The following is a 115,343-nucleotide window of genomic DNA, read 5'->3' on the forward strand; positions in this document are numbered from 1 at the left end:
CCTGAAAAATTAAGTGCTATTGCAACTAATATTATTAGTGGTTTTTTGGGTGTAGGAAAAACAAGCGCCATTTTATCCTTACTAGAAGCTAAGCCAGAAAATGAGCGGTGGGCTGTTTTAGTCAATGAGTTTGGCGAAATTGGTATAGATGGCGGCTTTTTTGAGGGCGTTCATACCGAACAAAGCGGTGTGTTTGTGCGTGAAGTACCCGGTGGCTGTATGTGCTGTGCATCAGGATTGTCTATGCAAATTGCGCTTAATCAGTTGCTTGCGCGATCTCGACCCCATCGTTTATTAATAGAGCCTACGGGGCTAGGGCACCCAAGAGAAGTATTAGAAGTGTTATCTGCAGCGCATTATCAAGAAGTGCTCAATATTCAAAAGAATATCACTTTGGTTGATGCCAGAAAGCTAACAGATATACGCTACACCTTGCATGAGACGTTTAATCAGCAAATTGATGTTGCGGATATTGTTGTCGGTAACAAAGAAGATTTGTACCAAGATGACTTTAAGCAGCTGCTTATTGACTATGTTGCTAACCGCCGTGATCCCATGCCTGATATCGTTTTTGCACAACATGGAAAGTTAGCGCCATCGTTGCTAGACGGTGCTTCGGATGTGGTTAAAGCAATGAAGCAACCTATACCTCACCATTCTCATGATGACGCACATCATACTCATGAAAACACTGATAGCGCTGATCACGATCATCATCATCACCACAAGCACAATCAAGCGCGCAATATTAACGATATACCCCTACCACAGAGCGGCTTCGTTAAAATTGAAAATAGCGGAGAAGGCTTTGAAAGTATGGGGTGGCGATTTTCGCCCTACATTGTATTTAACCGAACCGCGCTACATGACTGGCTAGATACGCTAAAGGTGGAAAGGCTTAAAGCAATTATGATCACCAATGAAGGTATTTTCAGCTACAACATTGTAGATGATGCAATATCAGAAAAAGAATTGGATGATTGTTTAGAAAGCCGTATAGAAGTGATTATTAATGAACAGGTTGCTTCTAAGGCGGGCGATGATGATATTAGTGGTATGTGGGAGCAGCAATTAGTTGCTTGCCAGCTAGATGAAAACTAGAAGTTCGCAAAACACCAACTAAATGCCCCTTAAACGCTATAAACACCCAAGAAGATAGCTAACAAATACCTATAAGCGTTCTTGAAAAAATAGTGTCTTCTCTCTAAATAAGCCTAGTGAGCACGAAAGTCATCGGGCTGACCATGGTAAGCCTCAATGTCGTATACGTTTAGGATATACGCTGAGGTTCCAAGGGGGTCTTCAAACATCCCCTTTTCTAAAATACCCGTTAATGTAAATGCATCGGCCAAATTGTGATGAGCAAATCCATCAGGGAGTTGTACAAAAATAATTTGATTGGGTGGGGGAGGTGGGAAGTGAATACAGGCGCCGTAGTAAGGCACCACGAAAAAGCTCTGTAATGTGCGATCTTCATTCACTTCTATCGGAACAATAAAGCCGGAAATAGAAATAGCTTTGCCTAAAACGGTTTGTACTATATTGGTTGAGTGAAGGGCTGATTTGTAATTTTCATCGCTACTGGCTTGAATAGATAACAGCAGCTGATTTGTTATAGACTGAACGGTGCCGATTTGAGCAGGCGATAATTCACTTGCAGCATTACCCGATTGATATTGTCGTAACGTAGCTTCTTCTTGTTCTGGCAGTAAGTCTTGCCAACCTAAACGCACCACACTTTTTTGTTCAATTTCCTGACTAAATAAGGCCTGTAACTCAGGGTTGCTGGTCTGATAAAGTGCTTCGCTTGTGGAAAATTGGTGTTTTATGCTGGGCCAATATAACTGAACTAGCCTGGTGAACACACTGCCAGCCACTAAAAAAACTAGAACGACTAGTACGGTCTTCAGTAGCTTACGCTTAGCGTTAATTGCAGTCTGCTCCTTTTCTTTACCTCCGGCGCTACTCACTACCTTGTCCATTTTTCTTACGCAGAGCGCAATTCAATTTTCTGATTTAGTGAAAAAGGCTTACCGTCACTCAACCCATTTATTTGAATTGAAATGTGCGACGAGCCTGGGCGCTTAACGGTAAATGTTAAGTTATAAACGCCGGAATCTTGCTCCAATAAAACGGCGCTTTCGCCCACAATTTCAACGCCATCGCTACCTATGAAACTCACGTTTACATCACGATAGCGTAGCGGTATCACGTAAGATATTTTCGCTGTGGCGGCTTCATCAACAACAACATCCACCTGTTTAGCGTGTTTAACCGACAGGGCTTTAAAAGCCGACGCCTGATAATGTTGCTGAGCAAGGGGGTGTAATCGGCTAAAGCCAAAACCCATATTACCACCACCATGTAGGTCGCATGCTTGCGCGGCAGAAATAACTGTTAAAGAAGCAAGCAGGGTAGATAATAGTTTGTTAAATCGTGTCATCATTTATCCCTCGTAAGGTTGCACATTAACGTGCTCTAAACGGTACGCCGCGGTGCCCATCGCATTTTCAGTGGTGTCGATAGCCAAGGTGCCTTCAAACCAGAATGGGTCGTACAAGCTTTCTAGCTCAACACCTTGCTCAATACTTACGTAAATAATTTGATTGGGCGGCGGTGGCGGCATATGAATGCACGCACCGAAGTAAGGTACGATAAAAAACTCTGTGACCATTTGCGATTCGCTGCTTTCAAGCGGAACAATAAAACCAGGAATACGAATAGGCTTATTCTCAAAGGTTTTAACAACCTGCGTTGATGTCAATGCTTGTTGAAAACGGTTAGTGGCTTCGTTATCAAATTCTTGATTACCAAAGGCTTCCACCGAATCTTCTTGAGAACCATCTTCAATACCGGCTAAATAATCCGGCGGATTGAGCAGCGCGGCCAAATCTTCCTCAGGCATTAGCTGTGTCCATTCAATCTCTTGATAGCCAGGCGCTTCGATATCTTCTGCATATGTTGTAGGATAAAAAAGCATGCCTGCTATCGCGACAAAAATACCAATGCGGGCGCTTAAGAAGAACTTCATCATTTTATTTAGCCAAGAATTATTATAACAGTTAGTGTAAAACGTTATAACATAACGGTTTGAAATTGTACATTTGAAGTCTAGCTAAGCATACTCTTACGCCAAGTTAGGCTTAGTTTCGGCTTAAATGGCGGCCTAATAGAATGAGAGGCCGCTACATCCACTTTTACGCAAACATGGCGTAATGCAAAAAGGAGATGATTCACATTGTCAGCAGCACCAGAGCAACCTTTGAAAAATGAAGCAGACTCCAATAAAGCAGCACCTAACCAAGGCAATGCTATTGCGCTAAATGACGTTAATTATCATTATGCAGATGCAAATAGCAGTGGGTTGCATATACCCACGTGGAAGGTGAATTACGGTGATCGTGTTTTCTTACATGGTCATTCAGGCTCTGGCAAAACTACCTTGCTTAACTTGCTAGCGGGGGTGCTAACGCCACAAAGTGGCGAATTATCATTACTTGGCAAGCCCTTTTCAGCTCTATCAGCTAGGCAAAGAGATAAGTTTCGCGCGCAGCATATTGGCGTGGTATTTCAGCAATTCAATCTAATTCCTTACCTAAGTGTGCTTAAAAATATTGAACTGGCCACGTATTTTGCAAAAGCGGGCAAAACTAATGTGGCCGATACGGCCGAAGCGTTACTGACCGGGCTTAATTTGCCCGCTACTATTTTGCAGCAGCCTGCTAATGCGTTGAGTGTAGGTCAACAGCAGCGGGTAGCCATTGCTCGAGCGTTAATCAACAAACCAGAAATATTGCTTGTTGATGAACCTACGTCTGCCTTAGATGCTGCCGCACGAGACGCCTTTATGACCATTCTCATCGACATGTGTAAGCAGCACAACACAACACTAATATTTGTAAGTCACGATATGTATTTGAAAAAGTTTTTTGAAACCAGTGTAGAAATGTGTTCTCTAAAACAATCTTCGCTAAAAGAGTCTTCGCTAAAACAGCCAGCGGAGACCAAGTAATGTTAGTGTCGTTAGCGTGGAGTAGCCTAGGTAGTCGCAGAAAATCAGTGGTATTAACGTTTCTTTCGCTGCTAATTAGTATTAGCGTATTGCTTAGCGTTGAGCACATTCGTCAGCAGGCAAAAGAGAGCTTTAACCGAACTATTTCAGATGTTGACCTTATCGTTGGCGCCCCAAGCGGTCAGCTAAATCTCTTATTGTATTCAGTGTTCAGGATGGGCAGCCCCACCAGTAACATCAAATATGAAAGCTATGAAGCACTGCAAGAAAGTCAATTAGTAGACTGGGCAATTCCTATCTCGTTAGGGGATTCTCACCGCGGCTTTCGGGTAATGGGTACCAACGACAACTATTTTCAACATTTTAAATTTGGTAACAAGCAAGCGCTCAGTTTTCAAAACGGTCAAGCCTTCGCGAGCTTATTTGAAGCTGTGATAGGCGCCGATGTGGCCAAAGCGCTGGGTTATAAAGTGGGAGACCATGTGGTGATATCTCATGGTATTGGTAACACCAGTTTTACCAATCATGATAATACCCCTTTCACTATTACCGGCATACTTGCAGCCACTGGCACACCGGTGGATAAAACCGTTCACGTCAGCTTAAACGCGATTGAAGCTATTCATTTATCGGCATCAAAGCAAAACCAATTACTCAACGATGCAGCCTCGGTAAATACCACGCCAGACAGTGTAACGGCGGTCATGCTTGGGCTTACCTCAAAATTTGCGACCTTTAAACTTCAGCGAGATATTAACAACTACAAAACAGATAGGCTTATGGCCATACTGCCAGGCGTGGCACTGACCGAGCTTTGGCAAATGATGGGCACGGTAGAAAACCTACTGCGCGTTATCAGTATATTGGTGCTTATTTCTTCATTGTTTGGCTTATCGACTATGTTGCTAGCGTCTATGCAACAACGCAAAAACGAGATTGCGGTTTTGCGAGTATTAGGCGCGGGCCCTAGTGTTATCTTTACCTTAGTGTTGGTAGAAGCACTCATTTTAGTGTTGTTAGCTATTGTGTCAGCGGTAGGTCTGCTTAGCGTAACGTTAACTTTATCGAGCGATTGGCTGGCGTCGCAATATGGTCTATTTTTAAGTGCTAATTTGCTGACGGTAGAAACGCTGGAAGTAGTCAGTGTGATCACTTTGGCAGCTATTGTTACCTCGGCGATACCGGCATTCGAAGCCTATAAAAATGCGCTGCACAGTTCACTTTCTGCAAAGTAGTTGGGTTGGCAAAGTAACTGGGTCTGAAAATTTGCCAAGCAATGCCCGATATCGCGAATCTGGGGTGAACCATGGCAAAGCACTTCGGCGTATATTGAGTTTGCGATACACTGCAAAAAACGTTTACGAGGTTAGCCATGTCATTACCCCTTTCACTATTGGATCTTGCCCCTATTTCCGAAGGGCAAAGCATTAGCAATGCATTAAGTAACTCTAGAGAGTTAGCCAAGCAGGCGGAGCGTAGTGGGTATCAACGTGTGTGGTTGGCTGAACATCACGGCATGCATGGCGTGGCGAGTTCTGCTACCGCCGTTATGCTAGGGAACATTGCAGGCGCTACCAATCACATCCGCGTGGGTGCAGGTGGTGTTATGTTGCCTAATCATGCGCCTTTAGTCATCGCTGAGCAATTTGGTACACTTGAAACTTTATACCCTGGGCGTATTGATTTAGGGCTTGGTCGAGCGCCAGGTACCGACATGGCTACCGCAAAAGCATTAAGGCGCAATCTTAATGGTAACGCCCATGTTGACACTTACCCTGATGACATTAAAGAGCTTCAACATTATTTAGGTACGCCAGAGCATGGGCAGAAAATTATCGCCGTGCCGGGTGCCAATACACATATTCCGTTATGGTTGTTAGGTTCAAGTTTATACAGTGCGCAATTGGCTGCATCGTTAGGGTTGCCTTATTCTTTTGCTTCACACTTTGCGCCAGACCAACTGTTCGATGCCCTGCATGTTTATCGTTCTATGTTTACGCCGTCAGAAAATCAAGAATCACCCTATGTAATGGCAGGGGTTATGGCGGTAGTGGCCGATACCGACGAAGAGGCGCAGTATCTTTTCACTTCGGTTCAACAACAGTTTATGAATATGAGGCGGGGGCTGAATAAGCCTTTTGCTAAGCCCGTAGACGATTTATCGGCTATTTGCAGCGAAGCAGATCACGCTATGCTGTCTCATGTATTACGTTATGCACTGGTGGGTTCAAAAGCGACGGTTGCCGCACAGTTAGCTAAATTTGTAGAGGCAACTGAAGTGGATGAGGTAATTGTTTCAATGCCAATTCATAACCTAGAAGCTAGGCTGAAAAGCGTGGCACTTTTGGCTGAATTAAACATCTAGCTGAAATAGGGCTTAAAGCAAACCTGAGTAACAATAAATAAGCCTGTTTCTAACAGGCTTATTTATTTGAATTGGCGTTTCTATTTCTTATTCGCAAGGCGTTCGATAAGCGCCTTGTGCTGCGGAAATTTTTCTAGCAATTCATGCTGAAAAACTTCAATCATATCTTCAGGCTCCCACCCAGGGGATACGGCTTCGCTGACCAACCCATAGTCGCCATCAGTTAACTCGGCTGCTTTATAAGTGCCTCCGGGCACAGCAAGCTGCAACTGCTGTCCATTGGCAATATCAGGCCCTACTACCACTTTTTCGTAATGACCATCTGGGTAAATCATATGGTAAGTAATGGGCGAGCCCATATGGTAAAACTCAATACCGTCGGAGTACTTAGTATGAAAATGGTCAATACTGTTGTCGTTGGTAAGCATGTAATAAATAGCGGTCATGGTGGTGCGTTCACCACGCGCCGTTGTTACTTTGTCTCTGTGATCTGCTTTAAAGCTTTGGCGAAAATAGCCACCTTCAAAATGATGGGAGAGGTTGAGCTGTTCAATGACTTGTTCTTTCGTTAAGGTCTTCATTTTTTCGTCTGTCATGCTCTCGTCCTTCAATGTTTCGTTTGTTATTTCGTTGCCAGCTAAAGGCGAAAAGCTTGCCAAATACAGGCTTAAACATAGACCTAACGTTGTCATTTTATTGCTACTGCATGCATTTTGCGTAGTACTAGGCATAAGAGATTTTATTCGCCTCATAATATGGTTATTATCCTTAATAGACTTGGCAGTAACGGGTTAGCCAAGTTGCATGGCTCTTTAATCATAGCGACCCTGAACCATAGAAAGCTTAGTCAGCTAAGGCAGTTTTTAACTATCAAACTAGCATAAACTATCTACAAACAAATTTATGGGTATTTTAAGCCTATATTATACGAACTTCGGCTATGCAGCGGAGTCGATTAACACTATGATATTTCAAACTAATCACCTACTCACTAGCTTAACAGTTGGGCTAAATAAAGATGAAAAAAATGTCACTACTCATCACGAGTATACTCCTTTGTTTTATGTTTCACGCTCAAGTAGAAGCTCAACCATTACGGGTGGCGATCATTGAAACAAGCCCCTTGCCCATAGTGACAAATACAAGAGATGCATTTATCGATGAACTTACATTGATTATGCCTGAACATGAAATAGACATAGAAATACATAACGCCCAGGGGTTAGAAGAAAAAGCGAAATCTATTGTGCAAACTATTACGGAGCAGGAAGCGCCGGATCTGCTAGTGCCAATCGCAACGCTTGCCACCCGAGCGGTTTACAACTTTTCAGCGGCTTCTGAGCTCCCTACTTTATTCATGACAGTGGCAGACCCAGTTAAAGAGGGCATAGTCACTGCGTTTGGCGAACGTAGCGTATCAAACATAACCGGTGAGTCTCACGTATTAGATGCCAAAGTAAAGTTGGATATGCTTGATGGCTTACTAAAAGCCTCGGCACTAGAAGAGCCGATTACTATTGGGTTAGTGCATTCTGACTACCCGTCTTCAAAAAGTTCTGTAGAAAGCCTATTAGCACTCGAGAGCCAGTATGATAACGTGAAGTTCGTGGCTGTAAGGACCGCCTACGTTGAAGGCACCTCAGGGTTAGACACTATGCGTGATGGTGTTGTGGAAGCACTCAAAGAAAAAGTAGAAACATCCGGCGTTGATACCTATTGGCTTTCCACTGGCCCCTTGCTTCAAGCCAACGATCTCATCAATGTTATTTACAAAGAAACTAAACTATTGCCGGTTTTTGCCGAAAGTATAGAGTCAGTGCAGCAAGGTGCGTTACTTGGCGTTGTAGCAGATGAAAAAAGTATCGGAAAATCAGGTGCCTTACGGGCCAAAAGAATTTTAAGTGGCGAGAAGGCCAATAGCATGCCTGTCACTAGAATGGATAAATACACCATAGGGGTAAATGTATCTACTGCCATAAAGATGCATATTCCTATTCCATCGTCGTATTTAAAGTTATCCAAAGACCACGTTTATCAATAAAGATCTCGTTTATCAATAAAGAGTAGTACCAGATATCTATGCGAATTAAGTCGAAGCTTTTAGCTATATATATCCCCATTCTGTTTACAGGGATGGCGCTAACGGGCTATTGGGCCTATTTGACGGCTTATGACTCGGTAAGAGAACGAGAGTATCAATTACTTACCCAAACCTTATCACTCACCTTTATTGAGTTTGTGCGAGAGCGGCACGAATTGCTGGTGGATTCGGGGTTAGAAAATGTGCCGGTATTTAGAGATGCCTATCAAAAAGAGGTATTTGACGAACTAGCAGAGCTTCATGAATCAACCGGTAAGCATTTTGCGGTAAGTGATAAATCAACGGGGGCTGAGCTATTTAGTACCTATGAAGCGTGGGCGCCCATTAATACTACAAACGCCAATATCACCACCATCAATGCTACCAATATTGCATTTGGTGAGTCTGAATGGAGAGATCAATACGTACTCTTTGCCTGCAGCAAGTTCGACCCTTGGAATTGGAAACTTACCGTTAGCCAATCTACCGATGAGCTAGAGTCGTCACTATCAAAAATAGCCTGGCTGACCATTGCGATTACCTTGTTCACGGTCATTTTAGTGAGCTTTTCTATAGGTAAAATTACGCAATATTTTGTAATATCCCCCATTGGCAAAATTAAAGATGCAACGAGCAGTATTGCCGGAAATCATAAGCGTGTAAGCATTGATGTAAGCGGAAAAGATGAGTTGAGTGACTTAGCCCAAGATGTAGAGGCGATGTCTGCAGACATCGAAAATTATGTGGAACGGGCACAAGCTGCCAATAAAGCTAAAACGGACTTTCTTGCCGTTATGAGCCACGAAATTCGTACGCCGTTAAATGGTATTCAAGGCCTTGCTACTTTATTGCTAGATACGCCGTTAGATGACAAGCAAAAGCAATATGCTTCAGATTTACGCTCTTCGGCTACTATTCTTGCCAATGTGATTAATGATGTACTCGATTTATCCAAAATAGAATCTGGCATGTCAGAAGTTGATGTGACTGAATTTAATTTAGATAGCATGCTGAACGATCTTATTACCTTGCTTGGTATCAATGCGAGTGCAAACCACACGCGGTTAGAATATAAAAGTAAGAATTTAGACTCGGTATTGGTTACTAGTGACGTGACCAAATTGCGCCAAATAGTAATTAACCTCGCCAGTAATGCCATTAAATTCACGCACAAAGGCACAGTAACGGTTACCGCGAGTCTTAAAAAGGTAGCGAGTACTTCGGTAGAAGAAAACCGTTTAGTCATTTCTGTGAAAGACACAGGCATTGGTATAGAACCAGATAGGCTTGAACATATTTTCGATAAGTTTACCCAGTCTGATTCTTCTATTTCACGTCGTTATGGTGGCACAGGACTTGGTTTATCTATTGCTAAAGAGCTCTCACAGATACTAGGTGGCGATGTCAAAGTTATGAGCCGAGTGGGTGAAGGGTCGTGTTTTACGATGTCTGCCATAGTCAGCGCCCGTACTATCGACAGTGCGACACTGCAAGAAGCGCAAAGTAATCTAAATAAAAATACAATCCTTAAACCGGGTATTAGCGTATTACTGGCAGAAGATAATGCGATAAATGCCGTGGTTGCTCAGGCACTACTAGAACAGCTTGGGTGTACGGTTACTCATGTCGACAACGGTTTAAAAGCGGCCATTAAAGTTGAAGAAGAGACGTTCGACGTTATCTTTATGGATATTCATATGCCAGTGATGGACGGTGTTGAAGCCACTAAACGTATTCGAAGTTTACCAAGTGATATAAGCCAAATACCTATTATTGGCCTTACAGCAGAAGCCTTTAAAGAGCGTCACGATGCCTTTAAACAGGACGGTATGAACGACGTGGTTACCAAACCTATCACTATTGAAGCATTAAAAGGTAGCCTACTTAAGCTAGCCTTATAGAAGCGTCTATACTTACTTAAAGATGCTACCCGTGCCGGGAGAAAAAAGTGGAAGCGGTAGGAAAGCGTAGAGAGATATTAAGGCTTCGAGCTGCACTTCTTATCGGCGCCGCTTTGCTCGCCTCTTTTATTCTCGCCGATATGGTGATGTTACCATCCCCCTTGTACGAGTTTTATTTGCAAAATCGCCTGATATATCAAATACCCATCATCTTTACCGTTATCGCCCTTTCGTTCTCTCGATTCTTTTATGCTGCCAGAAGCTGGATTTTTGCAGGGCTAATGGTGATGTTAACCTTTGCTAATTATGTGCTTATTTACCAAAGTTGGGTGCTATATGAATTTGCTTTTCCTTACGAGGGCACCATTTTATACGCATTCTATTGTGTGTTTGCATTAGGTGTTACCTACAAGCTGGCGTTGGTGGCATCGGCAATAAGCATCGCTGGTTTTATTGGTTTGATGGTAATTGCGCCTGTGTATGACGACCGCGTCATGATTTCAACATCGTTTGTGGTGGGGTCATTATTTATATGTGCTTATGCAAAATACCGCTTAGACAGAATAGTGATCCTCTTAAAATCAACGAATAAAAAGCTAAACACCTTAAGCCGGGAAGACCCGCTAACCAATCTCCTTAATAGACGGGCCCTGATGAAAGAAGGCGAGAGATTACTGTCGCTCAGTAAAAGACAGAACCTTTCTTTCGCTGTATTTATGCTGGATTTAGATGACTTTAAAAAATATAACGATGCTTTTGGTCACCAACAAGGTGATGATGCCATTGTGGCACAGGCTGATGTGATGCGCGCCGTGTTTCAACGTCAAACTGATATTCTAGGCCGATATGGTGGCGAAGAGTTTATGGTTATTGTCAGTGGGGTGTCTGCAAGGCAAGTAGAACAAAGCTGCCAGCAAATACTCGATACTTGGGATGATAAAGCCATACCTCATGCACCCAATGCATCGGCAAAAACCGTCTCCTGTTCTATTGGTGCCGTGGTAGTAACCGACGTGAAAGGGCAAACATTAGAAGGCTTAATTAACCAAGCTGATAATGAACTTTATCAAGCAAAGGCTGCGGGGAAGGGCACCTATTTACTATCGACGCTAAGTGAAGTTAGCGCCGATAGTTAACCCAAAAAAGATAAGCTTTGGGCTTAAAGTTTAACGATCATTTTTCCTTTGTTATCACCAGAAAATAGCATCTTCAACCCATCTACTGCTGACTCGATACCATCAACCATGTGTGAACGATACTGAATCTTTCCTTGCTGTACATAGGGCGATAGTTTTGCAACAAGTTGAGGTACTTCACCCCAATGATCGGGCATGGCAAAGCCACGAATATTAATACGCTTTTTAATTAACGGTATCCAATTAGGGCCGGGAGCCGGGTTTTCTGATTGATAGTCGGCAATCATGCCGCAAACCACGATACGCCCATGCGTATTCATGCGATTAACGATGTGATGCTGAATGGGACCGCCCGTATTTTCAAAGAACACGTCGATTTTGTCGGGAGTAAGCTCGGTTAATTTAGCTTCTAAATCATCGGTTTTATAATTTACCGCACCGTCAAAGCCGAGTTCATTTACAATCCAATCTGCTTTTTCGTCGCTGCCGACTACGCCGATAACTCGAAGGCCGTCTGCCTTTGCAAGCTGACCCACTATTGAGCCGACAGAGCCTGCAGCGCCAGTGACCACTAAGGTTTCACCTTCCTTAGGTTCACCAAAGTTATATAATCCTGTGGTGGCGGTTAAACCGGGAAGTGCAAATACGCAAAGCGCCATTTCTTCGGTAATACCAGACTGAAGTTTATTGAAGCCTTCACCGTTACTTACCAAGTACTCTCGCCAGCCAGTCATACCCATGACTTTATCACCAACAGAGAAATCAGGGTTATTCGACTCAATGACTTCACCCACACCGCTTGAACGCATAACTTCACCGAGTTCAACCGGTGGAATATAACTCTCACGATCTTCACTCATCCAACCTAGCATTGCTGGGTCGAGTGACATGTAAGTTTGTTTGATTAGTATTTCACCTTCGCCCGGGGTAGGGATGGATTGCTCACGCGTTTCGAACAAGTGGGGACCTATTTTTCCATCGTTAGGGCGATTGACCAATAGGATTTCTTTATTGCTAGACATGTGAATTTCTCCTTAGGCTGTTAAAATTATCCTGTACTACTGTTGTGGGGCTAGAAACTGCTTATACAAGCATAATCAATAGAAAGGTCAAAAATAGGGTGTTTAGTCAAACCATCGCTAATGATTTGTAGTGGTTGGCAAATGGCCAAATTCACAAATAGTGTCAATATTTGCAATCTATTATTTTCAAAATGTTTACATCTTCTTTAATTGTGTCGCTAAAGTTGTAAAAAATGCGATAAATCAGCGTAAATGGCGTTAACTTGCATTGAACAAAACTTACCGTAACCGTAGAATGCGCCACTGCATATTTCCTGTTCTATAAGAGTATTTTTATGAAGCAATATTTTTCTTTACGTGCCTCTGTATGCTTAGCACTAGCCTCGATGGCATCTTCTTCTGTGCTAGCTGCTGGTTTCCAAGTAAACGAGCATAGCGCGAATGGTTTGGGTCGTGCCATGGCGGGCCAAGCGGCGAAGCCAGAAAATGCCTCTATTTTAGCAACCAATCCAGCTGCGATTGGTGTATTTAAAGAAGCTGAGTTTAGTGCGTCAGTAAGCTTTATAGACCCGAATGTAGACATTTCCGGTAATGTGACTTATTCATTTGGGGATACCATAGTTGGTGGGGGCGTTGCTGAAGAAGATAATATCGCTGAAACAGCATTTGTTCCAGGATTCTTCTACGTTTCACCTATTAATGATGACTTTTCTGCTGGTGTAGGTGTTTTCACCACTTATGGCCTCCGTTCTGATTACTCTGACGACTTTGGCGCTTTACATTTCGCTGATACTGCAGAAGTTAAAACCGTTACGGTAAACCCAGCTGTGTCATATAAAGTAAACAAGCAGCTTATGGTCGGCTTTGGTTTAAATGTGACGTATGCAGAAGCTGAAATTGGTTCAGGTGTATCTAATACATTGGCAGCTACCATTGAAGGTTTAGAGCCAACAGCACAGGCTTTAGGTATAACACTTCCTTCTCTTAACGCTGGATCTTCACTGTTTAGCATGGAAGGCGATGATGTGGGCTTCGGTTGGAACGTAGGCGTTTTCTGGCAACCTAGTGAGTTAACTAACATTGCGTTGTCTCATCGTGCTGAAACAAAACTAGAATTGGATGGGGCCGTATCATCAGAAACGCCTGTATTCCCGATAGAACTCAACCAGCCTGGCAGCCTAGACTTAAATCTTGCGGCTATTACAGAGCTTGCTATCGACCAGAAAATTGATGAGCAGTGGTCTGTTCAAGCGAGTCTTACCTTCACTGATTGGAGTACCTTCCAAAAGCTTGAAGCTAACTTAGAAGATGGCGAAAATTTTCTTATTAAAGAAGAAAACTTTGACGACTCATGGCGCGGCTCTATTGGTGTAACGTATATCCTAAATGATGAGTTTACTTTACGTGCCGGTTACGCTTACGACGATGGAGTAGTATCGGTGGAGAATCGTTCATTGAGTATTCCTGATACTGACCGTCATTGGATATCAGGCGGTTTAACTTATACTATGAGTGAAAACACATCAATTGATGCTGCGTATGTATTTATTGATGGTCGCGAAGCGTATATTAATAAAGATAGAACTATCCTAAGCGATGTTTTACCAAATACAGACTTCACCACTAACTTTACAGGTACGCAGTCAGCAACAGCGCATATTTTGAGTGTACAGATGAACACACGCTTTTAAGCTAAATCATCAAAAACTAGCAGCGTATTGGTTTGCTACTTACTGACGAAAAAGGCCTAAACGCAAGTTTAGGCCTTTTTAGTGAAGGCGACTAATTCGGATAACCTAGATCTCAGAAAACCAGTCTTGCAAACATGTAATAGCCGCACTGATTTTAGCAGGCACCAATTCACGTTTAGGGGTAACCGCATATACGGTGTAATCAGGTAACGACCAGTCAGTGAATAGCTGCTTCATTGAGCCTTCACTAAGTAAGTGGCGCACCTCTGGTTCAGGCAGCACTGCATACCCTAGTCCATCACGCGTAAGCTGAATTAAGGTTTGCATTGAATCAAGCTCAATACGGCTAGACGTTAGCGGCACTTTATCAAACTTGTCGTGCTTCATGACGTATTCTTCTACATGGCGGTGGGACATATAGGAATACTCTTGAAGAATGTCGGGTGACTCTAGAGGCGTTTTTGCCAAAGGGTGGTCAGCTGATACACATAGAATTCGACGCCACGTGGCCAATTCCAAACTGCTGAAATTAGTATCAGAAACCGGGGTGAAGCCAAGCAGTAAGTCGGCACCAGAAACAATAATGTCTGTAGGTTGGTCGGTTAGCGTCAGCGATACATTTATTTTTGGAAAATCCTCACATAACTTCTGCAAGGGCTGACTCAATAAGCCGCCACCAAAACCTTCTGGAGCAATAATATTGACTTTACCTGAAGGTGCGTCTTGAAGCGTTTCAATACGTTCTTGTGCTTCAACAGCGGTGTCTAACATTTTTTTGCTGGTGTCGTAATAGATCCTTCCAGCCTCGGTAAGGCTCAAGTTTCGGGTATTACGATTGAATAAACTCAGCCCAATGTCTTGTTCAAGCTTTCTTAGTTGTTGGCTAATGGCCGAAACGGTCATATGCAGGTTTCGGGCTGCAATACTCATGCTACCGCTTTCAGCGACCTCAACAAAAATTTGCAGAGAGCGAAGTAGTTTCATGTTCATTGGTAATTGTATCCTCATCGATACGAGTAAGTTGGTCTCGCGTTGCTTTTTTAAGTCCTTTTATGTCCTATAAATGTAATCCAATAAGGGTAACGGCACATCCGTGTTCAGCTTATGAAACTGCAACTAAGCGCGTTTTATTCTATTGAAGAGAAAGAATTAGTTGAAAAAGCGAAATAAGATAACCTTCGCTAAATGTCATTTGTTAGGGGGGTGTATCCAGTGTTTTTAATATTTGTAAAATGCCGATATAACACTTTCTTTCATACCGAAAGCTGGTACGTTAATAATTAAACAACGCAGAGCGTACAGGCTTTTGCCTCTGCCCTTCCAATAAAAAACTAAATAAGAATGGTGATTATGAAACTTCGTGTTATCTCGTTTCTGTTGTGCATGTCATGTGCTGTTGTGATAACTGGGTGTGCCAACACTTCATCTATCACTCAGCCTCAATATGGTCCGGCGTCTTTTACTGGCGATAAATTTACCGCTGTGATGGTGGCTTACGCCCCAGAAATGGAAGGTATTTTGGGCAAAATCGATTCTGATCCTAATGCACAAATACACACCACTACCACAATCAAAGGTATTACTTATCGTATTGGGACCTATCACGATGAACCTATTCTTGTTTTCGCTACCGGTATGAGTATTGCCAATGCGGCCATGTCGACACAAATGGCGCTAGATTATTTCCCTGTAAAACAGGTGGTTTATATGGGCATTGCTGGCGCGGTAAATCCCAAGTGGCAACCAGGTGATGTTATCGTGCCAGAGCGTTGGTACTACCATGATGAAAGTGTTTACACCAATGAAGACGCTGAAAACCCAGGTGAGTACGTGCTACCTGAGTACTACGCTAAGTTTATGGAAGAGCAGCCAGCGCGCATAGCAGAAGACCCTCATTACCCTAAATATAAGCCTTTCCAGTTTATTCACCCAGACGAAGTGCTTATTGTAAAAGATGGTATGGATAAACCAGAAGATACGCCTTATTTCACCGCATCACCTAGGTTGTTGAATGCGGCAAAAACAGCAATGGCAGAAATGCCTGTTCAACGTATTTTAGATGAACGTGATGCCAAGCTGCATGTTGGCGGAAATGGTGTTACCGGTTCGGTGTTTATGGATAACCGAGAATACAGAAAATGGGTACGGGATGTTTTCACGGCTGAAGTGACCGAAATGGAATCTACGGCGATTGGCCAAGTATGCACAATTAATGATGTAGACTGGGTGATCATTCGTGCTATCAGTGATTTAGCGGGTGGCCAAGAGGGTGTAAATACAGAAAACATGTACGATAAAGAAGTCTCCCGTGTAGGCGCTAACGTACTGTTTGCTGTGCTTGATGAGTTAGCTGATTAGAAAGTTTTTGATCTAATCAGAAGGCTACACAGGTCGGTAGCTGCGGATGAATGACATCGCCCAACCGACAAAATGCGAGGAAAACCTATTAAATTATAGTGTTTGCCTCGCTTTTTTGTTTTCACAGATTAGTGTTTTAGCGAATAGTACGCACCATATTGATGGTGGTGGTAGCCAGTTTCACTTCCACTAAAAAGACAACAAGGGCACAAATTAGAAACATCATTGCCAATATAAAAAGTGAAATGACGGGTGTTTTTAAATCGACAAACCACAAAGAACCAGCAAATAAAGCCACAATAACGGTACACACCATTAGCCCCGAGGCCACACACAAACCAATGGCCCAGTTGATGACTTTCACCCTGCGCCACAGTACTTTTATTTCTCGTTTGGAACGGTCAACAATATGAGGGTCTGAGAGGGTATGAATTTGCCTTTCTGCTACCCTTACTCTGTCTGATATTCTGCCAAGTCGAGACGACATAACATTCAAAAAACCTGCTATACCCGTAAGTAAAAAAACAGGGGCTACCGCAAATTCAATAAGTTGAGATAGGCTAGGTATTAAGGTGTCCAAAAATTCCTCCGGTATTGCTGCTGTGCTATCGACTTTACGAAGCTTATACGTATGTTAGTCCAATCCCGAGCACAAGTACTGAGCGGTGAGTAAAAGCCTGCAGTCAGTTTCCGCCATCAAAACCGTCACGCTCTAGTGCGGTAAGTCATTATTTTTACTATTCATCACGCAATAGTTAACGATACAATTGATGGTGTAACTAACATCAATATTGTGGTCGAACGACACATATTATACGTATGTTAATCTCGCCAAATCTATAGAAAGGACAAGCAATGAGCTCCACATTCAGGTTATTTTTACATAGCCTAAGCACCGTGACTGTCGTGTCGTTTTCTTCTCATGCTGCCGCGCAAATCCCAGAAGGCGCAAACACTGCCAAAAGCATAGAATCAATAGAACGTGTGGTGACAACAGGAAGCAGAATTGCTAATTCCACCTCAAATTCAGGGTATGTGGTATCTAGTGTTTCAAGCGATAACATAAGCTTTGTATCACCAAGCCATATACAAGAAGTGTTAAATTTCATTGCAGGCGCGGGTGTTCAGCGAGGAAATGGCCAGGAATATTTACCTGCACTACGCTCGCCAGTGCTTACAGGGGCTGGGGCTTGCGGTGGTATACTGGCTGCTGAAGATAACATTCCTTTACGCGCAGCCGGTTTTTGTAATATTAACGAGCTGTTCGAAGCCCATGGTGAAATGGCTGAACGCATCGAGGTCTTAAAAGGCCCTGCTTCACCCCTTTATGGCTCCAACGCTATTCACGGCGTGATAAATGTTATTACCCCCGATGTTACCCAAGACACCGCTTTATACGGAATTGATTATGGTTCTTACGGCTATAGCAGACTGAAGCTAAGGCAAGGTAAAGACTTTGGTGATTCGGGTGTAGGTATAAACGCGAGTATTACCCGCGACGGCGGGTATCGAGACGAAGAAAGCGTGGATCAAGAAAAGGTTAACCTTCGCCACCGCTACGAAGTTGATAACCTAAAGGTAACCAGTGGGCTGACGTACACTCATTTAGATCAAGAAACCGCCGGTTACATTACTGGGTTTGAAAGCTATAAAGATGAAGATATCGCCCAAGGTAACGACAACCCTGAAGCCTTTCGAAAAGCGAAAAGTTTGCGAGTGTGGAGCAAAGTAGATGTAGCATTAAGCGGCGCGAACGCACTATCAGTTACACCTTATTTTCGCGACCAAAGCATGGAATTTCGCATGCATTTTTTACCCGGTACACCGCTTGAAGAAAACGAGCAAGAAGGCTTTGGTGTACTTTCCCAATATCATCATGTGGTGAACAATACGCTAAGCATTGACGCAGGATTAGACGCCGAATATACCCAAGGCAGCTTGGTACAATCCCAAGATAGCGAAACTGTGGGCTCTGCTTTTCTAGTGGAAACCGTGCCTGTAGGGCTTCATTACGACTATCAAGTAGACGCCACCCTGTATGCACCATTTATTGCGCTAAATTGGCAACAAGCAGCGTGGGCGGTTTCATTGGGTGGGCGGTATGAGTATATGGATTACGATTACACCAACAACATGATATCGGGTCGTACTCGTGATGATGGCACTGAATGTGGCTTTGGTGGCTGTCGATACGCAAGGCCTGAAAGTGGTACTAACGACTACAGTAATTTTAGCCCTAAACTCTCGGTTAGTTTTCAAAGTAGCGATGCAACACTATGGTATGCGGGGTTATCTCGAGGCTACCGTGCCCCTCAGGCGACTGAGCTTTACAGGCTTCAGCGCAGTCAACAAATTGCCGACTTAGACTCTGTCACCGCCACCAATGTAGAAGTAGGTGTTAAAGGGCAGTATAAAGCCTTTAGCTATGTAGTGTCTGCTTATAGCTTAACCAAAGACAATGTGATTTATCGTGATAGTGATTTTTTCAATGTAAGCAATGGTGAAACCTGGCACAGAGGGGTAGAGCTAACCCTAAACTATCAAATTAGCCAAGGGTTTGATGTCGCGTTTGCAGGCAGCTATGCCAAACATACGTATGAGCACAGTGAGCTTTTGGGCGAAGTCGATATTAAGGGCAACGATATTGATACTGCGCCAAATCTTACTTTCAATGCTCGCGTAGGGTACAGCTTTACGCAAAACACCCGGGCTGAAATTGAATGGCAGCATGTTGATGAATACTATACCGATGCTGAAAACCTGAACGAGTACGAAGGTCATGATTTATTGAATCTACGCGCCTCTTGGGCAATGTCGCCAAAAATCTCAGTGTACGCAAGAGTGAATAACTTGCTCGATACCGCCTATGCTGAGCGGGCGGATTACACAACCTTTACCGCAGATAGGTACTTTCCAGGGCGGCCAAGAAACGTAATGTTTAGCGTTGATTATCAGTATTAGTTAAAAGCATTATCTACTTCGGTACAAAAAGCGGTAGCGTGTATTTCACGGTTACCGTTTTTTTGCCTTTTTTATCGTACGCCCTGCTAGAAACAACCTGTCAGGCTTGCGAGAAAATGCGTTCAGGCGTACTGTTAACCCCATATATGCAGCGAATACCTTTAGTCGTGCCAGGTATATCATTTCAATAATCGTAGATTATGAAAGATGAGATACGTGGAATGATTAAATTATAGGTAAACCCATGCAAAAAATAGTTGTTGTCGGTGGTGGCGCTGGAGGTCTTGAACTTGTAAGCCGCTTAAGCCGCACCCTCGGGAGAAAGAACGAAGCAGAAATAACCCTAGTTGATAGAAGTCGCACCCACATTTGGAAGCCCTTGCTTCACGAAGTGGCTGCAGGCGTTATAGACAAGCACTCAGATGGCGTTGATTACGCTATTCATGCTGCCGCTCATCACTACCGCTTTCAGTTAGGGAGTATGTGTGCCATTGATGCAGAGGCCAAAACTATCACTCTCGCGCCATTATCCGATGATGAGGGCGTGGCGATATTACCCGAACGTAAAATACCTTACGACCAGTTGATACTGGCGATTGGCAGTGTCAGCAACGACTTTGGTACGCCAGGCGTTGCACAGCATTGCTACTTTCTTGATTCACTGGTGCAAGCCGAGCGATTTCATCGTGGCTTGTTAAATCAGCTTATTCGTATTAATCAGCAGGAAGATGAGAATAGCTTTATTAAAGTGGCTATTGTGGGCGCGGGTGCGACGGGCACTGAATTAGCCGCTCAGCTTCATCATGTCGCTAACTTATCGAAAACCTACGGCATGCCAGGCATGTCAGCGTCTCGTTTAAAAATCACCATTGTAGAAGCCGGTGAGCGAATACTGCCCGCATTGCCTGAGCGTATCGCCAATTCAGCCCGTAAGGCGCTGCATAAGCTTGGTGTGGATATTAAAGAGCGCACCATGGTGGCTGAAGCTGATGAAAATGGCCTCATTACCAAAGACGGCAGTCGTGTGGATGCTGATTTGATGGTGTGGGCGGCAGGCGTTAAAGCGCCGGATTTCGTCACCAAAATGGGTATCTTTGAGACTAATCGCGCAAACCAAATTCTTGTTAATGAACACTTGCAAAGTACTGGCGACGGTAACATTTGGGTCATTGGCGATTGCTGTGGTTTCAAGCAAGAAAATGGTAAGTGGGTACCACCAAGAGCGCAGTCTGCGCATCAAATGGCAAACACGGCGGCAGACAATATTATTGCATTGCGTCGGGGTAAAGAATTAAAAGGCTACGTTTATAAAGATTATGGCTCGTTAGTGCATTTAAGTAACTACAGCACAGTAGGAAGCTTAATGGGCTCGCTTTCAAATTCAAGCATGTTTATTGAAGGTCGTTTAGCGAAGATAGTTTATATTTCTTTGTACAACATGCATCAATTTGCTGTGCACGGAAAGCTTAGAGGTGCGCTTAAACTGCTACTCAAGAAGCTGAGTTATGCAATTAGCCCCAAGTTAAAGCTACATTAATTTATAAGGTATGAGTCATGCTTAGGTAAGTCTATTGAGCCTGTTAACGTAAAAAGCCCGCATTAGCGGGCTTTATTGTTTTATAAGCGTTTAGCTTACTGTTTAACACCTTCAACGTGAAGTGAAAGCTCAACAGTTTGTGAGGCTGGGCCTAAGTCGTAGTCAATACCATAGTCTTTTAAGGCAATAGTGGTGGTGCCTGAAAAGCCAGCACGATAGCCACCCCATGGATCGCTACCTTCACCAATCTTTTTAGCTTCTATAGTAACGGGTTTAGTCACACCATGCAGCGTAAGGTTACCCGTAATGTCTAACATGCCGTTGCCTTTGTCAGTCACGTTAGTGCTAACGAATTTGGCTTCTGGGAAATCATCTGCATTCAAAAAGTCGTCGCCTCTTAAATGCTTATCTCGTTCTGAATGGTTTGAGTCTACGCTATCGGTTTCGATAGTCACCGATACAGACGCCGCAGCAGGGTTATTTTCATCGTAGCTAAAGGTGCCTTTAAAGTCGTTAAAGCGTCCTGTTAGCCATGAGTAACCTAAATGCTGAATTTTGAAATTAACAGATGCATGAGCACCTTTTGAGTCAATAATATAATCAGCGGCGTGAGCTGAACTTAGCGCTGAATTTAGTGCTATGGCCGTCACGATTGCAAGTGTTAACTTCTTCATAAAATCTCCTTAATATCAGTATTTAGCGAAGCCTTAACATCTGCTTCAGTGTGTCGTCTTTATCAATGAAATGGTGTTTCAATGCCGCCAACCCGTGTAAAGAAGCCAGCACGATTAATGTCCAAGCTAGGTAAAAGTGAACCTCGCCGGCCAGGTCTTCTTGGTTTTCAATAAATGCGCCAAGCCCTGGCACTGCAAACCAATCGAATACTTCTATGGCTCTGCCATCGGCGGTTGAAATAAGGTAGCCCGAGGTAAAAAGCGCTAAAAGGACAATATAAATAGCACTGTGTCCTAATTTACTCGCTAATTTCTCAAACTTGCTACCAAAAGTCGGTGGTCTCTGGGTAGATGCGCGCGAAATCAGCCTAACTAACGTTATTGCGAACAACAGAAGCCCTACACTTTTATGCCAGTGGGGTGCGGTTTTGTACCAATCGCTATAGTAGGTCAAATCTACCATCCATAGCCCAGAGGCAAACATACCTATTACTACCAGTAAGGTGAGCCAGTGGATTAAGATCAGCCAAAGAGGCCAGCGTTTTTTCATAAGTGAACTAAGCAATAGAACCAAATTTTAAAACGAGTCTACTGGAACAATTAAAAAGTGAATATTTCAAAGCTTATTACAGTGCATTCTATTTATTAGAATGAATACACAAGTTGAAACGGCACTTAAATTTAGTAATTAGAAAATAAGCGATAAATCGTCTAAAAATTGAGGCGGGTTTAAGTGATAGTGAATAAAAAAGCCATATAGTATTAAGTAAGGGTGAGTTAACCCGTTTTTTAAATGTCGCTGGAGTTCTTCTTTTGAATCTTTTGCTGTTGCTACTCACAATGTCATTCCTAGTACCTGAAAATGGTGCTGGTAATGTATTGAGCAAAGAGATATCACAAGTATCGAATGACATTAGCATTCAATATTTAGCCTCAAATCTAGAGCAAGCCAGTGATAAAGACGAGCTTGATGATGGCGCCTACTTTTTAAGTGCTTTCTTCGCGAGTAGCATTGTTCCCAATACTCGCTTTTGTACTTACACCCTGCTTAGCGATGCAGACTATGCAGCACATCCCATTCGCGCACCACCCCACCTTAGTTAAACAAAATATTCATTTATCTATTTAATTTGTTAACTAATTTAAGGGGAAGGTAATGCATACCTTACAACTTCATAAAACCGATGCCGCCGATCGTCTAGCTTGGCCTGTTGTTGAAAATAAAGTGTCTGTCACATCATCAGCGATGGCGGTATTTACAGACTTCAAACAATACATGCCATTGGTGATTGACGAAAATGCACCTGCGACACGAGTCGAAAAAATCATGCGCCAATCTCATGTTCGTATGATGCTGGTAGTAGATGCCACGAATGCATTCACCGGCATTATTACGTCACAAGACGTGAGCGAACAGCATATTGTACAAAGAATTGCTGAATTAAAAGTGCCTAGAGATGGAGTAGTGGTTCGTGATTTCATGCAGGCGAAAACGTCATTAATGTCATTTGATTTCACAGAATTGACAAAATCGTCAGTAGGTGATGTGGTAGAAACCCTGAAAGATTATGGGCAGCATCATTGCTTAGTACTCGATAGAGACTCTCACGAGGTGCGCGGTGTTATTAGCGTGAGTGATATTGCTCGTGAATTAAGAGCTCCTCTTGATGTACAAGATAAGCCTACGTTTTCACAGTTGATTCGGGTGTTAGCTGCATAGCTTACTCCCGTTTACCCCTGCCAATGCCACGGTAGAGGGGGGTAACTTTGCCGGTATCACGCTTGAAATAGCTCTAAGTTATCCATCGCGTCCTTAACCGCATTAAGGCCGCGATGGCTTACTACATTTCGAATTTTGAAATCATTGTCTATAGTTTGATTGTGGAGTATTGAAGAGCAAAGAATTATGAAACCAGTACATGGCTCATTTGTAGTTACTCGGTGCGGTAACGTTATGCTTACCCAAGCCTACGGCCCCTGGAATTGTGAGTGTGTTCATGGCTTAGTACTTGATTATCGAGAAAAATCTATCGATATGCATGGCAGTCACTGGGGTGATATTGTGGTTCTTGAAGGGGAGTCCCTGCTTATTCCCGATGCTGAGAGCCTTCTGGCTGAACGTATATCCGCAGTTCGTCATCTTGGGTTGAGTCATTTAGCGTTAGTACTTGAATCGTCATTAGTAAAATCGACTACCAGAAATCAACTTGAAGCGGTATACCGTCAAACCGGTGTAGACTTTTCGTTCTTTGATACCTACGAAGAAGCAAGGGCGTGGTTAACTCAACTGGATTACACGCTTAATGAAGATGCTGAGCGCGCGCACTTCGTGAAAACCAAACAACACTGTCAGTAGTTGTAAGCGACTCGGCAAGTTGGAATGATTTTCGCAATATTCTCGATAAGTAAGATGTTTTAAACGACTTAAATCGAGGCCAAACTATGATCCATAGCACCTATCCACCCAGTGTTGTTATAAAAGCTTTCACTTGGGCTTACCAAGAAGTTGGCTTGAACCAAGCAGAGGCTGCTGATTTACTTGGCGTTTCTGAAATATCCCTATCGCAAACCACCCTACTTGGGTTCGAGCACGGCACAACAGAGTATCGTAGACAGCTCTCTTTCATCCGCATGTATCATTTACTCATTGCGTTGTCAGAAGGGGACAGTGAGGCCATGCAAACATGGTTTCAGCAATACCAAAGTGAAATAAAAACCTCGCCTAAAAGCTTATGTTTTACATCAGACGGTATTGAAAAGGTTACTGATTACTTACGAGAGCTAAAGCAAACTGTTGAACTTAGACCAAGTCTGTCGCATTTACGAAGTGCTAAACCAAGTTCTGCTGCCAGAGTGGTTACGCATTAAGGAATGACGCGGTGTACAAATAGACGAAACACTTAACATTGTTAAGCGAGCCCTAGCTGAGCATCTATTTTATTCACTTTGTTTATGAAGTTAGAACAAGCTTCAGGCTGCGTATTAATAATCATATGGCCAGCGTTAGGAATAATTTCAGCCATGCTACTAGGAAGCGACGTAGCAATATAAGACATATGCGCATCGGGCGATAAGATGGCGTCTTGTTCACCATACAAAATACCCACCGGGCACGAAATAGTCTTGTAGTGTTCGAATTGTTTATACAAACTTTCTGTTGAAGCTACCATGTCACAGCTAGCCTGATAAAAACTCTCTGAATGCAGCGCAAGTGCGCCACCGCTCTCACTTCCAAAATTTGAGGGTACACGTTCTGGGAAAAAGACTTGAGCAACCTGTTTCTTACCAAAAACTATACGCACCGGCGCGGCCAAAGTTTTACTGATTAAACTGCGCAACTTTTGATAAGGAATGTACAGTACAGACAAGGGACCAGGCCCTTTTGTTAAGGGAACCGTTAACGGGCAAAGCAGTGAGACAGACTTAATTTTTTCTGGTGCATCCAGTGCCATGCGTAAAGCAATAGCGCCCCCCATAGAGTGCCCAGCAACAAAGGCTTCGCCTAAATTTAACTGTGACATCCAGGCTAAAATGGTGGCGCTTTGAACGCTAAAATCTGCCGATGTGTTACGATGACGTGTAGAAAAGCCGCTTCCAGGGCGGTCAATACTGTACACGGTATAGTGCTTGGCTAACTGATTCGCTAAGGCAGTAAAATTAAGCGCATTACCTGCAAGTCCATGAATAAGAATAAGGGCGGGGCCTTGCCCTTGTTTGGTGTAGTGAATTTTTTCTTGCTGTACGTCTGAAAATTGGCCTGGTGGACGGAAGTTTTTTTCAATTTTCTTATCGATATGCTGAGTGAAAAACCACGATGCCACTAACAGGCAGAAGATAAGTGCGACAACGATATAAATGAACACCACAATATGTTTCCTTTATTAGCGTAATTAGTAAACTAATAAGAAATGAATAAACAGTCAATGTAAGCCTTTTTCTATGGCGCTAAGTACAACCTATAAACTGTCAAATAACTCACAAGTGAAGAATATAACCGTTAAGCTATGATTACGATTACCCCTACTATCACGCTAGAAGATAGCGACATTGAAATGCAAGCCATCAGAGCACAAGGTGCTGGCGGGCAGAATGTAAATAAAGTGAGCAGTGCTATTCATCTGCGCCTTGATATACCTGCCTCATCTTTGCCTCAAGAGGTAAAAGATACGCTGCTCAATACAAAAGACAGCCGCATCTCTAACGATGGTGTGTTTGTTCTAAAAGCGCAAAATTCTCGAACTCAAGAACAGAATAGGGAAGATGCTATTGTGCGTTTAAAAGCATGGATAGTCAGTGCCACTAAAAAACAAAAACCAAGGAAGGCAACCCGCATGAGTCGTGCAGTAAAAGCGAGGCGTGGCGAGGCCAAAAAGCAACAAAGTGTGAGAAAATCTATGCGGAAAAAAGTGGATATTTAACCTACTTTAGCCTAAAGTATAGCTCTTCAGCGACTTCGTCTCGTAAAATGAATGGAACATTCTACGTATTAATGAGTTAAATACGAAAAATATACGATTAAAGAATACGTTTTACGCTCAAGCTGTGATGGATATTAGGGAATTTCTTCAATGACACGGTCTGACATTATACCTATGGTACTTTTCGCTGCCATCGTTGTCTCGCTTGGGATAAATACGCCACAAGCGGCTAACGAAATAATAGCGAAACTCTTCGGTAAATCTATTTCAAATAGCGAACTACAACCTAGTCAAAGTGATGTAGATCGTTTCCAATCTATTCTTAGTGACAAATCTGAAGTTGAGATCCGCAAACTTTTAGCTCAGCGTGCGTTAGGCACTAAAATTAGTGAATCTGTTATTGCTGACTTTGCCGACGAAAACAACATTGAGCCTTCAGAAAGCGAAGTAGAATCTGCTTACGCGGTTATTAAAACTTGGACAGTCGATTTAAGCCACAATGCTGAATATTCAGATGAAGAAGTTGAGCGTTATCGTTTAGCCATGGCAGAAGGCATGGCCAAAAGTTGGAAAGTGTCTAAGTCACTGTATGAAACCTTTGGTGGAGACGTTGTTTTCCAGCAAAGTAACCCGCTTACCCCCGTTGGTGCCTATAAGGATTTGTTCGAGCAATATCGCTCACAAGGCGAGTTCGTCATTTACGATCCTGTATTTAAAGCGGCTTTTTGGGAGTCGGTAAGAATGCGTTACTCTAATGTACTCCCCCAAGAAAATATCGATTACTCATCGCCTTGGTGGGAAGCTGGATTAAATGCTTCTGGTGACTGAAGTTCTCGTATATTCTTGTTTTAAATAATAATTTAAATATAGTGAATTGAACAAAAACACCCCGCTTTAAGCGGGGTGTTTTTGTTTGTGGAATATTTTTTATCGTTTGTTTGGAATAAAAGAGGAGGTTCATTCGTTATTTAAGTGTCTTTGATGAAAAACAGGAAATAAACGAATGAACAAACTACATACTGCTTTAATTGTTGCATTAGGCCTTACTTCAAACGTGGCGTTGGCTCAGACTGTAGCTGCATCTGTTTCAGTGTCTAATAGCACCCAAGCTTCAACCAATGTGTCTGGTGAGCAAGCAAGTCTTACCCAGTCAATGTCTTCACAAACTTCCGCTTCGGCAAATGTTGATGCACAGCCTAGTGCGGTTACCGACACTGAGGCAAGCCCTGAAACTGGCAGTGAAATGCAAAACGCAGACCAAGCTGATGCTACTGCTACTACTAACGACACATCAGAAGCATCTGATGAAACAAGCGGTGAAATCCTTACTCAGCTCACCAGTGCGCAAAGTGCTCTTGAAGGTAGTGTTGCGGTAACGCAAAGCATTGCTACAAATGCTTCAGGAGCCTTAGATGTTGCCACTTCTGCCGCCACTGACGTGGTATCAGGGGTTGTTGATAGCAGTGTATCGCAAGCGGCTGATGTCAATGGCGTGGTGTCTTCAACATTAACTCAGTCGGTTGAAGCGGTAGCGCAATCACAGGTTGAAGAGAGTGTGGCTAGCCAAGTATCTGGTCAAGTAAGTGGGCAAATCGAAAATACGGTTTCAACCACTGTTGAAAACACAGTAAGCGGAAGTATTGCTGGCATTCTAAACCAGTAAAAGTCACGCAGATTAAGATGTTCGACGCACCGTGAACAGCCGCCACCCTCGTTATTCCTGTCACTATGAAGGTTATAAAAATAGAAGGGTGGCACTATTCCCAGCCCCATCTTTTATTCCATGTGTTAATGCCGTGAGTATTCGATTTAGTAGGAAACCTACATGAGTCTTAAAACCCCCATACCATTGTTAAGCGTATTGAGTGTATCTATTGCCTTAAGCTTGATTGGCAAAATTGCCATGGCGAGTCAGTCAGAAAACAGCACAGAAACTGACGAGCACAAAATGATAATAGTGACTGGAGAAGCCTATGTCGGTGCTCATCACGATTCAAACGTTAACGTTAGCGAACTTGATACCAATACCGACACATCAGACTCAGCAATAAAAGGAAATGCAAAGCTGAAGGTAGCGATAAAGCCTACGGATAAATGGCAAATCACCGCGTCTGCACAACATAGCGAAACGCGCTACAGCGAACTGTCGGATTTTGACCTTGCTATTACGACCTTGTCGGGTGAGGCGAGCTATCAATCATCTTGGGCTAAAATTGGCATTCATCACTACTATGCAAACGCCGACCTTGATGACAATGCCTTTCTTACTTATCAACAAAGCGGTATTTCATTGGCCAACAGTGCGTTTACTCAAGGTTATTGGCGTATTAGTGTGGATACCATTGATAAGTCGTTTGAATCTGTGCCAGAGCGCGATGCCAAGGCGCTATCAAGCCGCATTGATGGTTTCTGGTTTTTTGAAAACCACAGCTTTATCCAAGTGGGCGTGAAATATCAAAATGAAGATGCGTTGGCTCAAGCGTTCGACTATACCAGCCATGGTATTGACGCCAGCTATACCTATCCGTCCAATTTGTGGGGTAAAGCGCTCGACATCAAGCTCGGCTATGAAATGGAGAGTAGGCATTATGGTAAAGGTAGCCAGAGCAGTGAGCCTACCACTTCAGCAGTACCTTTTAGTGAGATTGAACAACAGGAAGATGGGCGACGAGAGGATAATAGGCATGTCTTTGAAGCGAGCATAGAATATGCTGCTATGGAAAACGTAGATTTTATCGTAAGCACGCAATACAAAGACTATGGCTCAACCCTAGTGTCAGCAGACTATCAAGAAACACTAGCTGAAATTGGTGTTAGATTTCACTTCTAATCGCGCATTGGCACTCACTTTTGATTTCATTACTGGAGAATACCTACTCCAAACACCGGGTCCCGTCCCGGTGATCCAGCATCTACGGCTTGGTCGCGTAGTATGGCCAACGCTTGGGCCTGATTTGAACTCGCACGAAATAGGCAGGCATAACGGGCTGAAACGAAAGGCGTTGCCATCGATGTGCCGGTCTCACGGCTAATCGTACCATCTGGATGTGCGACTTCGACTGAAACACCGCTGGCCGCAAAATCGACATAGTTACCTTGATTGGCCCATCGATAGATAGCGTGGTTACTGTCTACCGCCGTTACCGCAACAGTTGACGGGTATGCTGCGGGAAACAAAGGTGGTGAGGCTGGCCCTTCGTTTCCAACTGCTGCAATAATTTGTACCCCTTGCTCACTGATTTTTTCTATCACTTTGGCAAGCACTGGATTTTCTGGCCCTGCTAGACTCATATTAATCGCATCAACATGCTGGGCGGCTAAATAGTTAAGACCATCAATTAATGATAATAAGGTCGCACCCTGGCTAATACTGTTCCGCGTATAAAAGACGCTAGCATTATAAAGTTGACTCCCTGGACGCATATTATCGGCTAATAAGCTGGCCACTGATGTACCGTGTACTTGTGTAGTTGGTAACGCTTGTGGAAGAAAAGACTGCTGTTCAATAACAAGGTGTTTTAGTGCCTGGTGGTTGTGCGCAATGTTGGTATCTATCATTCCAATTCGAACAGGTACTTGGCAAACTTTTGGCTTATCAGTAGTTTCAATACTAGCTTGCTTGTCTTGGCTGTTTTTCTGGTTTTCAGGATTTTCAGGGATTTGGTAAGTCTCTGGGCTCTGTAGGTTGTCCATGCTTTGCGCTAAATAAATGTGATTTCGGCCTACTTGTGCTTTTAGTGATGTCGGTAAGTTGTTTCTTATTTGAGACAGTTCATCAAGGCTAGTACTAACCTTCAAACGGTAAATCCATTGGTCTATAGCGGTTAAATAGTGCGACGATTCAATCGTAATGTCGGGGTGTGTAAAGTGAGCTTTGTCAGCCTCGCTACCCACCACCAACCACTCTCTTTTTACCGCTAAAAACCCATCAGGGGTTTTTACTTCCTTTAGTAAAAGATTGCCTGCAGGCGAAGTAAGGCTAAGGGGCGATGGAACAGTAAATTGCGGGGCAGGTATGTTGTTCAAGGTTTCAAAAGTACTTCCCACACCTTGCTCTACCTGATTTTCAAGCACATCTCGCACGGTGCCAACATCAACGGGTACTCTGTCAATAATAGGCGTTACGGGTTCGATTATTTGACGGCCAATAGTTAACTGGGCACTGACATCAGAGCTTAACACGCTGCCCATTGAAAATATTATGCCGCCTACTACGAGCTGACAAGCCGATCTGCACTTCATAATTTACCTCACTTGCGTTGCGGCTAACCCCATACGGGCATCTCATGGCCTGAGGTGCTTGTTACTCGCCACGAGCGACTTACTTAATCCATCCGTAAAGCTGGCATAAAACGTGCCCTTATTGATGGATAATCCTTTTCTATTACTTAGTTAACGTTTGTTGATGAAAAAAATTCCCTATTGTTGGGAATAAATCACGGCACCAAACGTTAACTAGGTATAAAGCGTGATTTCATAGGAAATTGTATGAAAGAAGAAGTAACTGAACTCGTTCCATCATTGAGAAAATTTGCGTTTTCACTTACCGGCAATATACATGATGCTGATGATTTACTGCAAAATACGATTGAGAAACTACTGACTAAATCTTTGCCACAAGATGCCACACTGATGGCATGGGCATTTCGAGTTTGCCGAAATTTGTGGATAGATGAATATCGTGCGCAAAAAGTAAGAGCAAGTGCGGCGGTTAACCCTGAATTGCAGGCGCAGGATGAGGCGCACTTGGATGAAGCGCTTTCAGGTGGCATTACATTAAAGCAGGTGAGTAAGGCCATGGGAGAATTACCCCCAGAGCAGCGAGAGACCTTGTCGCTTATTGCGATTCAGGGCATGAGCTACTCAGATGCTTCAGAGGTCCTTGAGGTACCGGCGGGGACCATTATGAGCAGGCTTGCTAGGGCACGAAGCAAACTCAGTAATATGCTAAATCCACAACAGGAGGTGGTGCTATGACAATATCTGACGAAATGCTTTCAGCATTTTTAGATGCAGAACTTAGCGATGAAGACATGGAATACGTTAGAGCGTCGATTGCCAATGATCTTACTTTGTCAGACCGTTTAGCGTCTTTGGCGCAGGTAGACATGATGGTGAAAGCGGCAGCTGATGCGGCAACGCAAAAACCTTTACCTAATAGCGTAGTGGCATTGCTTGCAGACGATGTTTCCTCAGAAGCCTATCTTGAGCAAGCGGACTTCGACTCAGATCAGGTAAGTTCAAGCCATACAGGTGAGCGCATACCAAGCAACGTAACCTCACTTAATCGCAAGACTCAAGAATCTGAAAGTAGTGGGAAGTGGAAAGTACCTTTGTCGTTAGCGGCTGGTGTGGCGTTAGTGGCAGGGCTAACCTTGATGCAATCGGAGCATACAGCCCCCCTTGACCCAGCAGTCACTTCGACAACGAATAGCCATTGGGCGAATGTATCTAAAGCCCTTGATAATAACTTAACGGGCGAGATGATGGTAACCGATGCGGGCATGGAAATAGTGCCACAATTGTCGTTTATGAATAATCAATCTCAGTTGTGTAGGCAGGCGCAGATACAAGGTGAAGATGAACTGAATGTCATGATCGCATGTAAAAATAATCAGGGCATTTGGCAACTTCACGCCAGTAAGCTGATAACAGCGGGGCGCGATAAAAGTGAATATCAAACGGCAAGTGCCAACAAAGTGCTTGATGAAGAGATAGATTTGTTAATGGTGTCCACACCATTAAATAGAGAGCAAGAGCAGCAAGCTATTAATCATGGATGGCAGTCTAAGGCTGCCGAAGGAGTAGTTAATGAAAACTAAATTTATAGCGTTTCTAGCAGTGATAGTAATGACAGGGTGTGCGAGCCAACCCGATTACCGACAGGCATCTAAAGGGGGCTTCGGGTATACCGAAAGTAAATTAAGCGAAACCCAATACCGTGTTCACTTCAAAGGTAGAGGGTCGGATAAGAGTAAAGCCATGGATTATGCCATGTACCGCTCGGCGGAATTGACCTTACTAAAAGGTTACGATTGGTTTGTCGTAACTGATCGGGAAACCATGGTAGATAAAGAGCGTGTACAAACATCACCTCAGGTTGGCTTTAGCCAACGCTATGCGAGGGTAACTGAGTGTGGCGTTATTACTTGTAGAACGTCTTACCACCCTACAACCCAGTTTGAATCTGGTATTTTCGTAGGTGGCTCACAAAAGAGCGAAATCGAAAGTATTTTGAATATTGAGATGGGCAAGGGTACTCGACCCACGTCGTCTACAAGCTTTGATGCAAGAGAAATTAGCAACAACTTAAAGCCTGATACGGAATCTTGATGTTAAGTCCTGACAAAGGGGTTTAGCCCTGACGGTTAGGTTGTTTTACGCATAAAAAAAGCCCCGAATGGGGCTTTTCTTGTACTGCTAGCCATTAAGGCTTAGGTGAAGTGCCTAGTTGAAATGGCTATCCACTTCTTTTTCGGCTTCTTCACGGCTCTTGCCGTACGCTTGCTGAATCTTGCCTACTAGCTCTTCACGACGACCATCAATGACGTCTAGGTCATCATCGGTAAGTTTACCCCATTGCTGTTGTACCTTACCTTTCATTTCTTTCCAGTTGCCTTCGATACGATCATTGTTCATATGTTGCTCCTTTAAAAAGAATAACCGAGTGGTTATTGTGAACTGCACTTAATAAGTAGCAATCCCCATTCCAAAGATTAACATCTTGATCAATATAGATTTTTGTTGGTTTTTATAAAGGAGCTAATACCAGCGCTCTGCATTATTTACAGGGCGCTGAAAGTCGTACAGGGTTTTATGCTTTCGCGGCACAGCAAAATTGTTGCTTTAATGCTAATTAAGCAAGCTGTTTCGCAAAGGCTTCAACATCTTGGCGTTTATCTATCTTATGTTGATCTTCGCTGCGGCCTTCACGCCAATAACTACTAATATAAACTTGGCTGTGAGGTACCTGTTTTTCGTCTTTTAGCCACGAACGAATTTTTCTCATCTGTGAAAATTCACACGCCACCCATACCGCAGGCGTTCCCTGTGGCCACTCAGAACGCTGCATGGCGTCAGATAATGTTGCTTCTTTTTTAGATACCCACTGAACAGTAACGCCTTCAGGTTTTTCTAGCACGGTGGCATCCGTTTCATGTTCAATAGCAATAACGGCAATGCCCTTAGTATGGCGAGGAAGCGTTTGTAAGTAATTACGAATGCTAGGCAGTGCAGTCATATCGCCCGCGAACAGCACCCAATCATAATGTTCTGCTAATGCTTTACTGCTGCCAGGGCCTGCAATCGTTAGTTTATCGCCTTCTTTTGCTCTTAGGGCCCATGCGGCAGCAGGGCCAGTTACGCCGTCCTTTACATGCACCACCATATCAATGGTCATTTGTGCTTTTTGTCTATCGAAGCTGTTTATCGTGTAGGTACGCATGGCAACGGGTTTATCTTTGGCAGGCTCAACAAAAGGGTCGCCATTTAAATCAAAAAGCAGCTTTACGTAGGCGCCAGGGCGAGTATCTGGAAAATTTTCTAATGTAGCGCCACCAAGGACAATACGTTGCATATTTGGTGTTACGCGGAAAGACTCGATAACCTCTACAACACGAGGTGCGGGTTTAGACATGATTATCTCCAAGTAGGACAGTGAAATCATTCTATTTGATAATAGTTCTCATTTCTATTTCTAAGATTGGGATGAAACCTAGCTAATAATTCTGGTTTTTAGAAAAGTAGGTAGTAATACGCGAGAGAGGATTTTATTACAGGCAAAAAGAAAGGGGCTAAAGAGCCCCTTAAGAAAAACACAACATAACTTGGAAAACACATTTACACTTCACGAAGCCAACACACTAAATGACTCCATGTATTAGTAAGAGTGGGGAAATAAAGAAAAGTTCAGCAAAATAGAAAAATAAATAAAAAAACTTTGGAACAATGATTTTTAGGGTTTCTTTGACCTTATATCTCATTGTTTTCAAAAGAAGGGCAAGGAATAAAAAATAGGTAAGTACATAAAGCTACACGCAAAAAAATGCCCGCCAAAGGCGGGCTAAAATCAGAGGTATATAAAAGGCCGGGAAGGGCCTTAGAGGGGAGAGGCATGCTGTCGGGTGACAGCACACTAATAATATCGATGACATTATTAGTGTTCCTCGATATGGCTATCGCTGAAGGCATAATGCCGGGTCAACAGAGCCAAATAGGTTACAATCCTTTGTTGCACATGGACATCAATGTCTGTGCCAGTGATGTGGGTATCCAGCAGCAATCGCGATAATAGCGTTTGCAACTCTGCATCCTGCAGGCCTTTACGACTTAATCCAAGTCACCATCACACTCAACTGGCGCAAAAACAGATAATCGGTCATTCACGTCAACAACTTCCTTAAGCGAATCAACCCACTCCGTGGTGATTGCTTTGTCGACATCAATGTCAACCTTGCTCGCCATTAAGGCGTATCCCTTTTCAACATCCGTATTGGTGTTAAACGTATTTAACTTTCCGATAAACAACAGAGCGACTTCAACCTTGCTATCAATCCTTGCATCCTTGGCCGACGAATTTCCTTTTACGTCCAATGTTGTCAGCCTGCGCAGATAAAGTCTGTAATGTCATGGTTACCTTCGTGGTAACGGTATGCCTTCCTAGCATCATGTTTACGTCTGTTGTTATCCGTTAGTCTAATTAATGCTAAACTTGTGCCAAGAATTGAAATTATTCTAATTGATCTTCAAATAACTGATATATAACTATTTTATTTAGTATTTCTACGTTTTGGCATTTTGTAAGTGTATGTTTAAAAAATGGGGTGGGAAAATTTTTCCTACTGCCGTGTTGTTTCTTACCGACATGTACACGCAAAATTACACCTAAAGTTACTTTGCCTAAAAATGTGCTTGTTTACTGAACAAACCATAAATATAATAAAAATCTAATATATTGAGGTTTTTGATATGAAATTAGCAATCGATATGCTTTTACATGTAAGCACGCACAAAGGGCGATGGGTTTATTTTTTTCTCGCCGTTATAACGGCATTTGCCGCTTTTCAAATGCGCCTGATTCAGATTGATACCGATCCAGAAAACATGTTGGCCGAATCTCATAGTGCTCGCACCTTTCACAATGAGGTAAAGCAAACCTTCTCCATGTACGATGCAATAGTGGTTGGTCTGGTGGTGGATAATTTTGCCAAAGGAGACGGGGCCAAAGACGACGAGGGCAAAGGTGGCATATACACGCCAGAAAACTTGGCGGCCATTCACAAAGTGACTAATCATGTGCTTGCCATAGAGGGTGTTATTGGCCAAGACGTCATGTCGTTTTCAACGGTAGACAACATCAAGCAAAGTAGTGACGGTAGTCTGGAGTTTTCATGGCTAATGGCCAGCCCTCCTGAAACCGCAAGCGCGAGTGCACAACTACAAGATTCTATCGAAAGGTTGCCTTTACTATACGACACACTCGCTGCCTCTTCAGGCAATGCTGCTGCTATCTATATTCCCATTGCCGATAAAAATGAAAGTTATCGCATTGCCCAAGATATTCGCGCTTATTTAGCGAATGTTGACACCACTGGCCAATGGCACATCACAGGGTTACCTGTGGCCGAAGATCAATTTGGTGTAGAAATGTTTGTGCAAATGGCCATTGCTGCGCCTGCAGCTGGTGCCATGATTTTTGTTCTTCTGTTCCTGTTTTTTAGAAATTGGTCTCTTATTACTGCGCCCATGATAGTGGCGATGGGTACGGTTATCATCACCATGGGTGCTCTCATTGGTATGGGGTTCACTGTGCACATCATGTCATCCATGATTGCCATTTTTCTAATGCCTATCGCGGTAGTCGACTCAGTCCACATATTGTCTGAATTTTCCGACCGTTATAAACCAGGTGAGAATGCAGGCAAAGTGATCACTCAAGTAGTTGAGCACCTGTTTAAGCCCATGCTGTTTACCTCGCTCACCTCATCAGCAGGTTTCTTCTCCTTAATGTTAACGCCTATTCCCCCTGTGCAAATCTTTGGCGCTTATATTGGGTTTGGTATTTTGTTGGCATTTTTGATTACCCTTACTTTTATTCCTGCTTATATATCTCGAATGTCGCCCGCAGCATTAAACAAGCTTCAAGTAGCGTTGCATCAAAACGAAGAGGCAGACAATAGTAAGGGTAATAGCACTTTACTAAAGCGTACCGTTAATAAACTGCGCTATATTGCGCTGAACCACAGAGCGTTAATTATTGCTATATTTGGTGTAATTACCCTTGTATCAGCGTGGGGTATTACGCAAATTAATATCAACGACAACCCCGTGCGTTGGTTTAAAAAAGACCATGAAATAAGAGTGGCAGACAGAGCGTTAAATGCAGAGTTTGCGGGCACGTACAATGCCCATCTGGTGATTACCGATACCAATGAAAGCATTGATGCAAGCAAGGTGTTAAACGAGGCGAAATTACCTTCAAGTTTAGATGAATGGGTTGAGCAAACCCAGGCCACGATAAACCAGAGCGACGACGCTAACAAAATGTCGGAACTTGCCATGCGTATTGATGATGCGTTATTTAGCAACCTCAACGATGACGAACTAATGGCGTTAGAAAGCTTATTGCAAGTCGTCGATGCGGCAAATGGAAATGCTAATACCTTCCAGCAGCCCGCAGTACTTAAGCATATTGAAAGGTTACAAGCCTACCTAGACACTCAACCGTTAATTGGTAAATCACAGTCTTTGGTTGATGTCGTCAAAGTGGTGAATCGTGAGCTACGCTCAGGCAACGAGGCAGACTACGCATTACCCGCCAACAACCGAGGCGTAGCACAAACCTTAATGCAATATCAGTCTTCCCACCGTCCGCAAGACTTGTGGCATTTTGTTACGCCTGATTATCGCCAAACCCTGATTTGGCTGCAGCTTACCAGTGGTGATAACCAAGATATGACAAATGTGATATCGCTTGTAGAAGATTACTTTACGAAGAATCCATTACCACAAGGGCTAAACTACGACTGGGCAGGTAAAGCCTACTTAAATGTGGTGTGGCAGGAAAATATGGTAACGGGCATGTTGGAAAGTTTGCTTAGCGCTTTTGTCATTGTGTTTGTGATGATGGTACTGCTGTTTCGTTCTTTTGTTTTTGGTGTGCTTGCCATGCTCCCCCTTACCATCACTATTACCTTTATTTATGGCCTTATTGGCATTGTAGGCAAAGACTACGACATGCCTATCGCCGTGCTATCGGCGCTCACCTTGGGGTTATCTGTCGATTTTGCGATTCACTTCCTTGCTAGGGCGCGGGAAATTTATAAAGAAACGGGCAGTGTGCCAGACACATTAGACGCTATGTTCGATGAGCCAGCCAGTGCGATAACGCGCAATGCGTTGGTAATAGCACTGGGCTTCACGCCTTTATTGCTAGCGCCGTTGGTACCTTACATAACAGTAGGTGTTTTCTTAGCGAGTATCATGGCGGTATCTGCCTTGGTGACTTTGTTGGTCTTACCCGCGGCCATGGTATTTCTAAAACGTTGGGTTTTTAAAGGAGCTTAATATGCGTAATTCAATGCTTCAAATTGCTAAAGTTAGTTATGTTTTTTCTCACATAAGAGTGAGCAAGGCAGCTGTTCGTATACTCGCCGCTACTATGATGGTGTTAGGTATTTTTGGAAGTGCTAGTGCATCTGCCGTTGAAGAGGATATCGCCAGTATCATTGCAAAGTCAGAAAAAGCCGCCTATTACGCGGGGAGTGACGGCAAGTCGATGGCGCGAATGATTATCGTAGACAGCCAGGACCGCAAGCAAATGCGCCAATTCACGATTCTGCGCAAAGACGTGCTAGACAATGAAGGCACTGAAACGGGTGATCAAAAAATGCTGGTATTTTTCAGCCGCCCAACCGAAGTAAAAGGCACGGTGTTTAGAGTTGAAAAGCACACCAACATTTATACCGATGACGATCGGTGGTTGTATTTACCCGCCCTTGATTTGGTGAAGCGAATAGCGGCGGGTGATAAACGCACCTCGTTTGTCGGCTCTCATTTTTTCTATGAAGATGTGTCGGGCCGTGCAGTGTCAGAAGACAACTTCGCAATGCAAAACGCTACTGACACTCACTATGTGTTGCGGGCAACGCCTAAAAACCTAAGTAGCGTAGAGTTTTCCCATTATATAGTAGAGATAGACAAGCAAACCTATTTGCCCACGCTAATCAACTTTTTCAAAGGGGATGATAATTACCGCCGAGTTGAAGCCGTATCAGTAGAAACGGTTCAAGGCTACCCGACGGTGGTGCGAAGCAAGGTGTCTGATTTAGCATCGGGCGGCTATACCCTAATGGAATTTCGCGGTATTCAATACGATATTGCGTTGCCAGACAGCGTATTTAGTGAGCGCAGTTTACGCGTGCCACCACGAGAGTTTGTGGAGTAATCGTGATGCGGGGAAAGAAATTACGTGGATTAGCGCTACTGGCAATAGCGCTTCTGGGAACAAATGTTTCACTTTTGGCGTATTCACAAGAACTCAAAAATGAAACTGTGGAAGACGTGCCCGCCAAAACTGAACAAGTTGACAACTCAGAGCCTGCTAGCGACGACGATTGGGAAGACGAAGGCTGGAGCGACGATAACTGGAGCGACGATAGCTGGGGCAACGAAGACTGGGGCGAGCAGGACAATAACGCCACCGCTTACACCTTTAGTGGATTTGTCGAGCTGGCGGCAGGAAACCGAGTGGCGAATGATGCTGCCATTGCTTCTAGCAGCACCTTACGAGACGCAAGAGTGCAACTGCGCGCCGATTATGCGCTAGCAGCATCTAAACTCAGTTTTCGCGGCGATGCGTGGTACGACGGTGTTAAATATCAACGAGAGTTTCAGGTACGTGAGTTAGCATGGCAAGGTAACCTGGCTGCTTTGGGCGAATGGGGCAATGCTTTTGACTTAAAAGTCGGGCAACAAGTACTTACTTGGGGAACAGGCGACTATGTGTTTCTTAACGACCTTTTCCCAAAAGATTATCAGTCATTTTTCTCAGGCCGTGATGATGAGTATTTAAAAGCGCCCAGTGTCTCCATTAAGTTATCGGGTTATTGGGAGGTCATAAATATAGATGTTGTGGTGACGCCTGACTTTGAACCCGATATTGGTATTACGGGAGAGGTGTTTTCGTTTTTCAGCCCCCAAGTAAATGAAAACATTGCGCCAGCGTATACCGTAACTAATGCTAATACCCCAAGCGGTAGTGAAGTGGCGTTGCGGGCGCATCGCACATTTAGCAGCTCGTTCGGGAGTATTGAGGCTGCGTTATATGGATATCGGGGCTATACCAAGCAACCCACGGCCGTTGATGAATTAGGTGCTCCGCGCTATAGCCGCTTAAATGCCATTGGCGCCAGCGTAGTTATGCCCTTGGGTAAAGGGATTGCAAATGCAGAGTATGCGTATTATCGGAGTGTGGAAGACAGTGAAGGTTCGTCACCATCAGTGAGTAATTCGCAGAGCCGCTTCTTACTTGGGTACAGCCAAGAAGTGATGGCGAATGTAACTGGTGCTGTGCAGTGGTATACCGAAGCCATTCAACATCATGATGCGTTATTGAGCCATTCACCCTACCCAGAATATGAGCAAGAAGCGTATCGTCATTGGGTAACCACTCGCATTACATGGCAGGCGAAAAGACAAACCCTCACCCTCAATACCTTTTTGTTTTACTCCCCCACCGACAACGATGGTTACTTGAAAGCTAGCGCAAGCTATTCACCTACTGATAAGTGGCAGGTTCGAGGCGGAGTAAACCTATTTAGTGGTGATGAACCGCATACTTTCTTTGCTCAATTTGAAGACGCTAGTAACGTCTATTTTGCGTTTAGGTATTTCTATTAAGGAGTGGAAAAGCACTGCTACAGCCACAATGCGGTAGCAGTGGCAAAAAGCGAGTTACCAAGAACCATACATGGGGTTAGGTAAAATAAACAAGCTAGTACCGACTTCAGGCAGTATTGCTGGCAGATAAGCATCTTCCTGCGTTACGCCTTGAAAATCTTCAATGTTATCGCCAATTTGCATAATAATATTATGCGGTTTGTTCCAGCCTTTAATTGCAGTGTCATTAGTTATTGAGCAAGCTGGCGAGCCTTGTTTTACAGCATTACGACGACGGTCTTTATCGTTCACAATGTACTTATGATCAACGGCATCTTTGTCGGCAGGTAGTCTGCCCATAATACAGGTGTTGCTTGGTGTAAGCGGTAAGCCCACAGCCAATAAGTTATTCCAAGTGTGGCTGTCTAAGGTTTTATCGCGGTTAGTAATGAGCGCAATCTTTCCACCTCTTTCAATCACCGTTGCTAGAAACTTATCTACACCGGGAACCAAAGTGGCTTCTTCTCTTTTTATCCATGCATTCCAGCTTTCGCTTGAATAACCCAAGCCTTTAGACTCACGCTCTTCTTGATAAAGGCTGTTATCAAGCACGGTTTCATCTACATCTAGCACGATCACGGCAGGCGTTTGCTGATTTTCAAAGGTCGCAGGCAGTGCGGCGGTAGCCTGTTTGTAAACATAGGCGCTAAGAAGTGGATACTCCTTACTCTGGCGTTGGTATTTCACTGAGTTTGATAGAGAAAACGACGCTTCTGGTGCGGCGGCCGCGGCCGTATCAGCCTGATTTGTGGTAACACATGCCGATAGCGCACTTAGCGCCAAACAAGACACGGCAATAGGCCGCAGTGCGGTCTTAAGAGAAATCGAAGCAGTGGTAAACATGTTTATAGTCCTTGCTTAGCGTTAACAGTCTGTATTCGCCAATGAAAATTTTGATGCGTTACTTTGACACAAAACCGTCCGGCTTCAAAATAAAGGTAACTTACCCGAGTATCTTTTTGTCGTATTGCTGGCAAAATTAGCCCGATTTTACAACATGATAACTGAGGCTGAGCGCTAAACACCTTAAGCGAAGTCGAGTAAGTCGGTGCCAAAGAAGTTATCGATAATGCATCGCCATTCACCGCTGTCGTTTCGCTGCATCACATATACGGCTCGTTTTCCGTCACAAGGTAAGGCATGTGGAGCGGCTTTTGGCACTAAGTAAAGTTTAGCGATGACTAACGCCACATCGCCCGCTTCAATCACAATTTCATCGCCGGTGGTAACGATATGCTCTGGCATGTATTTGTGTTGGAAGGTTTGTAATGCGCTAACACAATCGTGCTGAGTGGTGCCTTTTAGCGGTGTGGATACTACCTTGGCGTTATCGCCATAGCAGGCGCTAACCGAAGCAGGATCGTTGTCGTTTACCGCGTTGTGCAAACGGGCTAATAATTGTGTGATGTTGTTCATGGCTGTCGTCTCGTTTGTTTTTACCGCGAAGACAGACTTAAGAAAAACCCGCCTTAGCGGCGGGTTTTAGTGATGTTTTACGTACGCACTAACTTTCCCGCCAATTATTAATAATAATAGCGAGGAGGATAATTGTGTTTAACGCCAAACCTTGGCGCGGTGCAAAAAACTGCAATGTGCGTAATGTCATACCCGCAGTATTTAATTTGCCGAATAAAAAGTCAACGGTTTTGTGGTGTTCATTTTTTTCGCTTAATAGATGGTGTGCTAGGGCAATTGGAACCCGCCACAGCATCCATGCTGTGGAGGGTTCCAATTGCCCTAGCACACCACCAATACCGAGTTCGTACGATATACCCATTCATGGGGGCTCCGCTGCCGCATCCTTGCGGCAGAGGGTCATGAAGCAGGCTCTTCACCCTCCCTCAGGAATTTTGCTTTAGGGCATGCTCCGCCACAGCATCCATGCTGTGGAGGGTTCCAATTGCCCTAGCAAACCACCAATACCGAGTTCGTACGATATACCCATCCATGGGGGCTCCGCTGCCGCATCCTTGCGGCAGAGGGTCATGAAGCAGGCTCTTCACCCGCCCTCAGGAATTTTGCTTTAGGGCATGCTCCGCCACAGCATCCATGCTGTGGAGGGTTCCAATTGCCTTAGCACACCATCTATACCGAGTTCGTACGGTATACCCATCCATGGGGGCTCCGCTGCCGCATCCTTGCGGCAGAGGGTCATGAAGCAGGCTCTTCACCCTCCCTCAGAAACTTAACTTCGAGGTGTGAACCGTCATAGCGTCACATGCTGGGAAAGTGTGTATTAACGTATACCTCCAGCAGGTACTAAACAAAATTCTATGGGTGATATAAACCAAAATAGTAGATGTGATTTTGTCATTGGAGATGGTGACAGCAAACGGGCTGCTGTGTATGTTAGTGTTATTGAATTGTAGGCGTTGGATTATTTAGCGCAACTTCAAGATAACCAACAATGCCTGGTAGCCCTACGCATTTTCATGGCGTGGCGAAAAGACCAGAAAAATAACGGGAGTATTAGCTAATGGATAGCCTAGTAGTACCTATGTTTGCTCACGTTTTATTGTGTACATTCTTTTATATGCTCTTAACTTTCGTAAGAGCGCCTAAGGTGTGGGGATTAGGCCGCAATGACGATGGCTCGAGTCCATTCGATGCTATTCAATCTAAAATCAGCGCTAATTTAAGTAACCAATTCGAGTGGCCGTTATTTTTTCATGTCATTTGCGTTGTATTAATAGTTAAAGGGCTTGAGTTACAACCCATTTATGTAGCTCTTGCTTGGGTCTTTGTTGTAGGGCGAATAGTACATAGCGCTGTGCAAATTATGACGTCGAACATAAAATTGCGAGGCATTGTTTTTACGCTTAACTTTCTGGCTGTTCTAGCAATGTGGAGTATTTTTGTTGCTGAAATGCTAGTAGTAAAAAGCTAGCGCTAAGACATAATAAGGCTGCTTATGACTAAAATAGTGATATTTGGTAATTCTGGTTCAGGAAAGTCGACCTTGGCCAAGAACTTGGTGAAGGTTCACCACATCGCGCATTTAGATTTAGACTCGGTGGCCTGGGCGCCCTCAAATTCGGCCACAAGCCCACCTAGTCGTATGCCTATCAGTGAGTCGACAGTGCTTATAGATAGTTTCTTAACTGACAATACATCGTGGGTTATTGAAGGGTGTTATTCCGATTTGCTCGCTGAAGTATTGCCTCATGCCGATGAACTTATATTCTTAAATTTACCCATGAATCTTTGTGTTGAAAACGCTAAGGCGCGCCCTTGGGAGCCGCATAAATATGAGTCTAAGCAAGCGCAAGATACGAATTTAGATATGTTGATAGACTGGATAAAGGAATATGAAAATAGAACGGATACCTTTTCCAAGCAAAGTCATCAAGCCCTGTATGATAGTTTTAACGGCACAAAAACGATGTACACGACAAATACGACGCATGCTGCATGAAAAAGTTGATATGAAAGGTATGAGTTAAGAAAGACAAGACCCATAATATAAAGAGTACAGCAGTGACCTACGATGAGTTTAATCATTATTGTGGCAGCCTAAAGGCCACAACCTATGTGATGCAATGGAACAACTCCCATGTATGGAAGGTGGGGGGGAAAGTATTTGCTATAGGCGGCTTGAGTAAGTCTGGTGAGCCCGCGTATATCTTTAAAGCCTCAGATCTTAACTACCATTTCTTGAGTGAGAAACCTGGATATCGCCCCGCGCCTTATTTTGCATCTCGGGGCATGAAATGGATCCAGCAATTTGAAAGCAATACCGACCAGCTTAATGGGGGCGTTGAACTAAGTGTAGAAGATCTCAACGAAGAGCTTAGCTATTATCTGAACGAGTCTTATAAAATAGTGTCCCTAGGTCTTACTAAGAAAAAACAAAAAGAACTAGGGTTGAATCAAGGGCTAAATCTTAAATAGTGCTTCAGCTTAATCGGGGTGGGTTTTGAGTAACGCTTTAAACCCATAATACCAACTGGGTAATGCAACTGTGCCGTGAGACTCATCGTCAAAGTAACGTTTCTGCAGTGTGAGTTCGACAGATTGAATGGCGTCCAATTTATCGAAAAACTGATATCCCCACGCTAAGTTTGTTTCGCCAATCTCGCCAAATTCGGCGTTATTAGCAAAGGTAAAAACCACGTTCCCCTCAGGCTGTTTCCCCTGTGCAAGCTTGTTAGTTAGCGTGCGATTTAAATAGTTATTGTCCCACAAATAAGTGGCATCAATAATAAGGTAGTGAGTGAATACCTCTGGCCTATTTAACAGCGCGTATGCAGCAAACAGCCCACCGAAAGACTCTCCGACCAGTATTCGCTTATTAGATGTTCTGAATTTTCCGTCTATTTGTGGAATTAACTCACTTTGAAAAAAGCGTAAATAATTATCTGCGTTTCCAATCCCTTGGAAGGCTTCCAATAAGCGGCCATTGAATTCCCAGTTAACATTGGTTGGGGTAAGATCTCGTTCTCTTATTGCCGATGCACTGTTAGGTACCGCTACCACAATAGCCTGTTCAACTTGCTGCTCTAATGTCTGAGTACTTAAGCCTTCAAGCATGCCGGCAATGGCTCTGGTTCGATGAATATCACCATCGAGTACATATACAACGGGAAATCTGCGCTGTTTGCTATCGTAATATGAAGGTGGAAGGTATACATGATAGAGCCTATCCTCGTCCATGATGGTAGAGGCTACTGTGTAAGTCTGCGTAAATGAATTAGACTCTTCAGCTTTAAGGGAAAAACCAATCGTTAGAAGTAACACAAATGTAATTATTTTTGGCATTGTGAATTCCTTTGCCTAAAAGCATAGATTTATTAATTTTATGACTGTTTATAGTTTTGACTATAACACTCAATTACCGGAAGATAGGGCGATAAATTAACGTGGCCTGCCAATCGTTAAAGGCCATTAATAACAGGGTAAGACCATGCCAAAGGCAAGTGAAATTAAAAAGAATCACACCATCGTTTATGGTGGCAAAACATGTATTGTTAGAGACATCGAACGTTCAGTACCTCAGGGCCGTGCGGGTGGTAGTATTTATCGCATGCGTATGTACGACGTGGTTAGCGGCGCTAAGTTTGATGAAACATTCAAAGATTCAGACATGCTAGAAATGGCTGATTTGGTTCGTCGCCCTGTGATGTTTTCTTACATTGATGGCGACGAGTATGTATTCCTCGATAACGAAGATTACACGCCGTACCACCTAAATAAAGAAAGCATTGCTGATGAAGCTTTGTTTATTAATGAAAAGACCGAGTCTATTCAGGTGTTAATTGTAAGCGACGTGCCAGTGGCGCTAGATTTGCCGATGAGTGTAGAGCTTGAAGTGACTGAAACCGATCCTTCTATTAAAGGTGCCTCTGCAACCTCGCGCACTAAACCTGCTACTTTATCGACTGGCCTAGTGGTTCAAGTGCCTGAGTACATCAGTACCGGTGAGTGGATAAAGGTAAATACCGAAGAGCGTAAATTCCAAAGTCGCGCATAGATTCACGAATTTTTGTTGCGCCTTGTTGAGAATATCAAGGCGCAACTATTTCGTACTATTATGAACCTCTCGCTTTAGCTTTTAAAAAGCAAGCGCATGCCAAACGATGCGTTATACCCTCTCAAGCAATTCCCTCTCAATAGAAGCCATCGCTCCATAAACCAAAGCTCCGTAAGCCATAGCTCCCTAAGTCAAAGCTAGGCACTGTCAGAACGTAAAATACAAAAAAATATTCATCCCATACGTTGTTTTACTTACGGCAATACCCCTCACTAAATTAGTCATTTAAGCCAGCACAGGGCCGTGTATAATTGGTTAAGCAGCAATGTTATAGCGTTACAAAAACAATCCGTTTTATATGAAAATTTAGGTAAAAATATGAATGTTAAAACGTTTCCTTGGATCAGTATCTTCTCTATCTGTATTTTATTGGCAGGTCACGGGGCGAGTGCAAAAGACATCGACGTTGCAGGCACTTTAGTTGCAGAAGGTAGTCGAGAAGACATTCGTATTCCCGTGGAAGCAAATCAGGGAAGCAGCGTAGAACCTGGAACCTTTATTCCCGTAACCGTTATTAATGGGGGTAAATCAGGGCCTGTACTTGCGACCATCGCTGGTGTTCATGGCTATGAATATAACTCAATATTGGCCACTGAAAAATGGCTGGCGAACATCGACCCTAGTAGATTAACCGGCACTATTATTGCGGTGCGTGTGGCGCACATTCCTGCGTTTGAAGAGAAAAGTATTTACGTAAACCCCCATGATAGAAAGAACCTTAATAGAAGTTTTCCTGGCAAGGAAAATGGCACACAGACTGAGCAAATAGCGTGGAACCTATCGAACCACGTTATTGCAAAAGCCGACTTTGTTATCGACCTTCATAGTGGTGATGGCGCTGAATGGCTAGCTGGTTTTGTGGGGGTGTATGGTGGTCCGCTTTCAAGTGACTACGAACAAGCCATGATGGTGGCAGAGGGGTTTCGATTCCCGAATATCGTGACTTACAAAATGAATACACAAAAACAAGTTGATACCCGCCGTTCGCTAAATCGCCAAGCGGTAGCCCATGGCGCCCCAACTATTTTGGTCGAAATTGGTGAAAACGGTTCGAAAAAAGAAGAACACGTAAACGCGATGGTAAAAGGGCTTGAAGAGGCCACTCGCATTTTGGGAATGAGTTCACCTTCAGCTGTTAACAATAGTAAAGCGGAGCTTACCTCGAAGGGCGCGTCTGCCAGTCGCTACTTTGAAGGGACTTTTTCGGTACCGGTTAGCTTTTCAGGGTTATGGTTCCCTGACATTACTACAGGGCAGTTTGTGAAAAAGGGCGATACGTTAGGGGTAGTAAAAGACTATTTCGGCAATACGGTTGAAACCGTTATTGCATCTGAAAGCGGCTTTGCGCTATATGGGTTATCAGGGCCTTCAGTAAAGCAAGGGCAAAGTATTATGACCATTGCTAAAGAAGTAAAATAAGAAGCGTAGATCTGTACTTAGCTTAATGAAATAGTACAATGATATAAGGCAGTGGCATTCCCGCAAGCGGCAACTCAGCCACTGCCCATACAATTAGATGTTTGCTACAACTGCGTTGTAGAAAGCTTCTGGGCTAGTTGCTTCATTTGCTGCAACTGATAGTGCCATTTCAGCACGAACAGCAGTAACAACGTCAGCACGTGCTGCTTCGTTTACGTCTAAAATATCCAGCATTGCCGTTAGGTGCGCGCCTGAACCTTGGCTAGTTTCTTCAATAACGTTGTTAAAGTTGTTTTGGATGAATACTGCCGCAGTCGCCATTTTACCTTCACAAGAATCAGCAGATGATACTTTTGAAGAAACCGCAGTCGTACCTAAATCCCAAATGATGTTTGAAAGTGCAGCAGCTGTGCCATTGTCATCAAAAATCATGGCGCCAATACCACATTGTTTCCACGGGTTGATGTTATCGTCTGCCGATACATTTCCAGCAATGGCGGTAGTTGTAAGAAGTGCGGCAAGTGTTAGTTTTTTAAACATTGTTATATTCCTCTGATTGTTATTAGTAATAATGTGAAATGAGCAAGCCGAAGTCAGTACCATGCTTGTTATCAATATTGGCCCTTATGTCCCAGCGCTGATTAATTGCATATCGAGCGGTAACAGAGAGGTAATGTTGATCCTTCGATGGCTGGTTCACAAACCATTGTTGTCCTACTGCCAATGACATTGCTATTTCAGACGTAACATGTGCTACGCCTCCCACTTCTGAACCCACAGCGATAAAGCCGCCATTCAGATTAGAGCTGGTAATAGAAGTGCTGAGCGCGGCATAACCTACAAGGTTGTGACGAAAGGCCCAAGACTTCCCAATAAAACTGTCGATATAACCTGCGCCGCACTGGGTGCAGTTGTTAGCTTGTTCTCTGTAGCCAAAGGCCAGTTTCCAAGCCCAATTGCTATCAAGTGGCAATCCAGATTCAGACGCATTAAGGTTAATAATTCGTACCGGTGTAAACTCTTTTACTGCTAACCCTTCACCCTCTAGGTAACGAAGACGCACATTAAAGGTGGTTAGCTCAGAGTAAGGAATTCGCCCCGCATTCAGCGTGAGCAGGTCGTAATAATTGGCCCTAAAGTTCAACTCACCCGCCACGTTGCCTGATGGTGTGTCGTATAAACCGAGGCCAATACGCGTAGTATCTTGTGCCTCATGAGGAGGGCGTCTATCTACGCTTTTCCAGTTTGGTTTAACGGGTGCCATAGCAAACCGTTTTATCATGGCTTGCCGCTTTTGTGCTTGTTGTATGTCTGTGAGGTCGTCTTCTTTTTGTTCTATAAAAGCAAAATAGTCGTAGAGGGTATCAATAACCCGTATTGCCGATGCGTCACCTAAAGCAGCAAGCTTAGCTTGTGTGTCTTTAGGTGTACTTTCTAGAATGTGCAGTAAGGTTTGCTGTTCCTTGCTGGTTAATTGCTGCCAGCGATCGTAAAGTGTTTGTTGACGCGAACCATGATAGATAACTTCATTAAACATGAGCCGGCTGCCTTGATGACGCTGCATCATGACCACTAAATCAAATGGCATTACCCAAACCTTGTTGGGAGCAATTAACGGTTCATCGAAAACTAAGCTGAGTAGTTTTGCCAATTGATAAGCGCAGTTTTGCTCAAAAAAGTAATAGGTCATAGTGGCATTTTCTAGCTCCCATAAATGGGCGAGTAGAAATCGAATATCGTCTTGCGATAGGGCAAGTTTATATTCCCACATATCGCGAAGCTCAGTTTCGCTGTAGGTTAAATGATGATGATGGTATTGCTGGTTAGAGAACTTACCCTGATACCCGCCCAGTATGCCTTTAGTGATGTAAACCAACTTGTTTTCATCATCGGGCACCTTAGCCCCATAAGAGAATGTGTTGTCTAGTAAGCCCTCAGCAGATTCCCCATTAAACTTTAAAAATACATGGCCAAACATAGACGCTGGGTTGCCTAAGTAACCTGACGCGAAAATAAGGCTGGCACTGTGGGTAGAGAAAGTATTTAAGTATTCTTGGTATTGAGGGCAAGCCACGTCTGGAAAATGCAGCATGGGTAAGTGTTTTGCGATAAAACGTTTACGTGCGGGAAATTGACATTGACTTTTAGGCGTTTGCGAAAAGGCGCTGATAGTCGCTTCAAGCTCTGAAAGTGGATCTTTAAAGCCATTTTCTGCTAAATAGAAGTTACTGTTATCGTGGTTCAGTGTTACCGCTGTTTGTTTGGTATGTAAAAGCTGCTTCCACACGTTGTGTGATGCAATATGATTTATAATTTGAGGCGTATCGTCAGCGAAAGCTAGCGTGACGGTACAAAAAAATGTAAAGCAACAACGGGTGAAAAAGGAATGCAATGGAACTTCCTAAACTAAATCCATTTAAATACGCATCGACGATGTAGAGACATACCGTTTCGTTGCGCAGTGAAGATTGCAGAATATGCCTGCACTAAAGTGCATGTACAAGTTCATATTACAGATAATTTGTTACGAATTGCTACTAGGTGCCTTAAATTTGTCTTCAGAAAAGACAAGCTGTAATACGCTTTCTTCACCTTGTTTACGCTGGGGCCAATACAAATGAATAAACCGAAAAGGGGCTGCACTTGGATCTTGTTACTTATTGGCTAACCGCTAATGGTGCTATCTCACTCACTACCGCAGCCGTGTTGATTGCCACCTCTACCATCACGTCCTTAATAACGGCTACCTTTGGGATTGGCGGCGGCGTGTTGCTTATTGCGGTAATGGCGGGAAGCTTGCCAGTTTCTGCACTTATTCCTGTGCATGGCTTAGTACAGTTAGGTTCTAACGGCAACCGAGCGTTAATGACCTTTCGGTATATTGACTGGTCCATGGTGAAGTTCTTTTCATTTGGGGCGTTGTTAGGAGCGGTACTGGCTACGTTTATCGTGGTGCAATTGCCTTTAGTGGTTATTCAATTTGCTGTGGCGGGTTTTATCTTGTTTTTGGTGTGGGGCAGCAAACCGAAGGCGCAAGAAATGCAACCTGCTGGTCGAAGTTTAGCAGGGTTAATTACCACGTTAATCTCCATGTTTGTAGGCGCTACCGGGCCGCTAGTTGCCGCGTTTGTGCATCGGAACAATTACAATAAAATGCAGATAACCGCCACCATGGCCTCGTGCCTTACCTTTCAACATGGGTTAAAAGCGTTTGTTTTTACCTTTGTAGGCTTCTCCTTTTTTCAATGGCTAGGATTAATTTTTGCCATGATTATAAGTGGTGCCGTGGGGACTTACGTGGGACTAAAAGTACTCAAGAAGATTCCAGCCGATAAATTTCTCGTGCTGTTTAAGGTTATCGTTACCTTATTAGCAATCCGCTTAATTGTGCAGGCAGTGTTTGAATTAGTGTAGGCCAACTCATTCATTGGTTTTTCTGTATGAGTTCGAAGGGTAAGAGAAAAAGGCGCATACTCGCGCCTCTTACTTTACGTTTTATTCTATTAGCCCGCTAATGTTGGGGGCTAGCGTAGCGGTATTTAAAAGCGGTAGCTCATTGAGACCTGCCATTCCCTGCCTGTTCCCGGTAATTTATCTCCTACCGCAATATCGGCATTTGATACCCGATTAACCCCCGCAGTGTGAGCGGTATAATATTTATCAAAGGCATTTTGAAGTTGTGCCAACACGCTAAAGCCTTGGCTTAGCTGCCATCGCGCGCCTAAATGTACAAGCCCGTAACCTGCTGTACTACTTTCATTTTGTAGCGCAGAGGTATGATTCTGTGCGCCCACTAAATGCGAGGTAACCGACAACATCAGCGGGGATTGCATGAGCTGGCTTTGCCACTCTATACGAGTCGTCAATTGCTCAGGGGCAATACGAAATAGCGCGTCGTCTATGTCGTCTCTATTTCCATGACTAACGCTGGCGGTAGAGGTTAGCAGCAGGTTACTCGATAGTTTGCCGCTAACCGTCACATCTAGCCCTTTAATAATGGCGTCTGTGTTGGTCCACTGAAACGGCGTATCCGACCCCATCATAGTCGAGAACATAATTGCGGCCGCATTACTGCTCGGTGTGCCAGCAATGTAGTCTTCTATGTCTTGGTAATAAAGCCTGGGTGAAACGGTCCAATCGTTTTTGCTGTAAGTAATACCAAACTCAAACTGACGAGCGGTTTCGTTATCGAGTTCAAGATTACCAATGTAATTGAAACCGTCCGCCATACCACCTGTAATGCCTAACGGTAACCAGGTGTAGCGTTCGTAGTAGTTAGGCGCGCGGTTCTTTTGCGATATACCCGTAAATACTGTCACCGTGTCGCTAACGGGTATTTGAATAGTGGCCGCTGCATCTAGCATATTGTAGGTTTCACTACGTTCGGCATTATTAAAGTTAGACGCTAGCATGGCCACGGCATCGTTCATCATCACCATGTTAGAGCCTATTGCATCGGCATCCATGTCTACTTGAGTGTAGCGAAGGCCCAGCAAATAGTCGGCCGTATCGGTTACTCGGTGCCATTCGGTAAAACCACTGAAGGTATCACGAGTAATATCGGTGTAGTTATTAATGTAAAAAGCGCTGTTATTCGGGTTGGTAATAACAGAATTATTTCGGCTGTGTAAATGGCTAAAACCTACTTCAAGTTCACCATCAAGGGCAGGGGTAACATAGGTTGCCTCTACACCCTGACCGACAGAGTCGGCGTCGTTTTGTCTGGCCATACTAGCCATTGAAACCGCGCGCTGGGATGCATTATCCATGGCGTGCTGATTGCTATTCCCAAACACTTTTACTTTCACCGTGCGATCGTCACTGGCTTGGTACTGATAACCTAAGCGATACCATGCGGCGTCTATAAAAGTAATATCCATTGCAAGGGCTGCAGTGCCACTGTTGTTGGTATTTAACGTTTGGTAGCTGACATCTAGGCTATGCTTGCCCCAACGATAACCCGCGCGAAGCTTTCCGCCGTTTCTTTGATACTGAGAATTAGGGATGGCAATGCTTGAGCCTGCATCGTTAGAGCCAGCCTCACGTTCGTCACGTTGCTGGTGGGTAAATGCGCCGCTGATAAAACCATTGGCCGCGCCGTAAAATGCATTGGCTTGGTATTGCTGTGCATTGCCAGGAGAATACGCACTGGCGCTAGCATTAAACTGCAGGCCATTGGCTTGAGAAAATAAGTGCTGAGCGTCAGCACGAATGTCTAGTTTACCGCCTAAGGTTTCAACCCCAGCGCTCACCGGTACTATTCCGCGATACAATACGGCCTGAAGGCCTGGTTCAGGTAATACATGCGAAAGCGGGGAATCCATGGCATTAGGGCCAGCGCCCGCGATATCTACCCCATCAATAGTCACGCCTACTCTGTCACCATAAAGGCCGCGATATTGTACTAACCCTGTCACCGGACCATTTCGAGAAATAGTCACGCCGGGTAGCGTAGCAAGCTGATCGCCATAGTCAGCTTCCGTATTGTTGGAGGCAGAAACTGGTGCATTATTGGTAAGGGTTAGTGGCTCGCCAATAACGGTAATAACTTCGGTTGAAGTGGTGTCTTGAGCATACAAAAAAGGGGAAAATCCAGCAGTACATACTGCTAGTGCAATGGCTGTTTTTTTCATAATTAGTCCATTTTTAATTAAACAACGTCAGCGATAAAGCTGATAAAAGCGCGTTATAAATAAAGTGTGATGGCTAAACTATGAAAGGGGCGGAGCACGGGAGAGCCCAGTCGCGTAGGCGTATGCCGTATAGGGTCGCTGTGCAATGGCAGTAGCAAGGTTGTTAAAACGAACAAAGGTGACTAAAGGAAGTGAAAAATCAGGTGCCGTGACGGCGTTGGGCAAGTCAGAAAGCAGGCTGTTGGTACAGTCGATATGTTCTACCGGTATCTTGCTGATATCTACACTAACATAAACAAACTCACCAGCACCTTCAGTCGCGCTTAATGATATCCAGCGCATGGTATTGCCGGTACAAATCAGCTCTATGTCGTTGCTGTCGTCATTAAACTCGGTAGTAAATCGCTGTGCTTTTTCCATTGAAACGGCCGCAAGCCCCAAGGCCATTGCGTTTTGCAATAGCAGGGTTAGGCATACTAGCAGTGTAAATAATGACTTCAATGGCAAAGCAGTATTCTATTTCTACCGGAACTTATTTAATAATACGTTAAATATAGGATGTTGAAAGGGGTTTTTACTGCATGGCTATAAAGGCAACAGACTCGCCTATCATTTTACCCTTGTTAGGGTAATTAGAGGTAAACGCGAGTTTATCTAATATTTCTAAGTAACCAAGCTGGCCGCCGTTCGCAGCGTGAACCAGCCGCATGAAAATATCGCAGTAACTTTGCCTCTCATTGTGGTGTGAACACAACCCACGCTTGCGGTATGGCCCGTTTTTTCCCTGCAAATACTCCACTTTCAGAAAGAGTCACATCATTTCACTCAAGATAGTTTTGTTCTGTCAAAAGTGGCGGCAATTGTCATTTTTGGCGCAGTTTCCTCTCGTCTTGTTTGAGATGGATCAACACGGCTAGTTCGACTTAATGGAATAATTGCGCCGCACAGTAGGGAATACTAAAGGTTAGGGGCAGTGGTGCCTTAGCTGGCGCAAAGCTTGCTAAACCTCATACAGAAGTATAAGTCTTACGGTGCGGTCTTTTAATTAAGGTTGTTGATTTAAATAGAATTTTTAGCGGCTTGCCGTGCTGTTTTTAACTAGGGAGAAAACCCATGAGCGATACGTTAGTCGAACTATCGCGGTGGCAATTTGCGCTAACTGCAATGTTCCACTTTATATTTGTGCCCTTAACCTTAGGGTTGAGTTTCATGCTTGCCATTATGGAATCCGTTTATGTGATGACAGGCAAAGAAATTTACAAACAGATGACTCAGTTTTGGGGCAAGTTGTTTGGTATTAACTTCGCCATTGGTGTGGCTACCGGCCTCACTATGGAGTTCCAGTTCGGGATGAATTGGTCATACTATTCTCACTATGTTGGGGATATTTTCGGGGCGCCCCTGGCTATTGAAGGTTTGATGGCGTTCTTCCTAGAGTCAACCTTCGTTGGGCTATTTTTCTTTGGCTGGGACAAAATGTCGAAGGGAAGACATTTAATGACCACATGGTTAGTGGCTATTGGTTCTAATTTCTCAGCACTATGGATACTCATTGCGAATGGTTGGATGCAATACCCCGTAGGCGCAGAATTTAACTTTGAAGCCATGCGCATGGAAATGACAAGCTTTGCTGAGGTTATCTTTAACCCTGTCGCGCAAGTTAAGTTTGTGCATACCGTTTCAGCCGGCTACGTAACAGGTGCCATGTTTGTATTGGCGATTTCTAGTTATTACCTACTTAACCACAAGCATATCGCATTTGCCCGTCGGTCTTTCGCTATTGCTGCAAGCTTTGGTCTAGCTGCTACTTTGTCAGTTATTGTGCTTGGTGATGAAAGTGGTTACGAGTTAGGAGAAGTGCAAAAAGTAAAATTGGCTGCTGTTGAAGCGGAGTATGACACTCACCCAGCACCTGCGCCTTTTACCGTATTTGGTATTCCCAACGATGAAAAAGAAGAAACCGTATACGCACTTCAAATTCCTTGGGCGATGGGCATTATTGCTACTCGTTCACTTACCGAGGAAGTTAAAGGCTTAAAAGATATTAAAGCTGAGAATCGTTTGCGTATTCTTGATGGTATCAAAGCGTACGCGTTGCTAGACAGTGTTCGAGATGGAACCGCTTCATCAGACGAACGCGCGCTGTTTGAAGCACACAAAGATAATATGGGCTATGCCATGTTGTTAGAGCCATTTACGGATGATGTTACACAGCCTTCTGAAGCGGCCCTACAAAAAGCGGTAGATTACAGCATTCCTAAAGTTGCCCCTTTATTTTGGAGTTTCCGCTTAATGGTGGCATCAGGCTTTATTATGTTAGCCGTGTTCTTAGCTGCCTTCTATTACAGTACTAGACATAAAATAACCCAGCCTCGCTGGTTGTTGAAAGCGTCATTGTATAGCTTGCCGTTACCTTGGGTTGCGTGTGAAGCCGGTTGGTTTGTGGCTGAGTTTGGTCGCCAGCCTTGGTCCATTGCAGAGATTCTGCCAGTGCATGCATCAACGTCTAATCTGTCTATCTCAGACATTGTCACCACGTTAGTTGCTTATTCAGCGTTTTACACCGTGATGTTCATTGTGGCCTTTTACTTAATGAAAAAATTCGCTAAAAAAGGTCCTGTGCCTCCTGAAGATCGCACTACTGATGAAGACGATGACCTTATCGACTTTGATGCTAAAGGAGCAAACGCATGATTGATTATGAATTTCTTCGCGTAGCCTGGTGGTGCCTTATCGGTGTGCTGCTCATTGGTTTCGCGGTAACAGATGGGTTCGATTTAGGCGTAGGTTCACTACTGACCATTATTGGTAAAACAGACAAAGAACGTCGCGTAATGATTAATACCATTGGGCCGCATTGGGATGGAAACCAAGTGTGGTTCATTACGGCTGGTGGCGCTATTTTTGCAGCATGGCCAATGATTTATGCCACCGCTTTTTCAGGCTTTTATTTAGCCCTAGCGTTAACGCTGATTGCGCTTTGGATGCGCCCTATTGGGTTTGATTATCGCAGTAAGTTGCCAAATTCGCAGTGGCGAAAAGCATGGGATTGGGCCTTGTTTGCCGGTGGTTTTATTCCTGCGCTTATTTTTGGCGTGGCGTTTGGTAATTTGTTATTAGGTGTACCGTTTGAATTCGACAACACGCTTAAATCAACTTACACCGGCTCTTTCTTTGGTTTGCTTACCCCATTCGCACTTGTTTCTGGGTTGTTGTCAGTGGCTATCTTGCTTAACCACGGCGCTACCTGGTTACAAATGAAAACCGATGGCTTCATTGAAGCCAGAGCCCGTGTCACATCTTTTATATTGAGTTTAGTGGCAGTAGCCTTGTTTCTCATTGCCGGAGCGTGGGTAGCATTTGGATTAGACGGTTTTGTTATTACCTCTACCGTAGATACCTTAGCCACCTCGAACCCAATGAAAAAAGAGGTCGCTATTGAAGCCGGTGCATGGATGACTAACTACTCACGATATCCTTGGATGATTATTGCGCCTGTTTTAGGTGTAGTAGCAGGGCTTGCATGTGCGATGTTTTCTCGCAAAGGGAATGCAGGAATGGCATTTGTTTCAAGTGCACTACTGATTACTGGCGTTATTCTAACCGCGGGCTTCTCAATGTTCCCGTTCTTGATGCCCAGTATTACTATGCCACAAGCCAGCCTAACGGTATGGGATGCCACCTCTAGCCACTTAACCCTAAATATCATGTTCGTCGTGGCTTGCATCTTTGTGCCTATCATCTTGTGCTATACCGCCTATGGTTATTATGTGATGCGTGGGCGAGTAAAAAATAGCGACTTAGATCAGTCTCACACTATTTATTAAGGAGTAGCATATGTGGTATTTCGCTTGGATCCTTGGCGTATTACTAGCGTGTTCATTCGGTATTTTAAATGCCATGTGGCTTGAGTCTACCGAAGACATGGACCGCCCTGAAGACGCCGAATAGCTAAGTAATAGCAGTACTTATGGCGTAGTTAACACGCAAATGGCAACGAGCTAACGATTTTAATGCTCGTTGCCTGATTTGACCCGCCATTTAAATCGGTTTTTTGAACCGCATTCCTGACCGAAAGACAGTGCGATAAAGTAAATGAAAAAGTTAAACAGACAGACATTTCAAGCTGGGTTTAATCAACTTGATAACACGCTTAAGCTTGGCGTGCGAAGGCAGGTTTTGATAATCACTTTAGTGAAGTGTGTGTCGCTTTTTTCTCTTATTATCGCTTTCTATTTTTTCGCTCACGCCATGCATGAATGGGTAGTAGATACCCATAAAGCAAGCCAATTCCATATTATAGGTTTATCCGTTGCGCTGTTTATAAGTTGGTTAGCGCAAGGGTTGGTAAACACGCTTACATTGTCATGTAAGAGTCAGTTGATGCAGGCTATGGAGCAAAAGTTACAACTTATTTTCGCCGAGCAACAGCATGCCCTCATTCGTCAGCATTCGCTTTTTTACTGGCAAACACTTTGGGTGAAGCATATTCGCGCTATTGCCAATTGGGCTTTCGATTACCGCGTACAGCAATATGTTGCTGTACTTGTCCCTTTGATGGCGTTAGTCGTTATTTTTTACGTTAACCCCGTAATAGGTATGGGGTTAGCTATCGCCCTCCCGATTGTTCCTTTATTTATGATCATTGTCGGGAAAGGCGCCGCCAGCCTACATCGCAAGCATTTCGTGGCGCTTGAGCGACTAGGTGGGCTTTTTACCGATAGGCTCAACGCACTGCCTTTAATGGCAAGTTATCGTGCGCATAATACTCAGATGCGGCTGCTTAATAATGCCAGCGAACAACTTAATCAACGCACCATGCGGGTGGTGGGTGTCGCCTTTTTATCCTCTTCAGTATTAGATTTTTTTGCCACCTTATCGGTAGCTTTAGTCGCGGTATTTATCGGGTTTTCACTATTAGGCGAACTTAATTTAGGGCCGGATATTTCCTTGCAGCAAGGGCTTTGGGTGTTGCTTACTGTACCGCTGATCTTAAGCGAAATGAAAAAACTTGGGCAGGTTTATCATCAAAAAGCCGAGGCAGAAGCGGCCAGCGAGTGTTTATTTTCGTTGTTTAATACATTGAACGACAATGCGCCAGCGCATAAAGGGGAAGTAAAAAAGAGGGGAGTGACAAACAAACCGTTTTCAGGGTTTGATGCGCAAGACTTTCATGCCTCTAACTTGCTTAGTGCCAACCACCTTAAAATTGCAGTAGGAGACCATATTCGCTTAAACGGTGTTTCTGGTAGTGGTAAAACGGTATTGCTAGAGGCGTTAGCTGGTCATCGTCAAGCCTCACACAGCTTTGATGGAAACTGCGTATGGGTAAGCCAAACCCCCGTTATTTTACCGGGTAGCGTAAGAGACAACCTTTTACTTGATGCCCACTATTGCGATAGCACATTGTGTGAGGTGCTAAATTCAGTTGAATTAGCCGATTGGCTTTCATCGCTGCCTGATGGTTTAGACACATTAATGACTGAGTACCCGAGCCTTTCAGGCGGTGAAGCGCAGCGGCTAGCGTTGGCGCGCGGTCTATTGAGAAACCCAGATATTTGGTTGTTAGATGAGCCTACCGCGCATATTCCCGATGAACAACATCATCGCCTTTCACAGCTCATTGCTCGCGTCACGCAAGGCAAAACCGTTGTTTGGGCATCGCATAAGCTATTGCCTGCGCATTGGTTTGACACCCATTGGCATGTTGCAGACGGTGAGGTAACAGTGAAATGAAATCCAAACCGTTAAAGCCTGCTGCATCTGCGCAAGGTACATCTACATCAAAAGCGTCTTCATCACTAACCGGGCAGACATCAATGGCTGCGTATGGCGCGCTGGGTTTGGCCTTGCTTCATGGTATAGCGGGTTTGAGTATTCTTATCATATCATCTTGGTTTATTGCCATTAGCGCAATAGCCCCGATAGGGTTTAACTACGTGATCCCTGCGGTGGTGATTCGTGGGCTCGCACTACTTCGTATCGCTTCTGGTTACACCACCATGTGGCTTGGACACAACGATTTGTTAACCCGAATTGCCAAAGCACGGTTAGCTGTGTTTGAGCAATTAGCAGCAAAACGCCTTGAAAGCAAAGCATGGACAGTTGAAGCGCTCGCGAACCACACTGAGCAACTTGCCTCAGCTTTTATTGCGTGGGTTTCGCCATTAGCCTCGGTTACGCTGCTAATGACAGGCCTGTTGCTCACGGGGTACTTCATGAATGTGCCAGGTTATGGTTTTTTCATCGCCCTAGGCATAGTGTGGTTGGTAATTAGTGTTATTACTGCGGTTTACGGACTGAAAGCCGTGGCTAGTTCGGCTGAGGAAGAACTTGATTTTCGGCAACAAAGCGCGACGTTTTTTCAAGCAAGTAGCTTATGGCACCTTAAGTCAAAAACGGTGAAGGGCTTGTTTAATGCACCCTCTTCTCAGCGCGTACAAGATGCACAACTAAAAGAGCAGGCACTAGTGTCTAAAGCTATGTGGCTGTTCCAAGGTGGCGTGTTCACTTTAGTGGCGTTGGTTGTTTTTACTGCCAATACGGCAGCCTATTTTGTTCCGCTCGCATTCATTACGCCAATGGTGCTATTGGCTGCACCAGACTGGGCGAACGCCACTTTCAGCAGTGTCGTGAAGCTTGCTAAGTGGCGACATAGCAAGGCAGAGCTACACGCAATGCACATCCAGCCCTTGCCCTTACTAAATGCCCATAAACCCAGCATGTCACTTTCTTTAACGGGTTTTATCGCTAAAGAAAGAAACCTACCAGCGGTCAATATGCAGTTTAAGGCATTAGGGCTGAATGTGATTAAAGGCTATTCGGGATGCGGCAAGTCGAGCGTACTACAAGCAATATGCGGGCTCCTTCCTTTTGAAGGCCGACGCTCTATAGACAATGTTGCCACCCCGCAAGGCATGCTAGAAAAATGGCTTTATGTTGAACAGCAGCCCATCATTTTGGCCGGTACGATTAAACTCAATTTAGATCCGGCAGCGTCTGGAATAAGCGAAGATGCCATGCACAATGCTTTAGCTCGGGTTGGTTTGCAGCACCTTACTGCCTTGACAGAATGGGTTGGTAAAGGAGGAAGGGCTTTATCTGGCGGTGAAGGTAAGCGTTTAGCATTGGCCAGAGCCTTATTAGCGATGCCCGATGTGTTGTTAATTGATGAACCTTTTGAAGGGCTAGACTACGAAGCACAACAGCGCGTTGCCGAGGTCATCAATGAGAGTGCGCATTCGCGGTTAGTCATTGTTGCTACCCATGTTGTTCCTGTGGCCCTACAACCAAATGCAACGTTCTCGCTTGATGAAAAAGGTCATCAGAGTAAATCTCACCCCAGCCTTCATACTCAACGAATTGGCACCCAGCAAAGTCATAACCAACTAAGTCATAACCAAATAGAACAGGCCCATCAACAGACGGTTGGCCAAGGTGAATTACCGCTAACTCCGCCGGTTTACTCAACGCTTACGCCTAATGAGCAACAGCAACAAACATTGGCAGAGCTACAACACCATGAGCGTAACAGGGTGCTTGGCTTTAAGCCGCGATAAATGACAAGACGCGATGAGATACGAATGCATACTGTTTTTTGTTAAGCCGCAAGGGCAAAAGCTAATAAAAAAAGGCGCCACAAAGGCGCCTTAAACACACATGTATAACTTGGTTTTAGAACTTAGCGCGTAGCTGCACACCGAAGTAACGGTCTGCATCACGAGGGATTTGATAACGGAAGTTATCGCCGCTGTAGGTGGTTACATAGCTTTCGTCAGTTAAGTTCTTACCGATAAGGCTGATACGGTAGTCATCATCTTGGAACGAAAACGCTAAGCTTGCATTCACAATGGCGTAGTCAGGTAATACTGCCGGGTCGTTTTCTTCGGCAAACGCACCAGGCGCACCCACGAACATTTCATCAGTGTAAACGTACGAGCCGTTTAAAATGATGTCCATGTTGTCCATTTCCCAAATGTACTCACCGGTTACAGAGTATTTCAAGTCTGGAGAGAAAGGTAAATCAGCACCTGAGCGACCAGTACACTCGGTATCGGTATCGGTTACTGGGCATAAGAACTCATCAACTTCAGCATCTACTTTCGATAAACCACCGGTTAACGAGAGGTTATCTGTTGCTTGCCACATGAAGTCAAATTCGAAGCCTTGGGTAGTAACAGAGCCCGCGTTGGTTAAGCGAGAGATAGTCACTGAATCGAGTAACTCTGAGTTATTTGCTTGAAAACCGTCAATATCAGTTCTAAAGATAGCGGCGTTAAATATTACGCTGCGGCTTGCGTATTTATACCCTAACTCATAGGCATCTGATGTCTCTTCACCAATAGGTAAGGTATCTTTGTCTGACATGTTGTAAAACACGTTAAACGCAGGGCCTTTATAACCTTGTGAGAAGGTAAAATACGTCATGCTGTTATCGGTTAAGTCATACTGCATGCCTAACTTACCCGATACATTTGTTTCATCAGTCTTACCGCTGTAGTCAGTATCGAAGCTACGTACACCTACACCAGTACGACTGTATTGGTCATTACTGCTGCGGTTATGTGAGTAGCTAACTTCGTCATCGGTATAACGAATACCGAATAGCAGACGCAAGTCGTCATTAATATGGTATTTACCATCAGCAAATAATGCCCAGTTATCAAACTGCGTTTCCATGTAAGCCGTTGCGCTAACAATATCGTTTGAGTTACAGCTTAGGCCTTCATCAGCAATGTACTGATTCGCTTGATCATCAGTTGGGTCTGCAATGCCAAACGTGTCAGTTAAGTAAGCTTTGATAGCCTTAGAGAATTGGGAATCGTTATTTTGACAACTTGCATCACGGGTAAAATTACGCTCAGATTTTTGGGTCCACCAGAAAGCCCCCACTTGATAATCGAATGCCTCACCTACAGGCGATGCAATACGGAATTCTTGTGAGGTTTGTTTCCAGTTTTGTGCGCCAATATCATGTAACTGGAACGGTTCGCCAAACACAGGGAAAGGACGTGTGCCTGCTGTTGATGTGAAGTCACCTTCACGGAATTCTGTATTGTCCCAATCGCGGTAAGCCGTAATCGACGTAAACTGATGGTCACCAAACATGGTGTCAACTTGCATTGAGAAGCCTGTGGTTTCATCTAATGTGCGAGTTTCAAAGTCATGATCAATAAGGCGCTGTTCTAAATCTAAGTCTCCATCACCAGTACTGTCAGGCAGCGCTTCAGAATCAGGGTGACGGTTACTTGGTGAAAGTTCTAAATCGGCACAACAGCTGTCATCAGATTTTACGTTTTCAAAGATGAAAAGCACATCAGTGTCGTTACCCGCTTCGATATCAAGCATGGCACGAACGCCTTCTTTATCGTAGCCGTTGGTCATTTCATTGTTATAAACGTTTTTAATATAGCCGTCGAACTGTGATTTAAGTACGGTTAGGCTACCGTTTACATTATCGTTCAAGGCACCAGATACACTGGTTTTTAAACGGTATTCATTATCTTGAAATAGGCTGATTTCGGCAGTCCCTTCAAATTCATCAGAAGGGCGTTTAGTGGTAATATTAACCACACCGGCAGACGCATTTTTTCCAAACAAAGTACCCTGCGGGCCCCGCAATACTTCAATGCGTTCAAGGTCATATAAATCTACGAATGCTTGGCCTGAACGTCCTAACACCACGCCATCTACTACCGTTGATACACTTGGCTCGGCGGCAACACTAAATGAAATAGTACCAATACCCCGAACGGTAATGGCTGAGTTTCGTGTAGTGTTACCTTTTCGAAAACTAACCGATGGGACTAACGCTTGTAGACCTTCAATGTTTGAAGCGAACGCTGAGTTAATTTGATCTTCACGCAAAACTGAAACCGCAACAGGCACTTCATTTAAGCTTTCTACACGTTTTTGTGAGGTAACGGTTATTTTTTCCAGCCCTTTAGGTTCAACAGGTTCTGCTTCTTGAGCGCTGGCTGCAAAGCCAATGGTCATACAAGTACCAATGGCTAATGCCCGAGTAATACTTGAATGTAGTGTGCTAGGTCTTAGTAGCATGGTTTTCTCCACGAATTCTTTTTTATGGGTTTAGTCCAGTTATATTTGCCGTGTGTCCGACGGTCTTCTCTTCAATTTCGCTTACGATGTAGTTAACGCGTAATGCTTATTTATCTTATTGTCTTGCTCATTTGTCTTATATAAGACAGAAGATAGTCAAAATTTAACCAAAAAGTAAATCAATTGCAATCTTTTTGTTAATTAAGTCTTTAATGACTGCAAAGTGAGCGTGAATTTAATTTTTCGTGTTTAACTTGTTGTTATTTATGTATTTATATGGATTTTTGGCGGGTAGTGTTAGTTCGTGAATAGTCGCTATATGTTTTATTTATACAAGTTTATAACAATAAAGCTGCTGGTTTGTCTTGCATTAGACCGGTAAATTTAGGGGTTGTAGAGGCATAAAAGTAGGGTTGTCTTAATTTAATGAGTAATTTGGTTAATGTGCTTTTAATGCTATCCCTAAAGTGTCACAGTTATGTGAGCATAATTATTGATTTAACTAGGAATATCAAAATGTATGGAAGGAAGTTAGGTATGGGTGTGAGTAAAAATATTTTGTTTAAAGGTCTATGTATTGTGTTATGCATAGGTAGTGCGACGGGCAGTTATGCAGAGAATAGAATTGATACTCAACGCTCTGATGCACCAGCACTTTCAGCCTATGGCGAGTATGCTATTGGGGTGCGCAAGCTTGAGGTGGTCAATCCTAAGCAGATTGATATTCTTGCTCTTGATGCTACCAAGGCTAAGCCAGACCCACTTCCTACTTATGACCGCTCACTAACCCTAGAGGTTTGGTATCCGGCAGAGCAAGGCAGTACTGGCAATACAGTGTTAAACGCATTTATACGCGATGGTAAACAGCAGGTTGAACTGCACGGTAAAGCAGTAAGAGATGCTGCACCTTTAGAAACCAAAAAAGCCTTTCCATTAGTGTTGGTATCTCATGGATACCCTGGTAACCGTTTTTTATTGTCACATTTAGCGGAAAATATCGCCTCTAAAGGTTATGTAGTAGTGTCGATTGACCACACCGACTCTACCTATCGTACACAAGCGGCCTTTGCATCTACGTTAGTGAACCGCTCTGTCGATCAGCTTTTCGTGCTATCGCAAATTGAAACCATGGCGAAAGATGAAGGTTCATTTTTGTACCAATTAGCCGATGCCAGTAACACAGGTATTATTGGCTACTCTATGGGTGGCTACGGTGCGGTAATCAACGCGGGGGCGGGCATTACCGAACAAGCGGTAAATAGCAAACTGAGTGCGCCATTTGGTACTTTGGCTCGCCATCAAACCGGTATTAGAGACAAGGTAGACTCTCGTGTTAAAACCATTATTGGCTTTGCACCTTGGGGCATGAACTATCGCATGTTTAATTTAGACAGCGTGGCTATTCCTATGATGCTGGTAGCAGGTTCACAAGATGATGTGTCCGGGTATAAAAACGGCGTGCGCGCTATTTGGGAAGGGGCAAAAAACGTAGATCGCACTTTGTTAACCTTCGATAACGCAAACCATAATGCGGGTGCAGTTATGCCAGCACCTGAAGAATCTTTCGTATTTGATGAAGCACTAGGTTTTGATGTCAGCTCACACTATATTGACGCGGTGTGGGATAACGCACGTATGAATAACATTGCACAGCACTTTGTTACCGCATGGTTAGGTAAATACCTTAAAAATGATAGTGGTATGCAAGCTTATTTAGACCTAGTACCAGTATCAAATGACGGCGTGTGGGCTATGGGTGAAGACGGAACACCGAAGGCAGAGCATACGTATTGGGAAGGTTTCCCTCATCGTACGGCAAAAGGGTTGAGGTTAGAGCAACTGCCAGCAGTGAAATAGCAGTTTCGACGTGTCACTCGGCGGCTTTGAAGTCGCTAGCGTGAAAAAGCAGTTACAAAAAAGCGGCGTAGAGGTTAACTCTACGCCGCTTTTATTTTTTCTAGCTAGTGCTTTTAATTTTAGCTTCTAAGTACAGCTTTTAACGACGACCCTTAACTACTGTTTTAGGGCCTACAACATCAGAAAGTGTAGCGCGCACCAAAGGTGTAGCGAGGACCATATTGACGAGCAAATAAGAACTGCTCTTCAAAACGTCCGTAACCTTGCTCGGTTTCATCGTTAATGTTCACACCTTCAAGGAACACGGTGAGGTTTTCGTTCACATCGTAGTTCACGCTGGCATCAACTTGCCCATAAGTATCGAACTGGGTTGCTGGGTTATCTGCAGAACCTTGCGCTTGGCCAATTCCCACGACGTAGTCAGAGCGCCATGCATAAGTCACCTTCACAGATAAGCCTTCTTTTTCGTAAAACACTTGGAAGTTAGCCGAATCACTAATACCCACAAGCGGGTTTTGCTCAGAGCTTAAATCGTATGGGTCATACTTCACATCGCCATCTACAAACGTTGCGTTTGCACCTACACCAAAGCCAGTATCACCGAAGGTATGTTGAACCGCGAGTTCAATACCTTCTACTGTGCGCGTATCGCTTAGGTTACGAGGCTTAGTCACACGCCATGTAATTAAAGGATCATCAGCGTTAGGGGTAACTACGCCATCAGCATCTGCATAGCCGTTATCTACAAAGTATCCGTAAATGGCGCTGTCAGTCGCTTGCACGCCAGCCGCTTCAAGTGCCGATACTGCTTCGTTCCAACGAGGGCCTTGGTAAATATCATTCAAGCCTTCAAAGGTCTCTTCCGACGCTGAGTAGTCAATATAGTTTTTAACTGACTTTTTAAATAAACCAACAGACGCGTAACTCGCTTCGTCGTAATACCACTCAAAAGAAAGGTCAAGATTCGTCGATTCATATGGCAACAAACTTGTGTTTCCTTCTGTTGCCGTACGAGAACCAATTTTGGGGCTTCCACTGAACGAACGGCCACCTTGTAGTAGGCCGATAGGTGCACGAGTAATCGATTTACCCCAAGAAAAACGGGCGACTACATCGTCTGTCACGTCTACTTTAATATCTAACATCGGTAGCAGTACATCGTACTCACCCGTAAAGTCTTGAAGCTGTAAATCAGCCTCAAATTGGGTTATCCACTCTGATGCCGCTACCCAATTGACTTGTGTTGGCACGCGAACTTCGGCGGCGCTAGGGACTTCGGTTTCTTCATAACGCAGGCCAGCGTTCACTTGAACATAATAATCGCTAACTTCGAATTCCCACTCTGTTTGTACATAAATAGAGTCGGTAGTCTCTTCAACATTACTCACTGACGGGTCGCCACTAAAATAAGGGTCAATCGAGTAAGCATTGCTTTCACCTACCACGTCAGCGGTAAGGTAAGCGAGTTGACGAGCAATAGCTTCATCAAAGTCGAAGGTATAGTAATAGCCAGGATTCATGCTAGCGCCGCCACCAGAGAAGGCATCTAAGAAGCCACTGGTATCGTTTCTAACAAACATGTCATCTGGAAAAATTTCAGTGAAAGAAGGATTAAAGCCGGGGCCGCCACGCAAGCCACTCCATGCTGTAAACCCTGTTAGGCTTTGCTCGGTACGGGCAATACCGAAATCAATTTTTACCAACGGAATATCAAAGGCTGAGTTAAACCATGTTCCGTCTAATTGAAGCTGCTCAATGTCAGAGCGGCCCGGAGAATAGATGAACTGGCTGAAGTTAGAATCAATTTCACCTGGGTTGATCTCGTTGGTGCCGTTATTCCAGTTAACGTAAACCTGTGGAATTTCACCTTCACGGTAATCATAGACCTTAGAAATAAGCTGATCAGAACCCAAAATAATCTGGCCTGAGCTACCTAGGCCTTCATCGTAGCCATTGTCTGTTTCATTATACGAATCGTGGTAATCAAGGGTGAAAAACCAGTCGTCATTTAATTCCCAATCTAAGTTTACACCCAAAGAGCGAGCATCAACCCGTGTTGTATTTCTGCTTGCGGTAAAGGATGCATCGTCGCCGCTAATATCAGCATAAACCGCGGTACCGTTAGCATCTAATTCGTAGGCATTGATGTTAGAACCAAAGTTATTCCATATACCCCAGCCAACCGTATTTGTGCCAGTAGTGGCGCGGGTAGCGGTGTAATCAACGGTAGCAGTGAAATTATCGACAGGGCGGAATTGAAAGGTAACTTGACCATTTGAGCGTTCGCGCTGTACATCATTAATGCTGTAATTCATGTCTTTTGCAAAGAATGCAGCATCAGTAATATTAGTACGGTTATCTACAACGTTAGCAGCATCTAAATCAGGTAAATCGGCGTTTTCTTGCAACACCCAACCTTGTACGCTGGCGGCTTGTTGTTGGAAATCGCGTTCTTGATGAGAAAAAGACACCCCAAAACCAAACATATCGTCAACGAAAGTGTTGCTGTAAACACCAGCAATTTCTGGTGTTACATCATCGCCTTCAACATTAGAGGTATCGTAAATGCCTTTTGCTGAAAACGAGGCTTGTTGGCCAGGGCGAGAAAGCGGCTTCATGGTAATGATGTTTACCGTCGCACCTAACCCACCACTTGGGTTTTCCGCACGTGCTGTTTTGTGTAACTCAAGGGTACTAACCCCTTCAGAAGACAAGTTCTCTAGGTTAAATGAACGGGTAAAGCCTGTACCTGGCATTTGACGACCGTTAAGTGTCACCAAGTTAAATTCTGGGCCAAAACCACGTACGGTAATTTGGCTACCTTCACCGTTAGAACGGCTGATAGTCACACCGGTAATACGCTGTAATGATTCTGCTAAGTTAGTATCAGGAAACTTACCTAGCTCTTCTGCAGAAATAGCATCTACAACACCGCTTGAGCTTCGCTTTAAATCCATTGAACGAATCATACTGCCGCGAATACCGCTAACTTGAATAACTTCAACTTCATTCGGTACGCTGTTGTCTAAGGCAGCCGTTTCTGATGTTTGAGTTTCTGGTCTTTCTACTTCTTGCGCATATGTAGAAAATGCCAAAGTTGAACCCAACAACAAAGCCATTGATGTGGCGAGCTGGGTCTTTTTAAATGTTGTATTTTTCATAATTGACCTACTAAATCTTTATCAATTTATTGCTGCCGCTTGAGTGTGCAAGCGGCAGAAGCTTTGTTATTGCGCTGCAATTTCAGCATTGTCTACACGGTATACCGCACCTTCACCTTGTCCCCACGTAGGGAATATCATCACTACATCGATGGCGCTTATGTCTAAGCCCGCGTCATACAATGTTTGAAGTGAGAAGGTGTAGGTTTGCCATTCGCCCGTTACTGGTTCGGCGCCTTCAAGGCTTTCTGAGATAGGAAGCTCGACAGCGCTTGATGTATCGCCAGACTCAATTTTAAATAACCAAGGGGCTGAAGCATCGTTAGGCGCCGAGCTTACTTTCATTTCAAAGCGCACTACGCCTGTTGAAAGTAATGAGGAGGCATCAAAGTACACATCTTCATCGGCAAGAAAGCCCATTACGGTAGGTGTTGCGCCAATGCGGAATTCAGCCACTGTGCCGTGATCGGCATCATCCACCTCTTCTGTAGGAGTAGAGCCGCCACAGCAATCCCAAATAGACCATTGGTCAGCCGCGGTATCGGCAAACAGAGTTAGTTCGGTTGCCGCAGGTGTATCGCCATCTGGGTGGTAAAATTTCACGTTATCTAAGCGATAAACTGCACCTTCACCTGCGCCCCACGCTGGGAACACCATAATGACATCAATGGCGCTTAGGTCTAGGCCAGCAGCTTGTAAATCAGCAATAGGGAAGGTGTAAGTTTGCCATTCACCGGCAGCGGGTGCTTGTCCTTCAACGCTATCAGAGATAGGTAACTCAACCGCAGTGGCACCGTCACTCGACTCAATCTTAAATAACCAATCGGCACTTGCATTGTTCGGCATGCTAACAACGCGCATATCGAATTGTAGCAATCCGCCATCTGCTAACGCAGATGCATCAAATGGCGTGTCGCCACCGCCTGACGCTGAACGGGTAATAAAGCCCATCACAGTAGGTTCTGCGCCAATACGGAACTCAGCGGTTAAACCATGCTCTTCATTGTCGATTTCTTCTGTAGGCGTTGAACCGCCACAGCAATCCCACATTGGCCATTCAGGGTTCATTTCATCTTCAAATATCACCAATTCTGGGTAGGCAGACTCTTGTGAAATTTCAACATTTGCTAAACGATAAACGGCGCCATCGCCTGCACCCCAATCGGGGAATACCATAATTACGTCAATAGCGCTGGTATCTAGCCCCGCATCTGCTAGTGCACTTAATGGAAACTCATATGATTCCCATACGCCTTGCTCAGGGGTATCGCCAGCCGTGTCATTAGGACCTACATAGCCATCCGCTAGCGGCAATGTAGCTGCAGTAGTGCCTTCGCTACTTTCTATTTTAAACGACCAATTCGCGGCTGTATCGTTAGGCGCTGACATCATCTTCAGGTCGAATTTTACGCTACCGTTTTCTTCCATCGGTGAGGCGTCGAAGGGTGATGCTTGACCTGCGGGGTCGGTAATAAATAGCTCGCGGCTAATAAAGCCCATCACAGTAGGTTCTGCACCAAAGCTGAATTCATATACCTGACCTTCAGCACTATCTTCCACTAGTGTAGGAGTTGAACCTCCGCAGCAATCCCATGCCGGCCAATTAGGGTTAGTGGTGCCATCAAAAATAGTAAGGTTTTCTGCAATGCCTGTTGAGGGTGGAGAAGGAATGGGAGCCGCACCTTCTACCAATGCATCGTCTAGTGAGTCGTAGCCTGGGCGTACAGTTTCACATCCTGCACCCGTATCTGGGTTTGAGGCACATTCGTAAACCCGAACATAGTCGATATCAAAGCTCTGGCCATTTTCAAACGCACTGGCATCAATGCCCGTTTCGTTTACCGCTTCAGGCCATTCTCCACCTACTGCTAGGTTTAGAATTAGGTAGAACTCTTGATCGTATGGTGCGTTGTCCCAGTGAGTCACTAGCTCGCCAGTGCCTTGTTCGAAGTACTCGGTGTACCAACCACGATGTGACAAGCCTGTGGCTTCGCCATTACTGTTGTAACGTACTTCAGAACGACGCTGAGTGGCATACAAGTAATCGTCCATATACCAACGAATTTCGCCTTCTTGCCATTCTATCGCGTAGGTATGAAAGTCATCTGCAGGGTTTGCGCCATCAGGCAGTGAATAGGCTTGGCCTGAGCTGTCATTGTTTGGCCATTCTTGACCATAATGCAAGGTGCCGTAGATATGCGCTTCAGGGTTGCCATCTGCATCGGCAGCTTTAAGGTTAACCGCTTCAAAAATATCAATTTCACCCGAACGCGGCCAGCCACCATACACTTCGTCGGTAGGCATCATCCAAAATGCTGGCCAACTGCCTTGACCCGAAGGCATTTTAGCGCGCATTTCAATGCGGCCATATTTAAAGTCTGCTTTGTAACGAGTAATTAAGCGGGCTGAGGTATAAGGCTTTTGTGCACCCTCTTCAGCGGGCAATGCAACAATGCTTAATGCACCATCACTAATGAATGCGTTTTCGTCGCTATCGGTATAGCACTGGGCCTCGTTATTGCCACCGCCATCGCAGTTAACTTCGTGTGTCCAGTTATTATCGTTAATGGTCGCGTCTTCGAATTCGTCGCTCCACACTAATTCCCATCCTGTGGTAGGGGCGCTAGTGTCAACGGCGTCTATATCTGTAGAAGTGGTTGCTCCACCGCCACAGCCAACCAAAGTTGTGACCGTTAACGCGGCAGCAATCCGAGAAAGTTGAGTTACATTTTTAGTCATTATCTTCAGCCCTAATGCTAAGTAAATGGTTATCTAAAACGCCGCGTTGGCCACGTCGAGTTATGTTTTGTAAGCGCTTCCATTTGAGCTTGTTATTTTTCTGTTTGAAAGCGCTTACATAAGATTAATGCACGTTAATTGAAAGATCAACAACACTCTTTGATATTTTTTAACATTTGGTTTACTTGGTACGAGTGTGGTTGTGCGATATGTAGTTTTAAATAACTGAAAATTATGATTTTTATTTACACGGAAGCAAGATTGCTGTAATTAATACAAAAAATTAACCTTGTGTTCTGGTGAATAAAAATAAAATGTTAATTGATTAGTTGGAAGGTTATTGGCAGAAATTTATTACCTTTATTGCGTCAGAAAATCATAATGCGAAGATATTCATACCAACGCTTAACCCGTCTTTGGTATTGCATATAGCATTAGGCTTTGAAATGCGTTTTTCGTCTTTCTAATAGAAGGTGGCATGCATCCAAGATAACGGCTTCAATAATAGTGCCTAATGTTTTATGAGTAAGCTTTCACGCGTGACAGAAAACGGGCCGCTACGGTATTTGGCATCGTAATAATCATCACGACAAACTGAAGTATCAGCAGCGGGAGCAACTAGGCGGTAGAACGAAGGAGACTCATTGTTATTAGGCAAGAGCATCAGTTCAGGATGTTGAATAAAAATGGTTGGATTAATTGAGCTAAGTGCCTGATAGGCGGCAAGCTGACAAACGCGTTCAGCAGAACTTGATTCTATTTGATGAAGTGAGTGCCTAATAAGTTCTTGTATATCCTCTAGTATTGATTCTAAACGCCAATGCGCACCAGTATATCGCGTAGATGGACTTATAAATGCGTGGCTAAAGGCGGGGTGTTGATTGAGCTTTTGCAATATCATTTTTGCTTCGCTAAATAGGTCAAATCTTCCTACCGTCACATAGGTTAATGCAGTGCTATGATTGCGATGAAATTGAATTGACTCAGGGGCGATGGGCAAATGCTTCATCACTTCAAAAATAGAGCGAGAATGCCTGAATATACCAATTTGTATTTCATATTTATGAGCGGTATCGGGGCTTGAAACAGGCTCAATGGTTGCGGAGTTGGCCGCAAGGTTTTCGTTCGGTAAAGAGGTTTCTCGTGCAAGCAAAATATCATCTATAAAAACGGAATCGCCATGTGCTGGGGCGGTAAATGCAAGGGTGCTGGATTTAATCGTTAAGCCTTGCTGAATGAGGTAGTCCTCATCTATTTCAATGCGGTACTCACCAGGAGGAACAGCATTAACATAGAAATAGCCGTCGCTCTCTGTTCGCGTTTTAACTACTATTTGTTCAGTATTGTCGATAAGCGCTATGTCAACATAAGCCGCGCCACGGCTAGAAGAATCACCTACTAGATAAATGGTTCCTTCAACATCATTAAAGGTATGTACTGGGAATTGAGTTTCATTAACCCCGCCTGCGTGGGTCAGTACTTGTACTTTTCCAGAGGCTGGCAACATATAGGGGTCAGGAAGCGAATCAGGTGTTAAGGTGAGGTTTTGTGTTCTGGCTCCCGTATTGAGCCTGACCATTCCATTTGCGTCGGTACTTTTATCACGCCATAGTGAGCTTCCAGTAAACGTGACGCCTTCGATAGGCATTTCGTTAGGGTCTTTGCGTAAATTTCGATTATCGTCAAGGAAGGCAAAAGCATCTATACGCCCAGCAGTGGCACCCGCCGAACGTTCAAAATTCAAACTCTGTGTATAAGGGTTAACATTGGTATTGCCGGTTAAAGAAAGGTTTACTGACCAGTCTCCACCCTCCATGACGCTGGCTGCCAATCCAATGTTCAGCGATTCAAAGCGCCAGTTGTGTTGGTGTCTAATTTCTAAAGCATTGTCAGTGTCGTTTCTATAACGTAAGCGAGTTTCGCGATGTTGGGAGAGCGATTGCGGCCATCGCATCGACACATAGAAATTATCAGTTGAAAAGCGATCTGAAGGAATAAAGTTCCACGCACTAGAAAGGTTCCACCCATTAACATCTTTTGCGTAATACAATCGGCCCGTGACCGCAGAGCTACTGTTGTTAGAGACGCTAAACCCTGAAGCAAACGTCCCGCCCAGAAAGTTGTCATTTACATTTACGCTTAGCGCACTTTGGGGCTCATCGACTTCATAGGCTCTGTGGGTCATACTGGCGTTCCAGCCAAAGCGGCCTAGCCATTCAGTTTTGCCGTTCAAACGTAACGACGAAATGTGCTTAATGTCATCATCTTGTGAGTATGCATCACTATAAAAATTGTTGAAGTAGCGGGTAGCAAAGTTCATGTTGAGGTTATTGCTGAACCTACCGTTCCAGCCTAAAAACATACCGTAACCGCCAGTATCCTGATTTGATACCTCAAATTTGAGCGCCGAGCCAAAAAGTTGGGTATTAATACCGGCAGTGACATACGAGGCAATTTCATCTTCCAGCCAAAGGCGTTGAACGCTAGCAGATAAGGTAGCGCTATCGGTAAGACCGTAGCCGAGCCTAGCGACAGTGGCTTTTCCAATCCCAGTTGTAGATACTTGACCATCAAGTAAGCGAAATTGATTGTCGGTAAGCCCAAATAAAAAATCGAACTTGCCCTGTCTTAGCTGATTATTACCCACATTGACGGTTTTAGTTCTAACCTCTTGCTGACCTTCAGGCCCATATAATTTCAATTCAAATAAGTTTGCCCCATAGAAGGTTTCTATATCTTCGAAAAGTACCTTGTTCTCCTCGTTACTAAATTGCTCATCGATAAATTGCCCATTTCTGAAGAGCTGTACCCGCCAGCCAGGTAATACGAATTCTTCAATGCTAGTGCTTGAAAAACTGCGCCGCTGCCGCGTATCTCCATTATGTACAATCAAGCCGAGTGACTGTCCAGAACGTGTAACAAGCTCATCTCTTTGCAGCTGTATATCGCCAAATTCGTAGGCAAAACTGTTTAACGCATTGTTAGTGTCTTGGACGTTTTCGTTTAAGGTTTTACCAAACCGCAGGTAATGGATACTCGTGTCATCAACTCTACTCACGCGAAGGTTTGCTGAATGATATAAGAAATCGAACCCTGCATTTATATTAGCGGAAAAGCGATTGTCGCTGGTGGCGCTATCCTGTTGTGATAAACGGTAAGTCACCAGTGGCGATGTGAAAAATTGATATTGATCTTCAACAACTTTACTTACAGGCACTACGTTAGGTTTAAAGTGAAGAGGCGGATTATCAGCGCTTGTGTTTGAAGATGAATTTAAGGGAAGCTGGCCAGTGAGGTTAAGCTGAAGCAACGTATAGTTAAATTGTTGTTCAATCTGCAATAAGGTAGCAATCATGCGTGTATCGATATAAATATCGAATTCATCGGCTGCCCAAAGAAACGCATCAGGCGGTGTATTATTCAGCGTGGGCAAGGTTTGATTAAATGCATAGTTGAAGCTGCAGAAATCAATACTACCTTGTGATTGTATAGTCCCTTGAGCCATTGATATTTCCCAATCTAAGGAGAGTGCATCGGCAAATAAAGACGCAGGGACGAGGTATCGTTCACCAACAGGGTAAACGTCAAAGCCGTCCCATAGGGGGCGGCCGTTAATGCGTAACACACTAATCAATAACTGATCTTCATCTAATGCCACCCGAGCCGTTGAGGAAAGGGGAGGACAGGGCTCAGCCCATGAGACGAACACAGTAAGACACAAGAAGATTAAGGATAGTATCCTCATGACACGTTAGCGGGTTGCTATTTTATAACGTGGTCAATAGATAGCGCTATGTCGCCACCGAATTTATCAATTTCAGTAAACCGAATAACAACAGGCCCTTTTTTGGCGTTTTGCAGGGGGATCAGGACTTTTCGACGTTCAAGAGGGCGATAAACTGCTACGTTATTCAGTACACCGATTTCTTCCCCTTCAGCATCTTCAATGATGAAGTTTCCAAATAATGAACGATTGCCTGAACGTTTTAACCAAACTTGTAAGTGTGGCTTTCCGTTGTAAATAATGGTGGATGGATTCACCATTGACGCTTCAGCAGTAATGCGTCCATGACGCACTATAATCGGAATATTGTATGCAAGTTTGCTGGCTAGGTTTACATTCGAGTTCGTACTAGGCGCTATTTCTGTGACTAAACGAAGGTTAGCTCGGTACTCACCGTCAACAAGTCCAGCAGGCTTTCTTAATGCGAAGCGCAGCGCTTGACGCTCTCCGGGTAGGATATTGCCACGTTTCGGTGAATATCTAATAAAAGTCGATGCCGTGAGCGGGTCTTCTGTTACCGCGTAAACTAACCCCTCTTCAGTCATCGCATTAATAGATAACTCTGCTCGGTAAGACATTGGCGTTGAGCTTGTGTTACGTATTTGGATAGAGTCTGAGCGGGATTTAGAATCAAAATAAATGCGAAATTTAGATAACGAAACATCTGCATTGGCAACATTGGAAAAAAATAGCGCAGCAGAGATAACAAGAAAAACAGAAAGACGAATAGGTGTTAACAGCCGTATCAGTATCATATTTACTTTTGATTTCGAGTATAGAAAAGAATAGGCGAACGCAGTTGGCTCGCCTCAAACGATTACTGGAACGTAACGTCAACTACATAGTTAGCGGTATAAGCGTCGCCTGGCGTTAATGCCGAATCAACCGTCATGTCACCATATACATCGATAGTAAGATCTGTACCTGATGCGTCTGTAGTAACCGCAGTCAATGTGCCGTCTGCGATATTGTCGTGTGTTGCCACAGCTGCATTGATGTCATAGTTCGCTTCAAAAGTAACATTGGTACCAGATGCACCAGTCACTGTGACATTCACAGGAACATTTGAAGCTAAGCCTGAAACCGTAATTAGACCAATAGCAATGTTCGCATTAGAAACATCGCAATCGCCTGATACAGTGCCCGCATTATCCATGGTACACACAGAGCCTACTGTTGGTTGCATGGCACCGAAGTGAAGCGTAGCAGTTTCTGCAATAGTCGCATCGGACATCGCGTCTACATTCGCTTGAAATGTTTCACTTGCTGCAAGTGTTGACGCAGAAATAGTAGAAAGTAGCGCTATTGTCATTATTCTTTTTTTCATTTTGTTTCCTCTCATACCTTTAGTCGGGGCTGCCTAACGAATTATTTTACAATTGTTCTAAAATCAGTGAGTTGCTGGGAAGCTCTTATCAGTACTCAATTGACAGCGAAAATATATAACCACAGTCTTTACCCTTTTAAAAGGCGTTAAACCTTATGCTTACTTATTGAATTTAATAACTATTATCGAGAGGAAAAAAATCATATTTTCAACGTATTGATTATGTTTAAGTTTTTTTAAAGGTACTTTTTAAAGTTATACTTTTGTATACAAGCATAAATTTTATAATTTTCAAATTTTTTTAAAAAAAATTTTTATTTGAGTAGGTAGATAGGCGTTTTTTGCATTTTATTGCTGTCTTGAATGTTTATGAAAATCTATTATCGCGCCACTAAGTTGACTTTAAACCAAGTGTTTTTCACTAGTATCGTGTTTTCATGGAAGCGGTTTATAATTTCAGTATGCAGTGGACATGCTATTAAAGGAGTGACACATCATGCACCACCATTCTCACGGGCATTCTCATGATCATGGGCACGAACATAGCCATGCAGAAACCGACAGTAGCCGCATAGGTTGGGCATTCTGGTTAAACTTCTGCTTCACCATTATTGAATTTATCGGCGGGTTGCTAACAAACAGTGTCGCTATTATGGCTGATGCGGTTCACGATTTGGGCGATACTCTATCAATTGGCCTTGCGTGGTACTTAAGTAAGCTTGGTCAGAAATCGGCTACCGACAAATATTCTTATGGTTTTAAGCGATTAAGCCTTTTGGGCGCCATGATCAATGGACTTATTCTTGTTGCTGGTTCGGCGTGGATATTATCTGAGGCGATCCCTCGGTTGGCAAACCCTGAAATGCCGATGACAGAGGGCATGATGGGCTTGGCAGTAATGGGCATTATCGTAAACGGCTTTGCGGCTTATAAGCTAAGTGGCGGCCATTCAATGAATGAAAAGGTGCTTAACTGGCACCTTATTGAAGACACCATGGGCTGGGTAGCGGTACTTATTGTGGCTATTGTTTTACATTTTGTAGAATGGCCTATTCTCGACCCAATTCTCTCTATTCTGTTCACGCTATTTATCTTATTCAACGTGTTGCGATACGTAGTGCAAACCATGAAGTTGTTTTTACAAGGCTCGCCAGATGATACCCAAAAGCAGGCTATTTCTGATGTTCTATTGAGTATGGAACACGTTGAAGAGCTACATCATGTTCACTTTTGGTCTCTTGATGGCGAACAGCATGTGTTAACAGCGCACGTGGTAATTAATTGCAGTATTGATAACACTAAACTTAGAGCGTTAAAGCAAGATGTATCAGACCGACTAGCGCCGTTTAATTTGGCCCACACTACCATTGAATTTGAATTGCCTGGTGAGCCTTGTCGAGATGACAACGACAACTTGCATGTTCACCCGCATCACCATGAACATGTTCATATTAAATAAAAAAGGCGGCCAAGGCCGCCTGTTAGTATTATTGATGTGCTAAGCGCTTTAACCCTAATTCGTATCTGGCACGCCACCATTTAAGGCTTATGCCGATGGCTACAAAGCAGGTACTCCACAGCCCAACTAAAGAAGGGATAAAGGCTTTACTGATGCCGCCCACGAAACCCACTGGTGAAAACATTAAGTACAGAGTCACAATTAAACCAACCAGTACAATCGCGCAAGGAATAGCATAACGCCACGGTGTCATATCTACCTCTGCTTTAGGTACAAAGCGCCATGGCTTTGCCATAGGGTAGAAGTGACCAATGGCCAGCATAATGCCAAGTTCAATGGCAAACAAAATGGCGTAGATATGGATAAAGTTAATCTCTACTTGCCACACAAACTTCAGCAAGGCATACGCTATTACGTGAAAGATAATCGCGACCTTTGCCGCAAGGGCAGGCACGTTTTTAGTAAATAAACCGACCAATACAATGGTAATAACAGGAATGTTATAAAAACCCGTAAAGATACGAATAATCTGCCACAACCCTTCCGGTGCCAGCATTAATAACGGCGCAGTAATGAAAGAGACCACCGCAATAACTAAACTGGTAATTTTGGCTACGCGAATGAGCTGGGAATCAGTGACCTTATCTTTTTTAAACGGTTTGTACACGTCTAAACAAAACAGTGTGGCGGCGCTATTTAATAACGAGTTGAACGAGCTAAATACCGCTCCTAACAACACCGCTAAGAAAAAACCAGACAAGTATTGCGGTAATACCTCTTTCACTAAGTGTGGATAAGCCAAGTCGATAGTTTGCAGGTTTTCATTTTGATACAGGTGATACGCAATTACCCCAGGTAACATCATCATAAAAGGCACGAGGACTTTAAAATACCCCGAAAACAACACGCCCTTTTGCCCTTCAATTAAGTTCTTAGCACCTAGCGTACGTTGAATTACATATTGGTTGGTACCCCAATAAAACAGGTTCGCCAATATCATACCGGTGAAAATAGTCCCAAAGGGCACGGGATCATCAGCACCCCCTATGGCATTTAGTTTCTCGGTTTCGGTTGTAGCGATAGTGGTTAGGCCGGCTGCGAAGCTGCCATCACCTAGTGCAATTAAGCCTAAGATAGGTACCAATAACCCAACAATGAGAAGGCCTACACCGTTGATGGTATCTGACACTGCTACCGCTTTTAAACCGCCAAATATGGCGTACAAGGCACCGATACTGCCTACCATTATGATGGTAACAATAAGGCTGGCTTCATAACTTAAATTTAATAACCCGGGCACGTCGAATAACCGAAGTACCGCAATAGAGCCTGAATAGAGTACCGAAGGAATAGTAATTAAGGTGTAACCCACCATAAATAATACGACCGTCATTCTTCTTACGTTGTCGTCGAACCGGTCACGTAGAAACTCGGGTAGGGTAGAAAAAGCGCCCGCTAAGTAGCGAGGCAAAAAGATCAGCGCCATGATAATGGTGGAAATACCCGCGGTCACTTCCCATGCCATAGCACTTAAATTGTACCCAAAGGCAGAGCCGTTAAGACCAATGAGCTGCTCTGCCGAGAGGTTAGTCAGGATCATAGAGCCTGCAATGAAGGTGCCGGTTAACCCCCGACCTGCTAAGAAATAGCCGTCTTGAGTATTTACTTCGCCTTTCGTTTTCATGTACGAAATAATGGCGACCACGGCCATAAAGGCCATACAGGTCAGTAAGGTAAGCGTCACATTCATGCTAATACTCCGACGACTATTGCGGCCACATAGTGGTAGCAGACATATCCATTTCGGTATGCTCTACCTCAGGACCTAAAACCACTTGCTCACCTTTGCGAACAAATACTGCCAGCTCATTCAAACCTAGAATTTGCTCGTAGTACTTACCGCCTTGGTAAGTGTCTTCGTCGGAAGGTGAAGTGCTAGCAGTATTAAAACGAACCCAATCACCTTCTGGTAAATAGAACTTCACTTTACCGCCAGGCACAATACAAGGCACGACTAACAAACTTTCGCCGCACATGAATTGTTGTTCAAACTGGCGGGCAAGTGGGTCGTTAGGGAACGCAAGGGCCATTGAACGCTGCACAGGTAAGCCGGTTTCACTGGCTTGTTGTGTGGCTTTTTCTAAATAGGGCAGTAAGCGATAACGCAGTTTTAGCGCGTCGAATACGGCATCAGATGCTGCTTCGCCGTAGGACCAAGGTTCGCGAGGGCCAATGCCATGCAGGCGCATATGAGCAGAAAACACTGATGCCTGTGCCCAGCGAACATAGAGTTCCGCGTCACGGGTATCCTTATAGAATCCGCCGATGTCGGTGGCGAAGAATGGACCGCCCGACATGCCCCAAGAAAGGCTTCCCCGAATACTCGCAGCTAGACCATGCCAGTCTGCTTGAGGATCGCCGCCCCACTGAGCTGGAAAACGCTGGCTGCCTGTCCATGCTGAACGACTGAACAGAAATGGCCCTGTTTTACAATATTTTTCAGCGGCTTCGTATACGCAGCGGTTATACAGCATGCTATATACGTTATGCAGTCGGTCACCTGAATCACCGCTGTAAGAGAGCATGTTGTCATCTTCTAACTGCTCACCAAAGTCGGCTTTAATCATATCAACACCCAGTTCGAACAAGGGCTTGTGTGATTCCTTCCAAAATTCGTAAGCTTCAGGGTGGGTAAAATCTAAAATACCTGAATCTGGTAGTGGAGTAAGTACTTCACCGAAAGGGCTTAAATCCCACTCGTAGCGATAAGCTTCACCCGTGCGCTTGTCTTTAATTAGCCAGCCTCTTTCAGCGGCCTTTACGTACAGCAGGTTTTTCACTGAAATCATGGGGTATTCCCATACGCAAATTTTAAAGTCCATCGCTTTTAGTTCATCAAGAACTGGCTTAGGATCGGCGTAGCGAGTAGGGTCCCATTCAAATGCAAAACGAGTATCGGTATCTTGCCATGCGCGGCCATCTAGCGTAATGACATCGCAGGGCATGTTCTTTTCACGTACTTCGCGGGCAACAGCTAATAGCTCTTCTGAATCTTTGTAATAAGCCTTGGAAAGAATAACGCCTAGGCTCCACTTTGGTGGAACAGGCGCGAATCCTGTCAGGCTGCTGTAAGTATGAATACTTTGCGCTGGGCTATCGCAGTGATACAAGAACATATCTAGCAAGGTGTCTTCAACCACGCAAATGTACGCGCGCTGAGACCAAGGCGCATAGCCTACACCATGGGTCACTGGCGTTGGCGTGTGAACAAAGAGGTTCCAGCCTTCAGGGCTCCATGCGTAAGGGGTGTTTTTATAAGACTTTTCAGTGTTTACACCAAGGGCATCGTGATTATATGAACGAACCAATTGACCACGTTTATCAAGCTTGCCCCATTTTTCACCTAAGCCGTAGATTGATTCATCATCACCAAGTTCTAAACAAATTACCCAACCGGCATCGATTTTAGCGAAAGGCGGGAGGCGATGTTGACGCACAAAGTGTCCATCGGTAGCCGATTCTTGTACCAAAATATCGTTTCGATAAAGTTTGAAATGAAGCGGAGCAGAAAACAGTTCTAAACGGTATTCACCGGCATTAATGGTGCAGTGTTGCTCATCGCCCGAGAAAACAAGTTGCTTAGTATCGGGAGTGGTAATGAGCATGCCGTAATCGAAACCATCAACTAGGGTCGCATTATCACCGCCCGACTGAATACGTAAGCCAAATTGGCTTATAGAAAATAGTAGGCTGCCGTATTGAGTAGGCACCGCTAGGTGGTGATCGTCTACTAGATAAGGGCTCGCGGTAATATCCGCCGCCTTTATGCTGTTCCAGTCTGGCTCGGTTACCGAAAATGCATTACTCATATCACTTCACTCTTCGTGTCTTATATAAGACATAAGTTAATGAAATGTAACTTGGCTGTCAACGAGCAATTACAGTTTTCAGTGCAAATTATTACAAGTGCGCGTTGTATTTCAAACGGGGAATGGCGTTTTTACTATTGGTAGCGACTGCCAGTTGCGGCTATCTAAGGCTGCTTAGTAAACACAGTGTTTAGTTAACACAATGCTTAGTTTAACAGGTGGGGCACATTTTGAAGAATTAACGTTATCCCACTAAGCGCTAATGTACTAATGGCCAATAATCTTACCACGCTTGGCTCAATCCGCGCAGCTAGCAGCCTACCAATGCGCGTAAATATTAAGATCAGGGGGATAGCAAAAAGGGTAGATATAACCGTAGTCTGATTGGGCAACGTGCCAAAAGGCACCATGGCTAAACGAATAAGCGCGGTAACACTAAAGATAGCCAGCAGAGTATATCGCACTTCATGCACAGACCAATTCTGGCGATAACACTGAAATACCACGGGTGGCCCGAAAGTAGAAAATAACCCGCCTAATACGCCACCCAATGCGCCTGATACTATAAAGCCCCACCCTTTGCCTGAGGCAGCAGATTGGCTTCTTTTCACAATGAGTAGCAAGCAGCAGGTTAATATTGCCAACCCAAGCAAAATATTTAACCAAACCGACAGTCCCGCGGAAAGGTATTCAAGCAAGGCGTAGCCCACGGCAATAAAAGGGATACCGCCGATCAACACAAGCGTGAAGGCTTTGCGGTGAATAAGGTGAACATTTTTCAACACAATACTGGTTGAATTTACTAACCCTAGAACACTAATTAAAAAAGTGGTGGCGGTAAGGGGAAGTAAATTAAATAAGGTAAAACTAGATACCACCATTAACCCAAAGCCAAACCCGCTTAGGGTTTGCAGTACAGTAGCAAAGCCCAATAGAATGAACATAGGTACTAGGGTTTCAAGTAACATTTTGCATCTACACCTGTAGTTGTATGTGATTTACATCAAAAATGCGCTATAACTCTTGTGTATGATATAACAACAAAAATTAAGCATTAGGTTAGGGTTTCATGTCTTCATCTCAGTTCGACCACAAATTAAGTGGTCCCAGTCTCGCGTTCCAACCGCTCTATCAGCAAGTTGCCGAATATATAAAGCAGCTCATTGTTGAACGTCGGTGGCAGCCTGGTGAAATGTTGCCAAGCGAGTTCAAACTGGCTGATGAATTTAATGTTAGCCAAGGCACGGTTCGTAAAGCGTTAACCTTGCTTACCGACACTAAAATTGTAACACGCCGCCAAGGTGTAGGTACCTTCGTTTCTGAGCACACTGCACAAGATGCCCTGTTTCGCTTCTTCCCGCTGCAAGCCGACGGCAAGGGAGCCGACCTTCCCAAAGCCGAGTTGCTTGGCATAGAACTCATATCTCCTGATAAAAACGTACAAGCCGCGTTAAATTTATCGGGCAAAGAGCGCGTAACAAAACTCGAACGTCGACGTATTTTAGATAACGAATTTTGTATGCTGGAAACGATTTTTCTGCCGGCTAAATATTTTGTTGGCATACATGAACGCAAAGATATTCCCCATACCTTGTACCATTTCTATCAAACCGACTTTAATCAAACCGTATTTAAAACCCGAGACGGTATTAAAGCGGTACTAGCCTCAGATAACGATGCCAAGCTTTTACAAATAAAAGCAGGCGAGCCGCTGTTGCTGGTAACACGTGTGACAGAGTCTATAGACGGTAAGCTGATTGAATATCGTGAAAGCAAATGTAGAAGCGATCACTATCATTACCAAGTAGAGCTTGATTAAATTATCGCTAGCAATTCCTCTGCTAGCTCAGCGCATAGCCATTTAAAATCGCTATGCTATGTTCATACTGCTTCTTGTTAACGCTGCCCCATCAAGGTTTTACCCTTAGATGGCTTTTTCTCTTATAGCGCTTACCTTAGAAGCTATAGACTTTGAAGCTATATCCTTTGAAGCAGCGACCCCTAAGACTATGCCATTCAACACTTGGGCCCTGAAATAAGGGCTTCGGTACAGCGTTATTCAATAACGTCTTTTCGAAATAAACACAAAAACAACTTCGCGAGTATCAAAAAGTGAGTGCTTAATTAATTTTGTTAACACTTTGTTGACATGGCATTCCTCCTATAATAACTTATGTCTTATACAAGACTAAAGTCTTTTTTATTGAACAGGATATAAAGATATGAACGCGTTGGAAAAAATCCCTGAGGTTGGGTTTGGTTTCTGGAAAGTCGATACGGCTATCTGTGCTGATACTGCATACGAAGCGATTAAAGCGGGCTATCGCCATTTAGACTGCGCTTCTGATTATGGCAACGAGAAAGAGGTTGGCGAAGGCATTCAGCGTGCTATCAAAGATGGCCTTTGTACCCGTGAAGAGCTTTGGATCACATCGAAACTGTGGAATACCTTTCATGCACCAGAGCATGTGCCGCTAGCACTTGAAAAAACATTAAGCGATTTACAACTCGATTATCTCGATTTGTACCTTATTCACTTTCCGATAGCGCAAAAATTTGTGCCGATTGAAACTCGTTACCCACCAGAGTGGTTTTACGATACTACGCAAGAGAACCCAACCATGGAGTTGGCTCCAGTGCCTCTATATAAAACATGGGAAGCCATGGAAGGTTTGGTAGATAGCAAGAAGGTTAGTCGTATTGGTGTATGTAACTACAACACAGGGCTACTGCACGATTTGATGAGCTACGCCCGTATCAAACCAGCTATGTTGCAAATTGAATCTCACCCGTATTTAACGCAAGAGCGTTTGATTCGCCTAGCAAAAGACTACGATATGAACGTTACCGCGTTCTCGCCATTAGGAGCCCTGTCTTATCTTGAGCTAGAAATGGCGGATAAAACGGAATCGGTACTCGAGCAAGAGGTAGTGAAAAAAGCCGCTGGCGCCCATGGTAGAACACCTGCACAAGTGGTACTTCGCTGGGGTGTACAACGTGGTAATGCCATTATTCCTAAAACGTCGAAGCCTGAAAGAATGCGCGAAAACTTAGCCCTGTTCGATTTCGAACTTACCGATGAAGAAATGCAGGCTATTTCAGCGCTTAACATGAACCGACGCTTTAACGACCCAGGTCACTTCTGTGAAGCTGCCTTTAATCGTTTCCACCCTATTTACGACTAGGAGAGTACTATGAGCAACGCAATCGAATATGCCAATGTGCCAACTCAACACAGCTACAACGGCCAAGTTTTTCCGCAAATTGTGGTAAATAACGATGGCTGTAAAACCGTAGAAGAAACAGTGACGTTTATTCAACAGAACCAGGCTGAGTTAGAAGCACAACTCGCCATTTCGGGGGCGTTGTTATTTAGAGGTTTCCCTTTAAATTCTGCTGAAACTTTCGATATCTTCTCTGCTGGCTTCGGGTATGCAAACTTTACCTATAAAGAATCGCTCTCGAACGCGGTGCGTATCAACTTTACTGAACGTGTATTTACCGCCAACGAAGCCCCTAAAGACGTAGAGATTTTCTTACATCACGAAATGGCACAAACGCCAATTTCACCTAGTAAGGTATTCTTTTACTGCCAGTCAGCGGCTGATAATGGCGGCGCTACGCCACTATGTCGTTCAGACAAATTGTTTGAAGCACTAAAGGCGGAAAACCCGTCGTTAGCTAACGATTTTGCAGAAAAAGGCTTGAAGTACACCACGACAATGCCCGCTGCAGATGATGCGAATTCAGGTCAGGGCCGAAGCTGGAAAAGCACGTTAAGTGTAGAAAGCACCGCAGAAGGCGAAGCAAAGCTAAAAGAGCTTGGTTACAGCTGGGAATGGTTGGACGATGGTAGCTTACGCGCTATTACCCCAGTGTTGCCGGCAGTGATTGATCTTGGTGACGGTTCATACTCGTTCTACAACCAACTTATAGCGGCTTATATGGGGTGGAAAGGGGTGCGTGAAAACCCGTCTTCAGCCATTACGTTTGGTGATGGTTCTGCTATTCCTAAAGAAGGTTTAGAGCGTATTGCTGAGCTATCGCAACAGTTTACTTTCGATCTTGAGTGGCAAGATGGCGATGTTGCGTTAGTTGATAACTATCGCTCTATGCACGGCCGTCGCCCATATTCTGGTGAAAGAAAACGCCAAGTATTAGTCGCTCTTGTCGCTGCCGAGCGTTAATTGTTATGACCGAGTTTGCCGCAAAGTGTAAATCGATTTGGCCTGGGTTTGGTATTGCTACAATAACCGGTATGGCAGCGCTGTTTTTAAGTGAACATTATGGCGCACCGGCCATGTTGTTCGCGCTGTTACTGGGTATGGCAATCTCATTTTTGTATCAGGCAGATGGGGTGTGCAAATGCGGCATCGATTTTACCGCCAGTACGCTATTACGTGCTGGTGTTGTATTGCTGGGGTTGCGTATTGCCTTGGGTGACTTAGTCGTTCTTGGTTGGCAAACAGCAGCCATGCTGGCTTTTGCCATTTTCTCAACCATAGTGTTGGGTGTGGTGATGGCAAAAAGCGTGGGTATGCAAAAGCGTTTTGGCGCATTAACCGGCGGCTCGGTAGCTATTTGCGGGGCCTCTGCGGCATTAGCAATTTCTACTATTTTGCCTGCTGGCAAAAATCATGAGCGGGATACGCTGCTAACGGTAATTGGCGTAACTGCTATGTCTACCATTGCCATGATTGTTTACCCTATTATTGCTGGGCAATTGGGTATGGACGATACCGAAGCGGGTATTTTTCTAGGCGGTACCATTCACGATGTGGCGCAAGTAGTAGGTGCTGGATATTCAGTGTCTGAAGACGCGGGCGATATGGCCACGTTAACGAAGTTAGTGCGCGTTGCCATGTTATTACCCGTTGTTATGATCATGATGGTAATAGTAAAACGAGCACACACTAGCGTACAGGATTTGGATGGCGAAATGCCTAAGTTACCTGTGTTCTTAGTGGGTTTTGTGGTTCTCATGCTGTTAAATAGTTTTGTTACCTTACCTGAAGTGGTTATCGAATCAGGCTCACAGATATCTCGATTTTTTCTTGTAGTATCAATCACTGCCATTGGTATGAAATCAAACTTAGGTAAGCTGGCTGAAGTCGGCATGTTACCTATTGTACTTATTGTGACGGAAACCCTTTGGATAGCCCTACTCATTTTAGGTTATTTGTTTTTAAGTTAGTCAACTTGAGCTAGTTCTAAGTTAGCTTTTAAACTAGCTTTCTTAAGTTAGTTTTTCTTGAATTAGTTGTCGACATCAATGCACTCGTAAAGGAGGCAATGCGTGCCTATCTCAAAAAAATCTAAACAGAGTGTGAGCACGCATTCTGAATCATCAAAGCAGCAGCCTTTGGCGAACGAAACCGGTATTCATGCCTTGTACGCCGAAAATCCTATTGACGCAGACGAGCAAGTATTCGGGCGTAAAACCGATGGGTTAACACGACGTGGTTTTCTATCAGGTTTTAAAACCCTCTCTTTGTTACTAGGCGCAGAAATTGTTTATGGTCGCTTTATGCCAGCAGGGCTTATTCCGGCTGCATTAGCGCAAACTGAAACGCCTTTTAGTATTGAAGGTAAAGACGGGTTGGTGGTACTAAACGACAGGCCTATTAACGCCGAAACCCCCGCGCATTTACTTGACGATAAGGTTACGCCAGCGTCTAAATTATTCGTAAGAAATAACGGTATTGTGCCGGAAATAACCCCCACTGATTTTGATGAAAACACGTGGACACTCACGATTGAAGGTGAGTCTGCATCTCGCACCTTCACCTTAAGCGAGCTTAAAGCTAATTTTAAACATTATACCTATCAACTCACCCTTGAGTGTGGCGGAAATGGCCGTTCTGAATTTTCCCCTGCGGCCAGCGGTAATCAATGGACTACCGGCGCGGTAGGCTGCCCGTCATGGACAGGTGTTCGTTTAAAAGACGTACTGAATGCCGTCGGTATTAAAGACGATGCAGTCTACATAGGTTATTACGGTGAAGATTTACACTTAAGCCGCACGCCGGGTAAAGCGGCTATTTCTCGTGGCGTGCCTATTGGCAAAGCATTAGAAGATGAATCGTTAATTGCCTTTGAAATGAATGGCGAACCGCTACCGCTAATGAACGGCTTCCCCATGCGGTTAATGTTTGGCGGCTGGCCTGCTTCTACCTCGGGCAAGTGGTTGTCGAAAATTGTTATTCGCGATCGGGTACATGATGGCGCGAAAATGGGCGGCAATGCCTATCGTGTACCGTGCAAACCCATCGCACCAGGCACGAGTGTGCCAGAAGATGAAATGTGCATTATTGAAGCTATGCCGGTGAAATCCTTAATTACCCATCCCAAGTCAGGTGCGAAGCATAACAAAGGCAAAGCGTTGGCAGTACGCGGGCATGCATGGAGCGGCGAAGCCGCGATAGCCAAGGTCTTTACCTCAACTGATTTTGGTCAAACGTGGCAACAGAGTGCGTTGTCTAAGCCCGTTAATAGGCATGCTTGGCAGCACTTTAATTCAGAAATTAACTTCAATCAGGCTGGCTACTATGAAATTTGGGCGCGCGCTGAAGATGCAAATGGCCGTTCTCAGCCCATGGTGCTGCCTGGTTGGAACCCCAAAGGTTACTTAAACAATGCGTGTCACCGCATTGCAGTAAAGGTGGTGTGAGAAATGAACAGGCTGACAAGCGCGCTAATGCTATCGGTGTTATGTACTACATCACTAGCGACGCTAGCTAACGAACATAAGCTCAACCCCGCGACAGGGCTTGTTGATGCCACTGGGCATAATATGGTGGCTGCACATTGTACTGCCTGTCATTCCGCTAAGCTTATTTCGCAAAACCAAATGAGCCGCGAACGCTGGCTTGAAACTATTCGCTGGATGCAAAGCACGCAAAAACTATGGCCCTTAGGCGATGCGCAGCCGGTTATTTTAGATTATCTAACAACGTGGTACGGGCCCAAAACCCAAAGTCGCCGTGCTCCCATTCCGGACTATTTAATGCCGAAAAAATCAGACTAGTTTTATCGCGGCTAAAAACGAAAACACCTAGATTATAAATATAAAAAAACGGGAGCATAGGCTCCCGTTTTTGATGTTTTTAATTTTTAGGCTAGCGTGAGGCTAACTTAAGCTCAGATAGTCCAGCAATCACACGCTATGGGCACGCAATGTCTGACATTGACGCATCATCGCTAGAGGCATTCGCTTCATAGCGTATATTAGATACCAATAACGATGCCGAGGCGTTAGCATTAAGCGCAAATGGTGAGAAAAGCTCAGCAAATGATGCGCCTGCTTCTACAAAACAGCGTGAAGGAATAACAACCGTTTGCCACTCGCTTGAAGTAGCTGCGAAGGAATTTAACGGTAACGACACGCCGCAATCACTGCTACTACAACCAATAGACACACTAAGGTTGTCTAGGCCTTCTGCTAGTTTCACATCTAAAACAAGTGCCGACTCATCGTCGCTGTAATCACGCATATCTTCAGGGAAAGGTGAATAGAAGCCTACAGTAGCTTGGTCAGTAAATGTTAGCGATAAGCTATCTTCTTGCACCATGCGGTCGGTGGTACGTACGCTAGCGCCTTCAGATTCCACCGTATTGCTTGTGACAGTCGTATCACCCGAAGCGTCTTTAATTATTAGTTGCCATGGTTTTTGTGTAGAAAGCACGTAAATATCATGGGCAGGTAACGGCGCGTTAGCATCAATGCCAGTCGACTCAGACAGCGGCGCTTCAATAGGATCGGTATCACCAAACGCTAACCCATAACCGTAAGCAAATTGTGCAGTATTCCCGTCATCTTTATTCACGATTTGCATAGGGGTTGCAGGCCAAGAGAACGAAAGCTTTCCATGCATTGGATAGTTGATTTCACCATCTTTTTTAGTGAACAACACATCAGCAACGCCTTGGCCTTCAGAGCCAGGTAACCACGCCACTACAAAGGCATCACTGGCGTTAATTTCTGGGTTTACCCACAATGGGCGGCCGGTAATGAAAACAGATACCACAGGAATACCTTGGGCTTGGAAAGATTTCAACAACGCAAGATCTGACTTGTCGCCACGTTGATATTCAACATTTGAAATATCGCCATTGCCTTCAGCGTAAGGGTTTTCACCAAATACGATAATGGCTACATCAGGTTTATTGTTTGTTGAACTTTGTGCATCAAACGTCATTCCTTCAAATAAAGTAGCCGTTCCGCCCGCTTCGCTAACTGTTTGCTGAATACCTTCAAAAATAGAGGTTGCGCCTGGGAAGTCGCTATTTTGGTTGCCTGTACCTTGCCACGTAATTGTCCAGCCGCCTGATTGCTTGCCAATATTATGAGCAGCATCACCCGCTACCACCACGTTCATATTGGGTGCTAGTGGTAGCAATTTATCTTGGTTTTTAAGCATCACTAAAGACTTACGAACCGCAGCGCGAGCAATATCGCGATGGGCTTGCGCACCAATAATCTCGCTATTGCCCGATAACGCGCGGTTAGCCGGAGAAGGTTGCTCAAACAAACCCATGCGTACTTTAACCCGCAATACGCGACGTACCGCATCGTCTAGACGAGACTGAGGAATAACCCCAGATTTAACCTGTGCAATGGTGTTCTCATACAAAGGTTTCCAAGCACTGGTAGGCACCATAAATACATCAAGACCCGCGTTCATAGCTTGAGGGCAGCTTTCGTTAGTACAGCCTTCAATTTGACCATGGCCGTTCCAGTCACCCACGATAAAACCGTCAAAACCCATCTTATCTTTTAGCACATCAGTAAGTAGGTATTTGCTGCCGTGAATTTTCTTACCATGCCAACTGTTGAATGACGCCATTACCGACTGTGAGCCTGCATTTAGACCTTCAACGTAGCCTTGTGCGTGGATGCGAAATAAGGTTTCTTCGTCGGCAATGTTGTTACCTTGATCGTCACCACCTTGTGTACCGCCATCACCAATAAAGTGTTTTACCGTTGAGATAACATGGCTATCGTCAATGCTGCCGCTGGCAATATCGCCTTGCATGCCAGATACAATGGCTTTGGCATAAGCGCCTACAATGGCAGGGTCTTCTGAATAGCTTTCATAAGTTCTACCCCAACGATCATCACGGGCTACCGCAACAGTTGGCGCGAATATCCAATCTATACCAGTCGCTCGTACTTCTTTGGCCGTCGCTTCGGCTATTTGAGTAATAATGGCAGGGTCGTTCATCGCACCCAAACCAATATTATGCGGAAACAACGTAGCGCCAATAACATTGTTGTGACCGTGTACAGCATCAGTTCCCCACATGGTAGGAATGGTGCTGCCATCAACAGAATCGTCTATTGATGCTTGATACATGGCGTCCGCAATAGCAATCCAATCTTGTGGAGTGGCGTGCTTGTCATTATTGGGAAATGCACCGCCGCCATTTAAGTACGAGCCAAACCCGTAGGTACGCATATCTTCAAGAGTAACATCGCGAATTTCAGGCTGAATCGTTTGCGCTACTTTTTGCTCAAGGGTCATAGTGGCTAAAATAGCGTCTACTTTTTCTTCTACCGCTTCGCTATTGGCCGTGCTAAAAGTAATTTCAGGCCAAAAATCGGGTACTGATTTGTTTGTTGCTTGCTCAGTCTGCTCAGTGTGTGGCGTGCTAGCCTCGTCTGTCGCTGGCTGACAACCTGCCATAACCAATGCTGTGGCAATTAGTGAATATGAACTTAGTTTCATAGTAAATTCCTTGTTTATTTGTGGCTAGCAGCCAAGTTAACGGTGGCACCACGAAGCCCGTAATAAGCAATATATAAGTAGCAAATAACTGGCAATAAGAAAGAAAGTTGTACACCTGCGTTGTCAGCAATAACACCTTGTAATAGTGGCACAATAGCACCGCCCACTATGGCTAAACACAACATGCCAGAGGCTTGTGCTGTTTTTTGGCCTAGCCCTTTAAGTGCAAGACTGAAAATGGTGGGGAACATGATAGAGTTACAAAGTCCTACCGCTAAAATTGTCCACATGGCGATATTGCCGCTGCTGCATACCGAAACAATAATGAGTGTACATGAGGCAAATGAATTAACGGCGAGTAGTTTACCCGCGGCCACCTTTTGCATTACCGCGGCACCAATGAAACGCCCTACCATAGCGCCCCCCCAGTAATAGGCGATGTATTTAGACGCTTGGCTTTCACTCATGCCTTTAATGCTTTCAAGCCCAAAGTAGTTTACCAAGAAGCTGCCAATCGCGACTTCAGCACCTACATACAAAAATAAACCTAGTGCGCCTAATGATAGGTGGCGATGTTTTAATAAACCGGTATCTGTCGTAGTGGCGACATCCATTTCACTGTGCGTGGGTGAGGGCAGCTTCACTTTAACCATCACCACCGCCATGGCCACGAGTACAGCGGCCAATGTTAAATAGGGAAGTACTACCGCATTTGCATCTACTGCTGCGTTTTCCATACCTTCATGCGCACCAAATAACACTATGCCGCCAATGATGGGCGCAACAGTTGTACCCAATGAGTTAAACCCTTGGGTCATGGTGAGTCGGCTAGAAGCGGTATCTGGGTTTCCCATAATGGTCACCAAGGGGTTTGCGGCAACTTGCAAAATAGTGATGCCTGAAGCCAATACGAACAATGCACCTAAGAACATCCAGTACTGAGTGAAAAGCGCTGAAGGAATAAACAACACGCAGCCCACTGCAGCCGTGATCAAACCCACACCTATACCTTTTTGGTACCCAGTGGCACTCACTAATTTTCCGGCTGGAATAGAAATAAGAAAATAGGCGCCAAAGAAGCACGATTGCACCAACATGGCTTGGGTATAAGAAAGTGAGAATAAGGCTTTCAAATGGGGGATGAGAATGTCGTTAAGTGCGGTAATGAAACCCCACATGAAAAATAACGACGTTAGCGTAGCGAGTGCAAGTTGACTGGTGGTTGTAGAACCAGCCGTGGTTTTTATAGTTTGATTCATAGGTAACGCCCTGAATTCACTTGTTAGTAAACGAAATGCCGTGTTCGCATTTGGCTTGTTGGTTACTTTGCGTTAACGAATTGGTTTGGTATTTGTTAACACTTTGTTGGTCAGTATAGGGGGCGAAAATGAAAATGCAAGCGCTTACATTGTTTGATTGTATGCGTTTACATTTTTATTGAAATATTACAAATACCTGCTGTGTTCTCTCGCATTTTTAATAGTTTGACGTGGCGTAGTTAATATTATTTTCCAATAGCGCTTGCATTTTGTCTTTAAATAAATAAGATCAAATGCAAATTGTTATCATTTGCATTATTGATTAGAAAGTAAATTAAATGACTCATTCTTACCCTGTTACTTTGCTATTGGCGAGCGCGCTACTGCCAACATATGTTTTAGCCGAAACTGAGGCGCCAGTTGAACGCGTAGTGGTAACGGGAACACGAACACCCAAGCTTTTAGGCGCATCGCCGGTAAAAGTCGATGTGGTAGATAAAGCGGAAATTTCGAGGCTTAGCAAAGGAACACTTAGGCAAGTATTAGAAGTGATGCCGGGTGTGGTAGTTCGGCGTAGTCAAAAAGATGGCTACAACGTTCAGTTGAATGGGTTTAACGGCGACCATGTGTTGGTGTTAATTAACGGTCAGCCCGTTATTTCTCCTACAGGCTCTTCAGTCGACTTAGATCAAATTAGCGTTGCCAATATTCGACAGATTGAAATTGTACGCGGCGCTGCATCGGTGCTTTATGGTAGTTCTGCCATGGGGGGTGTTATCAATATTATTACTGATGTGCCCGAGGACTCACAGTTATCTGCAGACTATGAACTTTCCCATTACAGTGACGATGGGCTCGATGGCGATACCTTAGGGCACACCGCCAAGGTTAGTGCGGCTAAAGCGATAAAGGACTGGCAGCTAGGATTAACCGCTCAGCATATTACGAATCCGGGCTTCGATTACGACCCTGATACCGTCTCTCAAGATGGTGGTGCGGTGGATAAATCCTTTGTGCAGTTTTCCTTATCAACACAGGTCAGCGACCTTGATTTGAGTTACAAAGGCCAATGGCTAGAGGAACAGAAAGACAAGCCCCAGTCCGCTATTCCAGGGCAAGTTAGCATTATCAGTTATGTGTCTAACGTTACTCAATGGCAGCACGATGTAAAACTTGCTCAACAGCAGAGTTGGCACATTAATGGGCGCTACTTGTCTCACGATGAACAAAGCGGGAATACCAATGGCCTTCGCCAAACCGATATTCAATTAGCGGAAATTGAAGCGCAGAAAATTTTATCCTTTGGCGATGTTGAGTGGGTAGGGGGATTGGTTGCCCATGCTGATAATTTAGATCAGCAAAATGTGGCAACGGGTACGGTAGAAGTTGACGATGTTAGCCGAGAAAGCACCGAAGCTTACGTGCAAGCCAATTGGCAGCAAAACGACACCCAAGCCCTACTTGGCCTTAGAATACAAAATGATTCAGATTTTGGTTGGCATACGGCGGCCAAATTGAGTGGTAGTCAAAGCTGGAAACTTGATGAAACCACACTACAAGTGCGTGGTGGCGGTGGTTCTAGTTATCGAGTCCCTAATTTAAAAGAGCGTTACTACGTGTTCGATCACAGTAACTTAGGTTACATGGTATTGGGAAATGAAAACCTTGTGCCTGAAACGGCGCTAAGTGCCAATATTGGGTTGAACGCGCGATTAACACCGAAACAAAGTCGTTGGTGGTATCAGGCCGATATCGATTTCCACTACACCGAAGCAGAAGATTTTATTACCACCGCGGTAGATGTTGAAGCATCGCAAGAAGCCGGACTTGATATCTCTATGTACGAAAACCTCGATGAAGCCACGCTGTATGGTGCGGATTTGAGCGTGAGCGCGCAAAACGATAACTGGCAGTGGCAACTTAACTATAGCTACTTACATGCCGAAGATGGGGATTCTGAGCGCTTGCCGGAACGGCCCACACATTTAGTGAAAGCCTCAGTGACCTACCAATTTGATAAAACGGATACCAGCGTTCAACTGTATGGCGTGCATGAAAACGACGTTTCTCCCACCTCTGGTTACACCGTTACCGCGAAAGACAGCTACACCACCTTAAATGCCGTGGTGCAGCATGACTTTTCTAGCCATTGGCAAACCCGCTTGGGGGTTGAAAACCTTACCGATGAACATCGCTCACCCGATTCACTTTCGGCGGGGGCTTTTGATGCTCGCCCTATTTCAGCTCGCCGCGTTTATTTAGGCGTGAGTTATCAATACTAATTCGTCTGTGAAGGCTGAGCGCTTTAAAACAAAGCCATTAAGAACAACGACCTAAAGACAGAAAAATCTAACAAAAAAAGCAAATAAGAGAAGTAAGCATAGGCGCCGTTTAATCGATTAATAACAACGGCTAAACACACCACTTAAAAAGGAACATACACATGAATAAAACATACTTAGCATTATTACTTGCGATGACACTGGGGCTTGCAGCCTGCGGTGGCTCTGATAGTAGCGATCCAGTTATTGAAACCCCTGATCAAAGTGGTGAAGATAGTGGTGAAGACAGCGCCGATAATTCAGGTGACGAAACCGATGACAGCGCGGGTGATGAAGGCGAAACCAACAATGAAGTAGCCACTATTTATGGGCCGTACAGCACAGGTAGTACATCTGAACCTGTTGCTGTTTACTTTGATTTAGATACACAAACTCAGGTCACTCTTACCGAAGAAGAAGCGGCCAGCGACACCACTTGGGATATCGGCTTTAAACGCACGTCGGTATTTTTAAATACAGCACAAGAGACGCCAGTAAGTGTCTACTTTACTGCAAACAACAGTGACTTCTACGATGATAGTGGGGCAGCTGTGGCAGACTTATTTTTAAATGCCACCGCTGATAGCGAGCTGGATGATTATTTAGCAGTAACAACAAGCGATGTGCCAGATGCCGACGCTTTTTCTACCGATGCTGAGTCTGCTGTTATTGGCGATACCTTTTATAATTATGACACTACAACCCATGTCGTCAGCGCGGCTAGCGATACTTACTACGTGGTTTCTTCAGATGAAAACTACACCAAATTCCATGTAACTGACATTGTGACTGAAGGGCGTGGTATTGGGGAAATCACGTTGGGTGTTATGCATCAAAGTGTACTTGATGGGCAAACCACGTTTGCAGAAGAAGTATCGCTAAGTGTTAACGCAGTAGGGTGTACGTCGTCAATCTACATCGATTTCGATTTGCAGCAAGAAGTAACGGAAACGGATGCATGGGACATCACAATACCTTGTGCTGATGGCGCAGGTGAATTTGCCTTATCTATTGCCGATGATGCAACTGTACTTCGCACTGATGCTGATACCTATGCAGGCATAGATACCGAAGCCGCTGCATTTTATGGTTTTAGTGCTGAAACTGTCAGTGACTACGCGTTTACCGCCAACAACTGGTACTACTATGACAGCACAAGTCACTTGTTGTACTCACAGTTCGGGGTATACCTAATATCAGCGGGTGATAGCGTATTTAAATTTCAAATTACTAGCTATTACGATGAAGACGGAACGTCGGGCGCTTATAGCTTCCGCGCCGACCCCGTTACCGAGGAGTAATTAATGGATAAAACCAAATTACCACGCTTAGTTAGCACGAAAAAAGTGCTACATAGGCTAAGCGCAATGAGTGTACTTTGGTGTTTATGTAGTGGCGGCGTATATGCTGCCGCTACATCCTCAGCACCTAATACCCACACAGCGCAGCTCACATCTTCGGTACATGAAAACCAGCAAGCTGACACGCCTCGAATTATTGCTGCGGGCGGCAGTGTAACGGAAATCATCTACGCGCTAGGGCGGGGTGATTGGGTGGTGGCAACAGACAGCACAAGTATGTTTCCCGCCGCGGCGAATGAGGTAACAAAACTAGGCTATTTTCGTCAACTTAGTACAGAAGGCGTGCTTGCCCAGCAGCCGTCTTTGTTACTAGGAGCAAGTGCCACAGGCCCAGAGCCTATGCTAGAGCAGGTAGCGAATGCTGGCGTTGATGTGCATGTTTATCATGTGTCAAAAGACATAGTCGGTTTGAGCGAGATGGTACTTGATATTGGTCACCGAGTATCGGCTGTAGAGAAAGCCAAGCAGCTTGTTACTGACTTACATCGCCAAGTGGACGCTCAGCAAGTGCAATATTCCGAAGCAATAGCGTCTTACGCCAGTGCCAACTATTCCAACACCATTAATGCACTTTTCGTGGTGGCGAATAATGATAGAGGCATTACCGTAGCGGGAGCCGATACGGTGCCGCAAGCTCTTTTTGATACCTTGGGTATGACCAATATTGCAGGCGATCTCAACGGTTACAAGTTAATGGATGCCGAGTCAGTGCTGGCACGAAATCCTGATGTCGTGTTTGCCGCAGGACACATGTTGCATGGCGAAAATGCGCTTAATTCACTGTGTTCACACCACGCGATTGCAGCAACGTTTGCAGGCCAACATTGTTTGGTTAAAGCGATGGATAGCAGCATTGGTTTGGGGTTATCTCCCCGTTTTGCGATTGCGCTAAAAGCCGTTGCCGAACATGGGTTACGGGCTTTATCCCTTAAAGCTTCTGATACAGCTAAGCAGGGGCCTGCTAACCAAGAGCAGGTTATTAAAAAACTGATTTCACAAAATATTGTCTTAGAGACAAGCCTCAATTCAGACTCTCATCGTGATGCTGCGGGAAGGGAAGAGTGACAGTATCTACCTCGCCCTCCAGTTCTACCAATCATCCGCTGACAAATAATACGTCAGCGGTGAACCGGTCTGCATTGATGTTAAATTTGCTCGGAGCACGAACAAGACGTAAACGACACGGTTTAGTCTTACTTGGCTTTCTATTACTAGTTAGCGCCTATATTGGGGTGGTGAGTGGCAGCTTACCTATTAATGTGGGCGAACTTTTGTGGCATAAATTTTCTCAGTCCGCAGAGCTTCATATCTCTCAAAATGTGCTGGTTGAAGGACGTGGCGTTAATATTGAGGCGCTGTCATCTGACGCTGCATTTAACAGCACGCACTGGTACGTACTTACCGAACTGCGATTACCGCGGGTTATTATGACCTTATTTATTGGCGCGCTATTGGCGGTGTCTGGTTGTGCTATGCAGGGCTTGGTAAGAAACCCATTAGCCGACCCTGGTTTAATCGGTATTGCCGGTGGTGCCGCCGCTGCAGCAGCGGTCAGTATGGCCATTGTACCGCCTCTTGTGCCTGCCCTTGCTTCTATATGGGTAGCACTTTGGGCGTTCGGTGGCGCGTTATTGGCCGTGTGGACAGTATTACGTTTTGCCAATAGTGCGCAAGGGGTCTCTGTGGCTACCTTGATACTCGCCGGAGTGGCGATAAATGCCTTTACCGGCACGATCATTGGCGCCATTAGCTATGTGGCTAGCGACGATGCACTTCGCCAAATCACTTATTGGACAATGGGCAGTTTAGCCGGCGCTAGCTGGACACTCTGTGCATTGGTGGCAGCGGCTGGCGTTATTGCTATTTCAGGCTTAATGGTGTCTCGCAATGCGCTTAATTTACTAGCCTTAGGCGAAAATGAAGCTGCCTATATGGGGTTGAATGTAACGCGCTATAAACAAGTCATATTGTGGTTGGTTGCTTTTGCAGTCGCATTGGCTACAGCGTTATGTGGCATTATTGGATTTGTGGGTTTAGTGGTGCCGCATATGTGCCGCACACTATTTGGCGTCAATCACAATGTACTTATTCCAGCCTGTGCATTGATGGGGGCATTGTTACTAACAGTGGCCGATACGTTGGCTCGCACCCTATTCATACCTATGGAAATTCCCATAGGGATAGTTACATCCGCAATCGGTGCACCTTTTTTCTTGTATCTATTATGGCAACAAAAAGGGGTGTTTAATGGCTCGCTTTAATCAAGCTCATGCACAGGAAAATGAAACGTTGTTTACCCTTATTAATGTGGATGTTATCAGGGGCAAGCGACAATTATTGTGCAACCTTAACATGGTATTTACTGCTGGTGAATTTATTGCGCTCGCGGGAGAAAACGGATGTGGGAAATCATCGTTACTCACTGTTTTGGGTGGCCTAGCGCCACTTGAAAAAGGCACACTATTATTTAAAGGTCAGCTACTAAGTGAAATAAGTATGAGAGACCTTGCTGAGTATCGCGCGGTAATGTTGCAAAGTGCTTCTACTCCTTTTGGCTTTTTGGTTGATGAAATATTGCAGTTAGCTCGCCATCATATTATTGATTCGCCTGACAATCGACATCGTATTATTAGTGAGGTTGCCGAGCAATTTGATATTACTCATTTGTTGTCGCGAAATATTCAAACCTTATCAGGGGGAGAGCGGCAACGGGTATTTTTAAGTAAAGCAATATTACAGCTGCTGCCAGTAAACCCACAGGACAGCTTAGTAGGAAAGTTGTTGCTACTTGATGAGCCAACCTCTGCACTAGACTTACGTCATCAAAAGTTGGTGATGCAGCAATTGGTCAGTCTTAGTAAACAGGGGCTTTGCATAGTTTGTGTGAGTCACGATCTTAACTTGATTTCCCCCTATTGCAGCAGAATGCTTTTACTGGCCGAGCAGGGGTGTATAGCCGATGATAAGCCGGAAAATGCTTTAACTATAGATACATTGGCACGCTGCTATCACACCCAATTAAACCTTATTCGTAACCAAGAACATGATGTGTTTGTTACGCATTAATTTAAATAGACGGAGTTTCTTATGAGCATGCAAGATATTGCATTTTCAGCAAAACAATTAAGCCGAACTCACCACAGCGGTGTGCTAGGAACCCATTCCACGTCAATGCCTGGGTATCCCTTTGGCTCGGTTGTTCCTTATTACCTTACCCCCGCCGGTGATGCCATCATCTACATTAGTGATATTGCCTTGCACACTCGTAATATTAAAGCGAACGATAAAGTCAGTTTAACCATATTCGATGCTGCTGAAGATGATTCCCAAGCAAATGGTCGAGTGACTATTATGGGCAATGCAGAACTGGCTAACAAAGAGGATGTGAAAGCGCAATATTTGCGGCTGTTCCCACAAGCCAAAGGGTATGAAAAAACTCACGACTTTAACTTTTATGTTATTCGCGCGGAGCGTGTGCGCTTTATTGGCGGGTTTGGAAAAATCCATTGGATAGACAAAGCGTACTGGCAGGTTGAAGAGCAAGAGTGGCACACTTCACCGGAAGGTATGATCACTCACATGAATGAAGACCATCAAGATGCCATGCAGTTAATTTTACAGCATAAAATCGGCGTGAACATTGAGCACCCTGTTATGCACAGCGCATTTCCCGAAGGCATGCATTGTGGCAGCGAGGAAGCGACCTGGTTCATTCCATTTGAAACCCTTTGTGCAAGCTCGACAGATGTTCGAAAGGCACTCGTCAAACTGACTAACGATGCACGCACGGCATTGAACATACCCAAAGCGAGCTAAAAGGCTCAAGCTATTGGAGTCTCGTTCTCCGTGATAGTGGCGAGTGCTAGACACCCTACCTTTATATCAACCCAGTGAAATACGTCGCTGGGTTGTCTTCTGTGAATAAAATGTAAAAAGTTTCTTGGCAATGCTTGTACTATGTTTGCTATTGTATGAAAGCGCTTACATATAATGCTACACTTTGCCCAATATAGATGCCTAATACGGAGGCTTAATAGAGCTGCCTCATATATTTGGCTCTGTCCGTAAGTTGCCGGTAGCGCACCTTATATAAAGTGCTAATAAACATTGGCTTCACACAATCTCAATATTGTTAGTGCCTGTGGTATTTGCTTTTTAATCGCCTGTTATCTACAGGCGCTGATACATTAATTCGAATAAGGTTTCGTACACATGGATATTTTAGCCCAACCAGGCTCTCCCTTTATGCAATCAGATTTCACCATGGGTGTTGCGACGTCATCGTTTCAAATTGAAGGTGATGCAGAAAACAGAGAGCCAAGCATTTGGGATACTTTTTGCAATACACCTGGCAAGATTGCTGATAGCAGTCACGGCCTAGTAGCATGTGATCACGTGAACCGTTTGGAAGAAGACCTAAGTATTATCGATTCGTTAAATGTAGACGCTTATCGTTTCTCTATTAGTTGGCCTCGTATTATTAAAAAAGATGGTTCGGTTAATCAGCAAGGACTGGATTTCTACCTTGCCTTGCTGGCTAAGTTAAAGCAAAACAACATTAAGCCTTACGTCACTTTGTATCACTGGGATTTACCCCAGTATCTAGAAGACAATGGAGGGTGGCTAAATAGAGAAACAGCCTATGCGTTTGCTGAGTATGTAGATGTAGTGAGCAAAGCCTTTGGCGATAAGGTTTTCTCTTACGCGACGCTAAACGAACCATTTTGCAGTGCTTATTTAGGTTATGAAATAGGCATTCATGCGCCAGGAAAAGTGGGTAAGGAATTTGGTAAAAAGGCAATACACCATTTGTTATTAGCCCACGGTTTAGGCATGCGTGTATTGCGCAAAAATGCACCTAACATTGAGGCTGGCGTGGTACTGAATTTTACCCCGTTTTATCCTAATTCCGATGATGAAAAAGACATTCGTGCTACACAATTAGCACACGATCATCACAACGACTGGTACATCAAGCCACTAATACATGGTCGTTATCCGGCGCTAATTGATGAGATTCCAGTGGCACACAGGCCAGAAGTTCACGATGGCGACATGGATATCATTGCCGAGAAATTAGATTACTTAGGTGTGAATTATTACACTCGCGCTAAAGTCACTGATGATGGCACAGAAGATCCTTGTCAATTGCCAGCGCCAGTGGGAAGTGAAACTACCGCAATGGGTTGGGAAGTTTACCCGAAAGGGTTAACAGATTTGTTGTTACAGTTGCATAATGACTACCAATTACCTCCGCTCATTATTACTGAAAATGGCTTGGCCAGTGATGATACGCTGACGGTAGATGGCGTCGTGAACGATGAGCAGCGTATTCGGTACCTAACCACCCATTTGCAGGCGGTGGCCGATGCGATTGAAGCTGGGGTTAATATAACAGGCTATTTTGTTTGGAGCTTATTAGATAATTTTGAATGGGCGCTGGGTTATGAGAAGCGCTTCGGTATTGTTTACGTCGATTACGAGACACAGAAGAGAACGCTAAAAGCCAGTGCATTAAGACTACAACAACTGCTAGAAGAAAGGCGAAAAACGTTAAACGCAGCCTGATAGATGCGCAATTGATTATAAGCATAAAATAATAAAGATAACGGTGAAGCCAATGGTAAGTGCAAAGGAAAAAATTGCCTACGGGTTAGGCGATACGGCAAGTAATTTCATTTTTCAAACCGTCATGCTGTTTTTGACATTTTATTATACCGACGTTGTCGGCATACCGGCAGCAGCAGTAGGGAGCATGTTCTTACTCGTTCGCGTATTTGATGCCGTTACCGACCCTTTAATGGGCTCTCTAGCCGATAGAACAAGAACGCGGTGGGGGGCATACCGGCCCTATCTATTATGGTTGGCTTTGCCTTTTGCGCTATGTAGCGTGCTGGCGTTTACCTCGCCTGAATGGCTTACTGAAGAAGGTAAGTTGTACTACGCATTTATCACCTACGCACTGCTAATGATAATGTATACGGCCATTAATATTCCTTATTCTGCATTGGGCGGCGTGTTAAGTGCCGATGCCTCAGAACGCGTATCTATCCAATCTTATCGCTTTGTATTTGCCATGGGTGGTGGGCTGTTGGTGACATCATTTATGTTGCCATTGGTTGATTACTTAGGGAACGGCAACGAAGCGCTTGGGTATCAGCGCGCTATGATAGTGATGAGCATAGTGGGGATGGTACTTTTTCTACTTTGCTTTGCCGGTACTAAGGAGCGGGTAAAACCTGCCAATGAAACGCCTGCGCCCTATAAAACTCAGCTAGCGGCCATTTGGCAAAATGATCAATGCCGAGTGCTTTGTATGGTTGCGATTGTGTTACTTACCGGCATGGTGATGCGAAACACGCTAGCGCTTTACTATGTGAAGTACGTGTTGCAGCGGCCTGAATCGGCCACATTGTTTGTTACCGCGGGTATGGTAGGAAGCATTATAGGCTGTGCGTTGGCGAACCCTGTTGCGAAACGATTTTGCAAAATTAAAGTCTACACTTGGCTTCAGTTAGCCAGTGCAGCAGTGTGTATCATGAATTATTTTGTACCTTATCAGGCGTGGTTTGCGGCCATTTCACTGCATTTCCTTTGGGGTCTTATACTGCAAATGGCTACGCCGCTACTGTGGGCAAAAATTGCTGACGTGGTGGATTATGGCGAAGATAAAACGGGGCTTCGTATGACAGGGTTAACTTACTCAACCGTGGTCTTTTTTATTAAGGTTGGGCTGGCTTTGGGCGGCGCCCTAGCGGGGTGGTTACTGGCATCAGTCAACTATCAACCAGACGCATTTTCACCTGATGTGGCAAAAGGAATTGTGGCGTTATTTTGTATCGGGCCGGCAATTGCATCGATAGGTGTTGCGATTATTATGCGCTGGTATACATTAGATAACCAAAAAATGATGGCAATTCAGCAGCGTCTTGGATTGACCACAGACGACGCGCATCGCGCATCGTAATAATAAACTACGCAAAGCAAGGATATACACAGCGCACGTATGCACTGTTAATGCTATATGGTAACGATTAAACAAGTAAGTGAATTAGCCGGCGTGTCGTCAGCTACAGTATCTCGGGTTATCAACAACACAGATACCGTTAAAGAGAAAACGCGTCAGCAAGTGCTTGATGCGATGGAGAAGCTTGGCTATCGACACAATGTAATTGCGGCTTCCCTTGCCTCAAATAAAACCCATACCGTTGGGTATGTGGTTCCTGAATTACACGGCTCATTCTTTGGCGCCATGATGGCCGGTTCTGAAAAAGTGCTAAGGCAAGCCAACAAACATATGTTTGTGGTGACTGGGCACAGTGATGAAGCCTTAGAGAAAAAAGAAATAGAAGCCTTGCTGAGCCGCCGCTGCGATGCGCTTATTCTGCATGTTGAAGCGGTCAGCGATGAGTATCTTATAGACCTTGCTAGCCAAGATGTTCCTATAGTTGTGGTTAACCGCTACATAGAAGCTATTGGTGAAAAGTGTATTAGTCTAGACAATGTGCTTGGCGCATATCTAGCCACTAAGCACCTTATCGATTTGGGCCATACCCACATTGCATACGCCGCAGGCGCATTGTTTAAAGCGGATGGTTTTAATCGTTTACTTGGGCACAAAAAAGCATTGGAAGAAGCCAATTTTAATTTCAATGAAGACTCCGTGGCTGAAGGTAATTTCCAAGCCTTCTCTGGTGAAAAATGTGTGGATGAACTATTTAGTCGTAACGTAAGTTTCAGTGCTATCGCCTGTGCAAATGATGAAATGGCATCAGGTGCCATTAACTCACTCAGAAAGCATGGCAAGCGCGTACCGGAAGATATCTCCGTCATCGGATTTGATAACGTTGACTTTGCTAGTTACCTAACGCCTAAGTTGACTACCGTAAATTACCCAGTGCGCGAAATTGGTGCTATGGCATCTCGTTGGATCTTAAATCAGGCTTATGGCGATGGAAAACTGACAATGGAACATATTTTGTCGCCCAAATTGATTATTAGAGGAACCACCAGAAAATTCGAGTGAATTCAACCAACGACGAATGGTGAAGTTACGCTTTTTTCTGTTATGCTAAATTTTCACACATATAAAAATTTGGTCACCCTATGTTCGTTTCTCGAAGCAAATACTTAGAAAAAGAGTCTCAGGCCACGCAACTTGAAAATCGTTATCAAGTTGCCCTAGATAAAATATCAGCCTTAGAGTCTGAAAATGCAGAACTTCATCGACAAGTTACCGAGTTAAGCGATGCCTCAAAGCAAAGTAAAGACGATGCGGTAACACGGTGTTTGGTTAACTCTTTGAACCAAGTGGAAGGTATACGAGAAACCGTATTAGGGTCTTATCAAAAAATAAACGCCGAAGACCAATCAATATCAGACATTAATGAATTGTTTGAGCAGTCCTCCCACGTATTGAGCAAAATTGTTAAAGACATGAGTGGCTTGAATACCCAAATGGTGAGCATGAGCGAGCGCATTTCTGGACTATCAAGCACAGCCGATAATATCAACAAGTTTGTATCTACCATTACCAGTATATCGGATCAAACCAATCTACTGGCGTTGAATGCGGCTATTGAAGCCGCCCGTGCGGGTGATGCTGGTCGAGGATTCAGTGTGGTCGCCGATGAGGTGCGCGCACTAGCTACTGAAACAAATAAATCAGCGACAGAAGTCTCTGAACTAGTCAACGATATTATTCAATCTACGGCGAAAGCAGTTTCAGGTGTTAACGAATTAAGAGGCAATAACGAAGAACTAGAAGAGGGCATTAGTACCCTTAATAGTAGTTATGAAACCATGGTTTCTCATTGCGATAGCATGAAAACGACCATTAATGAGGGTTCGTTAAGCACCTTTATACAAACGGTTAAGCTAGATCACGTAGTGTGGAAGTCAGATGTGTATGCGGTTTTATTTGGTTATAGCGATAAAAAATCAAGTGATCTTGCTGACCACGCGAGTTGCCGTTTAGGAAAGTGGTATAGCGAAAATCAGGGTACCGCTATTGGCAAGTCGTCATCATTCAGAGAATTAGAAACACCTCATGCAGCGGTTCATCGTGCAGGTGTGGCTGCTATTAATGCAAAAGCAGAGGGTGATACTTCAACACTAGAAGCTAAGGTGATTGAAATGGAACGCTCTAGTGAGAAAGTGATGCTGCTATTGGACAAGATAGCGAGCTAACCTGTTTTCTCATATACCTAAATGCGTTTGAAGAGGTATAGACTAAAAGGCTTATATATTGAGCGATGCTTCAATACCCCCTAGCCTCAACGAGGTTGCTGACTTAAAAGCTCAAGTGAAGTTACTTGAGCGACAACTTAAGCGCCAAAAAATAGCGCGGGCAAATGCTGAGTGGTTTTTAGAAAGCTACTCAAGTGATGCCTATTCGGCAACGCAAGCCTTGCGTAAAGCATTACATGAATCGAAAAAAAGAGAGCGAGAATTAATCTTTCTAAATCGCTCTGCTTCCCACCTTAAAACTTCCGATAGCGGGGCGAGTTTCATTTTCTCCGCCATTGAGTCAGCAGTAGAGTTCAGCGATGCCTTTTGTGGTTTAGCCTTCATTACCAAAGCTGGAAAAGTGGTTCAAGGAGATGACAACAAAATTTGGCAAGTAGAGAATGGTTGGGTTGAAGCCAACGATTTTGCCAAGGTTATGTTAGATGAGCTGCCACTGTCTGTCACCGAAGATTATAGCCAATGGTGTGTAAATATCGTTGAAAGGCCTGACAATCATGAAGAGGCTTACGTATTACATTTCATGCAGAACTTGGGCAATGGCGAGCAGGCATGGCTAGCACTACTGACCAAAAACAGCGAACTAGATGAAGAAATGCTGTATGTGCTGGATGCAAATAAGCACTATCTTCAATTTGGTATAGGCTACCGAAGTTCTAAACACGAAATTAAGCATCACAAAGCCGCGCTGTCTTCGATGGAAAAAGACCAACGCTATCTGCAAGAAAAGCTAATAACCGCAGATAAAATGGCCATGTTAGGTCAGTTGGCGGCCGGTATTGCCCACGAAATTAATAATCCGATTGGTTATGTGCGTAGCAACACCTCGGTGGCTGGCGACATCTTTAAGGATTACCAGAGTGCTTTGTCTGAAATAAAGATACTTTGTGAAGATGCTGGTGGAGAAATAGAAGCCCGTTATTTAGCGCTTGAAAACACGTATTCATTAAAAGAGAGCGCCGAGGCTATCTCAGAAATGTTTGAAGAGTCCTCAGAAGGTATCGAAAGAATTATCGATATCGTAAAAGCGCTAAGAGGGTTTTCCTACCCTAGCGGTGGTAAGCGCGTAGCCATTAATGTTGCCGAAGCGATAAACTCAGCCTTACGAATCACGAATAATCTGCACAAGTACAAAAATAAGGTTATATTCACGCCTCCTGAAACCGATATCGAAGTACTAGGCAACGCTGGGCAAATACAGCAAGTACTCGTCAACTTACTCACTAATGCCATCTATGCCACAGACGAAGGAAAATGCATTAAGTTTGTTGTTGAATCGGTAGAAGGCGAGGCGGTCATTACGTTGCAAGATGAAGGCAAAGGTATGACAGAGGAAGTTATCGGCAAAATGTTTACCCCCTTTTTCACCACTAAACCGCCAGGTGATGGTACCGGTCTTGGTATGTCTATTTCACTGACTATTATTGAAGAACATGGCGGCCAATTTGAAGTGGCCAGTGAAATCGATAGGGGCACCACTATTACAGTTCGCTTGCCACTGGCGTAATTTTTTTATTCTTATAATCTTCATTGTTACCGAATCTTTTTCTACTTTAGTATAAATCTAGCCAATAATGTTCTACGCTTCTAGGTAACTATAAAGAAATAGGACGCTCCTATTTACTTTGATACCACTATAGCAATGGATTTTATTAGTGAAGAAAAATCAGTCTGTTACCCAACGCGAATACAAATTCCCATCTCACTACCGCCTTATCTCTTCCACTGACAAACGGGGTGTCATACAACACTGCAATGATGAGTTTGTAGAGGCAAGTGGGTACAACCGAGAAGACCTGATAGGAAAAAACCACAACATTATTCGTCATCCGGATATGCCATCAAGTGTGTTTAAAGAAATGTGGCGAACGTTAGAATCGGGTCAAAGTTGGGCTGGACTCGTTAAAAATAGACGAGAAAACGGCGACCACTATTGGGTGTCAGCATTCGTAACCCCCGTACACGAAAACGGACAAGCGGTGGGTTATGAGTCAGTTAGGGTTCATGCCGCCGATGAAGAAATAACACGAGCATCCGCCATATATGCCAGGTTATCGGCAGGAAAATCGCCAATTCCTTTTGCTGCAAAATTGGGTCAGACACTCTCACCTATGTTACCCATGATAGTGGTAAGTTTACTGCTGTTGGTAGCCATTGGCTTTACGGCGGGTTTGGTACCTCTAGGTGTTACTTTCATTGCACTACTGATTATGATGGTGTGGCAATCGGCAAAAAGCCGGAGTTACTGGCGGGAGTTTCTTTCGTTAAGTCCTGCTAGCTATAGTAATGAACTCGTGGCACAAACGTATTATGCCGATGTTGATTATATTGCTCAGGCTAAGTTAGCGTTAGGCTGTGAACTCGCGCGTACTCGAACGGCCTTAACCCGCATTAAAGATGAATCTGAGGGGTTAGAAGATATTGCAGTCTCAACTCACAGCCAAGCCGAGTTAACCAGTAAAACAATTATTCAGCAAAACCTTGCCACCCAGCAAATTGCCACAGCGGTAACTCAAATGAGTCAAGCTATTCAAGAAGTAGCTGAGCGAGTAGAGAGCAATGCGGTTAGTGCTAAAACTGCCGCGACTAACGTACAAATGGGTAACGACAAAGCTGAAGAAGCGATGCAGGCTATACTGTCATTAAAAGGCGCGGTGGAGTCGATTTCCGATACGGTTACCGAGCTTGCCCAATCCACCAGTGATATAGGCGAAGCGGCTAGCATCATTTCTAGCATTGCTGATCAAACAAACCTGCTAGCACTTAATGCCGCTATAGAAGCCGCCCGCGCTGGCGAACAAGGACGCGGCTTTGCTGTTGTTGCCGATGAAGTTCGTACCTTGGCATCTAAAACTCGGGTGTCCACCGATAAAATTCACAACATTATTCAAGAGCTTGTTGATAGAACAGAACGGGCCGTAAAGGTATCTTCGGAAGGGTTGGTGTCTGCTGAACACGGTAGTGCCATTGTTGAAGAAACCCGAGGCGCGCTACAAGAAATCAATAATGCGGTAAGTGGTATCGCCTCAGCTACCGTTGAAATGTCTTCTGCTGTAGAAGAACAAAGCACCGTGGCTGAGCATATTAATCAGCAGCTCGTCGATGTTGCCAATAGCGCGGAAGCAACGCAGAAGTCATCAGAAGCTTCCCTCAAAGTGGGTCGAGATCTTCGTGATACCGTAAATCAAGTTAACGGGCTAATTGCTCGTTTTAACACGGATAAACGCACAGGATAATCTGTGCTGTTTATCTTTCGCGTGCTTTTAACCTTTTTCTACTTACGTTAGTGCCACTTAAAAGCACGCCAAGCTTTTCTGCTATGCCTATCCGTTGGCTTTAAGCTTTACTACGTCGGCACTCTCATCTTCTAATACACTTTGTGCTGTCGCACCTTTAAAAATTTTGCTCACCTTGTCTTTATTTTTAGACAACATAATAGTGAGTTCTTCAACAAGGCTATCGTCAATGCCCAAGCCCTTTGCTTGAATGTATTCAGCAAGGTTGTCGGCAGCGTCGAGCATCTTATCGTACTGATCTGCTTCTTTTTTATCGGTAGTAACCAATTTTTCTACCCCTTTGTGCGTGACAACATACTGTGTTGTAATGGCCATGGTAGGTCCCCTTAGATGAATAGACCATAAAACTGTACAATATTTAACTGGATAAATAAACAGTATTTGCAGTTTTTTGATTTTATTTTTCTACAACTTAAGTATAGTGACCAAGTACGCTTCGATATATTTTAAAAACGTACGTTGGAAAACAGCTTTCACATCGCCACGTCTATATGCAAAAATTTACCGGCTTCATTCACATTGGTTACCGTTTTTAGCTAACAACACAGCCACGAAGAACAGTAAATTTATCACTAGGCACAAGAATCTTTCTTGCTAGAGCGTGACATCGAGTGCCGAAAATCGGCGTGATTTAGGTGACTTAGATACGAAGAGGATGTAATGAATTCTTCCATTGAGCGAGATATTCGCACGATTCAATCGATAGAAGCTGTTCCACATATAATGAAAATGTTGTCAGATGCCACGGGACTTCGCTTTATTTGCGTCGCCAGAGTGACGGAAGATAATTGGACCATGTGCGCTGTGCTCGATCAGGTAGATTTTAATTTAATACCTGGCGATGAACTCGATATCAAAACCACCTTTTGCAACCAGGTAAGAAAATCTACGAAACCGATTGTGATTGAGCACGCTAAAGAAGATACCGTTTATCGCGAAAGCGAAATCCCCATCATGTATGGATTCGAAAGTTACTTTTCTTATCCCATTTACGACAAAAGCGGTGACTTTTTCGGTACGCTTTGTGGTTTAGATCCACTTCCTGCGGTGTTAAAAACCGATAAAATTGAAAATCAAATAAAGTCTTTCGCCGAGCTGATTTCAAGGCAGATGGAAGTAGATGACCGTCTAGCCGCGGCTGAAACTAATCTCATTAGCGAGCAAGCTGCCGCTAAATTGCGAGAGCAATATATCGCCATTTTAGGTCACGACTTAAGAACACCGTTATCGGCGCTTAAAATGGGGGTCGATTTCCTTGTTGATCACGTCAGTGATGCCACTTCCCAAAAAGTGCTGTCGCGAATGGACAATAGCGCTAGACGTATGACGCGACTCATTAGTGACGTGATGGATTTTACGCACGGGCAAATGGGCAAGGGGATTCAACTAAACGTTAAGCCAGTAAACGATTTACAAAGTGTATTAGCACATACGGTAAGTGAACTATCGGGTTTGCATTCAGACCGAGACATACGTGCAGATATCAATATAGAAGGCACTTTTTCGTGTGACCCAGAGCGTATCAGCCAGTTATTATCTAACTTGCTGATTAACGCCATAGTGCACGGCGATAGAGCGCAGCCTATTAACGTTAACGCGAATATTGAAGAAGAAACACTTACAGTAAGTGTGTCTAATGGGGGTGTCCCAATAAGCGCTGATGTTATCGATAAGCTATTTCACCCATTTTGGCGAAATGAAAACAATAAACAAACCGGTGGCTTGGGTTTAGGTTTGTTTATCGCCTCGCAAATTGCTGAAGCCCATAAAGGCAGCCTGATGGTGCGTTCAGATGAAAATGAAACCGTGTTTTCATTTAAGGCAGCATTGTAAACATGAAGGTTAAGCCTCGCACTTAGCCTTTTTAACCCCGACTGAACCCGCTACCCCCCACCATTCAGCGTATCTAGCCCAATTTCATCAAAACACACACAAACATAAAATTTGCCGGTGATTAATGCTTGTACAAAAGCAGGTATGTGCGTATAATCCGCGCCCTTACAGCCACCCTAACTAGGTTCCTTGTCTCTATACAGTCTGGCTGTACTGTCGAGGCTACAACCGTAAGGAGCAATAATGCGTCATTACGAAATCGTATTTATGGTTCACCCTGATCAGAGTGAACAAGTACCTGGTATGATCGAACGTTATACCACTATTCTTAAGCAAAACGATGGTCAGATTCATCGTTTAGAAGATTGGGGCCGTCGTCAATTGGCATACCCAATTGAAAAGCTGCACAAAGCCCACTATGTATTGATCAATGCTGAAGCGACTGCTGAAGCTGTTGACGAGCTGGAAAATGCTTTCCGCTACAACGACGTTATCTTACGTAACATGGTAATGCGCACTAAAAACGCTGTAACCGAGCCTTCTCCTATGACTAAAGAAGAGCGTCGTGAGCGTCGTGACGATTCTGCACCTCGTACAGAGCGCGCAGAAAGAAGACCTGAATCCACTGAAGATAACGCTTAAGGAGATCACCCATGGCTCGTTTTTTCAGACGTCGTAAATTCTGCCGTTTCACTGCAGATGGTGTGACTGAAATCGATTATAAAGATATCGCTACTCTTAAGAATTATATCACAGAGAGCGGTAAGATTGTCCCTAGCCGTATCACTGGTACAAGCGCAAAATATCAGCGTCAGCTGTCTTCTGCGATTAAGCGCGCACGTTTTCTTGCGTTGCTTCCGTACACTGATTCACACAAGTAATTTGGCGTAATTAAGGGGTAGTTAAGATGAACATCATCCTACTAGATAAAGTCGCCAATCTTGGCGGTCTGGGCGACCAAGTAGCTGTTAAAGCTGGTTACGCTCGTAATTTCCTGTTTCCACAGGGTAAAGCAGTTCCTGCAACTAAAGCGAACGTTGAAAAGTTCGAAGCACGTCGTGCTGAACTTGAAGCGAAAATCGCTGAGCAGCTTGATGCTGCTAATGCACGTGCTGAAAAACTAAATGAACTTGCTGAAGTAACTCTTGCGGCGCCAGCTGGCGACGAAGGTAAACTTTTCGGTTCTATCGGTACGCGTGACATTGCTGATGCAATCACTGCAGCTGGTGTTGAAGTAGCTAAAGCGGAAGTTAAACTTCCTACTGGCACACTTCGCGACACTGGCGAATATGACATCGACTTACAACTTCATTCTGATGTAACCACTTCTATTAAAGTGATCATCATTGCTGAAGCATAAGCGCTGACGTATACGAAAAAACCGCTCTTATGAGCGGTTTTTTTATGTCTAGACGCTTTATATCTGCATGCACCTCAACGCTATACACTTCGCTACTTCCTTTATAAAAAATCACCTTACATTTCTTATTTGCCGTAATTGCCGTATTTGTCATTTTCAAGGTTTGACACGTCTTCCACATTTTATCTCTTACACCAATGTGATCTTCACTCACATCCTCTGGCAATATGTAACGATTTGTTAATTATTTCGTTAAATTAATGATAAATCACGACCGTTGGTCGTCGACAGATTGCTGTTTTTTTCAGCATTAACCGAAAATGTCGGTTAACCCATAAATTGTTCTTAATATAGCTTTAAACTTTTCCTGTATCCCCTGCGACCTATAGTAATCCAAACTACAAAAAGCATAGTGCTTCATTATGGACATTACACGTGCAGCAATAAAAAATGCATCAGGGGTAGGAATTGGCATCGCAATATTGGTTTTTCTTGGGCTATATAGCTTATTCAATTTGCCAGTTCAGCTTTTCCCAGACATTGAACGCCCTAATATCAATATTCAAACCTCTTGGCGAGCAGCGTCTCCACAAGAAATTGAGTCGGAAATAATAGAGCCACAAGAAGAAGTGCTTCAGGGAATACCTGGGTTGGTCTCGATGAATGCGTGGTCGAATCAAGGTAATGCATGGATTAATCTCGAATTCAGTTTGGGTACAGATATGCAGAAAACCCTTATTGAAGTGATAAGCCGCATGAACAGAGTGCCGCCATTACCTAGAGATGCACTATCGCCGAATATAATGCTGGCAGGCAGTGGGGGGGATGCCCCTGCGCTAACTTACTTTTTCATGCAGCGCCTGCCTGGCAATCCCAACGAAATAAACACCTACGTTACTTACTTCTCAGATGTAATAAAACCTCAGCTAGAATCTATCCCCGGGGTTGCCCGTGCACGGATGGAAAGTGGGGTAGGGGGGGAAGAAGAATTCCAAGTTGTTTTCGACCCTTTCAAGGCCGCTCAACTGGGTATTGATTTAACTGCAATCACTACCGCTCTGGGGCAAGCTAACGATGTTTCTGGCGGGTTTGTGGATGTAGGACGGCGGCGATATACCCTGCGTTTTGAGGGGCGTTACGAGCCGCAAAAAATGGGGGAAATGATTTTAGAGTGGCGTGATGGCAGCCCCATTACCCTAAGTGATATTGCAGAGATTACTATTACCCGCGCAGATGGGGCTAATTTTAGCGTGCAAAACGGCAACCCTGCTATTTCTATTCGCGTTGATAGACGTAACGACGCGAATGTTCTCGCCACCCTAGATGCGGTAAAGAAAAAAGTCGCCGAGATAAACAAAACCCACCTCGAAGCAGAGCAACTAATAATGGTTCAGTCCTTTGATGCTTCAATATTCATTAAGCGTGCGGTGCAATTGGTGACCAGTAATCTGTTCATCGGGGTCATGCTAGCTATCGGTATCTTGTGGTTGTTTATGCGCCAACTTAAAGCCACGCTCATTGTCGCACTCGCTATTCCAATCTCTTTACTCAGCACGTTTGTTGTACTTCAAATCACGGGGCGTTCGCTGAACATTATTTCACTTGCGGGCTTAGCCTTTGCTGTAGGAATGGTATTGGATGCCGCCATTGTGGTGTTGGAAAATATTGTTCGCTTAAATAAAAAGGCTATGTGTCGGCAGGAAAGTGCTTATGTAGCCACTAAAGAAGTATTCGGAGCGTTAATGGCTTCGACAGCCACCACGGTCGCCATTTTTATTCCGGTGATGTTCTTAAATGATGTTGAAGGGCAATTGTTTGCAGATTTAGCCTTAACCATCGCTATTGCTGTATGTATGTCATTAGTGGTGGCGGTAACGGTTCTACCTGTTGTGGCCAGCCGTTGGCTTACAGAAGACGTACCCGAAGACAAACTATTGCCAGTATGGAAAGCAATCACAAATAAAATTATGACTTTATCATCAACCGGTATGCGTCGAATTATTGTGGTGGTGGCCTTGATGGGCGTTCCTATCACAGGCAGTTATTTGCTCATGCCATCAATGGATTATTTACCACCAGTTAAGCGAGATGCGGTAGATGCCTTCTTAATGTTACCCGCAGGTGCGAGTGAAAATTTTGTCGCTGAAGAAGTGATCCCCGTCATTGTCGAGCGATTAAAGCCTTACATGGAGGGCGAAAAATCCCCTGCGCTTAAGAACTACTACATCATCACATGGCCCAACGGCGGCACCTTAGGGGTAAGGGCGAAAGATCAGTCTCAAGTAAAAGCATTAGAGGCTATTGTTCGCGATGAGATACTTAAAGATTTACCCGACACTCAAGCATTCGCGCAACAAGGCAACTTGTTTGGTGGCTTTGGTAACGGTCGCTCTATTGATATTCATTTGCAGGGTACTAACCAAGCTATGCTGAGCGTAGCGGCGCAAGCGGGCATTGATAAACTAAGAGATATTTTCCCCAATGCCAATGCGCGGGCAAATCCTCCGTTAGAACAGTCTGAGCCTGAACTGCAATTTTATCCTAACGACAGCCGATTAGTCGAAGTAGGGTTAAGTCGCGGGCGTATGGCGGGCTTAGTGCGCGCAATGGGCGATGGAATGTATGTGGGTGAGTACTTTAATGGCACAAAGCGGATGAATATTATTTTTCGCTCAGAACCATGGTCAACCCCAGAAGAGTTAAGTGCGACGCCCATAATGACCCCTATGGGGGAAGTGGTGCAATTAGGTGAACTTGTCGAGATGAAACGAGCGGTAGGGCCTAGTCGCATCCAGCGTATTGATGGTAAACGCACCCTTACAATCAATTTTAACCCGCCTGACGGTATGAGTTTAGAAGAGGCCATGACGATGATAAAAGCCGATGTTGAACCGGCTATTATGGCGATGATGCCAACCGATGGCGCAATTCACTATGGTGGCAGTGCGGATAGCTTGAAAGGGGCAATTGCCTCGATGGCAGATAACTTCTTGTTTGCCATGCTGTTGCTGCTTCTGTTGATGGCCGGACTATTTAAATCGCTTAAAGACAGCGTCTTAGTGGTGCTGTCTATTCCCCTCGCTACAGTTGGCGGGGTGGCGGCCATTAAAATTATGAATAGTTTTACCTTCCAACCGATGGATTTACTGACCATGATTGGTTTCATTATCTTGCTTGGGCTTGTGGTGAATAATGCCATTTTGTTAGTGCACCAAACCCGATTGGGGCAAGCTCATGGGCTTAATCGTAACGATGCTGTAGAGCAAGCCATTCAACTGCGTCTTCGCCCTATCTTTATGAGCACGCTCACCTCTATTTTCGGCATGCTCCCGCTTTTATTACTTCCTGGTGCTGGCAGCGTGATCTATCGCGGTTTGGCTGCGGTGATTGTGGGAGGGATGTGCATCAGCACAGTGTTCACCTTAGTGTTACTTCCCACGCTACTTAGAATGACAAGAGCCGATTTCGGCTTCAAAGATAAAACAAAAGTTCCGGTGGTTGGTACGCCAGGCGGCATGCCAACAAAAACCGTAAAGCTGAGCAAATTTTCAGATTTCAATTAAAGGATGCAACCACCATGAATATAAAAATAGGCCTAGTAGGCATAAGCGTGTGTTGTTTGTCGCTGAACCTTATTGCACAAGAAGCGGATAAAACGCCTCCACCCATCTTGGTTCAAGTTGATGAAGCCAGAGAAGAGGCGATAACAGCATTAACTTGGGTGCCAGGTACCGTGATGAGTCAAACTGATTCAGATGTCGCCTCTGAAGTTGATGGCCGAATCACGTGGATGGCGAATGTAGGTGACAGTGTTGCGGCGGGCGAAGTTTTAGCCAAAATTGATGATACCCGATTGCAAATTACGCTGAGTCAAAATCAATCCAACATTGCACGATGGCGTGCTCAGGTGACTTTATTTGAAAAGCGCTTAGCACGTTATGAAAACTTGGAAGCCAGCAGAAATACGTCGCGGGGTGAGCTAGAAACCGTAGTGGCTGATTTAGAAAAC

The 115,343-nt window shown here is 44.4% G+C and carries 98 protein-coding genes (2 of these 98 only partly in view); 63 read left to right on the top strand and 35 right to left on the bottom strand.

Features of this window, described 5'->3' with window-relative positions:
* A protein-coding gene (locus tag R1T43_RS01755; protein ID WP_317352247.1) for a GTP-binding protein crosses the window boundary here: on the top strand, positions 1-1,101 show its 3' portion. It extends 15 nt beyond the left edge of the window; the window shows 1,101 of its 1,116 coding nt (coding positions 16-1,116); its start codon lies off the left edge, out of view; its stop codon occupies positions 1,099-1,101.
* Between the two features lie 113 nt (positions 1,102-1,214).
* Here R1T43_RS01755 and R1T43_RS01760 read toward each other — a convergent pair whose 3' ends face one another.
* Genes R1T43_RS01760 through R1T43_RS01770 form a run of 3 tightly spaced genes read right to left on the bottom strand, consistent with a single transcriptional unit; the run spans position 1,215 to position 3,034 of the window.
* On the bottom strand, positions 1,215-1,970 hold the full coding sequence (locus tag R1T43_RS01760; protein WP_317352249.1) for a DUF3299 domain-containing protein: 756 nt from the start codon (positions 1,968-1,970) through the stop codon (positions 1,215-1,217).
* 17 nt (positions 1,971-1,987) lie between these two features.
* On the bottom strand, positions 1,988-2,446 hold the full coding sequence (locus R1T43_RS01765) for a hypothetical protein (RefSeq protein WP_317352251.1): 459 nt from the start codon (positions 2,444-2,446) through the stop codon (positions 1,988-1,990).
* On the bottom strand, positions 2,447-3,034 hold the full coding sequence (locus tag R1T43_RS01770; RefSeq protein ID WP_317352253.1) for a DUF3299 domain-containing protein: 588 nt from the start codon (positions 3,032-3,034) through the stop codon (positions 2,447-2,449).
* A 204-nt stretch (positions 3,035-3,238) separates the two neighbouring features.
* On the opposite strand from R1T43_RS01770, the gene R1T43_RS01775 reads away from it, so the two are divergent.
* The 3 genes from R1T43_RS01775 to R1T43_RS01785 all read left to right on the top strand — a co-directional run bounded on the left by R1T43_RS01775 (position 3,239) and on the right by R1T43_RS01785 (position 6,377).
* Complete coding sequence (locus tag R1T43_RS01775) at positions 3,239-4,012, top strand: ABC transporter ATP-binding protein (protein ID WP_317352254.1); 774 nt, start codon at positions 3,239-3,241, stop codon at positions 4,010-4,012.
* On the top strand, positions 4,012-5,247 hold the full coding sequence (locus R1T43_RS01780; RefSeq protein WP_317352256.1) for an ABC transporter permease: 1,236 nt from the start codon (positions 4,012-4,014) through the stop codon (positions 5,245-5,247). Before R1T43_RS01775 ends, R1T43_RS01780 begins: the two co-directional genes overlap by 1 nt.
* A 137-nt stretch (positions 5,248-5,384) precedes the next feature.
* Complete coding sequence (locus R1T43_RS01785) at positions 5,385-6,377, top strand: LLM class flavin-dependent oxidoreductase (protein WP_317352258.1); 993 nt, start codon at positions 5,385-5,387, stop codon at positions 6,375-6,377.
* Between the two features lie 80 nt (positions 6,378-6,457).
* Here the strand turns inward: R1T43_RS01785 and R1T43_RS01790 are convergent, their stop codons facing one another.
* Positions 6,458-6,973 carry a cupin domain-containing protein gene (locus tag R1T43_RS01790; RefSeq protein WP_317352260.1) on the bottom strand — a complete coding sequence of 172 codons (516 nt, stop codon included), beginning with the start codon at positions 6,971-6,973 and terminating at the stop codon, positions 6,458-6,460.
* Positions 6,974-7,404: 431 nt separating this feature from the next.
* Here R1T43_RS01790 and R1T43_RS01795 point away from each other — a divergent pair, with 431 nt between their 5' ends.
* Genes R1T43_RS01795 through R1T43_RS01805 form a run of 3 tightly spaced genes read left to right on the top strand, consistent with a single transcriptional unit; the run spans position 7,405 to position 11,494 of the window.
* Entirely contained in the window at positions 7,405-8,418 is a 1,014-nt protein-coding gene (locus R1T43_RS01795; RefSeq protein WP_317352262.1) for an ABC transporter substrate-binding protein, read from the top strand.
* 38 nt (positions 8,419-8,456) lie between these two features.
* A complete protein-coding gene (locus tag R1T43_RS01800; protein WP_317352263.1) occupies positions 8,457-10,358 on the top strand; it encodes an ATP-binding protein in 1,902 nt (633 codons plus the stop codon).
* Positions 10,359-10,405: 47 nt separating this feature from the next.
* The gene (locus R1T43_RS01805) at positions 10,406-11,494 is read left to right on the top strand and encodes a GGDEF domain-containing protein (RefSeq protein WP_317352266.1); all 1,089 of its coding nucleotides are present in this window, start codon (positions 10,406-10,408) and stop codon (positions 11,492-11,494) included.
* 23 nt (positions 11,495-11,517) lie between these two features.
* Here the strand turns inward: R1T43_RS01805 and R1T43_RS01810 are convergent, their stop codons facing one another.
* Positions 11,518-12,516, bottom strand: coding sequence for an NADP-dependent oxidoreductase (locus R1T43_RS01810; protein ID WP_317352270.1), 999 nt, complete (start codon positions 12,514-12,516; stop codon positions 11,518-11,520).
* 335 nt (positions 12,517-12,851) lie between these two features.
* On the opposite strand from R1T43_RS01810, the gene R1T43_RS01815 reads away from it, so the two are divergent.
* Positions 12,852-14,207, top strand: a complete 1,356-nt coding sequence (locus tag R1T43_RS01815; protein ID WP_317352272.1) for an OmpP1/FadL family transporter — start codon at positions 12,852-12,854, stop codon at positions 14,205-14,207.
* 105 nt (positions 14,208-14,312) lie between these two features.
* Here R1T43_RS01815 and R1T43_RS01820 read toward each other — a convergent pair whose 3' ends face one another.
* Positions 14,313-15,197: a LysR family transcriptional regulator gene (locus R1T43_RS01820; RefSeq protein ID WP_211070170.1), complete on the bottom strand. Its 885-nt coding sequence runs from the start codon at positions 15,195-15,197 to the stop codon at positions 14,313-14,315.
* A gap of 360 nt (positions 15,198-15,557) precedes the next feature.
* Here R1T43_RS01820 and R1T43_RS01825 point away from each other — a divergent pair, with 360 nt between their 5' ends.
* On the top strand, positions 15,558-16,565 hold the full coding sequence (locus R1T43_RS01825; protein ID WP_317352278.1) for a 5'-methylthioadenosine/S-adenosylhomocysteine nucleosidase: 1,008 nt from the start codon (positions 15,558-15,560) through the stop codon (positions 16,563-16,565).
* Positions 16,566-16,701: 136 nt separating this feature from the next.
* Here R1T43_RS01825 and R1T43_RS01830 read toward each other — a convergent pair whose 3' ends face one another.
* On the bottom strand, positions 16,702-17,145 hold the full coding sequence (locus tag R1T43_RS01830; RefSeq protein WP_013786482.1) for a DUF2721 domain-containing protein: 444 nt from the start codon (positions 17,143-17,145) through the stop codon (positions 16,702-16,704).
* A gap of 275 nt (positions 17,146-17,420) precedes the next feature.
* Between R1T43_RS01830 and R1T43_RS01835 the strand changes: the two genes are divergently transcribed.
* Both R1T43_RS01835 and R1T43_RS01840 read left to right on the top strand, forming a co-directional pair.
* On the top strand, positions 17,421-19,526 hold the full coding sequence (locus R1T43_RS01835) for a TonB-dependent receptor (RefSeq protein WP_317352286.1): 2,106 nt from the start codon (positions 17,421-17,423) through the stop codon (positions 19,524-19,526).
* A 244-nt stretch (positions 19,527-19,770) separates the two neighbouring features.
* Positions 19,771-21,063 (top strand): NAD(P)/FAD-dependent oxidoreductase, encoded by a 1,293-nt coding sequence (locus R1T43_RS01840; protein ID WP_317352289.1) that lies wholly within the window; start codon positions 19,771-19,773, stop codon positions 21,061-21,063.
* 95 nt (positions 21,064-21,158) lie between these two features.
* Here the strand turns inward: R1T43_RS01840 and R1T43_RS01845 are convergent, their stop codons facing one another.
* Positions 21,159-21,737, bottom strand: a complete 579-nt coding sequence (locus R1T43_RS01845) for a YceI family protein (RefSeq protein WP_211070166.1) — start codon at positions 21,735-21,737, stop codon at positions 21,159-21,161.
* 22 nt (positions 21,738-21,759) lie between these two features.
* Positions 21,760-22,287 (bottom strand): cytochrome b, encoded by a 528-nt coding sequence (locus R1T43_RS01850; protein WP_317352293.1) that lies wholly within the window; start codon positions 22,285-22,287, stop codon positions 21,760-21,762.
* A gap of 263 nt (positions 22,288-22,550) precedes the next feature.
* Here R1T43_RS01850 and R1T43_RS01855 point away from each other — a divergent pair, with 263 nt between their 5' ends.
* The 4 genes from R1T43_RS01855 (at position 22,551) to R1T43_RS01870 (ending at position 24,605) form a co-directional block, all read left to right on the top strand.
* The gene (locus tag R1T43_RS01855) at positions 22,551-22,841 is read left to right on the top strand and encodes a hypothetical protein (RefSeq protein WP_317352295.1); all 291 of its coding nucleotides are present in this window, start codon (positions 22,551-22,553) and stop codon (positions 22,839-22,841) included.
* Positions 22,842-22,893: 52 nt separating this feature from the next.
* Positions 22,894-23,457, top strand: coding sequence for a CBS domain-containing protein (locus R1T43_RS01860; RefSeq protein WP_211070163.1), 564 nt, complete (start codon positions 22,894-22,896; stop codon positions 23,455-23,457).
* A 186-nt stretch (positions 23,458-23,643) separates the two neighbouring features.
* Positions 23,644-24,093 carry a hypothetical protein gene (locus R1T43_RS01865; protein ID WP_317352299.1) on the top strand — a complete coding sequence of 150 codons (450 nt, stop codon included), beginning with the start codon at positions 23,644-23,646 and terminating at the stop codon, positions 24,091-24,093.
* 86 nt (positions 24,094-24,179) lie between these two features.
* Positions 24,180-24,605 carry a hypothetical protein gene (locus tag R1T43_RS01870; RefSeq protein WP_317352301.1) on the top strand — a complete coding sequence of 142 codons (426 nt, stop codon included), beginning with the start codon at positions 24,180-24,182 and terminating at the stop codon, positions 24,603-24,605.
* A gap of 41 nt (positions 24,606-24,646) precedes the next feature.
* Here R1T43_RS01870 and R1T43_RS01875 read toward each other — a convergent pair whose 3' ends face one another.
* Positions 24,647-25,603 (bottom strand): alpha/beta hydrolase, encoded by a 957-nt coding sequence (locus tag R1T43_RS01875; protein ID WP_317352302.1) that lies wholly within the window; start codon positions 25,601-25,603, stop codon positions 24,647-24,649.
* A 138-nt stretch (positions 25,604-25,741) separates the two neighbouring features.
* Here R1T43_RS01875 and arfB point away from each other — a divergent pair, with 138 nt between their 5' ends.
* The 4 genes from arfB (at position 25,742) to R1T43_RS01895 (ending at position 28,985) form a co-directional block, all read left to right on the top strand.
* A complete protein-coding gene (arfB, locus tag R1T43_RS01880) occupies positions 25,742-26,155 on the top strand; it encodes an alternative ribosome rescue aminoacyl-tRNA hydrolase ArfB (RefSeq protein ID WP_126874021.1) in 414 nt (137 codons plus the stop codon).
* A gap of 150 nt (positions 26,156-26,305) precedes the next feature.
* Entirely contained in the window at positions 26,306-26,983 is a 678-nt protein-coding gene (locus R1T43_RS01885) for a hypothetical protein (RefSeq protein ID WP_057795439.1), read from the top strand.
* A gap of 175 nt (positions 26,984-27,158) precedes the next feature.
* Entirely contained in the window at positions 27,159-27,818 is a 660-nt protein-coding gene (locus tag R1T43_RS01890; protein WP_317352309.1) for a hypothetical protein, read from the top strand.
* A 162-nt stretch (positions 27,819-27,980) separates the two neighbouring features.
* Entirely contained in the window at positions 27,981-28,985 is a 1,005-nt protein-coding gene (locus R1T43_RS01895) for a hypothetical protein (RefSeq protein WP_317352312.1), read from the top strand.
* Positions 28,986-29,014: 29 nt separating this feature from the next.
* Here R1T43_RS01895 and R1T43_RS01900 read toward each other — a convergent pair whose 3' ends face one another.
* A complete protein-coding gene (locus tag R1T43_RS01900) occupies positions 29,015-30,397 on the bottom strand; it encodes a S8 family serine peptidase (protein WP_317352315.1) in 1,383 nt (460 codons plus the stop codon).
* A gap of 246 nt (positions 30,398-30,643) precedes the next feature.
* On the opposite strand from R1T43_RS01900, the gene R1T43_RS01905 reads away from it, so the two are divergent.
* From R1T43_RS01905 to R1T43_RS01915, 3 genes are read left to right on the top strand one after another with little or no spacing between them, the layout of a single operon-like run.
* Positions 30,644-31,132, top strand: coding sequence for an RNA polymerase sigma factor (locus R1T43_RS01905; RefSeq protein ID WP_211070156.1), 489 nt, complete (start codon positions 30,644-30,646; stop codon positions 31,130-31,132).
* Positions 31,129-31,977, top strand: a complete 849-nt coding sequence (locus tag R1T43_RS01910; protein WP_317352319.1) for an anti-sigma factor — start codon at positions 31,129-31,131, stop codon at positions 31,975-31,977. Before R1T43_RS01905 ends, R1T43_RS01910 begins: the two co-directional genes overlap by 4 nt.
* On the top strand, positions 31,967-32,488 hold the full coding sequence (locus tag R1T43_RS01915; RefSeq protein WP_211070154.1) for a CC0125/CC1285 family lipoprotein: 522 nt from the start codon (positions 31,967-31,969) through the stop codon (positions 32,486-32,488). Before R1T43_RS01910 ends, R1T43_RS01915 begins: the two co-directional genes overlap by 11 nt.
* Before the next feature lie 114 nt (positions 32,489-32,602).
* On the opposite strand, the gene R1T43_RS01920 is transcribed toward R1T43_RS01915, so the two are convergent.
* On the bottom strand, positions 32,603-32,794 hold the full coding sequence (locus R1T43_RS01920) for a CsbD family protein (RefSeq protein ID WP_057795453.1): 192 nt from the start codon (positions 32,792-32,794) through the stop codon (positions 32,603-32,605).
* A gap of 217 nt (positions 32,795-33,011) precedes the next feature.
* Entirely contained in the window at positions 33,012-33,791 is a 780-nt protein-coding gene (locus R1T43_RS01925; RefSeq protein ID WP_317352323.1) for a siderophore-interacting protein, read from the bottom strand.
* 477 nt (positions 33,792-34,268) lie between these two features.
* Here R1T43_RS01925 and R1T43_RS01930 point away from each other — a divergent pair, with 477 nt between their 5' ends.
* Positions 34,269-34,445, top strand: a complete 177-nt coding sequence (locus R1T43_RS01930) for a hypothetical protein (protein ID WP_317352326.1) — start codon at positions 34,269-34,271, stop codon at positions 34,443-34,445.
* 38 nt (positions 34,446-34,483) lie between these two features.
* Here R1T43_RS01930 and R1T43_RS01935 read toward each other — a convergent pair whose 3' ends face one another.
* The gene (locus R1T43_RS01935) at positions 34,484-34,747 is read right to left on the bottom strand and encodes a hypothetical protein (protein WP_317352328.1); all 264 of its coding nucleotides are present in this window, start codon (positions 34,745-34,747) and stop codon (positions 34,484-34,486) included.
* Positions 34,748-35,122: 375 nt separating this feature from the next.
* Between R1T43_RS01935 and R1T43_RS01940 the strand changes: the two genes are divergently transcribed.
* The 3 genes from R1T43_RS01940 (at position 35,123) to R1T43_RS01950 (ending at position 40,054) form a co-directional block, all read left to right on the top strand.
* Positions 35,123-37,720, top strand: coding sequence for an efflux RND transporter permease subunit (locus tag R1T43_RS01940; RefSeq protein WP_317352331.1), 2,598 nt, complete (start codon positions 35,123-35,125; stop codon positions 37,718-37,720).
* A 94-nt stretch (positions 37,721-37,814) separates the two neighbouring features.
* Entirely contained in the window at positions 37,815-38,600 is a 786-nt protein-coding gene (locus R1T43_RS01945) for an outer membrane lipoprotein-sorting protein (RefSeq protein WP_410549008.1), read from the top strand.
* Between the two features lie 5 nt (positions 38,601-38,605).
* A complete protein-coding gene (locus R1T43_RS01950) occupies positions 38,606-40,054 on the top strand; it encodes a hypothetical protein (protein WP_317355614.1) in 1,449 nt (482 codons plus the stop codon).
* Between the two features lie 54 nt (positions 40,055-40,108).
* On the opposite strand, the gene R1T43_RS01955 is transcribed toward R1T43_RS01950, so the two are convergent.
* The 3 genes from R1T43_RS01955 to R1T43_RS01965 form a co-directional block, all read right to left on the bottom strand.
* Entirely contained in the window at positions 40,109-40,936 is an 828-nt protein-coding gene (locus R1T43_RS01955) for a 5'-nucleotidase, lipoprotein e(P4) family (RefSeq protein ID WP_211070146.1), read from the bottom strand.
* A gap of 183 nt (positions 40,937-41,119) precedes the next feature.
* Positions 41,120-41,509 (bottom strand): YybH family protein, encoded by a 390-nt coding sequence (locus tag R1T43_RS01960; RefSeq protein ID WP_303459008.1) that lies wholly within the window; start codon positions 41,507-41,509, stop codon positions 41,120-41,122.
* Positions 41,510-41,597: 88 nt separating this feature from the next.
* Positions 41,598-41,870 carry a hypothetical protein gene (locus R1T43_RS01965; protein WP_317352339.1) on the bottom strand — a complete coding sequence of 91 codons (273 nt, stop codon included), beginning with the start codon at positions 41,868-41,870 and terminating at the stop codon, positions 41,598-41,600.
* A gap of 699 nt (positions 41,871-42,569) precedes the next feature.
* Here R1T43_RS01965 and R1T43_RS01970 point away from each other — a divergent pair.
* From R1T43_RS01970 to R1T43_RS01980, 3 genes are all read left to right on the top strand, one after another.
* The gene (locus tag R1T43_RS01970; protein WP_317352343.1) at positions 42,570-42,980 is read left to right on the top strand and encodes an MAPEG family protein; all 411 of its coding nucleotides are present in this window, start codon (positions 42,570-42,572) and stop codon (positions 42,978-42,980) included.
* Positions 42,981-43,004: 24 nt separating this feature from the next.
* Entirely contained in the window at positions 43,005-43,508 is a 504-nt protein-coding gene (locus tag R1T43_RS01975) for an AAA family ATPase (protein ID WP_317352344.1), read from the top strand.
* A 62-nt stretch (positions 43,509-43,570) separates the two neighbouring features.
* Positions 43,571-43,984 (top strand): MmcQ/YjbR family DNA-binding protein, encoded by a 414-nt coding sequence (locus R1T43_RS01980; protein WP_317352346.1) that lies wholly within the window; start codon positions 43,571-43,573, stop codon positions 43,982-43,984.
* A 9-nt stretch (positions 43,985-43,993) separates the two neighbouring features.
* On the opposite strand, the gene R1T43_RS01985 is transcribed toward R1T43_RS01980, so the two are convergent.
* Complete coding sequence (locus tag R1T43_RS01985) at positions 43,994-44,851, bottom strand: alpha/beta hydrolase (protein WP_317352347.1); 858 nt, start codon at positions 44,849-44,851, stop codon at positions 43,994-43,996.
* A 145-nt stretch (positions 44,852-44,996) separates the two neighbouring features.
* On the opposite strand from R1T43_RS01985, the gene yeiP reads away from it, so the two are divergent.
* Together yeiP and R1T43_RS01995 are read left to right on the top strand one after the other, a co-directional pair.
* Positions 44,997-45,563, top strand: a complete 567-nt coding sequence (gene yeiP / locus R1T43_RS01990) for an elongation factor P-like protein YeiP (RefSeq protein ID WP_013786447.1) — start codon at positions 44,997-44,999, stop codon at positions 45,561-45,563.
* Positions 45,564-45,941: 378 nt separating this feature from the next.
* Entirely contained in the window at positions 45,942-47,042 is a 1,101-nt protein-coding gene (locus tag R1T43_RS01995) for a M14 family metallopeptidase (protein ID WP_317352350.1), read from the top strand.
* A gap of 93 nt (positions 47,043-47,135) precedes the next feature.
* Here R1T43_RS01995 and R1T43_RS02000 read toward each other — a convergent pair whose 3' ends face one another.
* Together R1T43_RS02000 and R1T43_RS02005 are read right to left on the bottom strand one after the other, a co-directional pair.
* Positions 47,136-47,582, bottom strand: a complete 447-nt coding sequence (locus R1T43_RS02000; protein WP_211070138.1) for a DUF3015 family protein — start codon at positions 47,580-47,582, stop codon at positions 47,136-47,138.
* A 22-nt stretch (positions 47,583-47,604) separates the two neighbouring features.
* Positions 47,605-49,434, bottom strand: a complete 1,830-nt coding sequence (locus R1T43_RS02005) for a DUF4105 domain-containing protein (RefSeq protein ID WP_317352352.1) — start codon at positions 49,432-49,434, stop codon at positions 47,605-47,607.
* Between the two features lie 251 nt (positions 49,435-49,685).
* Here R1T43_RS02005 and R1T43_RS02010 point away from each other — a divergent pair, with 251 nt between their 5' ends.
* On the top strand, positions 49,686-50,456 hold the full coding sequence (locus R1T43_RS02010) for a sulfite exporter TauE/SafE family protein (protein ID WP_317352354.1): 771 nt from the start codon (positions 49,686-49,688) through the stop codon (positions 50,454-50,456).
* A 125-nt stretch (positions 50,457-50,581) separates the two neighbouring features.
* On the opposite strand, the gene R1T43_RS02015 is transcribed toward R1T43_RS02010, so the two are convergent.
* The 3 genes from R1T43_RS02015 to R1T43_RS02025 all read right to left on the bottom strand — a co-directional run bounded on the left by R1T43_RS02015 (position 50,582) and on the right by R1T43_RS02025 (position 53,384).
* Positions 50,582-52,675, bottom strand: a complete 2,094-nt coding sequence (locus R1T43_RS02015; protein WP_317352357.1) for a TonB-dependent receptor — start codon at positions 52,673-52,675, stop codon at positions 50,582-50,584.
* A 78-nt stretch (positions 52,676-52,753) separates the two neighbouring features.
* Positions 52,754-53,122, bottom strand: a complete 369-nt coding sequence (locus R1T43_RS02020; RefSeq protein WP_317352359.1) for a hypothetical protein — start codon at positions 53,120-53,122, stop codon at positions 52,754-52,756.
* A gap of 127 nt (positions 53,123-53,249) precedes the next feature.
* Entirely contained in the window at positions 53,250-53,384 is a 135-nt protein-coding gene (locus R1T43_RS02025; protein WP_317352360.1) for a hypothetical protein, read from the bottom strand.
* A 404-nt stretch (positions 53,385-53,788) separates the two neighbouring features.
* On the opposite strand from R1T43_RS02025, the gene R1T43_RS02030 reads away from it, so the two are divergent.
* From R1T43_RS02030 to R1T43_RS02050, 5 genes are all read left to right on the top strand, one after another.
* Complete coding sequence (locus R1T43_RS02030) at positions 53,789-55,369, top strand: cytochrome ubiquinol oxidase subunit I (protein WP_317352362.1); 1,581 nt, start codon at positions 53,789-53,791, stop codon at positions 55,367-55,369.
* Entirely contained in the window at positions 55,366-56,502 is a 1,137-nt protein-coding gene (gene cydB / locus R1T43_RS02035; protein WP_317352364.1) for a cytochrome d ubiquinol oxidase subunit II, read from the top strand. Before R1T43_RS02030 ends, cydB begins: the two co-directional genes overlap by 4 nt.
* 10 nt (positions 56,503-56,512) lie before the next feature.
* Positions 56,513-56,626 carry a cytochrome bd-I oxidase subunit CydX gene (cydX, locus tag R1T43_RS02040; RefSeq protein ID WP_317352367.1) on the top strand — a complete coding sequence of 38 codons (114 nt, stop codon included), beginning with the start codon at positions 56,513-56,515 and terminating at the stop codon, positions 56,624-56,626.
* A 144-nt stretch (positions 56,627-56,770) separates the two neighbouring features.
* On the top strand, positions 56,771-58,411 hold the full coding sequence (locus tag R1T43_RS02045) for an ABC transporter ATP-binding protein/permease (RefSeq protein WP_317352369.1): 1,641 nt from the start codon (positions 56,771-56,773) through the stop codon (positions 58,409-58,411).
* Positions 58,408-60,234 (top strand): ATP-binding cassette domain-containing protein, encoded by a 1,827-nt coding sequence (locus R1T43_RS02050; protein ID WP_317352372.1) that lies wholly within the window; start codon positions 58,408-58,410, stop codon positions 60,232-60,234. The genes R1T43_RS02045 and R1T43_RS02050 overlap by 4 nt, the downstream gene beginning before the upstream one ends.
* A 115-nt stretch (positions 60,235-60,349) precedes the next feature.
* On the opposite strand, the gene R1T43_RS02055 is transcribed toward R1T43_RS02050, so the two are convergent.
* Positions 60,350-62,734 (bottom strand): TonB-dependent receptor, encoded by a 2,385-nt coding sequence (locus R1T43_RS02055; protein WP_317352374.1) that lies wholly within the window; start codon positions 62,732-62,734, stop codon positions 60,350-60,352.
* A 516-nt stretch (positions 62,735-63,250) separates the two neighbouring features.
* On the opposite strand from R1T43_RS02055, the gene R1T43_RS02060 reads away from it, so the two are divergent.
* On the top strand, positions 63,251-64,591 hold the full coding sequence (locus R1T43_RS02060) for a dienelactone hydrolase (protein ID WP_317352377.1): 1,341 nt from the start codon (positions 63,251-63,253) through the stop codon (positions 64,589-64,591).
* Between the two features lie 179 nt (positions 64,592-64,770).
* Here the strand turns inward: R1T43_RS02060 and R1T43_RS02065 are convergent, their stop codons facing one another.
* The 5 genes from R1T43_RS02065 to R1T43_RS02085 form a co-directional block, all read right to left on the bottom strand.
* The gene (locus R1T43_RS02065; RefSeq protein WP_317352380.1) at positions 64,771-67,752 is read right to left on the bottom strand and encodes a TonB-dependent receptor; all 2,982 of its coding nucleotides are present in this window, start codon (positions 67,750-67,752) and stop codon (positions 64,771-64,773) included.
* Between the two features lie 66 nt (positions 67,753-67,818).
* Positions 67,819-70,491, bottom strand: coding sequence for a family 16 glycosylhydrolase (locus tag R1T43_RS02070; RefSeq protein WP_317352383.1), 2,673 nt, complete (start codon positions 70,489-70,491; stop codon positions 67,819-67,821).
* 511 nt (positions 70,492-71,002) lie between these two features.
* On the bottom strand, positions 71,003-74,200 hold the full coding sequence (locus tag R1T43_RS02075; protein WP_317352385.1) for a carboxypeptidase-like regulatory domain-containing protein: 3,198 nt from the start codon (positions 74,198-74,200) through the stop codon (positions 71,003-71,005).
* 53 nt (positions 74,201-74,253) lie between these two features.
* Complete coding sequence (locus R1T43_RS02080; protein WP_317352388.1) at positions 74,254-75,030, bottom strand: hypothetical protein; 777 nt, start codon at positions 75,028-75,030, stop codon at positions 74,254-74,256.
* A 62-nt stretch (positions 75,031-75,092) separates the two neighbouring features.
* Complete coding sequence (locus R1T43_RS02085; RefSeq protein WP_211070126.1) at positions 75,093-75,602, bottom strand: hypothetical protein; 510 nt, start codon at positions 75,600-75,602, stop codon at positions 75,093-75,095.
* 496 nt (positions 75,603-76,098) lie between these two features.
* Here R1T43_RS02085 and R1T43_RS02090 point away from each other — a divergent pair, with 496 nt between their 5' ends.
* Positions 76,099-77,061, top strand: a complete 963-nt coding sequence (locus R1T43_RS02090) for a cation diffusion facilitator family transporter (RefSeq protein WP_317352392.1) — start codon at positions 76,099-76,101, stop codon at positions 77,059-77,061.
* A 28-nt stretch (positions 77,062-77,089) separates the two neighbouring features.
* Here the strand turns inward: R1T43_RS02090 and R1T43_RS02095 are convergent, their stop codons facing one another.
* The 3 genes from R1T43_RS02095 to R1T43_RS02105 form a co-directional block, all read right to left on the bottom strand.
* Positions 77,090-78,811 (bottom strand): solute:sodium symporter family transporter, encoded by a 1,722-nt coding sequence (locus R1T43_RS02095; RefSeq protein ID WP_211070124.1) that lies wholly within the window; start codon positions 78,809-78,811, stop codon positions 77,090-77,092.
* A gap of 16 nt (positions 78,812-78,827) precedes the next feature.
* Positions 78,828-80,930 (bottom strand): alpha-xylosidase, encoded by a 2,103-nt coding sequence (locus R1T43_RS02100; protein ID WP_317352394.1) that lies wholly within the window; start codon positions 80,928-80,930, stop codon positions 78,828-78,830.
* 206 nt (positions 80,931-81,136) lie between these two features.
* On the bottom strand, positions 81,137-81,898 hold the full coding sequence (locus R1T43_RS02105; protein ID WP_317352397.1) for a sulfite exporter TauE/SafE family protein: 762 nt from the start codon (positions 81,896-81,898) through the stop codon (positions 81,137-81,139).
* Between the two features lie 101 nt (positions 81,899-81,999).
* Between R1T43_RS02105 and R1T43_RS02110 the strand changes: the two genes are divergently transcribed.
* The 6 genes from R1T43_RS02110 (at position 82,000) to R1T43_RS02135 (ending at position 87,957) form a co-directional block, all read left to right on the top strand.
* A complete protein-coding gene (locus tag R1T43_RS02110) occupies positions 82,000-82,749 on the top strand; it encodes a GntR family transcriptional regulator (protein WP_211070121.1) in 750 nt (249 codons plus the stop codon).
* A gap of 403 nt (positions 82,750-83,152) precedes the next feature.
* Entirely contained in the window at positions 83,153-84,115 is a 963-nt protein-coding gene (locus R1T43_RS02115) for an aldo/keto reductase (RefSeq protein WP_317352401.1), read from the top strand.
* A gap of 9 nt (positions 84,116-84,124) precedes the next feature.
* The gene (locus R1T43_RS02120; protein ID WP_211070119.1) at positions 84,125-85,117 is read left to right on the top strand and encodes a TauD/TfdA family dioxygenase; all 993 of its coding nucleotides are present in this window, start codon (positions 84,125-84,127) and stop codon (positions 85,115-85,117) included.
* 5 nt (positions 85,118-85,122) lie between these two features.
* Complete coding sequence (locus R1T43_RS02125) at positions 85,123-86,124, top strand: YeiH family protein (RefSeq protein ID WP_317352404.1); 1,002 nt, start codon at positions 85,123-85,125, stop codon at positions 86,122-86,124.
* Positions 86,125-86,256: 132 nt separating this feature from the next.
* Positions 86,257-87,600, top strand: coding sequence for a sulfite oxidase (locus R1T43_RS02130; RefSeq protein WP_317355617.1), 1,344 nt, complete (start codon positions 86,257-86,259; stop codon positions 87,598-87,600).
* 3 nt (positions 87,601-87,603) lie between these two features.
* Positions 87,604-87,957 carry a hypothetical protein gene (locus tag R1T43_RS02135; RefSeq protein ID WP_211070116.1) on the top strand — a complete coding sequence of 118 codons (354 nt, stop codon included), beginning with the start codon at positions 87,604-87,606 and terminating at the stop codon, positions 87,955-87,957.
* Between the two features lie 136 nt (positions 87,958-88,093).
* Here R1T43_RS02135 and R1T43_RS02140 read toward each other — a convergent pair whose 3' ends face one another.
* Both R1T43_RS02140 and R1T43_RS02145 read right to left on the bottom strand, forming a co-directional pair.
* Positions 88,094-90,658, bottom strand: coding sequence for a glycoside hydrolase family 3 protein (locus R1T43_RS02140; RefSeq protein ID WP_317352406.1), 2,565 nt, complete (start codon positions 90,656-90,658; stop codon positions 88,094-88,096).
* 14 nt (positions 90,659-90,672) lie between these two features.
* The gene (locus R1T43_RS02145) at positions 90,673-91,917 is read right to left on the bottom strand and encodes a sugar MFS transporter (protein WP_057795530.1); all 1,245 of its coding nucleotides are present in this window, start codon (positions 91,915-91,917) and stop codon (positions 90,673-90,675) included.
* A 338-nt stretch (positions 91,918-92,255) separates the two neighbouring features.
* Between R1T43_RS02145 and R1T43_RS02150 the strand changes: the two genes are divergently transcribed.
* The 12 genes from R1T43_RS02150 (at position 92,256) to R1T43_RS02205 (ending at position 108,081) form a co-directional block, all read left to right on the top strand.
* Entirely contained in the window at positions 92,256-94,199 is a 1,944-nt protein-coding gene (locus R1T43_RS02150) for a TonB-dependent receptor (protein WP_317352411.1), read from the top strand.
* Between the two features lie 161 nt (positions 94,200-94,360).
* Positions 94,361-95,539, top strand: a complete 1,179-nt coding sequence (locus R1T43_RS02155) for an HmuY family protein (protein ID WP_317352414.1) — start codon at positions 94,361-94,363, stop codon at positions 95,537-95,539.
* 3 nt (positions 95,540-95,542) lie between these two features.
* Positions 95,543-96,664: a hemin ABC transporter substrate-binding protein gene (locus R1T43_RS02160; RefSeq protein WP_317352416.1), complete on the top strand. Its 1,122-nt coding sequence runs from the start codon at positions 95,543-95,545 to the stop codon at positions 96,662-96,664.
* Entirely contained in the window at positions 96,661-97,860 is a 1,200-nt protein-coding gene (locus tag R1T43_RS02165) for a FecCD family ABC transporter permease (protein ID WP_410548990.1), read from the top strand. Before R1T43_RS02160 ends, R1T43_RS02165 begins: the two co-directional genes overlap by 4 nt.
* Positions 97,847-98,665, top strand: coding sequence for an ATP-binding cassette domain-containing protein (locus tag R1T43_RS02170; RefSeq protein WP_317352420.1), 819 nt, complete (start codon positions 97,847-97,849; stop codon positions 98,663-98,665). Before R1T43_RS02165 ends, R1T43_RS02170 begins: the two co-directional genes overlap by 14 nt.
* A 21-nt stretch (positions 98,666-98,686) precedes the next feature.
* Positions 98,687-99,415 carry a HugZ family protein gene (locus tag R1T43_RS02175; protein ID WP_317352423.1) on the top strand — a complete coding sequence of 243 codons (729 nt, stop codon included), beginning with the start codon at positions 98,687-98,689 and terminating at the stop codon, positions 99,413-99,415.
* Between the two features lie 396 nt (positions 99,416-99,811).
* Complete coding sequence (locus R1T43_RS02180) at positions 99,812-101,167, top strand: GH1 family beta-glucosidase (RefSeq protein ID WP_317352427.1); 1,356 nt, start codon at positions 99,812-99,814, stop codon at positions 101,165-101,167.
* A 52-nt stretch (positions 101,168-101,219) separates the two neighbouring features.
* Positions 101,220-102,566, top strand: coding sequence for a glycoside-pentoside-hexuronide (GPH):cation symporter (locus tag R1T43_RS02185; protein WP_317352430.1), 1,347 nt, complete (start codon positions 101,220-101,222; stop codon positions 102,564-102,566).
* A 57-nt stretch (positions 102,567-102,623) separates the two neighbouring features.
* Positions 102,624-103,625 (top strand): LacI family DNA-binding transcriptional regulator, encoded by a 1,002-nt coding sequence (locus R1T43_RS02190; protein WP_317352432.1) that lies wholly within the window; start codon positions 102,624-102,626, stop codon positions 103,623-103,625.
* Positions 103,626-103,705: 80 nt separating this feature from the next.
* A complete protein-coding gene (locus R1T43_RS02195) occupies positions 103,706-104,788 on the top strand; it encodes a methyl-accepting chemotaxis protein (RefSeq protein WP_317352435.1) in 1,083 nt (360 codons plus the stop codon).
* A 58-nt stretch (positions 104,789-104,846) separates the two neighbouring features.
* Positions 104,847-106,352: a sensor histidine kinase gene (locus tag R1T43_RS02200; protein WP_317352438.1), complete on the top strand. Its 1,506-nt coding sequence runs from the start codon at positions 104,847-104,849 to the stop codon at positions 106,350-106,352.
* 148 nt (positions 106,353-106,500) lie between these two features.
* Complete coding sequence (locus R1T43_RS02205; protein ID WP_211070103.1) at positions 106,501-108,081, top strand: methyl-accepting chemotaxis protein; 1,581 nt, start codon at positions 106,501-106,503, stop codon at positions 108,079-108,081.
* Between the two features lie 87 nt (positions 108,082-108,168).
* Here R1T43_RS02205 and R1T43_RS02210 read toward each other — a convergent pair whose 3' ends face one another.
* Entirely contained in the window at positions 108,169-108,456 is a 288-nt protein-coding gene (locus R1T43_RS02210) for a YebG family protein (RefSeq protein ID WP_211070102.1), read from the bottom strand.
* A 345-nt stretch (positions 108,457-108,801) separates the two neighbouring features.
* On the opposite strand from R1T43_RS02210, the gene R1T43_RS02215 reads away from it, so the two are divergent.
* From R1T43_RS02215 to R1T43_RS02240, 6 genes are all read left to right on the top strand, one after another.
* Positions 108,802-109,974, top strand: coding sequence for a HAMP domain-containing sensor histidine kinase (locus R1T43_RS02215; protein ID WP_317352444.1), 1,173 nt, complete (start codon positions 108,802-108,804; stop codon positions 109,972-109,974).
* Between the two features lie 243 nt (positions 109,975-110,217).
* On the top strand, positions 110,218-110,616 hold the full coding sequence (rpsF, locus tag R1T43_RS02220; protein ID WP_013786398.1) for a 30S ribosomal protein S6: 399 nt from the start codon (positions 110,218-110,220) through the stop codon (positions 110,614-110,616).
* A gap of 11 nt (positions 110,617-110,627) precedes the next feature.
* Positions 110,628-110,855 (top strand): 30S ribosomal protein S18, encoded by a 228-nt coding sequence (rpsR, locus tag R1T43_RS02225; RefSeq protein WP_013786397.1) that lies wholly within the window; start codon positions 110,628-110,630, stop codon positions 110,853-110,855.
* Between the two features lie 26 nt (positions 110,856-110,881).
* Entirely contained in the window at positions 110,882-111,334 is a 453-nt protein-coding gene (gene rplI, locus R1T43_RS02230) for a 50S ribosomal protein L9 (protein ID WP_013786396.1), read from the top strand.
* 422 nt (positions 111,335-111,756) lie between these two features.
* Positions 111,757-114,897, top strand: coding sequence for an efflux RND transporter permease subunit (locus tag R1T43_RS02235; protein ID WP_317352453.1), 3,141 nt, complete (start codon positions 111,757-111,759; stop codon positions 114,895-114,897).
* Between the two features lie 14 nt (positions 114,898-114,911).
* Positions 114,912-115,343 carry the beginning of an efflux RND transporter periplasmic adaptor subunit gene (locus tag R1T43_RS02240; RefSeq protein WP_317352455.1) on the top strand. Its footprint extends 645 nt past the window's final position, so 432 of the gene's 1,077 nt are visible here — the first part of the coding sequence; its start codon is at positions 114,912-114,914; its stop codon lies beyond the right edge, outside the window.

The sequence above is a fragment of the Alteromonas sp. CI.11.F.A3 genome (genome assembly GCF_032925565.1).
Classification (GTDB): domain Bacteria; phylum Pseudomonadota; class Gammaproteobacteria; order Enterobacterales; family Alteromonadaceae; genus Alteromonas.

Coding starts and splice junctions, on each gene's coding strand:
- R1T43_RS01765 (WP_317352251.1), bottom strand. CDS start 2,446: ATGATGACACGATTTAACAAACTATTATCTACCCTGCTTGCTTCTTTA.
- R1T43_RS01770 (WP_317352253.1), bottom strand. CDS start 3,034: ATGATGAAGTTCTTCTTAAGCGCCCGCATTGGTATTTTTGTCGCGATA.
- R1T43_RS01780 (WP_317352256.1), top strand. CDS start 4,012: ATGTTAGTGTCGTTAGCGTGGAGTAGCCTAGGTAGTCGCAGAAAATCA.
- R1T43_RS01785 (WP_317352258.1), top strand. CDS start 5,385: ATGTCATTACCCCTTTCACTATTGGATCTTGCCCCTATTTCCGAAGGG.
- R1T43_RS01790 (WP_317352260.1), bottom strand. CDS start 6,973: ATGACAGACGAAAAAATGAAGACCTTAACGAAAGAACAAGTCATTGAA.
- R1T43_RS01795 (WP_317352262.1), top strand. CDS start 7,405: ATGTCACTACTCATCACGAGTATACTCCTTTGTTTTATGTTTCACGCT.
- R1T43_RS01800 (WP_317352263.1), top strand. CDS start 8,457: ATGCGAATTAAGTCGAAGCTTTTAGCTATATATATCCCCATTCTGTTT.
- R1T43_RS01810 (WP_317352270.1), bottom strand. CDS start 12,516: ATGTCTAGCAATAAAGAAATCCTATTGGTCAATCGCCCTAACGATGGA.
- R1T43_RS01815 (WP_317352272.1), top strand. CDS start 12,852: ATGAAGCAATATTTTTCTTTACGTGCCTCTGTATGCTTAGCACTAGCC.
- R1T43_RS01820 (WP_211070170.1), bottom strand. CDS start 15,197: ATGAACATGAAACTACTTCGCTCTCTGCAAATTTTTGTTGAGGTCGCT.
- R1T43_RS01825 (WP_317352278.1), top strand. CDS start 15,558: ATGAAACTTCGTGTTATCTCGTTTCTGTTGTGCATGTCATGTGCTGTT.
- R1T43_RS01835 (WP_317352286.1), top strand. CDS start 17,421: ATGAGCTCCACATTCAGGTTATTTTTACATAGCCTAAGCACCGTGACT.
- R1T43_RS01840 (WP_317352289.1), top strand. CDS start 19,771: ATGCAAAAAATAGTTGTTGTCGGTGGTGGCGCTGGAGGTCTTGAACTT.
- R1T43_RS01845 (WP_211070166.1), bottom strand. CDS start 21,737: ATGAAGAAGTTAACACTTGCAATCGTGACGGCCATAGCACTAAATTCA.
- R1T43_RS01850 (WP_317352293.1), bottom strand. CDS start 22,287: ATGAAAAAACGCTGGCCTCTTTGGCTGATCTTAATCCACTGGCTCACC.
- R1T43_RS01860 (WP_211070163.1), top strand. CDS start 22,894: ATGCATACCTTACAACTTCATAAAACCGATGCCGCCGATCGTCTAGCT.
- R1T43_RS01865 (WP_317352299.1), top strand. CDS start 23,644: ATGAAACCAGTACATGGCTCATTTGTAGTTACTCGGTGCGGTAACGTT.
- R1T43_RS01870 (WP_317352301.1), top strand. CDS start 24,180: ATGATCCATAGCACCTATCCACCCAGTGTTGTTATAAAAGCTTTCACT.
- arfB (WP_126874021.1), top strand. CDS start 25,742: ATGATTACGATTACCCCTACTATCACGCTAGAAGATAGCGACATTGAA.
- R1T43_RS01885 (WP_057795439.1), top strand. CDS start 26,306: ATGACACGGTCTGACATTATACCTATGGTACTTTTCGCTGCCATCGTT.
- R1T43_RS01890 (WP_317352309.1), top strand. CDS start 27,159: ATGAACAAACTACATACTGCTTTAATTGTTGCATTAGGCCTTACTTCA.
- R1T43_RS01895 (WP_317352312.1), top strand. CDS start 27,981: ATGAGTCTTAAAACCCCCATACCATTGTTAAGCGTATTGAGTGTATCT.
- R1T43_RS01900 (WP_317352315.1), bottom strand. CDS start 30,397: ATGAAGTGCAGATCGGCTTGTCAGCTCGTAGTAGGCGGCATAATATTT.
- R1T43_RS01905 (WP_211070156.1), top strand. CDS start 30,644: ATGAAAGAAGAAGTAACTGAACTCGTTCCATCATTGAGAAAATTTGCG.
- R1T43_RS01910 (WP_317352319.1), top strand. CDS start 31,129: ATGACAATATCTGACGAAATGCTTTCAGCATTTTTAGATGCAGAACTT.
- R1T43_RS01915 (WP_211070154.1), top strand. CDS start 31,967: ATGAAAACTAAATTTATAGCGTTTCTAGCAGTGATAGTAATGACAGGG.
- R1T43_RS01920 (WP_057795453.1), bottom strand. CDS start 32,794: ATGAACAATGATCGTATCGAAGGCAACTGGAAAGAAATGAAAGGTAAG.
- R1T43_RS01925 (WP_317352323.1), bottom strand. CDS start 33,791: ATGTCTAAACCCGCACCTCGTGTTGTAGAGGTTATCGAGTCTTTCCGC.
- R1T43_RS01930 (WP_317352326.1), top strand. CDS start 34,269: ATGCTGTCGGGTGACAGCACACTAATAATATCGATGACATTATTAGTG.
- R1T43_RS01940 (WP_317352331.1), top strand. CDS start 35,123: ATGAAATTAGCAATCGATATGCTTTTACATGTAAGCACGCACAAAGGG.
- R1T43_RS01945 (WP_410549008.1), top strand. CDS start 37,815: ATGATGGTGTTAGGTATTTTTGGAAGTGCTAGTGCATCTGCCGTTGAA.
- R1T43_RS01950 (WP_317355614.1), top strand. CDS start 38,606: ATGCGGGGAAAGAAATTACGTGGATTAGCGCTACTGGCAATAGCGCTT.
- R1T43_RS01955 (WP_211070146.1), bottom strand. CDS start 40,936: ATGTTTACCACTGCTTCGATTTCTCTTAAGACCGCACTGCGGCCTATT.
- R1T43_RS01960 (WP_303459008.1), bottom strand. CDS start 41,509: ATGAACAACATCACACAATTATTAGCCCGTTTGCACAACGCGGTAAAC.
- R1T43_RS01965 (WP_317352339.1), bottom strand. CDS start 41,870: ATGGGTATATCGTACGAACTCGGTATTGGTGGTGTGCTAGGGCAATTG.
- R1T43_RS01970 (WP_317352343.1), top strand. CDS start 42,570: ATGGATAGCCTAGTAGTACCTATGTTTGCTCACGTTTTATTGTGTACA.
- R1T43_RS01975 (WP_317352344.1), top strand. CDS start 43,005: ATGACTAAAATAGTGATATTTGGTAATTCTGGTTCAGGAAAGTCGACC.
- R1T43_RS01985 (WP_317352347.1), bottom strand. CDS start 44,851: ATGCCAAAAATAATTACATTTGTGTTACTTCTAACGATTGGTTTTTCC.
- yeiP (WP_013786447.1), top strand. CDS start 44,997: ATGCCAAAGGCAAGTGAAATTAAAAAGAATCACACCATCGTTTATGGT.
- R1T43_RS01995 (WP_317352350.1), top strand. CDS start 45,942: ATGAATGTTAAAACGTTTCCTTGGATCAGTATCTTCTCTATCTGTATT.
- R1T43_RS02000 (WP_211070138.1), bottom strand. CDS start 47,582: ATGTTTAAAAAACTAACACTTGCCGCACTTCTTACAACTACCGCCATT.
- R1T43_RS02015 (WP_317352357.1), bottom strand. CDS start 52,675: ATGAAAAAAACAGCCATTGCACTAGCAGTATGTACTGCTGGATTTTCC.
- R1T43_RS02020 (WP_317352359.1), bottom strand. CDS start 53,122: ATGGCCTTGGGGCTTGCGGCCGTTTCAATGGAAAAAGCACAGCGATTT.
- R1T43_RS02025 (WP_317352360.1), bottom strand. CDS start 53,384: ATGCGGCTGGTTCACGCTGCGAACGGCGGCCAGCTTGGTTACTTAGAA.
- R1T43_RS02030 (WP_317352362.1), top strand. CDS start 53,789: ATGAGCGATACGTTAGTCGAACTATCGCGGTGGCAATTTGCGCTAACT.
- cydB (WP_317352364.1), top strand. CDS start 55,366: ATGATTGATTATGAATTTCTTCGCGTAGCCTGGTGGTGCCTTATCGGT.
- cydX (WP_317352367.1), top strand. CDS start 56,513: ATGTGGTATTTCGCTTGGATCCTTGGCGTATTACTAGCGTGTTCATTC.
- R1T43_RS02045 (WP_317352369.1), top strand. CDS start 56,771: ATGAAAAAGTTAAACAGACAGACATTTCAAGCTGGGTTTAATCAACTT.
- R1T43_RS02050 (WP_317352372.1), top strand. CDS start 58,408: ATGAAATCCAAACCGTTAAAGCCTGCTGCATCTGCGCAAGGTACATCT.
- R1T43_RS02055 (WP_317352374.1), bottom strand. CDS start 62,734: ATGCTACTAAGACCTAGCACACTACATTCAAGTATTACTCGGGCATTA.
- R1T43_RS02060 (WP_317352377.1), top strand. CDS start 63,251: ATGTATGGAAGGAAGTTAGGTATGGGTGTGAGTAAAAATATTTTGTTT.
- R1T43_RS02065 (WP_317352380.1), bottom strand. CDS start 67,752: ATGAAAAATACAACATTTAAAAAGACCCAGCTCGCCACATCAATGGCT.
- R1T43_RS02070 (WP_317352383.1), bottom strand. CDS start 70,491: ATGACTAAAAATGTAACTCAACTTTCTCGGATTGCTGCCGCGTTAACG.
- R1T43_RS02080 (WP_317352388.1), bottom strand. CDS start 75,030: ATGATACTGATACGGCTGTTAACACCTATTCGTCTTTCTGTTTTTCTT.
- R1T43_RS02085 (WP_211070126.1), bottom strand. CDS start 75,602: ATGAAAAAAAGAATAATGACAATAGCGCTACTTTCTACTATTTCTGCG.
- R1T43_RS02090 (WP_317352392.1), top strand. CDS start 76,099: ATGCACCACCATTCTCACGGGCATTCTCATGATCATGGGCACGAACAT.
- R1T43_RS02095 (WP_211070124.1), bottom strand. CDS start 78,811: ATGAATGTGACGCTTACCTTACTGACCTGTATGGCCTTTATGGCCGTG.
- R1T43_RS02100 (WP_317352394.1), bottom strand. CDS start 80,930: ATGAGTAATGCATTTTCGGTAACCGAGCCAGACTGGAACAGCATAAAG.
- R1T43_RS02105 (WP_317352397.1), bottom strand. CDS start 81,898: ATGTTACTTGAAACCCTAGTACCTATGTTCATTCTATTGGGCTTTGCT.
- R1T43_RS02110 (WP_211070121.1), top strand. CDS start 82,000: ATGTCTTCATCTCAGTTCGACCACAAATTAAGTGGTCCCAGTCTCGCG.
- R1T43_RS02115 (WP_317352401.1), top strand. CDS start 83,153: ATGAACGCGTTGGAAAAAATCCCTGAGGTTGGGTTTGGTTTCTGGAAA.
- R1T43_RS02120 (WP_211070119.1), top strand. CDS start 84,125: ATGAGCAACGCAATCGAATATGCCAATGTGCCAACTCAACACAGCTAC.
- R1T43_RS02125 (WP_317352404.1), top strand. CDS start 85,123: ATGACCGAGTTTGCCGCAAAGTGTAAATCGATTTGGCCTGGGTTTGGT.
- R1T43_RS02135 (WP_211070116.1), top strand. CDS start 87,604: ATGAACAGGCTGACAAGCGCGCTAATGCTATCGGTGTTATGTACTACA.
- R1T43_RS02140 (WP_317352406.1), bottom strand. CDS start 90,658: ATGAAACTAAGTTCATATTCACTAATTGCCACAGCATTGGTTATGGCA.
- R1T43_RS02145 (WP_057795530.1), bottom strand. CDS start 91,917: ATGAATCAAACTATAAAAACCACGGCTGGTTCTACAACCACCAGTCAA.
- R1T43_RS02150 (WP_317352411.1), top strand. CDS start 92,256: ATGACTCATTCTTACCCTGTTACTTTGCTATTGGCGAGCGCGCTACTG.
- R1T43_RS02155 (WP_317352414.1), top strand. CDS start 94,361: ATGAATAAAACATACTTAGCATTATTACTTGCGATGACACTGGGGCTT.
- R1T43_RS02160 (WP_317352416.1), top strand. CDS start 95,543: ATGGATAAAACCAAATTACCACGCTTAGTTAGCACGAAAAAAGTGCTA.
- R1T43_RS02170 (WP_317352420.1), top strand. CDS start 97,847: ATGGCTCGCTTTAATCAAGCTCATGCACAGGAAAATGAAACGTTGTTT.
- R1T43_RS02175 (WP_317352423.1), top strand. CDS start 98,687: ATGAGCATGCAAGATATTGCATTTTCAGCAAAACAATTAAGCCGAACT.
- R1T43_RS02180 (WP_317352427.1), top strand. CDS start 99,812: ATGGATATTTTAGCCCAACCAGGCTCTCCCTTTATGCAATCAGATTTC.
- R1T43_RS02185 (WP_317352430.1), top strand. CDS start 101,220: ATGGTAAGTGCAAAGGAAAAAATTGCCTACGGGTTAGGCGATACGGCA.
- R1T43_RS02190 (WP_317352432.1), top strand. CDS start 102,624: ATGGTAACGATTAAACAAGTAAGTGAATTAGCCGGCGTGTCGTCAGCT.
- R1T43_RS02195 (WP_317352435.1), top strand. CDS start 103,706: ATGTTCGTTTCTCGAAGCAAATACTTAGAAAAAGAGTCTCAGGCCACG.
- R1T43_RS02210 (WP_211070102.1), bottom strand. CDS start 108,456: ATGGCCATTACAACACAGTATGTTGTCACGCACAAAGGGGTAGAAAAA.
- R1T43_RS02215 (WP_317352444.1), top strand. CDS start 108,802: ATGAATTCTTCCATTGAGCGAGATATTCGCACGATTCAATCGATAGAA.
- rpsF (WP_013786398.1), top strand. CDS start 110,218: ATGCGTCATTACGAAATCGTATTTATGGTTCACCCTGATCAGAGTGAA.
- rpsR (WP_013786397.1), top strand. CDS start 110,628: ATGGCTCGTTTTTTCAGACGTCGTAAATTCTGCCGTTTCACTGCAGAT.
- rplI (WP_013786396.1), top strand. CDS start 110,882: ATGAACATCATCCTACTAGATAAAGTCGCCAATCTTGGCGGTCTGGGC.
- R1T43_RS02235 (WP_317352453.1), top strand. CDS start 111,757: ATGGACATTACACGTGCAGCAATAAAAAATGCATCAGGGGTAGGAATT.